Annotated in this window: 102 protein-coding genes (2 of these 102 running past the window's edge); 46 read left to right on the top strand and 56 right to left on the bottom strand. The window is 64.3% G+C overall.

All coding sequences use genetic code 11. The annotated features are described in order from the left end of the window. The 5 genes from EJ071_RS01865 to EJ071_RS01845 all read left to right on the top strand — a co-directional run. On the top strand, positions 1–846 hold the 3' portion of the coding sequence (locus EJ071_RS01865) for an ABC transporter permease (protein WP_126096552.1). 114 nt of this gene lie to the left of the window's left edge; only the last 846 of its 960 coding nucleotides appear in the window; its start codon lies beyond the left edge, outside the window; the stop codon is at positions 844–846. Then, positions 843–1,730, top strand: a complete 888-nt coding sequence (locus tag EJ071_RS01860; protein WP_126096551.1) for an ABC transporter permease — start codon at positions 843–845, stop codon at positions 1,728–1,730. Before EJ071_RS01865 ends, EJ071_RS01860 begins: the two co-directional genes overlap by 4 nt. 63 nt (positions 1,731–1,793) lie before the next feature. Further along, a complete protein-coding gene (locus tag EJ071_RS01855) occupies positions 1,794–2,279 on the top strand; it encodes a hypothetical protein (RefSeq protein ID WP_126096550.1) in 486 nt (161 codons plus the stop codon). Between the two features lie 192 nt (positions 2,280–2,471). Continuing rightward, entirely contained in the window at positions 2,472–3,911 is a 1,440-nt protein-coding gene (locus EJ071_RS01850) for an aldehyde dehydrogenase family protein (RefSeq protein ID WP_126096549.1), read from the top strand. 32 nt (positions 3,912–3,943) lie between these two features. Next, positions 3,944–4,504, top strand: a complete 561-nt coding sequence (locus EJ071_RS01845) for a DUF1349 domain-containing protein (RefSeq protein ID WP_245460154.1) — start codon at positions 3,944–3,946, stop codon at positions 4,502–4,504. Between the two features lie 95 nt (positions 4,505–4,599). Here the strand turns inward: EJ071_RS01845 and EJ071_RS01840 are convergent, their stop codons facing one another. Both EJ071_RS01840 and EJ071_RS01835 read right to left on the bottom strand, forming a co-directional pair. After that, positions 4,600–5,772: a glycosyltransferase family 4 protein gene (locus EJ071_RS01840; RefSeq protein ID WP_245460153.1), complete on the bottom strand. Its 1,173-nt coding sequence runs from the start codon at positions 5,770–5,772 to the stop codon at positions 4,600–4,602. A gap of 194 nt (positions 5,773–5,966) precedes the next feature. Then, positions 5,967–6,746, bottom strand: a complete 780-nt coding sequence (locus EJ071_RS01835) for a helix-turn-helix transcriptional regulator (protein WP_126096547.1) — start codon at positions 6,744–6,746, stop codon at positions 5,967–5,969. Between the two features lie 404 nt (positions 6,747–7,150). Between EJ071_RS01835 and EJ071_RS01825 the strand changes: the two genes are divergently transcribed. Next, positions 7,151–8,434, top strand: coding sequence for an O-antigen ligase (locus tag EJ071_RS01825; RefSeq protein ID WP_126096546.1), 1,284 nt, complete (start codon positions 7,151–7,153; stop codon positions 8,432–8,434). Positions 8,435–8,707: 273 nt separating this feature from the next. Here EJ071_RS01825 and EJ071_RS01820 read toward each other — a convergent pair whose 3' ends face one another. From EJ071_RS01820 to EJ071_RS01810, 3 genes are all read right to left on the bottom strand, one after another. After that, positions 8,708–9,802, bottom strand: a complete 1,095-nt coding sequence (locus EJ071_RS01820; RefSeq protein WP_126096545.1) for an acyltransferase — start codon at positions 9,800–9,802, stop codon at positions 8,708–8,710. Between the two features lie 116 nt (positions 9,803–9,918). Further along, complete coding sequence (locus tag EJ071_RS01815) at positions 9,919–11,109, bottom strand: polysaccharide biosynthesis/export family protein (RefSeq protein ID WP_245460152.1); 1,191 nt, start codon at positions 11,107–11,109, stop codon at positions 9,919–9,921. A gap of 172 nt (positions 11,110–11,281) precedes the next feature. Next, positions 11,282–11,959: a sugar transferase gene (locus tag EJ071_RS01810; RefSeq protein ID WP_126096543.1), complete on the bottom strand. Its 678-nt coding sequence runs from the start codon at positions 11,957–11,959 to the stop codon at positions 11,282–11,284. Between the two features lie 607 nt (positions 11,960–12,566). Between EJ071_RS01810 and EJ071_RS01805 the strand changes: the two genes are divergently transcribed. After that, complete coding sequence (locus EJ071_RS01805; protein WP_126102446.1) at positions 12,567–12,833, top strand: exopolysaccharide production repressor protein; 267 nt, start codon at positions 12,567–12,569, stop codon at positions 12,831–12,833. Here the strand turns inward: EJ071_RS01805 and EJ071_RS01800 are convergent. The 6 genes from EJ071_RS01800 to EJ071_RS01775 all read right to left on the bottom strand — a co-directional run bounded on the left by EJ071_RS01800 (position 12,804) and on the right by EJ071_RS01775 (position 18,736). Continuing rightward, on the bottom strand, positions 12,804–14,717 hold the full coding sequence (locus EJ071_RS01800; RefSeq protein ID WP_126096542.1) for an ABC transporter ATP-binding protein: 1,914 nt from the start codon (positions 14,715–14,717) through the stop codon (positions 12,804–12,806). The two genes, EJ071_RS01805 and EJ071_RS01800, sit on opposite strands and share 30 nt — an antisense overlap. Positions 14,718–14,725: 8 nt before the next feature. Further along, on the bottom strand, positions 14,726–15,703 hold the full coding sequence (locus tag EJ071_RS01795) for a serine kinase (protein ID WP_126096541.1): 978 nt from the start codon (positions 15,701–15,703) through the stop codon (positions 14,726–14,728). After that, positions 15,700–17,619: a lasso peptide isopeptide bond-forming cyclase gene (locus EJ071_RS01790; protein WP_126096540.1), complete on the bottom strand. Its 1,920-nt coding sequence runs from the start codon at positions 17,617–17,619 to the stop codon at positions 15,700–15,702. Before EJ071_RS01790 ends, EJ071_RS01795 begins: the two co-directional genes overlap by 4 nt. 3 nt (positions 17,620–17,622) lie before the next feature. Further along, entirely contained in the window at positions 17,623–17,985 is a 363-nt protein-coding gene (locus tag EJ071_RS01785) for a lasso peptide biosynthesis B2 protein (RefSeq protein WP_245460151.1), read from the bottom strand. A 140-nt stretch (positions 17,986–18,125) separates the two neighbouring features. Next, the gene (locus tag EJ071_RS01780) at positions 18,126–18,425 is read right to left on the bottom strand and encodes a PqqD family protein (protein ID WP_126096538.1); all 300 of its coding nucleotides are present in this window, start codon (positions 18,423–18,425) and stop codon (positions 18,126–18,128) included. Between the two features lie 158 nt (positions 18,426–18,583). Next, positions 18,584–18,736 carry a lasso peptide gene (locus EJ071_RS01775; RefSeq protein WP_126096537.1) on the bottom strand — a complete coding sequence of 51 codons (153 nt, stop codon included), beginning with the start codon at positions 18,734–18,736 and terminating at the stop codon, positions 18,584–18,586. Positions 18,737–19,234: 498 nt separating this feature from the next. Here EJ071_RS01775 and EJ071_RS01770 point away from each other — a divergent pair, with 498 nt between their 5' ends. The 8 genes from EJ071_RS01770 to EJ071_RS01735 all read left to right on the top strand — a co-directional run bounded on the left by EJ071_RS01770 (position 19,235) and on the right by EJ071_RS01735 (position 27,640). After that, the gene (locus EJ071_RS01770) at positions 19,235–20,392 is read left to right on the top strand and encodes a nucleotidyltransferase family protein (protein WP_126096536.1); all 1,158 of its coding nucleotides are present in this window, start codon (positions 19,235–19,237) and stop codon (positions 20,390–20,392) included. Positions 20,393–20,454: 62 nt separating this feature from the next. Beyond that, on the top strand, positions 20,455–21,471 hold the full coding sequence (locus tag EJ071_RS01765) for a glycosyltransferase family 2 protein (protein WP_126096535.1): 1,017 nt from the start codon (positions 20,455–20,457) through the stop codon (positions 21,469–21,471). Between the two features lie 126 nt (positions 21,472–21,597). After that, on the top strand, positions 21,598–21,990 hold the full coding sequence (locus EJ071_RS01760; protein ID WP_126096534.1) for a hypothetical protein: 393 nt from the start codon (positions 21,598–21,600) through the stop codon (positions 21,988–21,990). 287 nt (positions 21,991–22,277) lie between these two features. Then, positions 22,278–22,991, top strand: coding sequence for a family 16 glycosylhydrolase (locus EJ071_RS01755; RefSeq protein ID WP_245460298.1), 714 nt, complete (start codon positions 22,278–22,280; stop codon positions 22,989–22,991). Positions 22,992–23,161: 170 nt separating this feature from the next. Further along, a complete protein-coding gene (locus EJ071_RS01750) occupies positions 23,162–24,493 on the top strand; it encodes a UDP-glucose/GDP-mannose dehydrogenase family protein (RefSeq protein WP_126096532.1) in 1,332 nt (443 codons plus the stop codon). A 94-nt stretch (positions 24,494–24,587) separates the two neighbouring features. Next, a complete protein-coding gene (locus EJ071_RS01745) occupies positions 24,588–26,033 on the top strand; it encodes a GMC family oxidoreductase (RefSeq protein ID WP_126096531.1) in 1,446 nt (481 codons plus the stop codon). Positions 26,034–26,044: 11 nt separating this feature from the next. Next, on the top strand, positions 26,045–26,488 hold the full coding sequence (locus tag EJ071_RS01740) for a hypothetical protein (protein WP_126096530.1): 444 nt from the start codon (positions 26,045–26,047) through the stop codon (positions 26,486–26,488). Positions 26,489–26,560: 72 nt separating this feature from the next. Continuing rightward, entirely contained in the window at positions 26,561–27,640 is a 1,080-nt protein-coding gene (locus EJ071_RS01735) for a glycosyltransferase (protein ID WP_126096529.1), read from the top strand. A gap of 65 nt (positions 27,641–27,705) precedes the next feature. Here the strand turns inward: EJ071_RS01735 and EJ071_RS01730 are convergent, their stop codons facing one another. Beyond that, positions 27,706–28,728, bottom strand: a complete 1,023-nt coding sequence (locus EJ071_RS01730; protein ID WP_126096528.1) for a phosphoribosyltransferase — start codon at positions 28,726–28,728, stop codon at positions 27,706–27,708. Between the two features lie 81 nt (positions 28,729–28,809). Then, positions 28,810–30,306, bottom strand: a complete 1,497-nt coding sequence (locus EJ071_RS01725; protein ID WP_126096527.1) for a lipopolysaccharide biosynthesis protein — start codon at positions 30,304–30,306, stop codon at positions 28,810–28,812. A 199-nt stretch (positions 30,307–30,505) separates the two neighbouring features. Between EJ071_RS01725 and EJ071_RS01720 the strand changes: the two genes are divergently transcribed. From EJ071_RS01720 to EJ071_RS01695, 6 genes are all read left to right on the top strand, one after another. Next, entirely contained in the window at positions 30,506–31,678 is a 1,173-nt protein-coding gene (locus EJ071_RS01720; RefSeq protein WP_126096526.1) for a glycosyl transferase family 1, read from the top strand. Between the two features lie 25 nt (positions 31,679–31,703). Next, complete coding sequence (locus EJ071_RS01715; protein ID WP_126096525.1) at positions 31,704–32,693, top strand: glycosyltransferase family 2 protein; 990 nt, start codon at positions 31,704–31,706, stop codon at positions 32,691–32,693. Beyond that, positions 32,690–33,628, top strand: a complete 939-nt coding sequence (locus tag EJ071_RS01710) for a glycosyltransferase (RefSeq protein ID WP_126096524.1) — start codon at positions 32,690–32,692, stop codon at positions 33,626–33,628. Before EJ071_RS01715 ends, EJ071_RS01710 begins: the two co-directional genes overlap by 4 nt. Then, positions 33,618–34,568, top strand: a complete 951-nt coding sequence (locus EJ071_RS01705) for a glycosyltransferase family 2 protein (protein WP_126096523.1) — start codon at positions 33,618–33,620, stop codon at positions 34,566–34,568. The genes EJ071_RS01710 and EJ071_RS01705 overlap by 11 nt, the downstream gene beginning before the upstream one ends. Before the next feature lie 74 nt (positions 34,569–34,642). Next, positions 34,643–35,539 carry a UTP--glucose-1-phosphate uridylyltransferase GalU gene (gene galU, locus EJ071_RS01700; protein WP_126096522.1) on the top strand — a complete coding sequence of 299 codons (897 nt, stop codon included), beginning with the start codon at positions 34,643–34,645 and terminating at the stop codon, positions 35,537–35,539. Positions 35,540–35,706: 167 nt separating this feature from the next. Next, positions 35,707–38,088 carry a polysaccharide biosynthesis tyrosine autokinase gene (locus EJ071_RS01695; RefSeq protein ID WP_126096521.1) on the top strand — a complete coding sequence of 794 codons (2,382 nt, stop codon included), beginning with the start codon at positions 35,707–35,709 and terminating at the stop codon, positions 38,086–38,088. Between the two features lie 212 nt (positions 38,089–38,300). Here the strand turns inward: EJ071_RS01695 and EJ071_RS01690 are convergent, their stop codons facing one another. Beyond that, a complete protein-coding gene (locus tag EJ071_RS01690; RefSeq protein WP_126096520.1) occupies positions 38,301–39,290 on the bottom strand; it encodes a DUF2332 domain-containing protein in 990 nt (329 codons plus the stop codon). Between the two features lie 464 nt (positions 39,291–39,754). After that, positions 39,755–40,390: an NAD(P)H-dependent oxidoreductase gene (locus tag EJ071_RS01685; RefSeq protein WP_126096519.1), complete on the bottom strand. Its 636-nt coding sequence runs from the start codon at positions 40,388–40,390 to the stop codon at positions 39,755–39,757. 131 nt (positions 40,391–40,521) lie between these two features. Here EJ071_RS01685 and EJ071_RS01680 point away from each other — a divergent pair, with 131 nt between their 5' ends. After that, positions 40,522–41,382, top strand: coding sequence for a LysR substrate-binding domain-containing protein (locus EJ071_RS01680; protein ID WP_126096518.1), 861 nt, complete (start codon positions 40,522–40,524; stop codon positions 41,380–41,382). A gap of 91 nt (positions 41,383–41,473) precedes the next feature. Here the strand turns inward: EJ071_RS01680 and EJ071_RS01675 are convergent, their stop codons facing one another. Both EJ071_RS01675 and EJ071_RS01670 read right to left on the bottom strand, forming a co-directional pair. Further along, the gene (locus EJ071_RS01675) at positions 41,474–41,857 is read right to left on the bottom strand and encodes a VOC family protein (protein WP_126096517.1); all 384 of its coding nucleotides are present in this window, start codon (positions 41,855–41,857) and stop codon (positions 41,474–41,476) included. Positions 41,858–42,149: 292 nt separating this feature from the next. Then, positions 42,150–43,085 carry a LysR family transcriptional regulator gene (locus EJ071_RS01670; RefSeq protein WP_348628131.1) on the bottom strand — a complete coding sequence of 312 codons (936 nt, stop codon included), beginning with the start codon at positions 43,083–43,085 and terminating at the stop codon, positions 42,150–42,152. Positions 43,086–43,233: 148 nt separating this feature from the next. Here EJ071_RS01670 and EJ071_RS01665 point away from each other — a divergent pair, with 148 nt between their 5' ends. Then, positions 43,234–44,226 carry an NmrA/HSCARG family protein gene (locus EJ071_RS01665; protein ID WP_126096516.1) on the top strand — a complete coding sequence of 331 codons (993 nt, stop codon included), beginning with the start codon at positions 43,234–43,236 and terminating at the stop codon, positions 44,224–44,226. Positions 44,227–44,390: 164 nt separating this feature from the next. On the opposite strand, the gene EJ071_RS01655 is transcribed toward EJ071_RS01665, so the two are convergent. From EJ071_RS01655 to EJ071_RS01645, 3 genes are all read right to left on the bottom strand, one after another. Further along, a complete protein-coding gene (locus tag EJ071_RS01655) occupies positions 44,391–45,125 on the bottom strand; it encodes a metallophosphoesterase family protein (protein ID WP_348628130.1) in 735 nt (244 codons plus the stop codon). A 244-nt stretch (positions 45,126–45,369) separates the two neighbouring features. Then, positions 45,370–46,449 (bottom strand): acyltransferase, encoded by a 1,080-nt coding sequence (locus tag EJ071_RS01650; RefSeq protein WP_126096514.1) that lies wholly within the window; start codon positions 46,447–46,449, stop codon positions 45,370–45,372. Between the two features lie 130 nt (positions 46,450–46,579). After that, on the bottom strand, positions 46,580–48,487 hold the full coding sequence (locus tag EJ071_RS01645) for a propionyl-CoA synthetase (RefSeq protein WP_126096513.1): 1,908 nt from the start codon (positions 48,485–48,487) through the stop codon (positions 46,580–46,582). Between the two features lie 515 nt (positions 48,488–49,002). On the opposite strand from EJ071_RS01645, the gene EJ071_RS01640 reads away from it, so the two are divergent. From EJ071_RS01640 to EJ071_RS01625, 4 genes are all read left to right on the top strand, one after another. Beyond that, positions 49,003–49,098: a putative RiPP precursor gene (locus EJ071_RS01640; protein ID WP_126096512.1), complete on the top strand. Its 96-nt coding sequence runs from the start codon at positions 49,003–49,005 to the stop codon at positions 49,096–49,098. Positions 49,099–49,244: 146 nt separating this feature from the next. After that, on the top strand, positions 49,245–49,532 hold the full coding sequence (locus EJ071_RS01635; RefSeq protein ID WP_126096511.1) for a PqqD family protein: 288 nt from the start codon (positions 49,245–49,247) through the stop codon (positions 49,530–49,532). Next, entirely contained in the window at positions 49,532–49,966 is a 435-nt protein-coding gene (locus EJ071_RS01630) for a lasso peptide biosynthesis B2 protein (RefSeq protein WP_126096510.1), read from the top strand. The genes EJ071_RS01635 and EJ071_RS01630 overlap by 1 nt, the downstream gene beginning before the upstream one ends. Next, complete coding sequence (locus tag EJ071_RS01625) at positions 49,963–50,952, top strand: serine kinase (protein WP_126096509.1); 990 nt, start codon at positions 49,963–49,965, stop codon at positions 50,950–50,952. The genes EJ071_RS01630 and EJ071_RS01625 overlap by 4 nt, the downstream gene beginning before the upstream one ends. A 155-nt stretch (positions 50,953–51,107) precedes the next feature. On the opposite strand, the gene EJ071_RS01620 is transcribed toward EJ071_RS01625, so the two are convergent. The 15 genes from EJ071_RS01620 to EJ071_RS01550 form a co-directional block, all read right to left on the bottom strand. Beyond that, entirely contained in the window at positions 51,108–52,127 is a 1,020-nt protein-coding gene (locus EJ071_RS01620; RefSeq protein WP_126096508.1) for a nucleotidyltransferase family protein, read from the bottom strand. 275 nt (positions 52,128–52,402) lie between these two features. Next, positions 52,403–53,389, bottom strand: coding sequence for a dihydroxyacetone kinase subunit DhaK (dhaK, locus tag EJ071_RS01615; RefSeq protein WP_126096507.1), 987 nt, complete (start codon positions 53,387–53,389; stop codon positions 52,403–52,405). Between the two features lie 79 nt (positions 53,390–53,468). Next, entirely contained in the window at positions 53,469–53,900 is a 432-nt protein-coding gene (locus EJ071_RS01610) for a hypothetical protein (RefSeq protein WP_245460149.1), read from the bottom strand. Between the two features lie 7 nt (positions 53,901–53,907). Further along, positions 53,908–55,482, bottom strand: coding sequence for a phosphoenolpyruvate--protein phosphotransferase (gene ptsP / locus EJ071_RS01605; protein ID WP_189521397.1), 1,575 nt, complete (start codon positions 55,480–55,482; stop codon positions 53,908–53,910). A 41-nt stretch (positions 55,483–55,523) separates the two neighbouring features. Further along, positions 55,524–55,826 carry an HPr family phosphocarrier protein gene (locus EJ071_RS01600; protein ID WP_126096505.1) on the bottom strand — a complete coding sequence of 101 codons (303 nt, stop codon included), beginning with the start codon at positions 55,824–55,826 and terminating at the stop codon, positions 55,524–55,526. Positions 55,827–55,845: 19 nt separating this feature from the next. Further along, positions 55,846–56,235, bottom strand: coding sequence for a dihydroxyacetone kinase phosphoryl donor subunit DhaM (dhaM, locus tag EJ071_RS01595; RefSeq protein ID WP_095817697.1), 390 nt, complete (start codon positions 56,233–56,235; stop codon positions 55,846–55,848). Continuing rightward, positions 56,235–56,834: a dihydroxyacetone kinase subunit DhaL gene (dhaL, locus tag EJ071_RS01590; protein WP_126096504.1), complete on the bottom strand. Its 600-nt coding sequence runs from the start codon at positions 56,832–56,834 to the stop codon at positions 56,235–56,237. The genes dhaM and dhaL overlap by 1 nt, the downstream gene beginning before the upstream one ends. Before the next feature lie 10 nt (positions 56,835–56,844). Further along, a complete protein-coding gene (locus EJ071_RS01585; RefSeq protein WP_126096503.1) occupies positions 56,845–58,482 on the bottom strand; it encodes a dihydroxyacetone kinase subunit DhaK in 1,638 nt (545 codons plus the stop codon). 49 nt (positions 58,483–58,531) lie between these two features. Further along, entirely contained in the window at positions 58,532–59,545 is a 1,014-nt protein-coding gene (locus tag EJ071_RS01580) for an ABC transporter ATP-binding protein (RefSeq protein ID WP_126096502.1), read from the bottom strand. After that, positions 59,538–60,644, bottom strand: coding sequence for an ABC transporter ATP-binding protein (locus EJ071_RS01575; protein WP_126096501.1), 1,107 nt, complete (start codon positions 60,642–60,644; stop codon positions 59,538–59,540). Before EJ071_RS01575 ends, EJ071_RS01580 begins: the two co-directional genes overlap by 8 nt. Before the next feature lie 2 nt (positions 60,645–60,646). Next, positions 60,647–60,850, bottom strand: coding sequence for a hypothetical protein (locus EJ071_RS01570; RefSeq protein ID WP_126096500.1), 204 nt, complete (start codon positions 60,848–60,850; stop codon positions 60,647–60,649). A gap of 217 nt (positions 60,851–61,067) precedes the next feature. Beyond that, the gene (locus tag EJ071_RS01565) at positions 61,068–62,018 is read right to left on the bottom strand and encodes a carbohydrate ABC transporter permease (protein ID WP_126096499.1); all 951 of its coding nucleotides are present in this window, start codon (positions 62,016–62,018) and stop codon (positions 61,068–61,070) included. Beyond that, positions 62,015–62,962, bottom strand: a complete 948-nt coding sequence (locus EJ071_RS01560) for a sugar ABC transporter permease (protein ID WP_126096498.1) — start codon at positions 62,960–62,962, stop codon at positions 62,015–62,017. Before EJ071_RS01560 ends, EJ071_RS01565 begins: the two co-directional genes overlap by 4 nt. Before the next feature lie 107 nt (positions 62,963–63,069). Beyond that, positions 63,070–64,401 carry an extracellular solute-binding protein gene (locus EJ071_RS01555; protein WP_126096497.1) on the bottom strand — a complete coding sequence of 444 codons (1,332 nt, stop codon included), beginning with the start codon at positions 64,399–64,401 and terminating at the stop codon, positions 63,070–63,072. 345 nt (positions 64,402–64,746) lie between these two features. Beyond that, positions 64,747–65,436, bottom strand: a complete 690-nt coding sequence (locus EJ071_RS01550) for a PIG-L deacetylase family protein (RefSeq protein ID WP_126096496.1) — start codon at positions 65,434–65,436, stop codon at positions 64,747–64,749. A gap of 23 nt (positions 65,437–65,459) precedes the next feature. Here EJ071_RS01550 and EJ071_RS01545 point away from each other — a divergent pair, with 23 nt between their 5' ends. From EJ071_RS01545 to nhaA, 5 genes are all read left to right on the top strand, one after another. Then, on the top strand, positions 65,460–66,350 hold the full coding sequence (locus tag EJ071_RS01545) for a DMT family transporter (protein WP_126096495.1): 891 nt from the start codon (positions 65,460–65,462) through the stop codon (positions 66,348–66,350). Between the two features lie 48 nt (positions 66,351–66,398). Further along, positions 66,399–68,972 (top strand): ATP-dependent helicase HrpB, encoded by a 2,574-nt coding sequence (gene hrpB, locus EJ071_RS01540; RefSeq protein WP_126096494.1) that lies wholly within the window; start codon positions 66,399–66,401, stop codon positions 68,970–68,972. A 392-nt stretch (positions 68,973–69,364) separates the two neighbouring features. Next, entirely contained in the window at positions 69,365–70,690 is a 1,326-nt protein-coding gene (locus tag EJ071_RS01535) for an ActS/PrrB/RegB family redox-sensitive histidine kinase (RefSeq protein WP_126096493.1), read from the top strand. A 210-nt stretch (positions 70,691–70,900) separates the two neighbouring features. Continuing rightward, on the top strand, positions 70,901–71,464 hold the full coding sequence (locus tag EJ071_RS01530; RefSeq protein ID WP_126096492.1) for an ActR/PrrA/RegA family redox response regulator transcription factor: 564 nt from the start codon (positions 70,901–70,903) through the stop codon (positions 71,462–71,464). Positions 71,465–71,843: 379 nt separating this feature from the next. Continuing rightward, positions 71,844–73,040 (top strand): Na+/H+ antiporter NhaA, encoded by a 1,197-nt coding sequence (gene nhaA / locus EJ071_RS01520; RefSeq protein WP_126096491.1) that lies wholly within the window; start codon positions 71,844–71,846, stop codon positions 73,038–73,040. Positions 73,041–73,177: 137 nt separating this feature from the next. Here nhaA and EJ071_RS01515 read toward each other — a convergent pair whose 3' ends face one another. Then, on the bottom strand, positions 73,178–73,678 hold the full coding sequence (locus EJ071_RS01515; RefSeq protein ID WP_189521396.1) for an MmcB family DNA repair protein: 501 nt from the start codon (positions 73,676–73,678) through the stop codon (positions 73,178–73,180). A 394-nt stretch (positions 73,679–74,072) separates the two neighbouring features. Here EJ071_RS01515 and EJ071_RS01510 point away from each other — a divergent pair, with 394 nt between their 5' ends. After that, complete coding sequence (locus tag EJ071_RS01510; RefSeq protein ID WP_126096489.1) at positions 74,073–74,495, top strand: VOC family protein; 423 nt, start codon at positions 74,073–74,075, stop codon at positions 74,493–74,495. 52 nt (positions 74,496–74,547) lie between these two features. Here the strand turns inward: EJ071_RS01510 and cueR are convergent, their stop codons facing one another. Then, positions 74,548–74,961, bottom strand: coding sequence for a Cu(I)-responsive transcriptional regulator (gene cueR, locus EJ071_RS01505; protein ID WP_126102442.1), 414 nt, complete (start codon positions 74,959–74,961; stop codon positions 74,548–74,550). Between the two features lie 226 nt (positions 74,962–75,187). Between cueR and EJ071_RS01500 the strand changes: the two genes are divergently transcribed. Beyond that, on the top strand, positions 75,188–75,805 hold the full coding sequence (locus EJ071_RS01500) for a L,D-transpeptidase (protein ID WP_126096488.1): 618 nt from the start codon (positions 75,188–75,190) through the stop codon (positions 75,803–75,805). Between the two features lie 139 nt (positions 75,806–75,944). Here the strand turns inward: EJ071_RS01500 and EJ071_RS01495 are convergent, their stop codons facing one another. From EJ071_RS01495 to EJ071_RS38315, 5 genes are all read right to left on the bottom strand, one after another. After that, entirely contained in the window at positions 75,945–76,514 is a 570-nt protein-coding gene (locus EJ071_RS01495; RefSeq protein WP_059189708.1) for a NifU family protein, read from the bottom strand. Positions 76,515–76,661: 147 nt separating this feature from the next. Continuing rightward, a complete protein-coding gene (locus tag EJ071_RS01490; RefSeq protein WP_126096487.1) occupies positions 76,662–78,983 on the bottom strand; it encodes a glycogen debranching N-terminal domain-containing protein in 2,322 nt (773 codons plus the stop codon). A gap of 138 nt (positions 78,984–79,121) precedes the next feature. Then, the gene (locus EJ071_RS01485; protein WP_126096486.1) at positions 79,122–79,613 is read right to left on the bottom strand and encodes a universal stress protein; all 492 of its coding nucleotides are present in this window, start codon (positions 79,611–79,613) and stop codon (positions 79,122–79,124) included. Positions 79,614–79,750: 137 nt separating this feature from the next. Next, the gene (trpS, locus tag EJ071_RS01480; RefSeq protein ID WP_126096485.1) at positions 79,751–80,818 is read right to left on the bottom strand and encodes a tryptophan--tRNA ligase; all 1,068 of its coding nucleotides are present in this window, start codon (positions 80,816–80,818) and stop codon (positions 79,751–79,753) included. Positions 80,819–80,974: 156 nt separating this feature from the next. Next, positions 80,975–81,211 carry a hypothetical protein gene (locus EJ071_RS38315; RefSeq protein ID WP_189521395.1) on the bottom strand — a complete coding sequence of 79 codons (237 nt, stop codon included), beginning with the start codon at positions 81,209–81,211 and terminating at the stop codon, positions 80,975–80,977. 295 nt (positions 81,212–81,506) lie between these two features. Between EJ071_RS38315 and EJ071_RS01470 the strand changes: the two genes are divergently transcribed. Beyond that, positions 81,507–82,133: a LysE family transporter gene (locus EJ071_RS01470; protein ID WP_126096484.1), complete on the top strand. Its 627-nt coding sequence runs from the start codon at positions 81,507–81,509 to the stop codon at positions 82,131–82,133. Between the two features lie 14 nt (positions 82,134–82,147). Here EJ071_RS01470 and murJ read toward each other — a convergent pair whose 3' ends face one another. Together murJ and EJ071_RS01460 are read right to left on the bottom strand one after the other, a co-directional pair. Beyond that, on the bottom strand, positions 82,148–83,737 hold the full coding sequence (gene murJ / locus EJ071_RS01465) for a murein biosynthesis integral membrane protein MurJ (RefSeq protein WP_126096483.1): 1,590 nt from the start codon (positions 83,735–83,737) through the stop codon (positions 82,148–82,150). 46 nt (positions 83,738–83,783) lie between these two features. Beyond that, entirely contained in the window at positions 83,784–86,588 is a 2,805-nt protein-coding gene (locus tag EJ071_RS01460; protein ID WP_126096482.1) for a [protein-PII] uridylyltransferase, read from the bottom strand. Positions 86,589–86,766: 178 nt separating this feature from the next. Between EJ071_RS01460 and EJ071_RS01455 the strand changes: the two genes are divergently transcribed. The 4 genes from EJ071_RS01455 to EJ071_RS01440 all read left to right on the top strand — a co-directional run bounded on the left by EJ071_RS01455 (position 86,767) and on the right by EJ071_RS01440 (position 91,899). Next, positions 86,767–89,277: a heavy metal translocating P-type ATPase gene (locus EJ071_RS01455; RefSeq protein WP_126096481.1), complete on the top strand. Its 2,511-nt coding sequence runs from the start codon at positions 86,767–86,769 to the stop codon at positions 89,275–89,277. 42 nt (positions 89,278–89,319) lie between these two features. Then, positions 89,320–89,709 (top strand): DUF305 domain-containing protein, encoded by a 390-nt coding sequence (locus tag EJ071_RS01450; protein ID WP_126096480.1) that lies wholly within the window; start codon positions 89,320–89,322, stop codon positions 89,707–89,709. Between the two features lie 110 nt (positions 89,710–89,819). After that, positions 89,820–90,665, top strand: a complete 846-nt coding sequence (locus tag EJ071_RS01445) for an aldo/keto reductase (protein WP_126102441.1) — start codon at positions 89,820–89,822, stop codon at positions 90,663–90,665. 424 nt (positions 90,666–91,089) lie between these two features. Further along, positions 91,090–91,899, top strand: a complete 810-nt coding sequence (locus tag EJ071_RS01440) for an MBL fold metallo-hydrolase (RefSeq protein WP_126096479.1) — start codon at positions 91,090–91,092, stop codon at positions 91,897–91,899. 9 nt (positions 91,900–91,908) lie between these two features. Here EJ071_RS01440 and EJ071_RS01435 read toward each other — a convergent pair whose 3' ends face one another. The 3 genes from EJ071_RS01435 to mutS all read right to left on the bottom strand — a co-directional run bounded on the left by EJ071_RS01435 (position 91,909) and on the right by mutS (position 95,766). Next, positions 91,909–92,478: a TetR/AcrR family transcriptional regulator gene (locus tag EJ071_RS01435; RefSeq protein ID WP_126096478.1), complete on the bottom strand. Its 570-nt coding sequence runs from the start codon at positions 92,476–92,478 to the stop codon at positions 91,909–91,911. 5 nt (positions 92,479–92,483) lie between these two features. Next, positions 92,484–92,948 (bottom strand): nuclear transport factor 2 family protein, encoded by a 465-nt coding sequence (locus EJ071_RS01430; protein ID WP_126096477.1) that lies wholly within the window; start codon positions 92,946–92,948, stop codon positions 92,484–92,486. A 91-nt stretch (positions 92,949–93,039) separates the two neighbouring features. Beyond that, complete coding sequence (gene mutS, locus EJ071_RS01425; RefSeq protein WP_245460297.1) at positions 93,040–95,766, bottom strand: DNA mismatch repair protein MutS; 2,727 nt, start codon at positions 95,764–95,766, stop codon at positions 93,040–93,042. A 286-nt stretch (positions 95,767–96,052) separates the two neighbouring features. On the opposite strand from mutS, the gene EJ071_RS01420 reads away from it, so the two are divergent. Next, positions 96,053–98,332, top strand: coding sequence for an NADP-dependent malic enzyme (locus EJ071_RS01420; protein ID WP_126096475.1), 2,280 nt, complete (start codon positions 96,053–96,055; stop codon positions 98,330–98,332). Positions 98,333–98,426: 94 nt separating this feature from the next. Here EJ071_RS01420 and EJ071_RS01415 read toward each other — a convergent pair whose 3' ends face one another. The 3 genes from EJ071_RS01415 to EJ071_RS01405 form a co-directional block, all read right to left on the bottom strand. Beyond that, entirely contained in the window at positions 98,427–99,569 is a 1,143-nt protein-coding gene (locus EJ071_RS01415) for a porin (RefSeq protein WP_126096474.1), read from the bottom strand. 376 nt (positions 99,570–99,945) lie between these two features. After that, complete coding sequence (locus EJ071_RS01410; protein WP_348628129.1) at positions 99,946–100,572, bottom strand: hypothetical protein; 627 nt, start codon at positions 100,570–100,572, stop codon at positions 99,946–99,948. A gap of 449 nt (positions 100,573–101,021) precedes the next feature. Beyond that, positions 101,022–102,014: an adenosine kinase gene (locus tag EJ071_RS01405; protein WP_126096472.1), complete on the bottom strand. Its 993-nt coding sequence runs from the start codon at positions 102,012–102,014 to the stop codon at positions 101,022–101,024. Between the two features lie 296 nt (positions 102,015–102,310). On the opposite strand from EJ071_RS01405, the gene EJ071_RS01400 reads away from it, so the two are divergent. Both EJ071_RS01400 and EJ071_RS01395 read left to right on the top strand, forming a co-directional pair. Beyond that, entirely contained in the window at positions 102,311–103,195 is an 885-nt protein-coding gene (locus EJ071_RS01400; protein WP_189521394.1) for an EamA family transporter, read from the top strand. 65 nt (positions 103,196–103,260) lie between these two features. After that, positions 103,261–103,956: a sulfate transporter family protein gene (locus EJ071_RS01395; protein WP_126096470.1), complete on the top strand. Its 696-nt coding sequence runs from the start codon at positions 103,261–103,263 to the stop codon at positions 103,954–103,956. On the opposite strand, the gene EJ071_RS01390 is transcribed toward EJ071_RS01395, so the two are convergent. The 5 genes from EJ071_RS01390 to EJ071_RS01370 form a co-directional block, all read right to left on the bottom strand. Continuing rightward, positions 103,953–104,765 carry an oxaloacetate decarboxylase gene (locus tag EJ071_RS01390; protein ID WP_126096469.1) on the bottom strand — a complete coding sequence of 271 codons (813 nt, stop codon included), beginning with the start codon at positions 104,763–104,765 and terminating at the stop codon, positions 103,953–103,955. The two genes, EJ071_RS01395 and EJ071_RS01390, sit on opposite strands and share 4 nt — an antisense overlap. Before the next feature lie 80 nt (positions 104,766–104,845). Continuing rightward, positions 104,846–105,673 (bottom strand): hypothetical protein, encoded by an 828-nt coding sequence (locus EJ071_RS01385; protein ID WP_126096468.1) that lies wholly within the window; start codon positions 105,671–105,673, stop codon positions 104,846–104,848. Positions 105,674–105,751: 78 nt separating this feature from the next. Further along, positions 105,752–106,411 (bottom strand): HAD family phosphatase, encoded by a 660-nt coding sequence (locus EJ071_RS01380; RefSeq protein ID WP_189521393.1) that lies wholly within the window; start codon positions 106,409–106,411, stop codon positions 105,752–105,754. Beyond that, positions 106,411–106,896, bottom strand: coding sequence for a dUTP diphosphatase (gene dut, locus EJ071_RS01375; RefSeq protein WP_126096466.1), 486 nt, complete (start codon positions 106,894–106,896; stop codon positions 106,411–106,413). Before dut ends, EJ071_RS01380 begins: the two co-directional genes overlap by 1 nt. 192 nt (positions 106,897–107,088) lie before the next feature. Beyond that, positions 107,089–107,559 carry an Lrp/AsnC family transcriptional regulator gene (locus EJ071_RS01370; RefSeq protein WP_126096465.1) on the bottom strand — a complete coding sequence of 157 codons (471 nt, stop codon included), beginning with the start codon at positions 107,557–107,559 and terminating at the stop codon, positions 107,089–107,091. A 116-nt stretch (positions 107,560–107,675) separates the two neighbouring features. Here EJ071_RS01370 and EJ071_RS01365 point away from each other — a divergent pair, with 116 nt between their 5' ends. The 4 genes from EJ071_RS01365 to EJ071_RS01350 all read left to right on the top strand — a co-directional run bounded on the left by EJ071_RS01365 (position 107,676) and on the right by EJ071_RS01350 (position 111,266). Next, positions 107,676–107,930: a DUF6356 family protein gene (locus EJ071_RS01365; RefSeq protein ID WP_126096464.1), complete on the top strand. Its 255-nt coding sequence runs from the start codon at positions 107,676–107,678 to the stop codon at positions 107,928–107,930. 16 nt (positions 107,931–107,946) lie between these two features. Then, positions 107,947–108,744: a class II glutamine amidotransferase gene (locus tag EJ071_RS01360; protein WP_126096463.1), complete on the top strand. Its 798-nt coding sequence runs from the start codon at positions 107,947–107,949 to the stop codon at positions 108,742–108,744. 220 nt (positions 108,745–108,964) lie between these two features. Beyond that, entirely contained in the window at positions 108,965–109,765 is an 801-nt protein-coding gene (locus tag EJ071_RS01355; protein ID WP_126096462.1) for a class II glutamine amidotransferase, read from the top strand. A 127-nt stretch (positions 109,766–109,892) separates the two neighbouring features. Continuing rightward, positions 109,893–111,266, top strand: coding sequence for an amidase (locus tag EJ071_RS01350; RefSeq protein WP_126096461.1), 1,374 nt, complete (start codon positions 109,893–109,895; stop codon positions 111,264–111,266). Here EJ071_RS01350 and EJ071_RS01345 read toward each other — a convergent pair. After that, positions 111,260–112,181, bottom strand: partial view of an FAD-binding oxidoreductase gene (locus EJ071_RS01345; RefSeq protein ID WP_245460148.1) — the 3' portion only. It continues 146 nt past the right edge of the window; the window shows 922 of its 1,068 coding nt (coding positions 147–1,068); its start codon lies beyond the right edge, outside the window — the gene reads right to left on this strand; its stop codon occupies positions 111,260–111,262. The genes EJ071_RS01350 and EJ071_RS01345 overlap by 7 nt on opposite strands.

Below are 112,181 nucleotides of genomic sequence, written 5' to 3'. Positions count from 1 at the left end.
GTCATGCTCGGTCCCTTCGCCGATGCTGAAGCCGTCGCGGCGCTGAACAAACAGCTCGGCGCCGACCAGCCCATGCTCGTCCAATACTGGCATTGGTTCAGCGCGGCGCTCACCGGCGACTTCGGCACCTCGCTGTCGATGCGCGCGCCGGTCGGCCCCTTCGTGCTGGCAAGCCTCGGTCGCTCGGCCGCGCTTGCCGGCATCATATTGCTGTTTCTCGTCCCGCTGGGTGTCGCCGCGGGCATCGTCGCCGGCCTCAACCAGGGTCGGCTTGTCGATCGGCTGATCGTTCTTGCCGGCGTCTCGTTTGGTATCGTCCCGGATTTCGTGTCCGGACTGCTTCTGCTCCTGGTTCTCGGCCTGTGGCTGAACTGGGTGCCGATCACCGGCGCGGCTCCTGATGGCGCGGGCTTCTGGACAAGCGCTTACTATCTCATTCTGCCGGCGCTGCCGCTGGTGCTCAACCTCGCCGGCTATCTGGCGCGCATGACGCGGGCAGGGGTGATCGAGGCGCTGGCCGCCGACTACACGCGCACCGCGACCCTGAAAGGGCTCGATCGCTGGCAGGTCATTTTCCGGCATGTGCTTCCCAACGCGCTGACGCCGACGATCGCGGTGCTTGCGACCCAGAGCGGCTACATGCTCGGCGGACTGGTGGTGATCGAAGCGCTGTTCGGCATCCAGGGCCTGGGCAACCTGGTGCTCAATGCGGCCAAGTCGCGCGACTTCCCGATGCTCGAAGCGGGTGTCCTCGTCATGGCGACGATCTTCGTCTTGTCCGCTGCGATGGGCGATCTCGTTCAGGCGCTGCTCGACCCGCGGCAGCGGCGGCGGGCGTCGCCATGATGGACCTTTTGGAATTCCCGGCACCTTCGCACGCGCCCGGTGTCTTGCGGGTCGCTGGCAGGCTGGGCCGCGCCGTTCGCGGTCTTCCTGCGTCCGTTATCATCGGATCGCTCATCCTGATCTTCTGGATCTGCTGCGCCCTGTTCGGCGACCGGCTGGTTCCGTATGATCCCTATGCCGAGGATTTTCTCGCCACGCTGGCGCCGCCGGACGCCGCGCACTGGTTCGGCACCGATCATCTCGGCCGCGATGTGCTGTCCCGGATCATCGTCGGATCGCGCGATATCCTGCTGGTGGCGCCGCTCGCGACACTTGGTGGCGTCGCCGTCGGCACGGTCATCGGCCTGGCGCTCGGCTATTTCGATGGCCTGGTCGACGCGATAGGCGCGAGACTGCTCGACACGCTGATGGCCTTCCCTTTCATTGTGCTCGTGACCATGACCCTGGTGGCGCTCGGGCCCTCGAACCCCACGGTCATCCTGGTGATCGCCATCGCCTATGCGCCGCTGGTGGCAAGAACCGTGCGCGCCGCCGTGCGCGAGCAGCGCGAGCGCGACTATGTCAGTGCCGCGCGCCTCGGGGGCGAGAGCGCTTTCGCCATAATGGTCTTGGAAATCCTGCCCAACATCAGGGAGACGATCCTGATCGAGCTCGTCACGCGGCTGGGCTATGCCTTCTTCTCGATCGCGACGCTGAGCTTTCTCGGCCTTGGCATCCAGCCGCCCTCGGCCGATTGGGGCCTGGCGGTCGCCGAAGGCTACGGCTTCCTCACCGGCGGCAAATGGTGGGTGGTGGTGTTCAATTCGGCGGCGATCGTCTCGCTGGTGATGGCAACCAACCTGATCGCCCAGGGCATGGGCGCCTTCGAGAATGCCGAGAGGTGAATTGCGGTTTTCGGCAGCTGCGCTCTGCTAAACTCCCGTTGATTCGCTTCGACGGGAAACGGCATGAGCAAGGCCCTCGGCACATTCGCATTGGTCACGGTGTTGAGCGCCCTGCTGATGGCGCTGTCGCTGGCGGTCGCCAGGCACGGTTACCCTTACGGCGTTTTCGGCATGAAGCGTCTCGACGGCATTGCGGATGCGGGTTCCTTCCTCGCCATTGCCGCCATCTATTTCTTCAGCGCGCTGCTGATGATGATCCTGCCCATCCGCGCCGCCGGCATCGTGCTCACCCATGCCGCCGACGCGATCTTCTGCGCCACGATCGTGCTGTTCGCCACCATCGTCGGTTCGCTTCTCGCCCGATTTGCTTTCGGCCAGGGAAGTGCGCTCTGGGCGCTTCTCAACTGGCGCTTTCTCTTCGTCGCGGCCATCGTGGTAGCGCATCTCACCATGAACGAGCTTCGCCGCAATATCCTGCTCAGAAGCCTGTTCTTCGTCATCTTCGCCGCGGCCACGCTCGCCTGCCTGTTCTGGTCGTTCTCCGTCTAAGGCGCTGCCTCTACATCGTGACAGGTCGTCGCGGTCGAAGCCGATGGACTTCCGCTGCCGCGCGCCTACCTTTATCGAAAGCTCTCGGGTAGACCTTTCGGCGGGCAATGCGTATATCATTTGTCTGACAAATGGGCGGCGCTTGCCGCCCCGCCAATCTCGAAGAAATAAGCCAATCTCGAAGGAAAAAAGATGACCGTGCTCCGCAAGAACCTGATCGACGGCGAGTGGCTGGGCGAGGCCGGCTCGCACAACATCAACCCGTCGAACACCAATGATGTCGTCGGCGAATATGCTTCGGCCGGGCCGGAGGAGGCGAGGCAAGCCATCGCGGCCGCCAAGGCAGCCTTCCCCTCCTGGTCGCGCTCCGGGCCGCTGGCCCGCCATGCCGTGCTGAAGAAGGCCTCCGACGAGATCATGGCGCGCAAGGACGAGATCGGCCGTTCGCTGGCGCGCGAGGAAGGCAAGACGCTGGCCGAAGGCGTCGGCGAGACCATCCGGGCGGCCCAGATCTTCGATTTCTTCGCCGGCGAGACGCTGCGCCTGTCGGGCGAGATGGTGCCGAGCGTGCGGCCCGGCGTCGGCGTCGAGATGACGCGCGAGGGCGTCGGCGTCGTCGGCATCATCACGCCGTGGAATTTCCCGATCGCCATTCCCGCCTGGAAGATCGCGCCGGCGCTCGCCTACGGCAACACGATCGTCTTCAAGCCGGCGGAGCTGGTTCCCGAAAGCGCCTGGACCATCGTCGACATCCTGCATCGCGCCGGTCTGCCCAAGGGCGTGCTCAATCTGGTCATGGGCAAGGGCTCGGTGGTCGGCCAGGCCATGCTCGACAGCCCCGACGTCAACGCCATTTCCTTCACCGGCTCGGTCGGCACGGGAAAACGCGTCGCCGCGGCGAGTGTGGAGCATATGCGCAAGTTCCAGCTCGAGATGGGCGGCAAGAACCCGCTCGTCGTGCTCGATGACGCAGACCTGGCGGTTGCTGTCGACTGCGCGATCAACGGCGCCTATTTCTCGACCGGCCAGCGCTGCACGGCGTCCTCGCGCCTCATCGTCACCGAAGGCATCCACGACCGCTTCGTCGACGCCGTGAAGGAGCGCCTGGACAAGCTCGTCATCGGCGATGCGCTGGACGCCAAGACGCAGATCGGTCCGGTCGTCGACCAGACCCAGCTGAAGCAGGACGAGGACTATATCGCGATCGGCCGCCAGGAAGGCGCCGAGCTCGCCTTCGGCGGCGAGCGGCTGGAGCGGGAAACGCCCGGCTTCTATCTGCGGCCGGCGCTGTTCCTCGGCTCCACCAACGCCATGCGCATCTCGCGTGAGGAGATTTTCGGCCCGGTCGCCAACGTCATCCGCGTCAAGGATTATGACGAGGCGCTGGCTGTGGCCAACGACACGCCGTTCGGCCTGACCTCCGGCATCTGCACGACGAGCCTGAAGCACGCGACGCATTTCAAGCGCAATTCCGAAGCCGGCATGGTGATGGTCAACCTGCCGACGGCGGGCGTCGATTTCCATGTGCCGTTCGGCGGCCGCAGGGGCTCGAGCTATGGCCCGCGCGAGCAGGGCCGTTACGCCATGGAGTTCTACACCACCGTGAAGACGGCCTATACGCTCGCCGGCTAACGGGCGGCTCAATGATGTCGGACCTTGCCGGAATGACCTGGCGCAACCCGCCGCCGCACCATGTGTTCGGCGACGGGACGCTCCATGTCCGCACCGGCAAGGAGACCGATTTCTGGCGTGAGACCTTCTACGGCTTCCGGCGCGACAACGGCCACTTTCTCTATAGGCCGGTCGCGGGCGACTTCAGCGCCGAGGTCACGATCAAGGGCGAATACGAGGCGCTCTACGATCAGGCCGGGATGATGCTGCGCCTGAGCGAAACGCACTGGATCAAGGCCGGCATCGAATACACCGACGGCCTCGCCTATTTCTCCGTCGTCGTCACCAACGACAGGTCCGACTGGTCGCTGGTCGCTATTCCCCCGGACCCGAACGGCGTCCGGATCCGTCTGACCCGCCACGCCGAGGCGATCCGGGTGCAATATCTCGATGCGTCGGACAGCCACTGGAAGCCGGTGCGGCTGGCCTACTTCCCCACCTCCAAGAGCGTCGATGTCGGCATGATGTGCTGCTCGCCGCAGCGCGAAGGCTTCGAGGTCACCTTCTCCGACTTTGTGGTCGCTCCGCCGATTTCCAGGGACTTGCACGGCTGATTGCGCAAAACCAATTCCAGGAAAATCTGTAACGGTTTTGGGCCGGAATTGCATGAGGGCGGCTCGGTGGTTCGTGGAGCCCGCCAAGGTTGGCGTCATCGGCCGGTGCCGTCCAGTCCCAGCCCGTGGCGCACCGCATCGCGGATCGCCTCCGGCCCGAACCGGGACCACGCGCCATCATAGGCTCGGGCCCGCAGGCTGGCCATGCGGGCACGATCCAGGCACAGCTCGACCGCCAGGCGGGCAAGATCGTCGTTACTCTCGGACAACAACACCTCTTCGCTGTCGATCAGGCCGAGGCCTTCCACCGCCAATGGCGTTGCGATGACCGGAACGCCCCAGGCCATCGCTTCGAGTATCTTGATGCGCGTGCCGCCGCCCATGGCGAGCGGCACGATGGTCAGATGGGCGGCGGACAACAACGGCCTGGTGTCGTCCGGGTCCTCGACCAGGCTGACCCCGTCCAGCCGTGCCAGGGCACGAACGGGCGCCCGTGGCGAACGGCCGGCGAGGACGAGCTTCGCGGTCGGCAACGCCTGCCGGACGCGCGGCAGGACGGCGAGGGCCAACCGCTCGGCGGCGTCGATGTTCGGCGCATAGCCCAGATGGCCAACATAGAGGATGACTGGAAAGCTATCGGAGATGGCCGGCTGTGGCGGCAGCGTCCGTGGCATCAGATCGGCGCGCGGGATACCGTTTGGCACAAGGTCGACGGGTATTGCGGGCCGGACAAATGCCTCCAGCCGCTCGCGGTCCAGCTGCGAGCAGATCCAGATCCGGTCGACGATGGCAGCCGCCCTTCTTTCAAGTGGCCTGACGCCGGACGAAAACGGCCGCCACTTCTTCTTGCGCGGCAACTGATCGGCGAGGTCGGATTCGACATTGTGCATGTCGAGAATGAGTTGCCGGGCCATCGGCCGCAAGGGCGCGAGAAGTTTGAACAGCGCAATGCCTTCGACGATGATCGTGTCCGGTTGGAAGTCCTGAACCAGCGCCTTGAGGCGCGCCAGGGCTGGAAGCGCTATCCGGCTCTCGCCCTTCATCCTGCGCCAGCCAAGCGAAGGCGCCCGCCGCTCGGACAGATTGGTTAGCTGAGCCACGCGGATGTCCACGCCGGCTGGATGGGCTTCGCCGATGCGCGGCGCAAGCGAGGCCAGGCAGACCGGGCCGAACGCGGCGGCAGCCATGGCATTGCCGAAATTCCTGAGATCGCCGCCGGACGTCGGCGGAAAAGGCGGGTCGTGGCAGACAATCAGTGTTCGTCGCAAACCCGTCCACCCCCACTCCATAGCCCGGCGGATCGTAGGAACCGGCGCTATTGAGACCCCGCATTCCCCCTGTGATCTCCTCTGGCCAGGCCGTCAAGCCGTCATGCCAGGCTCGCTGCTGGTTACCAGCTGGCCGCCATCGCACGGGTTGGACACCTACATGCCGCGGTTTCATGGATGGCGCCGAGCGTAATTTAGACGTCCATGCGATGCTGGAAGAACTGCAGGAACAATTCGCGCTCGGTGGTGATGTCGAGCTTCTCATAGATGCGGCGGCGGTGGTTCTTGACCGTGCCGACGGTGATGCCGAGCCGCTCGGCGATGTTGGCGGTCGGGTGTCCGGCGAGAATCAGCTGCACCAGCTCTCGCTCGCGCAGCGAAAGCTCGGGCCAGAGGCTTTCCGGTATTCTGGGCTTCTGCTGTGGCGAGGCGCCGGGACCGGTCGGCGCCGAGGTGCGGGAAAAGTCGCTGCCGCGCGCCTTGATGTCGAGCGCATGCAGGGCCTCGAACACCGGCAGCCGTTCGGTGAGCTGCGCGATCTCGCTGTCCCTGAACGATATGGTCGAGCGGTCGAGGAAGATGCCGAGGCACCAGTCGCCGCCATCGGCAAGCAGGATGCCGACCTCGTCGCAGATCTCCGACTGCGCCAGGAAGCCGGCTATGTACTGGCCGCGCTTGGCCTCCTCGTCGGCCAGTCCCTTGAGCGGCATGATGCCGAGCCGCCGCTCGCGCCGCCACGAGGCATAGAAGGGATCGAAGACGTAGTAGTTGTCGAGATAGCGCCGCACCATCTCGTCCGAGAAATGCCGATGCTTGACGAATTCCGGCGTCTTGGTCGCCGAATAGCGTGTCACCGTCACTAGGTCATGCGCGATGTCGGCGCCGATCAGGTCGATCAGGCAGTCGACATGCCTGTCGGTGCCGGTGGAGGCGATCGCCTTGGCCAGCGGCGCCCAGATGTTGCCCATGCGCATGCCCGCGATCGGCGTCGGCGGCGCTCCCGGCGGCAATTTGGACGAGGCATGCGCGCTGGCGGCGATCAAGGAGGTCGAGGGCAAGCTGAAATAACTGGCCCGGGTGGCCCGCCGTGGCTTTCGTTGAGCAAGGGCGCGCCCGTCTCAAGCCAAAAAACAAATCAGGGGCGCCGGCGCTGGCCGAAGCCGGCGCCGGCGTCAATGCAGGAAACGAATCTTAACCAGGGCCCGAGCCCTGCTCCCGCCCCATTCCGGCCTTTTCGCTATGCAACAAGCCTCCGATGGCCGCCCCTTTTGCCCGTGACAAGATTTCCGGTTGAGCCACCGGCCAGAGGGCGATAGGTTATGCTGCAGTGCACAATGAATTGCGGCGGCATCCAAGGCTCAACGGACGAAAATCCGGCATGAAGATTCCAAAATCCATTCTGCTCGACCCGGAGGCAAACAAGGCCTATGGCGCCTTTGCCGTAGTGATCTCCGTCTTTGCCTTTGCCTATTCCAGCAATTTCGGCCAGATCCTGATCCTTGCCTATTACGCGGTCTGGCTGCCGCTGCTCTTCGTCGACTACAGGCGCTTCACCTGGAAGCTCTCGAACGCCTGGTTGCCGATACTCTTCGCAGCCTATGTCTGCCTGTCGGTCTTCTGGTCGCAGGCTGCCGGCATCAGCGCGCGTGCGGCGGTGCAGTATTCCTCGCACATCGTCTGTGCCTATATCGCGGCCCGCACCATCAGTGTCCGCACGCTTGTGCTGGGCTCGTTGATCGGCATCTTCTTCGTCCTGCTCTATTCGCTGAAAGTCAACGCTTACGCACTCGACACGATCGACGGCACCTTCAATTTCGTCGGCGCTTTCACCTCCAAGAACCTGGTCGGTTTCTTCTCGTCGCTCGGCATCTTTTTGTCCCTCGTCTTCCTGATGTTCTACCGGCGCAACTGGCTGAGCTTCTTCTGGACCGCGCCGATCATCCTGATGTCGGCCTACATGCTGGCGATCGCCCACTCGGCGACATCCGTCGCCTCGCTGCCGGCAGTGCTCGGTATCGTCATCCTGCTGACCATGAGCAGGGTCCTGTCGCGGCGCTACCGCCGCGTGCTGTTCGTGGTCGGCGGCGGCGCGCTGGTGGCCGGCGTGGTGGCCGCGCTGAACCTCGGCCTGCTGGACGTCGTGCTCGGCATCTTCGGCAAGGATTCGACGCTGACCGGCCGCACCTATCTCTGGCAGCAGGGTTGGGAGGCAGCGCAACTGCATCCGCTGCTCGGCTACGGCTATGCGGCCTATTGGGTGCAAGGCTTCGCCGATCCGGAACGGTTGTGGGCGGAATTCTACATCACGACCCGCACCGGCTTCCACTTCCACAACACCTATATCGAGACCCTGGTCGAGATCGGCTTCGTCGGCGTCACCATGCTGGCGCTGATCATCCTGCGCGCCTTCTACGGTCATGTATCGAAGGTGGTGTTCGGCGCCTGGAACGCCGATTCGGTGGTGCTCGCCGGCGTTGTCGGGCTGATGCTGATCCGCTCCTTCTTCGAGGTCGAGATCCTCGGCCCTTACTTCATGGCCTCCTTCATCGTCTATTTCGGCCTGTTCAAGCTGAGCCCGATGCCGGTTGCCCGGCGACGGCGGGTCGTCATCCCGGTCCAGGATGAAAAGCCGGCCGCCGGCCACATGCCGGCCCCGGTCTGACCGGCTGCAACAAATTCCAAGGAAAAGTGTGGGGCAGTCTTCCGTTCGGAAAAACTGAACCGCTGTAAGGTCTGTTGAGATTCAGGTCAGGCCGAGCCGAGAAAGGTGGCTTCCGAGAACCGGCCTACGCCGGCCGTAGCCTTCATAGGGCGGAGACATTTATGAGGGCTTCGGCCGGCGAAGGCCGGAGCGGAGCGTACTTGAAGTACGTGAGCACCGGAAGCGGAGGAAGTAGCCGTTCGCAGGCCGGCATCACCTGAATATCGACAGACCTTAGGCCACCGCCCGCGCGCGCTGCATTTGCCGCTGCAGGAAGCGGCGCAGCGGCTCGTCATAGATGCGGGTGGCGATGTCGGCGATGGCGATGACCGCCGCGGCCATCAAGAGGCCGAACCAGGGATGGTGCGCGAACGGGTCGACCGATACCGCCTTGCCGGCTCCGGCGATGATCATCAGCATCGGCGTGTGGATTATGTAGATCGGGTAGGAGATACGCCCCAGCCAACCATAGAAGCCCGCCAGCCGCGGAGCGGTCGGCGCCACGGCGCCGGTCACCACCATGACCGGGAAGACGATGGCGACAGAAGCGAGATCATAGGCGACGCGCCCGGCTGCGCCCACAGGCGCGATGGCGAAGACGGCGAGCGTGAGCAGGATCGCGGCCTCGACCCACCAGCCGCGCCGCAGGAAGCCGAGGCTGTCCTGGTAGCGCGCCATCGACCGGCACAAGAGCACCCCCAGGAAGAAGGAGAACGACACGCGCGGCAGCCCGCTGATGATGGTCTTGCCGGTCATGCCGAAATCGAGCGTGCCGGCGAATACCGAGGCGACGATCAGCAGCACGAGGCTGACGGCGATCAGTCCCGTCAGCAATCGTCTCGACAGCAGGAAGAAGATGGCGACATAGGCGATGTTGACGATCAGCTCGAAGAACAGCGACCACGAGGCGGGATTGAGCGGAAAGATCGTATGGTAGGCCTCGCCGACCAGCGGAATGAAGAGCATGCCAGTGGTGAGCTGCATGCCGATCTCGGATAGAGGCATATATTCGGCCGGGATCAGCCCGTTCTTGACCAGCAGGTAGAAGAAACCGAGCAGCGTGCCGGCGAGATAGAGCGGATAGAGGCGTATCAGGCGGATGGCCAGGAACGTGCCGAAGCCCATGCCGTTCTCGATCTTGCGGTCGTAGGCATGGGCGATGACGAAGCCGCTGAGCAGGAAGAACAGGTCGACCGCGAGATAGCTCGATGGCAGCACCTTGCCGTCGGCCAGGAACGGCGAGAAGTGGTAGAGCATCACGCTGATCGCGGCCACGCCGCGAATGGCGTCGAGGTTGAGGTAGACGTGACGCGGAGCGGCGGGCTGCATTCTGTGCCTTCAAGCGGTGCAAACAGATCGCTCGCCCGCGCCTTGGCGCGAACGAGCCTGACTTGTTCCTCCCGCCTCCGTGCCGGGCCGCTGAAGCGAGGCCCGAGCTCGTTGCGCTATTGGCTGGCCGTCGGCGCCAGCTTGACCTTGATCACGTCGCCCGGCAGCACCGGCGTGTCTTCCTTGGCGTCGACCTCGCTGGTCTTGCCGTCGGCAACGCGCACCAGCGAATAAAGCAGAGTGGGTTCCTCGCTGCCGGTCATGGTGGCCATCGTCGCCGGATCCGACGCCTGTGCGATCAGGCCCTTCTGCATGGCTGTCCTCAGCGTCGCCTCGTTGAGGTCCGCCTCGGCCTGCTGCCGGCTGGCGGCCAGGTTGGAATTGAGCGTGTTGCGGGCATCGATGGCGTCCTGCTCGGCCTTGCTGATCGACTGCTTGGCGGTGAGGATCGCCGTTTCATAGTCCAGGATCTTGCCCTGCAGGTCGGCCACCGACTGTTTCGAATCGAGCAGCCGCGCATTGGCGACCAGGCCCTTCTGCGCCAGCGGACCGATGCTGGTGAGCTGCTGCTGCGCCAGATCCACCTGCTGCTGCTGGTTGGCGATCTTCTTCTCCAGCGATTCGATTTCGCCCTGCAGAACCCCTTTCAGGTCGTCGAGCGCGTCGAGCTTCAGCTTCAGCGCCTTCTGGTCGGCCGTCAGAATCTGCATTTCGTCGGCGACGATCGCCTGCACTCTCGGATCGCCCTCGACCTCCTTCGGCACGTCGAAGCTCGCTTTGCCGGCGAGGTCCGCATCGATGCGGGCGCGCTTGATGATCAGCCGCAGCCGCTGGTCGTCATAAATATCGAAACTGCCCTTGGCGGTGACCAGGTCCTTGCCGAGCTGAGGGCCGTAATCGGCGCTGCGCCGGATGCCGCCGGCTATACTCAGCGCCTTCAGTACCGTCAGGTCGGGCACATAGGGAAACTGGCCGGGGTTCTGCACTTCGCCCGAAATGTAGAACGGCCGGAACTGGGCCATTTCGACCGAGGCTTCAGGCTTGTCGGGCAGGGCCAGCTTGCGCTGCAGCGTAAGCCCGATCGCATTTGCGACCTCCGACGTCGTCTTCCCGGCCGCCTGCATCTCGCCCACGAAAGGCACCGAGAGCGTCCCGGCGGGGCCGACCGAGTAGTCGCCGTTGATCGCCGACCAGTCGCGGAACGTGCCGTCGACCGTCTGCCATTCGGCGACGCGGATGTTGAGCTTGTCCTGCGGGCCGAGCCGGTAATCCTCGGCCGCCGCCATCTGCGGCGTAAGCAGAGACATCGCAAGCGCCGCGGCCGCGAATCGGCCGGGCGCCCTGGAAAGAAGACTGCAGGCGAAAGACAGTCCGAAGGGGTGTTTTTTCAAATGAACGTTTCCGATCCGCTTTGGCCCCATCCGCCCGATGAGATCACTGCCGGATACCTGCCCCGAGTTCGGCGGGGAGGCCCGTCGGTCAATAGCTGCCGCGCGACATCCACACGGCTGGCACGGTCTTGACGATGATGCGAATGTCCTCGACCATCGACCAGTTCTCGACATAGTGGCGATCGAAGGCGACGCGCGTGTCGTAGGACACGTCGTTGCGTCCGCTCACCTGCCACAGCCCGGTGAGACCGGGGCGCGACTTCAGATAGTAGACGGCGGCGCTGCCGTAGATCTCGAGCTCGTCGCGCACGACCGGGCGCGGCCCGACAAGGCTCATGTCGCCTTGCAGGATGTTGATGATCTGCGGCAGCTCGTCGAGGCTGAGCTTGCGCAGCACCTGGCCGACACGCGTCACGCGCGGATCGTTCTTCAGCTTGCGCGTCGCCAGCCACTCGGCATTGGCGTCCGGATTGGCGGCCAGATGCGCCGCGAGTACCTTCTCGCCATCCTGGACCATGGTGCGGAATTTGAGGCAGGCGAAAATCCTTCCGCCGCGGCCGATCCGCTTGTGGCCATAGAAGATCGGCCCGCGGTCGGAAAGCTTGACCAGCAGGGCGACCATCAGGAAGAGCGGGCTGAGCAGAATCAGACCGGCGAGCGAACCGACGATATCGAAACTGCGTTTGAGCAGACCGCCGATGGGGGGTGGAAAATCAATGCCGGCCTGCGAAAAACCCGCATTGGCCGGCTTGGCGACGTCCCTCATGCAAAAGCTCCATACGTTGAACGGATGGTTTATGGCACGATATCAAAAAAATGCTGCAGCGCAACACACAATTTCCCATCCGCATGAAATGTTCACGTCATGAATTGACTAAATAATAAACCTGCCCTGCACAAATTTTGGCCTTTGTGGCATGTTTATGACAAGGTGAGGGAAAATCAGGGAAATGTAGTGCGCCATTTGGGCCGTTTTTGGACAGCTCATTCTTTGTTGCAGACGATTGGTGGTTGCAGGCTGGCCGAATCACTCGCGGAGGTAAGTTCTTAGCGTAAAATACTAATTAATATTTTGAGTTTTACTATGGTCAGTTTAGCTATCCTGAATATGTGGTGGCGCCGGAATGTGCGTCGCAGCATGGCAGAGCCGATCCCGCAAAACCGTTGGAAATCACTTGCGCTTGCCCTTGCTGCGAAGGTCTCGCCTTAATAGAGTCGCAAACTGTTTCTGTCATAGTTTGGATGGGTCAGAAAGGCCGGAAGCAACCGGCCGAGTTGGGCAGCCAGAAATAGCTCTTTGGCGCAACGGGGAGTCACGCGGGTGGGTAAGTCACAGCTTTTGCATGCTTGTGTCGGTTGACGGGCCGACGAGCATGTCTTTACCAAAATTCATCGTCGGGATGATATTCGCGCTCGCGATCGTGGTCGGCTGGTCTTACTTCGACGGCGCATCGCTTGGCACCATCATCATGCGTACCGTCATTTGCGCCGTGGTCATTCAGGTGGGTTATTTCCTTCTGGTCTACGCCATGATTGCCAGGAGCGGGCCAGTGCCCGCCGATAAGAGCCGAGAGGCCGACCGTGGCATCAAGGTGGCCGAGGGCGAAAAGCTAAGCGCCAGGCGCGGCAGCCTCCGCTGATCGTTCACCCGGCGCCGGAAGCGGCGCATTGTCGGCCAATGCCTTGTCGGCCAGCGTTGCGGTTTCCCGTTCGGCTCGCTCGCCGGAGAGCATTCTGGCCAGCCGGCTGCCGGGCTTTGCCTTCAGCCTTTGATATTGCCCGACCTCGACGATGCGCCCGCTCTCGATGGCCACGACCCAGTCGGCGAAAGCGATCATCGACGGCCGGTGCGCGATGGTGAGGATCGTCATCTGGCCGCGCAGGTCTTCGATCGATTGGGCGATCAGCGACTGATTTTGCCAGTCGAGCGCGCTTGTAGCCTCGTCGAGGATGAGCAGCACGGGTTTGCGCAACAGCGCCCGCGCCAGCGCGATGCGCTGGCGTTCGCCGCCCGAGAGCCGGACGCCGCGGTCGCCCACCACCGTCTCCAGCCTCCGGTCGAGCCGCTCGACGAAATCGGCCGCATGCGCCTTGCGCAGCGCCGTCCAAAGCTCCTCGTCGCTGGCCCGCGGCGCAGCCAGGCGCAGATTGGCGGCGATCGTGTCGTGCAGCAGGAACACGTCCTGCGGCACATAGGCCACCTGGTCGCGCCAGGCCCTGCGGTTCTTGGCAGTGATCTCGACGCCGTCGGCAAGGATCGTGCCCTCGGTCGGCTCGAGCAGTCCAAGCAGCATGTCGGCGATCGTGCTCTTTCCCGAGCCGGACGGGCCGATCAGCGCCGTCACCTTGCCGGCGGGAAGGTCGAAGGTGATGCCTTCGACCACCGGTTTTCCGTCGCCGTCGCCATAGGCAAACAAGACGTCGCGGACGTTGAGGCCGGTGTCGAGCGACAGCCTGGCGCCATGTCCGGCATCGCCCGGCACCATTTCGCGCTCGGCGTCGAAGCGCGCCTTGAGGGCCTGCATGGCGGTATATGCCGGCAGGTTGATCAGCATTTGCTGCGCCTGCACTTGCATATCCATGAAGCGCGGCGCGACCCGCATGAAGACCAAGAGCAGCACGACGATCTCGGCGAGCGACAGGTGAAAGCGCACCAGCGCGATATAGATGAACAGGCTGAGCCCGATGACGCTCGTCACCTGGAACAGCGCGGTACCGATGGTGCTGTTGCGGACATAAGCGATGTTGTCCGCCTTCATCTTCTCGAGCGTCGCGCGGAGCTGCGTGAAATAACCCGCCTCGACGTTCAGGCTCTTGGCCACCTTGATGCCGCCGAGGAATTCCGAAACCGTGCGGTACTGGTCCTGGCGGCTGCCGGTCAGCACGCGGCCATAGGCGGTGGCGCGCGCACGGAAGGGCTGCAGCGCGACGAACAAGAGCACGCCGATGAGGATGGCGAAGGACGTCATCACCGGTGAGATGAACAGCGACACCACGAGATAGCCGGCAAGCAGCAGCGCCGTCTGGGCGAGCATCAGCAGCGAGAAGGCGGCCGCCTGCACGCGATCGATGTCGCCGGTCAGCGCATGGTCGAGGTCGGAGCTGCGCATGCGCGTGAAGACGCCCCAGCGCGCCTTGCCGATGCTCTCGAACAGGTTCATGCGCACGCGGTTGACGAAGTCATAGAGCAGCCGCGCCATGTAGAGCGACTTGAAACGGTTGAACATCGCCTGCAGCGCCACCAGGGCGACGAGCAGGGCGAGCACCGTCGCCAGCGACAGCGTGCCGCCGGGCGCCACCCAGCGCAGTGCGTTCGGCATCCGCACGGCGAAATCCTGGTCGGCGTTGCCGATCAGATGCAGGAGCGGGATCAACAGCAGGATCGAGAGCCCCTCGGTCAGGCTTCCCAGGATCAGGAAGGCCAGCGCCGTCGCCGTGCGCCGCCCACCGACCTGCGCCATCACGCCGCCGAAGCCGGCGACATCCCGCAAAAGCGACAGGCGAAGCTTTGAGGACCAGGCCATGCCTCTTATCACCTTGTTTGCGCGCCTGCCGCCAGATCGCGCTCGATCAGGTCGACGACTTCATCGATCCGCCCCAGCCCTGCCGGCACTTCAAGCCGGCAGACGCCGATGCGAGCGGCAAGCTGCGCGCATTGACTGAGATGCGTGGACGCGAAATCGCCGACCAGCGCCTGTCGGCCAAACCGGGTGACGTAGGAGAACTTGATGATCGCCGGCAGGGCGCCGGCGCCCGGCAGCGGCATGATCGCCGCCCGCTCCCCGCGCTCCAGCACATAGATCCGGGCCGCCTTCACGGCTTTGCCGGCAAATCCGTCACGCAGACGATGCTGCGCCTTCTCGATCTGCGGATGCACCTGCGGCCGCACCTCCGCTTGGCCTATGCGGATTGCGTCGGCAGCGTCCGCTGCAAGCTTGAGCTGCGGAAAACCGGGCAGGATCATCGGCCGTGAAGGATTGGACAGATCCAGCGCCACGACATCATCGGTAAGCAGAAGGTGACCGGCGCGGATCATCGCGCCCGCCATGGTCGACTTGCCGGCGCCTTTGTCGCCCATGAAGATCAGGCTTTGGTCACCCACCGCGACCGCGCTGGCGTGCAGGATGAGCAGACGGCGCTGATGCAGGGCAAGCGCCAGCACGGGCCCGAGAAGCGGGAAGGCAAGCAGCGGGTCGTCGATCCCGGGCGCTGCGTCAACATCGATTCGGCCGGCACCGCTGATCCTGAATGTCCCGATCGCCGGCCATGAAAGATATTGATGGCTCTGCTCGAACCGGAAGGCCGTGGCGTTCGCCGATGCGGCCTCCGGAAAATCGATCGGCCCGACAGCAATCTCGATGTCCGGCGTTGCCGGCGCGGTCGGTTCCAGTTCCGGTAGAGCCACCTCGGACCCAATCGTCAGACCGTACGCCTTGTAGAAGCGACGGACGCGTCCATTCCGAGCGGCCGCTTCGGGCCTTGTGGCAAGAGAAACGGCCCGAGGGTTCATGCAGGGCTTCCATCATGCTGGACCTGCCGCAGCCACAGCGACAGCGAGGCCGAACGCCAGATATGTTGGACATCGGGCAGCGTCGCCTGCTCGGGCTCCCGAAGCATGCGGGCGTAGGCGGCGTTCACTTCGGGCAGATTGACATAGGGGGCGATCAAGTCGTTGTCCGACACCAGCAGCCTGTCCAGGAGATCGCGATGATTGACGATCATGCCTTTGACGAGGTTTGCGGTAAAATCGATCTTGTCGCGCCGCCACTGCACCACGGGCGGCAGAATGCCCTGCATGGCTCGGCGCAGCACAAGACGGCCGAAGCCGTCCTTGAGCTTTTCCTCGCCGGGCAGCGCCAGGCAGAACTCAACGAGCGGCTTGTCCCAGAACGGGTAGCGGGGCTCGATGCCGAAATTGGCGGCGGCCTTGTCAAGGACTTCGAAAGCGTGCGGCACCAGCCCGGTGGACAGAAGCCAGCGATGCGTCAGCGCTTCGCTGGCACTGACGCTCGGCGGCATGTAGCCGGCGCGGTGGAAACGTTCGGCAAGGTCGGTGCGCCTGGCAAGCTCCGGATTGACCAGTCCCGCCCAGGCCGAGCGCGGCGCTTGGAATGGTCTGCGCCGCAGCTTGCCGAGAACGCGTTTGGCCATCGCCCTCATCCTGGCGGTCCGCCAAGCAGGCCCGTAGACGGTCAGGAACCTGAAATACAGCGACAGCATGCCGTCACCATAGGTGTCGGCGGCGCTGTGCAGCTCGCGCCACAGCGCCAGCCATCGACCCGCCTTGGCGAGCTCATGCAGCAGCCCATGCCCGTGCGAAACGACTTCGTCGCCGCCATGGCCGTCGAGCAGCACCTTCACCCGTTTGGCTTCCGCTGTCCGGTAGATGCTGCGGGTCAGCGACAGGCCAGGCGCCAGGAAAGTCCCTTCCTGTTCCTCGAGGATGCGTTCGAACTCGGCGAAAGGCGCGTAGTTGCCGATGGAAATCATCGTGCCGTCGAGCCGGTGGTGACCCAGTACTGCATCGATGAACGGCTTCTCGTCCATCGGTGAGCCCTTCTCGAAGACCAGCGAGAAGGTCTTGAGCTCCGGTTTCCGCGCAGCTGCGGCTTGCAGGCCGGCCACGCAGGCGATCGAGGATGAATCGAGGCCGCCGCTCAGCATTGCGCCAATAGCAGGGGTGCCGCGCATCCGGTTTTGCACCGACCGGTAGAAGAGATGCCTGAATTCTTCGGCCGCGTCCGAGCGCAGCGGCTCTGGCGAAGGCTCGATGTGCCAGTACTGACGAAGCGTCACCTGGTTGTCCGTCACCGTCAGGGTATGGCGTGCCGGCAAACGGAAGATCTCGGCATAGTGGGTCGACTGTGGATCGTCGGGCAGCCCGGCAAGGAATCCGGAAATCTGATGCTCGCTGATGCGTGTGTTGACACCCTCCAGGACCAGCAGCGGGCCGATCTCCGAGGCAAACGCGAAGCGCCTGGCGCCCGCGTGGTAGTAGAACGGCTTGATGCCGAAATGGTCGCGGGCGCAAAACAATGCCCGGCGCTCGGCATCCCAGATCGCGAAGGCGAAATCGCCTTGCAGATAGGTCGGGCAGGCCTCGCCCCATTTGAGATAGGCGCGCAACAAAAGCATCGCGTCGGCGGCCGTCGGGTCGCGTATGCCGAGCCGCGCCAAAAGCTCGTCGCGGTTGTCCAGCCTGCAATCCGCCGTGACGGCGAGCTTGCCGCCGGCCATGGTCAGCGGGCCGGGACCGTCCTCGCCCGTCGTGTCGAGCCAGGCATGGCCAAGCGCCACGCTTCTGTCCGTCCACCACGAGCTGCCGTCGCGGCCCCGGTGGCGCATGCGCGCCAGCATCTGCTGGATGTCGGCTGCCGCGGCGGGCCTGCCGTCTTGCCTCAGCAGAATTCCGGCGACCCCGCTCATGGCCTATTGCCCGTGATCGACGAGATGGGTGAAGCCGTGGATCGAGCCGCCGAGCACGATGTGGTTGCCGCTGACCAGCCAGGCATGCGCCTTGAGTTCCGCGCCGGTGTCGCGCCTCACGCCGATGCGGATTTTCGAGGCGCTGCCCTGGCGGGCAAGCAGATAGTGGCCGGACAGCGCCTGGGTGAGGCAGCTGGCGCCGGGTACAAACCGTGCGGCAGCGGCGACGCCCCATGCGATGCGCCGCAGATCGGCGATATCAGCGTCATCTCTCGCCTCCAGCCGCGTCACCAGGCCACGCACACGGTTATAGGAGAAGATGGTCAGTCCCAGCCGCACGGCACTGACCACTGCCAGGCAGCGCATCAGAAACAGCGCCTCCGCGCCGCTCAGCGAGAGGACCCTAAAGCATGTCTGCCGAAAGTGGGACCGGTTTCGGGACAAAGACATGCGCAAAATCAAGAGTTTAAAGCGCATGGAGCGAATCCGAAGGATCGCGACGCGCTTTAGGCCAGTTCCTCATGGTGGAGCCTCGCAAGCCCGGCTTCGATCAGCCCCTTGAGCAAGCCCTCGACATCGGCCTTGCAGCGCTCCGTTTCGACATCGTAGCGCGTCAGCACGGCGCTTCTTATGTCGAGGATCGATCGCGGCTCCTGGATCAGCTCCCAGATGTAGGCGCCGACGCCGTTCAGGCTGTAGTAGATGTTGGATTTGAGATGGAGCAGCGCCAGTCCGTTGCCGAATTCGCAAGCCACCGCATCGCCGGTCGCGACCACGCGGTCATGGTCCGATGGGTTCCAGTGCATCCTAAAACCTCATTGTTGAACGCCACGCGTCTTCCGACCTGGACCGGGATCGGTTGCCTGCGATCGCCCGGCCAGTAAGCGGGGCAACTGGTCCCCCGGCCCATCTAGCTAAAGCGGCGTCCGGAGCCCCAACTACGACATGCCGGACGCCTTAACCTTCAGGAGAAGGTGAGATCGCCGACCGGCGTGTGCGCGGGAAATGCCGCGTCAAGAGCCGTCGTGCCTGAGGCACCCTGCGTGATCGTTTCGATCGAACCATGAACCGTCAGGCTGGGGGTCTCGTATTCATGCTTTTCAACATTCTGTTCCATTCTACTCTCCGATTAAGACTGGAAGCGGCTTCAGAATGCCGCCAGCATATTGCTATGCTGCGTTGCAATTGCTGCACGGCAACATTTATGAGTCAAGCCTGATTTACCGGGTGTTAATCAATTCTCGGTTGCGGGCATATTCTGCAGTGAACAAACCACAGGCATCCCATAATCGGGCGTGCCCCGCGCGAGAATTCAGCGCCGGATATTTCCCGCATAAATAAACCTATGATTTAATTGCAATAATTTTCCGCTCGCGAATGCCTATTTTATAGCCGGGAAGAAATTGCTGCAAAGAATGCCACTTATTGCTGCACGTCGGCGCAGCCGGGCCTGTCTTCAAAAGTGATCGTCGCGCCTCTCATTTGAACGCTGTGGTTGCAGGAGCGGTGCCGAGCGCAGCGAGTGACTAGACGGCCGCGGCGATTTTGGCGATGCTTTTCTTCGCAGCTGCAGTATAACAGCCGCGGGCGGTTTTTGCGGAGAACGACATCGGGCATGGCCGTGCAGGATGCTTCCTATGACAGGCTGCGTGCGGCCGGCTGCGCCGACGAAGTCGCCTATGTGCAGGCCTGTCTACGGCTGTTCTTCAGTCCGGCCGCAGGTGCCGCCGACCTTGGCGGCACGCCGGCTCCGGCAATCTCCGTGGCCAACGTCGCCGACATTGCCAGGTTGAACAAGGTCGCGGTCTTCGTGCTCAAGGCTCTGGCGCGCGGGACGACCGGCGCGGCGCCAGCCGGATTGCCCGCATGGCTCGATGGCTATCGACGGCGCACCATGGCGATGAACGCCGCCTGCATCGGCGATTCGCTCGCCTTCCATCAGGTGCTGCGGGGCAGGCAGATCGACTTCATCTTCCTGAAAGGTCCGCTCCAGCAGCATGTGCTTTATGGCGATCATTTCATGAAGCCGTCCGGCGATGTCGACATACTGGTTTCGCCGGCGGGCTTTGCCGCCGCTCGCGATGCCCTGCGTTCCGTCGGCTACGAGGTGGCAAGCAAGTCGCGCTCGGTCTGGTGGGTGCGCTTCCTCGGCGAGCAGCATATGGTGCGCGACGACGGGGTTCGGGCTGCCACGGTCGATCTCCACCATCGGCTGCAGCAACCGGGTTCGCCGAGCCCGCGCGACACCGACGGCTTCCTGCGCCGCAAGCGCGAGGTCGAGGTTGCCGGAACCGCCATGCCCCTGATTTCGGCGTCCGACATGTTGCTCTTGTCCTGCATCAGCGTGGCCAAGGCCTTCTTCAACCGCGAGCCCTGCGCCGGCTATGTCTGCGACGTCAGAGCCGCGGCCAACCGGCTGAGCGAAGCCGAGCAGCGGAAGGTGCTCGACCACGCCGCCGAGCAGGGCCTGGCGGATACGCTGCTGCTTGGTCTGCGCGCGGCCGATGTCCTGCTTGGCGGCACCGCCACGCTGCTTTCGGATCGCGCCACCCGCATCCTGGCGCGCATCGAAAACGCCGATCTCTTCCACATGGTGATCGCGCCCTGGCTGTCGTCGTTGCGCTGGCCGCAGCGGCGGGCCGTGCTGTGGGAACTTTGCGGCCGCGAGCCGGTGCGCTATCTGGCCGAGGCCGGCTGGGCGGCCTCCGCCGATCTCAGCCGGCGCATCTTCGAGCGGCCGGCCGCCATCGCGTCAGCGCGGGGCAACGGATGAGAACCGGTGCGGCATTCAACATCATGGGCGGGGCTGTCACTCATGCAATCGAAAGGTGAACCATGTCCGTGACGACCCCCAGGGTCTGCGTCATCATCGCCGCCCGCAACGCGGCGCGGACCATACCGGTCGCCATCGCTTCGGCTTTGCGCGAGGCGGAGGTGGCGGAAGTCGTCGTGGTCGACGACGCCTCCAGCGACGACACCCAACATGTGGCGCGCGCCGCCGATGACGGCAGCGGCAGGCTCAAGGTGATGCGCCTCGACGTCAACCGCGGCCCGTCTTCCGCCCGCAACGCCGCGATCAAGGCCTCCATTTCGCCCTTCATCAGCATCCTCGACGCCGACGATTTCTTCCTCGAGGGCCGCTTCCGCCGGCTGTTTGCCAGCGCCGACTGGGATTTCGCCGCCGACAACATCATGCTGATCAGGGACGATGCCGCGGCCGATCCCACCAAGGTCGCGGCGCCGTCCTTTGCGCCCGAGCCGCAATTCCTCGATTTCGAGCGTTTCATCGAAGGCAACATTTCGCGCCGCCGCGTGCTGCGCGGCGAACTGGGCTTCCTCAAGCCGGTGATCAGCCGGGCATTCCTCGAGCGTCACGGACTGAGCTATGACGAAAACCTGCGGCTCGGCGAGGATTACGAGCTCTATGCGCGCGCGGTCGCCTGCGGGGCGCGCTTCAAGATCATCAAATCCTGCGGCTACGGCGCGATCGTTCGCGCCGACTCGCTGAGCGGCCGCCACAGGACCCAGGATCTGAAGCGGCTTGCCGATGCCGACCTGGCGCTGCTCGCGCTCAGCAACCTGCCGGAAGGCTCGAGGGCCGCATTGCGGCGCCACGAGCGCCATGTTCGCGACAAATACCGGCTGCGTAATTTCCTCGACGTGAAGGCGGAGCGCGGGCTGGCGTCGGCCGCCGCCTATGCCTTCGCCAGCCAGTCCAATCTGATCCCGATCGTTCGCGGCGTGGCCGCTGACAAGCTGGACGCGCTGTTTCGCCGCGCCGGCATTGCTGCAAAGCAGCAAGTGCCGCCGATGCGCTTCCTGATGTCGGCAACAAGTGCCGCAAAGGAATGATCGGGCGAAGGCGCTGGAATCGGGACCGTTCCCAAAAAAATCCGCTTTCCGAAACTACGAGGTTGCCTACTTACGCTGAGAATGGCACTCTATGTTGCGGTGCAGCAATTTCGAAAGGCCGATCGGATGGCTTCGATTTTTGGCTTCAGATCCAGGGACCCGGCCCGCGACCGGCAGACCGATCTCCAGCGTTTCGACCGTCTGGCGAAGCTCTTCGACCAGATCAGCGCCGAGATCGAGGCGGAAAAGGCCGGGCTGGAGAACCGCTATCGGTCGACGGCCACCAACGCCGCCTTCCTGGTCGAAGCAATGGAGAATGGCTCCGCGTCGACAGATAAGTCGTCGGACGTCAGCGCCATGACCGGCGCGATCCTGAACTACGAGCGGCGCATCGCCGAGCTCGCCCGCCAGAAAGGCTTGATGAAGGAACTGCGTCATTCGCTCGACGCGATTGTCGACGATGGTGACGGTCGACCCGGCTCTCAGGCCGGACATGCGAGGTCTGCGGCAAGAAGCTGACGGCGCGGCGAAGGCGGCGCCGTCATCAGTAGAGACATTAGAGGAGTTCAACGGGCAGAGGATCAGAAGCGGCTCGCCGGAGGCGGGCCAGGAATGACTTTGGGTTGGGGCGGACAACACAAGGTGAGTTTGTTATGAACGCAGAGTCGAATAACACGATGACCGCGGCGGCTTGCGGCAGGCCGCGCGTGCGCTCGAATGGGCCGGGGAGGCCTTGGCTTGGCCTAGCAGGCGCGCTGTTTGCGGTTGCAGCTGCTTTTGCGGCGGCCCCGGCGCATGCCCAGGACATGCAGAGCGCGCCGTCCTTCGTCGACAATTTTTCGAGCTTCGATCGTTCGCGCTGGTACGTCTCCGACGGTTGGAACAACGGCAATCATCAGAATTGCACATGGTCGAAGGACCTTGTCCGGCTTTCCGACGGCGTGCTTTCGCTGAGCTTCGAAAAGCGCAAATTGAAGGACCGCGAGTTCGCCTGCGCCGAGATCCAGACCAAGCAGCGCTTCGGCTACGGCGTCTATGAGGCGCGTATGAAGACGGATACCGGCTCCGGCCTCAACGCCGCGTTCTTCACCTATATCGGGCCGCAGGACAAAAAGCCCTGGGACGAGATCGATTTCGAGGTGCTGACCAAGGATCCGTCGAAAGTCCAGGTCAACAGCTACATCCAGGGCAAGCCGAAGAATGGCAAGCTGGTCGATGTCGAGGGCGGCGCCGACAAGGGCTTCAACGACTATGGCTTCGTCTGGGAGAAGGACCGGCTGCGCTGGTATGTCAACGGCAAGCTGGTCAACGAAGTGACCAATCCGGACGAATTGCCGACCAATCCGCAGAAGATCTTCTTTAGCCTGTGGGGCAGCGACAAGCTGACCAACTGGATGGGCGCCTTCGCGGACCCTGGCCGCAAGGTGACCATGCAGGTCAAGCGCATCGCCTTCACTGCTTTGGGTCAGCCGTGCCAATTCCCGGAATCGCTGGCATGCACCATAACCAACAGCAACTAGGCATGATCGCGAGCCGAAGGTCAGCGCCGGCGAAAAGAACCGGTTTTTGCTGCGCCGACCTTCGGTTCGGATAAGATCATGCGCAACGTCTAGGTTCCGTACAGGGCCTGGGGGACATCTGAACTGGCCGGGCCGTTTTGCGGCCCGGCCTTAAACAGGAATAGAACCAAATGAATTTGACGGTGTTTGGAATTGGCTATGTCGGTCTCGTCCAGGCCGCGGTGCTCGCCGAGGTCGGCCACGAAGTGGTGTGCGTCGACATCGACGAAGCGAAGGTGGAGCGGCTCAATCAAGGCCTCATCCCGATTTTCGAACCAGGACTGGAAAGCCTCGTCAAGGAAAACCACGCCGCCGGCCGCATCCGCTTCACCACCGACGCGGCCGCCGCGGTCAAGCACGGCCAGATCCAGATGATCGCTGTCGGCACGCCGCCCGGCGAGGATGGCTCGGCCGACCTGAAATACGTGCTCGCCGTCGCCGAAGCCATCGGCCGCGAGATGGACGCGCCCAAGATCATCGTCGGCAAATCGACGGTGCCGGTCGGCACTTGCGAGAAGATCAAGGCGAAGGTCGCCGAGACGCTGAAGGCGCGCGGCCGCGAGGATCTGCAGTTCGACGTCGCTTCAAATCCCGAATTCCTCAAGGAAGGCTCGGCGGTGGCCGATTGCATGAGGCCGGACCGCATCATCGTCGGCACCTCCAGCGAGGACACCGAGGCGGTGATGCGCGAGCTCTACGCGCCGTTCAACCGCAACCACGAGAAGATGATCGTGATGGACGTGCGCAGCGCCGAGTTCACCAAATATGCCGCCAATTGCATGCTGGCGACCAAGATCAGCTTCATGAACGAGATGGCCAACCTCGCCGAGCAGTTGGGCGCCGACATCGAGGAGGTGCGCAAGGGCATCGGCAGCGATCCGCGCATCGGCTACCACTTCATCTATCCCGGCCTCGGCTATGGCGGCTCCTGCTTTCCCAAGGATGTGCGCGCGCTGATCAAGACCGCTGAGGGCGTCAAGTTCGACGCCAAGCTGCTGCGTGCCGTCGAGGAGCGCAACAACGCGCAGAAATCGGTGCTGTTCGAGAAGGTAGACCGATACTTCCAGGGCAATCTCAAGGGCAAGACGTTTGCGCTCTGGGGGCTGGCCTTCAAGCCGAATACCGACGACATGCGCGAGGCGCCTTCGCGCACCCTGATGGAGGCGCTGTGGGCGGCCGGCGCCAAGGTGCAGGCTTATGATCCGGAGGCCATGCAGGAATGCCAGGCCATCTACGGCATGCGCGAGGACCTTCTCTTGTGCGGCACCAAGGAAGCGGCCGTGCGCGGCGCCGACGCGCTTTTGATCTGCACGGAATGGAAGAACTTCAGGGCTCCCTCCTTCGACGCGCTCAAGGACGCGCTGACCACGCCGGTCATCTTCGACGGCCGCAACCTTTACGACCCGAAGGTCATCGCGCGCTACGGCATCGAATACCACTCGATCGGCAGGATGGCGGCATGACGGTGGCTGCGCTGAGTTTCCCGCCAAACGGCTCCGGCGAACGACAACAGAGCCCGACGATGATCGCGCGCGTTTCGGGAAAGGGTTCGATCTGATGGCGCTGGACGTTCAGCCCGAGCAAATCGCCAACGAGCATTTCGATCTCGTCGTCATCGGTTCCGGTTTCGGCTCAGCCTTTTTCCTGCATGAGTTCCTGAAGCGGCGCAAAGCCCGCGCCCTGGTGCTGGAATGGGGCCGCCACAACACGCATGAATGGCAGCTCGACCAGAACGCCAACACCGACATAGACGACGAAAGCACCTACAAGACCGACAACGCCGACAAGCCGTGGAACTACACGATCGGCCTTGGCGGCGGCACCAACTGCTGGTTCGCGCAAACGCCGCGCTTCCATCCCAACGACTTCAGGCTGAAGAGCACCTATGGCGTCGGCAACGACTGGCCGATCACCTACGACGAACTGGAGCCGTTCTACTGCGATGCCGAGGAGGTCATGTCGATCTCCGGCGATCCCGACATGGCGCGGATGCTGCCGCGCTCGCGGCCGTTCCCGCAGCCGCCGCACCGCATGTCGACGCCGGACCGGATGATGAAGGCGGCGCAGCCGGAGCAGCATTTCGTCATGCCGACCGCCCGCGCCCGCGTGGCGACGGCGCAGCGTGGGTCGTGCTGCGCCAACCTCCGGTGCTGGCTGTGCCCGGCGGACGCCAAGTTCACCGCCAACAACGGCCTGATGCATGTCTTCCAGCACCCCGATGTGTCTGTGTGCCTCGGCGCGGAAGTGCGCCGGCTCGACCATGCCGGCGGCTCGGTCCGTTCGGTTACCTTCCTGCGCAACGGTAAGGAATATTCGGTCAGCGGCGACCTCGTGATCCTCGGCGCCAATGCCATCCAGAGCCCGGCGATCATGCTGCGCTCCGGGCTCGGCGGCGAGTTCGTCGGGCTCGGCCTGCACGAATCCTATGGCTGGAACTACGAGGTCTATCTCGACGGGGTCGACAATTTCGACGGCAGCACCATCACCACCGGCCTGAATTTCGGCCTTTATGACGGCCCGCATCGCGCCGAGCACGCGGCGGCGCTGGTCTATTTCGAGAACCGCTGGCAGCATGGCATGCGCGCCGAGAAAGGGCGGCTCAGGCAAGTGCTGCCGCTGGTCATCGTCACCGAAAACCTGCTCGACCCGGAAAACCGGGTGATCCTCGATCAAAACGAGAATGCCTTCGTCAGCTTCAAGGGCGCGTCCGATTATGCGACCAAGGGCATGGCCAAGGCGCTCGAGCGGCTGCCGTCGCTGCTTAAGCCGCTGCCGGTCGAGCAGATCTTCGATCGCGGCATAAGGCCGACCGAATCGCATGTACAGGGCACCTTGCGGATGGGCACCGGCCCGGCCGACTCGGTGGTCGATCGCGACATGATCCACCACCGGCTCCGCAACCTGGTCGTTGTCGGCACCAGCACCTATCCGAGCTGTTCCTGCGCCAACCCAAGCCTCACCGCCGCTGCCCTTTCGCTGCGGGCCGCGGGCCGGCTGGCATGAAGGAGGGGCCGATGAAGATCACCCGACGCACCGCATTGGCCGTTGTTGCCGGCGGCATTGCCTCGACCGGCATTGCCGCTGCCGCCGTGTCGTCCTTCTCCGACGAGGATCTCGTCCGCCTCACGCTGGAGAAATACTTCGGGCCGCTCAACATGCGCATCGAGCACCTGCAGCAGTTCGTGCTCGAATTCCGCAATCGCAATCCGTGGGTGTTTCCGAGCGACAAGCTGGCGGATGCGGTGACGCTCTTGGAGACCGTGAAGCTCGACAAGGCGCGCGAATTCCTGCCCAGGCAGAAGCAGCAGGATGTCGGGAATTTCGAGCGCTGGGTCATCGCCGAATTCCACATGCTGACCGATTATGCGTGGCGTAGCTCGCCGAACGATCCGATCCGCTTTACCGGCTGGCACCCATGCACCAATCCGTTCGCCAATCTCGAGCCGCAGAATGCCTGAACCGCCCGTCGGACATGCTCGCCGGCAAGCCAGCGACACTGGCCAAGAAAAATGTGACAAGGAGCCGAACCCATGAAAGTTCTCTTCGCAGGCGGCAATGGTTATCCGCCGCAGTTCAGCGGCGGCGTCCAGTCAAGCACGCATCACCTGGCGGAGCAGCTGATCGAGCATGGCCATGAGGCGTCGGTGCTCGCCGCTTTGTTCGGCCAGGGCATGTTCGGCTACAAGGCGCGCGCCAAGATGAAGCTCTTCGGCCAACGCGCCGTCGTCGACAGCTTCCCCGGCTATCCGGTGGTGCGGGCCTGGTTTCCCTGGGAAGCGGCCGCCTTTGCCGTCAAGAAAATGCAGCCGGACGTCGCGGTGGTGCAGTGTCACAAGTCGGTTCCGCTCGGCAAGGCGTTGCAGGCTGAGGGCGTGCCGCTGGTCGTCTACCTCAGGAACGTGGAATTCCACGAGTTGGGCGGCGACCTGCGCGAGCTGAGCTCGGCATCCTATGTTGCCAATTCCGAATTCACGGCGCGCACCTACAAGCGGGAGTTCGGCATCGATTCCGCGGTGATCCCGCCGACCATCAATCCCGCCGCCTACAGCACGCCGACGACGGGCGAGTACGTCACCTTCATCAACCCTTATGAGGAAAAGGGTTTCGATCTGGCGGTGCGCATCGCGGCCGCCTGCCCGGAAATACCCTTCCTGTTCGTCGAGAGCTGGAAGCTGGAGGACGATCACCGCGCCCGCATCGCCGAGACGATCGCGCCGTTCTCCAACATCAGGCTGGAGAACCGCACCGACGACATGAAGACCCTCTATGGCCGCACCAAAATCCTGCTTGCGCCGAGCAAATGGGAAGAGGCCTGGGGCCGCGTCGCCTCTGAAGCGCATTGCAGCGGCATTCCCGTCGTCGGCTCGCGGCGCGGCGGCTTGCCGGAGGCGATCGGCTCGGGCGGCTTGGTGCTGGACTACGACGCGCCGCTCGAGGATTGGGTCGCGGCTGTCAGGCGGCTGTGGAACGACCGGGAAGAGTATGAACGGCTGTCAGAGGCGGCGCTCGCCTTCTCTCAGCGCCCGGAGCTCGATCCCGATCGTCAGTTCGCCACCTTCTTCGCCTTGCTCGACAGGGCGGCCCGGCAGCGCGCCCGGCGCGCTGCTTAAAACAATTCCAGGAAAAGTGGTTTTCCGTCCGCAATTGCGTGAAGACCAACCCCGTAAGATTCTACTTACGCTGGTCTTTTGACCCGGCTCTTCAGCATCTCGTAGGCGCGTTCGCCAAGCAGGGCGCGCGCGGCGGTCTTGACGACCTTTTTGCGCCCGTCGGGCGAATTGACCTGCCTGAGCCGCGCCGGCAGGTTGCGCGCCGCCTGCTCCAGCGCCGGCAGGGAAAGCGCGTCGGGAAAGCTCACTATGTTGGTTTCGACGCACAGCACCGGCTTGCCGGACAGCTTGGCAATCTTGAGCGCCTGCTCATGCTCGCTCTCGATGAACAGGATGGCGTCCGACTTGCGGTAGAACTCGGCCTTGAAGCTGCCATGCGCCCCGAGCCGCTGCCGCTCCGCCTTGCTCGGCAGGTCGAGCATGATGAGATGGTCGTATTTGATCTCGTGTTTGGCAAGCCACGCCTCGGTCAGCTTGCGGTACTTTTCCAGCCGGCTCGTCACCAGCCAGCCGATCTTGCGGGTCGGCCCGAGCAGCGGCCGCGCCTCGGCGAGGAATTTCTCGTAAGCCGGCCCGTCATCGTTCTCTTCCTCGGTCGGATCGAGGCAAAGCACCCCATCTATGTCGACGCAGCATTGCTCGAGGAAGACGTGGTGCATGAAGTTCCACTGGAACATCCTGGGATGCGGCACGACCTCGAAGACGATGTCGGTTTCCTTGTGCTGCGAGAGCAGCCCGAACACGGCGGCGAAGACGAAATCGCCCTGGATACCGGCGGCGGCGATCTTTGCGCGCGCATCGCGCATGGCGTTGCCGCCGCTGACGCTGTCGTCGATCACCAGGATCTTGCGCATTTCGGCATGCTGCCGGTCGAGCGCGGCGCGGCGCTTGGTGATCCCCGACGAATAGATCTTGCCGGCGAGGAAGCTGTCGAGATCGGTCATCGGGATGTTCGCCGTCAGGCTGACCAGCGTTGCGGCGAGGATGCCGCTTCTCGGCACGCCAACGACCAGGTCGATGTCCCGCGGCAGCCGGTGCAGGTTCCGCGCGATCGCGTCGTTCATGTCTGAAATCGATCGGTAATTCATGCTGTTGCCGTACCCTCAAATCAGCGGTTTCGCCGGCTGTCGGCCGGTGATCGAAGCGCAATTGCCGTTGCGCCGAGCAAGCTATTTCGCCTCGCTGGGTGCCGGCGAGAATCCGCGCGCCGGGATCAGCCGCAAGGCCTCCCGAAGCGCCTCGCGGCCGGCGCCGAAGGCGAGCGCGACGATGATGGTGACGACATAGGACAGCACCGCGCCTCCTGCCAGGGCGATGACCGGCTGCGCAGGCAGCATCGGCTTGGCGAGCCAGACGAGCGCCAGCGCCAGATGCGCACCGAGCACGAACGGGGTCGCAGCGTGGAGCACATGGCTCGCTCGCAACGGTCCGGCCTTGCCGACATAGAGCCACAGGAAAGGCGTTCTGAGATATTCGCTGACCGCATAGGCGATGGCGACGCCGAGAGCGCCATAGGAGAGGCCGACGGCAAATGCCATCACCGAGGTTATGGCCGTGACAATGCCCCAGCGCATGAAGTCGCCCGACCGGCCCTGGCTGACGAACAGCCATCCGGCCGGATTGTTGAGCGGCTGCAGCAGGCCGGCGAAACCCAGCGCCAGGAAGATATTGGCGCTCTCCCGCCACTGCTGGCCGAGCACGAACGGGATGAGCGTATCGGACATGGCGGTGGCGAAGGCCACGCCCGGCAGCGCCACCAGGAGGACCAGCGGCATGACGCGCAGATAGGCGCTGCGGTAACGATCCGGCTCGTCTTTCAGACGCGAGAGCGCCGGCACCATCACCTTCGACAGCGGATTGGTGATCTGGCTGAGCGGGAACAGCAGCAGCTTGTAGGCGCGGTCATAGAGGCCGAGCTGGGCCTCGCCCCAGTATTTGCCGATCAGCACGTTGTCGAGGTTGCGGGCGAAGAAATTGGCGAAGTTGAAGCCGGTGATGCCGGCGCCGAAATGGATCAGCTGGCCGATGCCCTCGACCTTGCGCGGCAGTCCGGGACGCCAGCGCGAGGACACCCAGTAGCAAAGCGTCGGCAGCACGGCGCCGGTCAGCGTGCCGGCAAAAAGCGCCCAGTAGGAGCGGTCGATGAAGGTCCAGGCGATCGAGACGACGAGGCCGGAAACGGCGCTGGCGACATCGATGATTGCGAGCCGGGTGAATTCCATGCGGCGCGTCAGCAGCGCCAGGTGCTGGGCGCCGAGGCCGTAGGCCATGATCTGCAGGCCGAACGCGGCGACCAGGCCCGCCACGCGCGGCTCGCCATAGAAGGCGGCCACCAAAGGAGCCGCCGCGGCAAGCACGCAGGCGAGGATCGCGCTCACCGCCGTGTTGATCCAGAAGAGGTAGTTGACCTCCTCGTGCCGTATGCCGGTTTTCTGGATCGTCGCCTGGGTCAGGCCGAAATCCTGGAACAGCGCGATGAAGGCGAGCACCGGCGCGCACATCGCCACCACGCCGAAATCTTGCGGCGACAGCAGCCGCGACAGCACGATGACGGAGACGATCTGGGTGGCGACCCGCACGCCCTGCGCCATCGCGGTGACGATGGCGCCGCGTCCGACCGATCTGCGCAGTGAGCCCTCGGGCGGATCGAATGCACTGGTTTCCAAATTCAGGATCCCTGATTTTTACGCCGGTCCGACATCGTCGCGACCGGCGCCCGCCGCCATGAACAAGCTACCGCAAGAGGTTTTTGCAGCGCAACAAAAAATTGCGCAGCATTTGCTACGCTGCACCAAAAATGTTGCGATGCAGCAAAAGCTGTACTAGCATTCCCTCGGGTGGCGGGCCCAACAGCGGTCGAATTTCATGCTGCATGTCTTGTACCTTGTGCATGACGTCTCCGATCCGGCAGTACGCCGGAGGGTCAAAATGCTCAGGGCAGGCGGTGCCAGGATCACCCTGGCGGGCTTCCGCCGCACCTCCAGTCCGATCGCCGAGGTCGAAGGTCTCGAGCCGGTCGATCTCGGCCTGACGCGCGATGGCCGATTCGCGCAGCGCCTCGGCGCGGTGGCCAAGGCCGCGATGTCGATCGGCGCCAAGCTTGGTGTCGTGCCGCGACCCGATCTCATCATCGCGCGCAACCTGGAAATGCTGGCGCTCGCCCGCCGCGCCAAGCAGGTTTTCGGCGCAAGCGTGCCGATCGTCTACGAATGCCTGGACATCCATCGGCTGGTATTGCGCAACGACCTGATCGGCAGAATGCTGCGCGGCGCCGAGCGCTATCTCGCCCGCGACGTCAAGCTTCTGGTCACCAGTTCCCCCGCCTTCATCGCCAATTATTTCAAGCCGTTCGGGCAAATCGCCGCACCGGTCGAGCTGATCGAGAACAAATATTTCGACACCATGCCGGTGTCGGCGGACCATCGGCGCGAAGATGACAGCCCGGTGGCGCCGCCCTGGCGCATCGGCTGGTTCGGCGCGCTCAGATGCCGCCGCTCGCTGGAACTGCTGGCTGAATTCACCCGCCGGCAGAACGGACGCTTCGAAGCGGTGCTCAGGGGGCGTCCCGCGCTGTCCGAATTCCCGGATTTTCATGCCTTCGTCGAAGCCGAGCCCTGGCTCTCCTTTCGCGGTCCCTACCGCAATCCGGAGGACATGGCGGCGATCTACCGGGAGGTGCATTTCTCCTGGGCGATCGATTTCTTCGAGCAGGGCCAGAATTCCGAATGGCTGCTTCCCAACCGCCTCTATGAAGGCTGCCGCTTCGGCGCCGTGCCGGTTTCGATGGCGAGCACCGAAACCGGCCGGTTCCTCGAGCGGCAGGACATCGGCGTGCTTCTAGCCGAAGCCACCCCGGAAGGCCTCGACACCGCGCTCGGCCGGATGGGGCAGGAGCGCTTCGGCAAGCTGAAGTCGCGGGTGCTGGCCCGCAATCCGAGGATCTGGAGCTACGACCGCAGCGATTGCCTGGCCTTCGTCGACAAGCTGCGCGGCCTGACGTCCGTTCGCGGAACCTTCGCGACGGAGGCCCTGGCATAGGATGGCTGAGAATGGACAAAAGCCGATGACGCAGAGCACGCCATCGAGCCTCATCGTTGTTCCGTGCCTCAACGAGGCTGCTCATATCGGCGCGCTGCTCGAGCAATTGCGGCCGGCAGCGGCGCGGCTCGGCGCGCGCATCGTCGTGGTCGACGGCGGCAGCGCCGACGGCACGCAAGCCATCGTCGAAAAGGCCGCTGCCGAGGATCCGCGGGTCACCCTGCTCGCCAACCCGAAGCGCATCCAGAGCGCTGCCATCAATCTGGCGGTGTCGACATTCGGCGACGGCGCCGACTATCTCATTCGCATCGACGCGCATGGCGGCTATCCGGCCGACTATTGTGACAGGCTGGTCGAGGAGGCGCTTGCCACCAGCGCTGATTCGGTCGTCGTCTCGATGCTGACCAGCGGCACCGGCGCGGTGCAGAAGGCGGTGGCCGCGGCGCAGAACTCCAAGCTCGGCACCGGCGGCTCGAAGCATCGCCACATGTCGGCCGGCGAATGGGTCGATCACGGCCATCATGCGCTGATGCGCATCGCCGCCTTCCGGGCGGTTGGCGGCTATGACGAGAGCTTCAGCCACAACGAGGATGCCGAGCTCGACCATCGCCTCCGTCTGGCCGGCTGCCGCATCTGGATGAGCGGCAGGACGCAGATGGTCTATTATCCGCGCTCCACGCTGAAGGGCCTGTTTTTCCAGTATCTGGGCTATGGCCGCGGCCGCGCCAAGAACGTGCTGAAGCACAGGATGATGCCGAAGCTGAGGCAGATGATCCCGCTGCTGGTATTCCCGGTGGTGCTGCTCACCGTTTTTGCTCCGCTGTTCGTGCTGGCGGCGGTGCCGTTTCTGATATGGGCGGCGGTTTGTCTCGGCTATGGCGTCGTGACCGCGATCGGCCAGCGCAATCCGGCCATCGCGCTAGCCGGCGTATCGGCGATGGTCATGCATTTGGGCTGGTCCGTGGGTTTCTGGCTGCAGCTCCTCAGCCCGCAGCCCGCGCGCGAGGTGGCATGATGGCAGGCCGTTCCATCGACATCTGCATCTGCACCTTCCGCCGGCCGGAGCTTGCCGACACGCTGCGCTCCATTGCCGCGCTGGAAAAACCCGTCGGCTTCGAGATCGGCGTCGTCGTTGCCGACAATGACGACCAGCCGGCGGCGCAGTCGTTGGTGAAGGCATTGGCGCAGGAGTTGAAGCTGCCGATCCGCTATCGCCATGCGCCGGCGCGCAACATTTCGATCGCCCGCAATGCCTGCCTCGATGCCAGCGTATCGGACCTTGCCGCCTTCATCGACGACGACGAGACGGCTTCGCCGGGCTGGCTCGTCGAGCTCGTCGCAACCATGGGGGCGACCGGCGCGACCGCCGTGCTCGGGCCAGTTCGCGCAAGCTATCATCCGGATGCGCCGGCCTGGATGCGCAAGGGCGATTTCCATTCGACTTTGCCCGTCTGGGTGCGCGGCGAGATCCGCACCGGCTATACCTGTAACGTCCTGCTCAAGGTGACCGAGGATAGCCTCCGCAACCGGCGCTTCAGCCTGGCGCGCGGCCAGACCGGCGGCGAGGACACGGAATTCTTCGATCAGATGGTCAAGGCCGGTGGACGCATCGCCTTTGCCCCACAGGCCTTTGTCGACGAGGTGGTGCCGCGCTCGAGGGCAGCTTTCGACTGGCTGCGCCGCCGCCGCTTCCGCTTCGGTCAGACGCATGGCCACCTCATCGGGCGCGACACCGGCGGCCTGCGCCGCATCAGTCAGGTCGGTCTCGCTTCCGCCAAGGCGGCCTATTGCTTCGGCACGGCGCTTTTGACGGCGATGAGCCCGGTGCGACGGAACCGCAGCGCGCTCCGCGGCATTATGCACGTTGGTGTGATCAGCGGTCTGCTCGGCGGCCGCGAAATCCGCCAATACGGCCTCACTCCGCAGGAAGGGGACAAGCGTGCAGCCTGACGTCAGCTTCGTCATCGCCGCCTACAATGCCAGGGCGACCCTCGACCGGGCGATCGCCGGCGCGATGGCGCAGCGCGACGTCTCCGTGGAGATAATCGTCGTCGACGACCGGTCGAGCGACCGCACGCTCGATGTCGCGTGCGCCTATCCCAAAGACATCGTGAAAATTGTCGCGCTTCCCGCCAACCGGGGTCCGGGCGGCGCCAGGAATGCCGGGCTCGATCTCGCCCGCGGCCGCTGGGTGGCCGTGCTCGATTCCGACGATGCCGTCCTTCCCGGCCGGCTGGCGGCAATGATCGCGCGGGCGGAAAAGTCAGGGGCCGAGATCGCGGTCGACAATGTCCAGGTCGTGCGCGAGGACGGCACGCCCGACGACATCATGTTCCCGGCCAGCTACCTCGAAGCGCTCGGCGAGATATCGCTTGCCGACTACATCGCCGGCAACGTGGTCTTCGAATCGCGCTTCAATCTCGGCTACCTGAAGCCGATCTTCCTGCGTCGGTTCCTCGACGAGAACCGGCTTCGCTACGACGAGACGCTGCGCATCGGCGAAGACTACATTCTTCTGGCGAGCGCGCTGGCCAAGGGCGGCCGCTGCGTGGTCGAGCCGACCACCGGCTATGTCTACCACATCCGCACCGGATCGATCTCGCGGGTGCTCGAATTGCATCATGTCGAGGCGATGGCCAAGGCCGATGCCGCCTTCGCGGCGGCGCACTCCATGGACGACAGCGCCAGAGCGGCCTTCGCGAGACGAAGCCGCAGCCTGCGCAAGGCGGCGTCGTTCCTGTCATTGGTTCAGCACATCAAGGCGCGTGCGCCGCTCAAGGCGATACGCACGGCGCTCAGCGATCCGGCCGCGGTCAGGCATATGAGCATGCCGATCGCGGTCCGGCTGAGAAGGGTAGCGGCACAATTTGCCGTGGCGGCGGGGAGGTGAAGCATGCAGGCGGATGGAATGAATTTTCATAGCCAGCGATAGGTAAAAATCGATCTCCTCAGAAGGAATAAGCGATGCAGAAAGTCAGGAAGGCAGTCATACCGGTGGCGGGGCTCGGAACGCGGTTCCTGCCGGCGACCAAGTCGATGCCGAAGGAAATGCTGCCCGTCGTCGACAAGCCTGTCGTGCAATATGCCGTGGACGAGGCGTTCGAGGCCGGCATCGAGCACATCGTCTTCGTCACCGGCCGCAACAAGGCGGTCATAGAGGACTATTTCGACCTGCATCCTGAATTGATCGGGACGCTCGAGCAGACCGGCAAGAAGGCGCAGCTCCAATCACTGGAAAGCCTGCTGCCCGTGGCCGGCGCCACCAGCTTCATCCGCCAGCAGTCGCCGCAGGGCCTCGGCCATGCCGTGTGGTGCGCGCGCGACGTTATCGGCAACGAGCCTTTCGCCCTGCTGCTCCCCGACATGGTGTCCTTCGGCGCGCGCGGCTGTCTGGCCGAAACCGTCGATCTCTATCGGCGCACCGGCGGCAACGTCATCGCCGTCGAGCGCTGCGATCCTTCGGAAACCAGCAAATACGGCATTGTCGGCCGCGGCGCCGAGGTGGCCTCCGGCTTCGAAGTCACCGCCATGGTCGAGAAGCCCGCTCCCGCCAACGCGCCGTCGAACTTCTACATCAACGGCCGCTACGTCCTGCAGCCGGAGATTTTTGCGCTGCTCGGCAACCAGCAGCGCGGCGCCGGCAACGAGATCCAGCTCACCGACGCCATGGTTCGCCTGGCCGAGAGCCAGTCGTTCTATGCCCAGCCCTTCGACGGCCGCATGTTCGACTGCGGCTCCAAGGAGGGCTTCATCGAGGCCACCATCGCCTTTGCTCTGTCGCGCGACGACATGAAAGGACCTGTGTTCGAGATGCTGCAGCAATTCGTCCGGTCGCATGAGCGCCGGGAAGTAGCCGCATAATGCCCAAATTTTGGGTGCATATGCGAAATCGCGATGGCGCGACAGCCGCGCAAGCGCCTGGCCTTCCTGGCCGGGCGCCCCGTGGCACGGATGTTGCGTGGTCTTTTCTGGTAACGACGCCACTCTTCGAAGGCCGGTAGCGCCTGCAACCTGGAATTGGACCGAAGATGAATTATGCCAACTTTCCTCTCGACAAGAGGATGCCATTGCCCAGCACCGAACCGGAAAAGGGTGAAGACTTCATCGACGTCGAGCGTCTGCTTGGCATGGCGGCCCGGCAGGTCAAGGTGGTGGCGGTCTGCGCCGTCATCGGCCTGTTCCTGGGCGTGATCTACCTGCAGACCACGCCCAAGCAATACACGTCGTTTGCGAGCGTGTTGATCGACGAGGGCCTGAACAAGGTCGTGGACGATATCTCGGCGGTCAGTGCTACGCAGCAGACGGACGCGACAATCCTCAGCCAGATAGAAATTCTCAGCTCCGCGCGACTGGCGTCGGAGGTGGTCGACAAGCTGAAGCTCGATCAGAACCAGGAGTTCATGAACCCGCCGCAATCGGCTTTGGCCAAGGGTGTCGGGTTCCTGCGCGGTATTGTCGCCTATTTCCGCGGCAGCGCGGTCAGCGAACTCCCTGGGATCGAGAACGTGGATGCCGCAACGCGCGAAGCCATGATGAAGGCCGCGACCCATGACTATGCGGTCCTTGTTCTGCAGACCGGATTGATGGCGGATCGCAACGGCCGCAGCAACGTCATTACGTTGGGCTATCAGTCGACGAATCCAGCTCTCGCCACGGCCATCACCAAGGCCTATGCCGATGCCTATCTCGCGGATCAGCTCAATGCTAGCTTCGACGCCACCGAGCGCGCGGCGGTCTGGCTGCAGGGCAGGCTGACCGAGCTGCGCCAAAGCTCGCAACAGGCCGCGATGGAAGTCGAGAAATTCAGGGCCGAGCACGGGCTGTCCGCAAACAGCGACGGCCAGTTGATCAGCGGCAAGCAACTGTCCGACCTCAACGCCCAGCTCATCATCGCGCAGGCCGATACCGCGCGCGCCAGTGCCCGCTACCAGCAGTACAAGGCGATCGTCGACAGCGGCTCCGAGAATGCTTTCAATGATTCGGCGATTGCGTCCGATCAGCCGAGCAGCTCGGTCATCATCGGGCTCAAGACCCGTTATCTCGCCGTCTCCAAGCGGCTGCAGGATGTCGAGGCGAACTTCGGCAAGGACCACCCTCAGGCGGTCGCGCTCGCCAGGGAAAAGGCCGATGTATCGGCGCAGATCTTCGGGCAGTTGAAGCAGATCACCGAAAGCTACCGCAACGACTTCCAGGTGGCGCAGGCGCGCGAAGCCGAACTCAGGCAGAAGATCACCACCGCTGCCGGCCAGAGCTCGGCCGACAACGAGTCGCAGGTGAAGCTGAGGGAACTCGACCAGCAGGCGCAGGCGCTCTCCACGCTCTACCAGACATTCCTCGGCCGCTACCAGGAAGCCTCGCAGCAGCAATCCTTCCCTGTCGGCAAGGTGCGCATCATCTCGGACGCGAACATGCCGCTTGCCGCGTCGAGCCCGCGCACCATCAGGGTGCTGGCGCTCTCGCTGGTGCTTGGCCTCATGCTTGGCGCCGGCTTCGGCGGCCTGAACGAATTCAACGAGCGCTTCTTCCGCACGGGCGAGGACGTTCGCGACCGCGTCGGCCTGAAGTTCCTCGGCTATCTGCCGACGATCGGCGGCGGCAAGGCCAAGGAGACGAAGCCGGACGACTTGCCGGCCGACGGCAAGGTCACCAGCCTGTCGGCCGCCGAGAGAAGGGCGCGCATGCGGGTGAGCCTCGATGCGCCGGCCTCGATGTTCGCCGAAACGCTCCGCAACGCCAAGATCGCGTTCGATGTGGTGATGGAAGACAAGGGCAGCCGGGTGATCGGCGTCATCTCGGTCCTGCCCGGCGAAGGCAAGTCGACGGTTGCGGCAAACCTCGCAGGGCTGCTCGCCGCCAACGGCGCCAGGACCTTGCTGATCGACGGCGACCTGCGCAATCCCGGCCTCAGCCGCAGCCTCGGCATGGAGTCCGAGCAAGGGCTGATGGAAGCGGTGGTCAACGGGCAGACCTGGCAGTCGGTCGGCAAGGTCGACCGCCAGACCAAGCTGGCGATCATCCCCGCCGTGCTGCGCGGCCAGTTCTCGCACACCAGCGAGCTTCTGGGTTCGGCCGGCATGCGGCGCTTCATCGAGAACGCCAGGGAGACCTTCGAATACATCATCGTCGACCTGCCGCCGCTCGGCCCGGTGGTCGACGCCAAGGCTTTCGCGCCGCTGGTCGACGGTTTCGTGCTCGTCACCGAATGGGGCCGCACGCCGCGCGCCATGGTGCGCTCGATGCTGGAATCGGAGTCCTATGTCGCTGACAAGATCGTCGGCGCGGTGCTCAACAAGGTCGAGCTGAAGAAATTGGCCAAATACGGCTCGCTCGGCGGTTCGGAAAAATTCTTCGACCGCTATTCGAGCTACTATCTGGAGAAGTCGGAATCGCGCGCCAAGCAGGCCGCCTAGAGCAATTCCACGAAAAACAAAGACTTACAGCGCGTCGCCTGAATCCGCTTCAGCGCGACGCGCTTTAGGGTCAAAATCCAACCAGCTTCGCTGCGCCCAACGCGTTGTCGGTCAACGTCCGCAGTCAGCGGCGGGATCGGACGTCCAACTCTTTGGGAGGGTCGACTTTCAGCAAGCCTTGGCGCAAGTGCTTGGCATTCGGCTGGGGGTCCTCAAGCCTCGTCCGCGATCCAATCGAGCGAGGCGCCATGCGGGTCAGTCCAAGCGACAGGGGAGCCGTTCACGGACAGGAGGAAGCGCCCGGAGGGCCAGTTTGTTCCGGCGCGGCTAGCGATGGACGGGAATACGCGAGGGAACTCGTTCGATACCCAATAAGGAGAGAGACGCATCACCTGCTCCGCAAAAGCCTCTCTGTCTGCGGGGTCGGAGACATAGTCGAGTACGGCCGTGTGAAAGACGACGAGGGTCGCGTCCTTTGGGGCTTCGCTGCAGAGCCGCGCGATCTCGCTCCCACGTAGGTCGCCCTTGACGATCCGGGGTTTGACCGTGGCAGCGATCCTTACGGCCGCCCGCAGATTGGCGAGCCGCGCCGTCTGCTCCGGCCACACCAGCGTCTCAAGCCATGCGACCTGCGCGGGGTCCGCAGCGTCGATCGGGCTCAGGTCCAATCCCGCCCGCCAGACGACTTGCGGCGCGGCCGTCGGCAACGGGGTCGTCTCGCTGGCGGAGCATCGAAAGACAGGCGGCTCCGAGGGCATGGCGGGTGCGCGAATCACCGTAGGCCCGTAGTCGTAGCCATAGAGGTCGGGCATGAGGCAGAGCCCTGCGGACGTCCCGACCTCAAGGAGGGCGAGCGGCTGCGGCAACCGCGCCAGGACGGGGAGCAATGCGGCGCATCTCCCTGGCTCGTTGGTTTGCGTCGAGCGCTCGAGCATGAGCGAGCGGACGGCGTTGGGATGCGCCAGAAGCGCCTGGCGGAACTCGGTCCAGCCTGTCGGCGTGCCGAACAGGTGACGCACCGCGGCGAGCAGAAGGTTCGGTTGCCGCTTCATATCCGGGAGGGTCGACAGGAAGCCGAGTGTCACCCGGTCCCCAGCCACGGCACGAGCTAACTCCTCGTAAAGCGGCGAGCGACCATGCGCTTCTGTATCGGCAAACCGAGCATACCGGGCTGCGATCTCGGCCAGGCCCACCTCATCCATGTCCGCTGATCCTCGATCCCGACGTCTCGTCACAGTACACGATATGCAGATCTAACGGCATTCAAGCACGGACTACCGATACGCGGCGGTCGATTAACCAAGGGGCATTCGGATGCCGGAGGCGGCAGCCTAAAGCAATTCCAGGGAAAACAAAGATTTACAGCGCGTCGCTCGAATCCGCTTCAGCGCGACGCGCTTTAGGGTCAAAACCCAATCAGCTTCGCCGCGCCATAGCCAAGATGGGGTGGACCCCTGCCGGTCGATCCAGCTACCGGAAGCAGCAAGTAGCGCCATGAATTGCCGTCGGGCGTCAAGTCTCCGAACGTCGCGATGGTGCGCGCATTGCAGACGTTCGGTGCAGGTCGGCAAAACCAGCGCCCACCTCTGCTGCCGGCGGCCCTCCGAAATGCCGGCGACCCGCGCCCCGTCGACGAAATGGGTGTCATCTCGGCGGAGGGCGGCCGTCAGAAGTCTTCGGCCATGGCGCGCGCCTCGCTCGCGGCCGCCCGCCGCGCCTCCGCGTCGGCCTCGAGGCCGAACAAGGTGCGCTCCACAACCACGTCCTGGATGTCGGTCAGGCCGATGAACCGGAGCCACGCCTCCACATAGGGGCGCTGGAAGTCGTAGCGCTCGCCCGGGGTCCAGTTGCTGGTCGGCGCATAGTCCAGGCCGCGCGCGTAGATGACCGCCGCCTTCTTCGCCTTCATCAGACCGCCAAAGCCGGTCTGGTCGAACGAGAACAGGATGTCCTTCTGCGACACCAAGTCAATGTAGTGCTTCAGGCGGTAGGGGATCGAGAAGTTCCAGAGCGGGACCGCCATCAGAAGCTTGTCGGCGGCGAGCAGGGGCGCGGCCAGCGCCTCCATTCGCGACCATGCCGCCGCCTGCGCCGGCGAGCGACCATCGCCATAAATGCCGGCGTACTTCGCATTCAGCGCGTCCTCGTCGAGTGGCGGCAGGTCCAGCGACCAGAGGTCGAGAATTTCGATCTCATCCGAAGGGTGTGCCGCGCGATAGGCGTCAATGAAGGCGCGCGCCACCTCGATCGAGGCGGACTCCGCCTTGCGGGGAGAAACTTCCAGATAGAGCAATTTGATCATAGCGATCGATTCCTTCGAGGCGCACAACCGCGCCGGTCACCTCAACCTTCCGCTTCCGGATAAATTTAGCAAACGAGTAATTTCGCTGGCATTCAGCGAGAAAAGTGTTAAATCGAGGACGATGAGGTCCCATGTTTGAAACCGAGTTACTGCGCGTCTTCATCACCGTCGCCGAGTGCGGCGGGTTCACTCGCGCCTCAGAGGTCCTGCATTCCACCCAGTCGACAGTCAGCGCGCAGATTCGCCGCCTGGAGGATCAGGCGGGCCAAGCGCTCTTCGCTCGAAGCACGCGTTCGGTGCAGCTCACGCCGGCGGGCGACACCTTGCTCGGTTATGCTCGGACGATCTTGCGCATCAACGAGGATGCGCGGCAGCGTCTTTCCGGCGCCGTGCCGGCCGGTCGCATTCGGCTGGGATCGTCGGAGGACTTGACGGGCGCATGGCTCCCCCGCCTCCTGCGACGCTTCGTGACCCAATTCCCGCAAGTGGCGATCGACCTGGAAATCGGGATCGGACCCCGGTTGCTGAGGCGACTGGACAAAGGGGAGATCGACGTCATGGTCGCTGGCCGCTGCGCCGAGGACACGGAGGGGTTGAGGCTGTGGCGCGAACCGTTGGTTTGGGCCTTCGCGCGCGAGAGCGAACCGCCCGCGCCTCTCCGCCTGGCGTTCTTTCCGGAGCCCTGCCCGTACCGCGAAGCAGCGCTTCGCGCCCTTGGCGGGCAGGGCGGGGCGAACCAGGGCTGGACCATCGCCTGCACCAGCGGCAGCCTTGCCGGCGTCCGCGCTGCAGCGGTCGCGGCGATCGCCATTACGCCGTTGCCGCGAAGCCTGGTCGGCCCAGATCTGCGTATCCTCGAGCCGGAGGCGGCTTCCCTGCCGTCCCTGCCCGACGTGGAATACATTGCAAAGGTCGGCCGCCGGGCGAATACGCCCGCCATCGCCGCCCTGATGGAGATGATCCACACGGCGCCAGCGCCGATGGCGGGCTGACTGGATCGCAGGTCCGTTAGACCGCTACCGTGTCCTGAGGGTCAATCGCATCCATCACGTCATCTCCTCATGTTCGAGGAACGCGTTTCGTTCAGCGTCGAAAGGCGCCGCGCCCCTCGCGCACCTGAAGCAGGTTTCCATCCGGATCCTCAAACCTCGCGGCATAACCCCAAGGGAAGTCTAGCACCTCGGGCGGCTCGAACGTGACGCCGCGCGACTTCAGTGTTTCGAACGCCGTCCGGCAATCTTCCACCTCGATCGTATAAACCGCGGAACCCAGTTCAGCCTTCGCGGGCGAGCCTGGCCACAAAACGAATTCGAAGTCCTGTCCCCGGACGCCGACGGTCAGGAATCGCGGTCCGCTTGGCGTTGGAGCGTCGATCCGCCTCTCGAGGCCGATGACGTTGGTGTAGAAGTCGAGCGCCTTGTCCTGATCGCTCACCAACAGCGCCACGTACACGACTTTTTTCAGCATGGTGGTCTCCTTTCATATGGCTTGCTTGCCTCCCGTCACATGACGAGCCAGGGGGGAGTGATTGTGACAAGTCGGGGCGGATTAAGCGCTCGGCAGTCGGAGGCGACGACCCAAGCCAGCTCAGCGTGATTGTTGCAACGACCGCTGCGCAGCCCAACGAAGCGGACCTTCACGGGTTGGATGGCCCAAGGGTCGCAACGGGTCAATTTGCGCCGTCCCAGCTCTCCGCTTCAAAATGTCCGAGAAGGGTCCGAACTCGGTCGTTCAAATGGCAACCGATTGGGTTTTGACTCTAGTCCGGATTGTTACGCGCCTGGGGCGAGGATTGATGCGCGACAAGTGAGACGACGGCTTCGCGAATCCAGCGTTGGCCGACGTGTCCGTGATTGCGCTCATGCCACACCATTCCCACTGCAAAGCCTTCAACGGGGAATGGACAGTCCATCACTTCAAGCTGGTCCGCAGAGTCGCGCACCAACCGTTCCGGGACCAGCGCCACGAAGTCCGAGTGAGACACGATCTCCGGGACAAACAGGAACGAAGCCGCGGAGAGCACCACGTTACGCTTGTGTCCGAGAGCAGCCAAAGCGCTGTCCAACGGCGTTACGAAGCTGCCCCCGTCCAAAGACACGATCACTTGCTCCAGCTCAGCAAATTCAGCGACCGTGATTCCGTCCCGCAGCCGCGGATGCTTCCGGCGGCCGATCAGCACATAGCGTTCATCGAACAGATGGCGCGTGCGAAGACTTGGCGAGGCCGCCTGCGGCGTCATCAGCGCCAGATCCACATCGCCGCGCGCCATCTGCGCTTCCAACTGCGGCGCGTCCAGATTGCGGATCGCGACGCGAACACCGGGGGCTCGCGTCCTGAGTTCCACAACGAGCGGCTTGACCACTGCCGCTTGCAGATAGTCCGTGCAGGCGATTGCGAAGGTCAGATTGGCCTTCGCCGGATCGAAGTTCCTGTGCGAGGCGACCGTGGCGCGAACCTGATCAAGGGCTTGGCGCAACGGATCGAGCAACTCCATTGCTTTGACCGTCGGCGTCATACCTCGCTGGGCAGGAATTAGCAGCGGGTCATCGAACTCGCGCCGGAGACGGTTTAGCTGGGCGCTTACCGCTGGCTGGCTGAGGTTCAATCGGGCAGCCGCCTTCGTGACGTTTCGCTCGACCAGCAGCGTCTCCAGGGTAACCAACAGATTGAGGTCCAGGCGCTTGGTATCCACCACATGGATAGTAGCCGAACATTCTTATGATTTCCAATATAGCTCGCACCAGCCGAGACTTCGTGGTCAAGGCCGCATGCGGACGCGCCCGAGGCCATGGTGGAGGTCGATCGGAGGCTGAAGCGGTGCGCCCTCAACCAGGATGACCAGCATGAGCCAAGTCGATACTTCCAAACCTCTGATCACCGTGGTTGGTGCCTCGAGCAAGCAAGGGCGTAGCGTCGCCAATTCCTTGCTCGACAGTGGGCGCTACCGGGTGCGAGCACTGACGCGGCGCCTCGACAGCCAACCCGCGCAGGCCCTGGCGAAGAAGGGTGCCGAAGTCGTGGTGGCGCCTCTTGAACTCGGCAGGCAGGCCGAGCTGACCGAAGCAATGAGAGGCTCGGCTGGGGCGTTCTTGATGACGCCGCCCATCGTCAAGGTGCCGCCGGCGGAACCCGAACTCACCCTGGGCAAGGAGTTGGCCGATGCGGCGGTGGCCGCCGGCGTCGAGCACGTGGTGTTCAGCGGACTCGAAAATGTCGAAGCCATCACCGGCGGCACCAAGTGGGCGCCGCATTTCACGGACAAGGCAAAGGTAGAGGACTACATTCGCGGCTTGCCCGTCCGCAGCTCGTTTGTGTATCTGGCGTTTTACTACACCAATTTCCTGGAATACTACGTGCCGCAGGGCGGGGAGGATGGCATAACGTTTGCCATATACTTGCCGCCGGACATCCCCATGCCGTTCTGTGATCCGCTCACTGCCGCCGGCCCGGCGGTGCGCGACATCTTTGACCGCTCGGCGCGATACGCTGGCGAAGTCCTGCCTGTGATCGGCGAGTTTATCTCGGCGCAACAGATGGTGGACACGTTTGTGCGGGTCACTGGAAAGCGCGCGCGCTATGCCTCTGCCTATTCGCGTGAGGACTTGTTACGCCATTTTCCGAGCTTCGCCGACAATGAGCATCTCGTGCGCGAGTTGGTGGGTATGGTCGAATACGCCGTCGAATATGGCTACTACGCCCCTGGGCGCGATCTGACCTGGAGCCGAAAAATCGATCCGGATGCCGTGACTTGGGAACAGTTCCTCAAGCGCAGCAAATGGCAAGGCGATCTGCTGTCCTTTGGCGCCGCCGCAGATGCCGAACTGGCGCCGACCTGAGAATGGCGAAACGGTGCTTGGGCCATACTCGGTGCGGTCCGAATTGCTCTAATGCATGTCGCCCAGAAGTGTACGCGGTTCTGGGACAACGACATGCATCAAAACAAGGACTTAAAGCGCGTCGCCTGAATCCGTCAGCGCGACGCGCTTTAAGGAACTCTCCCTCAATCCCTGGACGACAGCAGCCGTCCATATTTGCCGACGATCCTGAGGGCGGTCAGCCGGCCGCTCTGGAAGGCGCCGGTGTCGATGCCGAGCCGGCGCCCGTCGAGCGTTGGGACGTCCACGATCGTATGTCCGTGCACGACCCAGCGGTCGAGGCGATGCGCCGCCGCGAGGAAATCGGATCGGATGTTGAGCAGGTCGGCCTCGTCCTGGGCCTCGATCGCGATGCCTGGCCGGATGCCGGCATGCACGAACACGAACTCATCCGAGCAGACCATCACCGGCAGCGAGCGCAGGAAGCCGATATGGCCGGCAGGTATTGCCTCGCGAATGCGTTCGTCGACCTCATCGCTTGAAGCGTAGAGATTGGCGAGGTGCGCCGGATCGACGCCGTAGGAATAAAGGGTCTCCCGCCCGCCGACCGCGAGCCATGGCTCCCGCGACAGATAGCCGTCGAGATAGTTGAGCATAGCCACCTCGTGGTTTCCGGCCAGGCAGACGCGCAGGAAGCCTTTCGGCGGCGGCGCCATGAGGTGCTCGATCACGCGCCGCGATTGCGGCCCGCGGTCGATATAGTCGCCGAGCATGATGATGATCTTGCGGCCGCGGAACTTCGCCGCGTCGAGCTGGATCTTCTGCTCCAGCACGCGCATCTGGTCATAGCAGCCATGCACGTCGCCGACCGCGTAGACCACCGTCTCGCGCATGTCCATCACCAGCCGTTCGCGCGGCAAGGGGCGGGGTCGTCTCGATCGCTGGAACAGACTCACGGATTGCAGCTCGGTACTTAAACTAGGATCGCGCGGCGGAGCGCGTACCAAGTCTCGATATCAGCCGAATGCAAACAATTCCACACTGGGAGCTGCTGCGGAGTTTAGAGCATGTCTCCCGAAAGTGGGAACCGGTTTCGGGACAAAGACATGCGTAAAGTCAAAAACCTAAAGCGCACGGAGCGAATCTGAAAGATCGCGACGCGCTTTAGGCGGCTTTCAACCGGTAGCGGAAGAGCGTGTGGTCGAGCAGCAGGCGGATGCGCGGCTCGGCCTCGGCCGCCACCAGCCAGCTTGCCGCGATCATGGCCGCGCCGACGATCGGGATCGAGACGAGATAGGGCACGCCCGCCCGGATCAGGGTGCCGAGCATCGCCGCGCCGACGACATCGTGGATGAGGTAGAGCGGATAGGTCATCAGCCCGATCCGGCGCCAGCCGCGCCAGGAAAGATCGAGCCGGAGCGACCACGCCATCAGAGCCACGGCGGCGAGGAAGATGATGATCGGCGGCGCGTAGGGCATCGCGGCTTCCACCTTGATGCTGTGCACGTCGACCGAGCTGATGATCTGCAGCGCGCCGCCGGCGAGGAAAAGGGCTGAGAAGCCGAGGCGCTGGATGGTCACCGCCTTGAATCGCATCAGCCAGATGAGCACGCCGACGGCGAAGAAAGCGCCGTGATGCACGAGCGTCAGCTGCAGCCAGCGCGTCTCCGCGAGATCGGTCCAGCCGAAGGGGAAATAGAAGCACCAAAATAGCGTACTGACGAGGCCGATGACGACGGCGACGGCCTCCATCAGATCGAAGCGTCCAAGCCTGAGCAGGATCCAGACGATGGCGTAGAAGGCGATCTCGATGCCGAGCGTCCAGTAGACGCTGTCCACCCACGGCTCGAAGGGCACGAACAGCGCGGTGCGGGCAAGCCGCACCACGGCATCCGTCGGCCAGGACAGGCCCACCAGCAACAGCACAATCGCGGAGATCGGCGCGCAGACCCAGACCGCCGGCGCCAGCCGCCTGACGCGGGCCTCGAAGAATTTCAGCGGCGTCGAATTTTCCGCGCTGAAGGCGATGACGAAGCCGCTGATGACGAAGAACACCTGCACGCCGACCCAGCCGGAGCCGACAAAACCCATCTCGGGATGGGCCGCGATGCCGCCGGTGGCGCGTGCCGAGACGCCATTGGGAAACGCCCATACCCAGAAGCCATAGTGATAGAACATCACCATGACGGCGGCCAGGAAACGCAATATGTCGACGCCGCCGAAAGTCGTCTTGTGCTGAGCCATGCCTTGCCTTGGGAATGGCCCCCAAGACGAACTTTAGGGTCTGTTGCTGCATTGCACAACAGGCGATTGCAGTGCGGGACGAATTCGTGAAAGCGCCTGACGTCCCAATCGTAGGCGCTTGCGAAGTGGTTTAAAGCCCGATGCCTCGGTTCTCCAGCGCCGCCGTGATCTCGTCGAGGATGGCAGGATCGTCGATGGTCGCCGGCATAGTCCATTCCTCCTTGTCGGCGATCTTCTGCATCGTGCCGCGCAGGATCTTGCCGGAGCGCGTCTTCGGCAGCCGCTTGATCGTCACCACCGTCTTGAAGGCGGCGACCGGGCCGATCCGTTCGCGCACCAGGCCCACCACCTCGCTTTCGATGGCACCGGTGTCGCGCGACACACCTGCGTTGAGCACGACGAAGCCGAGCGGCACCTGGCCCTTCATCGCGTCGGCGATGCCGATCACCGCACATTCGGCGACATCGGGATGCGCGGCCAGCACCTCCTCCATCGCGCCGGTCGAAAGCCGGTGGCCGGCCACATTGATGATGTCGTCGGTGCGGGCCATGACATAGAGATAGCCGTCCTCGTCCATCATGCCGGCGTCGGCCGTCTTGTAGAAACCGGGGAACTCCTCGAGGTAAGCCTGGCGGAAGCGGGCGTCGGCATTCCAGAGCGTCGGCAGGCAGCCCGCCGGCAGCGGCAGCTTGACCACGACATTGCCGAGCGTGCCGCGCGCCACCTCATGGCCGGCATCGTCGAGAATGCGGATGTCGTAGCCGGGCATCGGCACGCCGGGCGAGCCGTATTTCACCGGCAAAAGCCCGAGCCCGGCCGGGTTGATCGTCATCGGCGAGCCGGTCTCGGTCTGCCACCAATGGTCGATCACCGGACGGTCGAGCTTCTGCTCCGCCCATTTGATGGTTTCCGGATCGGCGCGCTCGCCGGCGAGGAACAGCGTGCGGAATTTCGACAAATCGTATTTCGGCACGAACTCGCCGCTCGGATCCTGCCCCTTGATGGCGCGGAAAGCCGTCGGCGCCGTGAACAGCGCCACCACGCCATGCTCCGAGATCACCCGCCAGTAGGTTCCGGCGTCCGGCGTGCCGATCGGTTTGCCTTCGAAGAGCACGCTGGTGCAACCGTGCAGCAGCGGCCCGTAGACGATATAGGAATGGCCGACCACCCAGCCGACGTCGGAAGCCGCCCAGAACACCTCGCCCGGCTTGACGCCGAACTCATTGTCCATAGTCCACTTCAGCGCGACCATATGGCCGCCATTGTCTCGCACGATGCCCTTCGGCTGCCCGGTCGTGCCGGAGGTGTAGATGATGTAGAGCGGGTCGGTGGCCAAGACCGACACGCAGTCGACATTGGCGCCCGCCGCCCGCTCGCGAGCAACCGCGTCGGCATAGTCGAAATCGTAATTGTCCCTCATCTCGCAGCGCAGCTGCTCGCGCTGCAGGATGAGGCAGGCGTCGGGCTTGTGCCTCGACATCTCGATCGCCTTGTCGAGCAGCGGCTTGTAGGCGACAACGCGTCCAGGCTCCAGGCCGCAGGACGCGGTAATGATCAGCTTCGGCTTGGCGTCGTCGATGCGGGTGGCGAGCTCGTGCGAGGCGAAGCCGCCGAACACCACCGAATGCACGGCGCCGATGCGGGCCGAGGCGAGCATGGCAATGGCCGCCTCCGCCACCATCGGCATGTAGATGATGACGCGGTCGCCCTTGCCGATGCCGCGATGCCTCAGCACCGAGGCCAACGCGACGACCTCGCGCTTCAACTCCGCATAGGTGAATTTGCGTACCGTGCCGGTGATCGCGCTGTCATGGATCAGCGCCAGCTGGTCGGCGCGGCCGCCCGCCACATGGCGGTCGATGGCGTTGAAGCATGTGTTGCAGGTGGCGCCGGTGAACCAGCGGCCATAGACGCCGGCCGTCGGATCGAAAACGCTTTCGGCCGGCGAATACCAGTCGATTGCCTTGGCCGCCTCGGCCCAGAACCCTACGGGGTCGCGTTTCCAGCCCTCATAGACCTCGTGGTAGCGTGACGCCATCAAGCTTCCTCCCCAGGAACGATTTGCCGTGTTGCAATAGACTAATGCATGGTCGCGCAAAAGTGTGCAGCGGTTTTGCGAAAACGACATGCATAAAACAAAGACTTAAAGCGCGTCGCCTGAATCCGCCTCAGTGCGACGCGCTTTAAGCCGCTTCTCGCGGCCATGTCTTCCTGCATTTTGGTCGACGCAACTTGGCGAATTTCTCCTGGCGGCGCTTCCACTTCGAGCGCCGTTCCGCCGGTGGCGGACTGAATGGGCTTAGAGCGGCAGTGCCGCTAGCATCAGCCCGACGCCGCCGGCGATCAAAATGGCGGCCGCCAATGCCTTCCGATGGCGCTCGAAAGCCGTAGGAGCCCGGTCCCAATTGTAACGCATACTGTGCACTCCCCCAAAAAGCCCCGGCGCACTCATAGCTTACTCGAGGGAAGGATGGCAACCCTGACGGGAACCCGCCGCCTTGACAGGAACCGCTCGGCATTCTTCTGCCGTGGATTGTTCTCGGGGATTTTTTGATGAAGAGAACCTACGAAAAGCCGGTGTTGATGAAGCGCCAGAAGCTGTCGAACGTTGTTGCCACCGCGACCGGTTCGATCGGCCCGGCCGGCTGACACCTGACGGTCTGCTTGGTCTGGATGCGGGTATTCTTCGCGACGCTCGTGAGAAGGTGCGGCCGACCGCGTTGCTGATTTGTCATCCGCCGATGGACAGCGCCTTTATGCCGCGCTAATTGCACTTCGGCAAAGGGAGCGGGCGCATGGTCGAAATCGCCTCTGAAACGGTTCTCCGAATGGCGGACGACGCCTCGGTGCAGCATGTCGGCGACGGCGCCGTCGTGTTGCTGGCGCGCAGCGGCCAGCTCTACACCTGCAACGGCACCACCGAGGCCTTCCTCGACAAGGTCGACGGCACCCGTAATCTCGATCAGATCGTCGATCTGCTGTCGGACGAATTCGAGGTCGACAAGGCGACGCTCGGCGACGACATGACGGCGCTGGCCGCCGAGCTCGTGGCCGAAGGCATCCTCGCCGACCCGGACGCGTGATGGCCGACGGACCGTTCCTGCGCGCCCTGTTCCGAGCCCATTTGTGGCTCAGCGCCCGGCTGATGCCGCTGCTGATCGGCCAGCGCGACTTCGAGACGGTGCTGAAATGGGCGCCGCTCGACGCGCCTACGCCCTATCAGGGCCTGACGTCGTCCTACATCGTTACCCGCGTCAACCGCACGGTCCGGCATCCCTGGCTGATGCGCGACCGCAGATGCCTGCGGGAAGGGCTGCTCGGCTTCCGCTTCCTGCGCATGGCCGGCTTCGACCCCGAACTGCGCTTCGGCGTCGATTCGAAATCGATGCACGCGCCGCGACTGTCGGCGCATTGCTGGGTCTGCCTCGACGGCAAGCCGGTGGTCAGCGACAGCCTTCCCGGCATGGTTGAGATCTATCGCCACCATGCGGATGCGGCGAAGGCGCGCGCTGCTTGACCGGTGCAGCAACCACCTTCTGCTATGACCTCAACGGTCAGGTCATCAAGGTATCGGCATCGCGACCCGAGCTTTGGCCGAGCTTCGACCTGATGCTAGGCACCATGCGTGTCAGCGAACCCGTCCAACCTGGCTTTCGCATCAATATCCTCGAAACGCCGGCGCTGTCCGAAAAGCCCGAAGGGAAGCTCGCCTTCGATGGCGAGGTGCCGCTGGATGGCCATTGCCGGGTAATTGACGGCGCAGACATCGTCCATCTGATCTTCCCCGGCCTGCAGATGGCCTCGGTCCATGCTGACGAAGGCTGGGCCGAAATCCGCGTTCACCCCGACAGCAAGGTCAAATGGACGCTGCTGATGATGGTGCTGGATGCCGCGCTAGATGCCGGCGGACAGCACATGCTCCATACCGCTGGCCTGACGCTTCCCGGCCGCGAGGCACTCGTGCTGATCCATGCGCCGAGCGGCACCGGTAAGTCGACGACGTCCATGGCGTTGGCATCGCAAGGCTTTGGCCTTTGCTCGGATGATGTGATGATCCTCAGCACGACGCCAGGCGGCACCGCAGCCTGGGGCATGCCGCGCAAGGTGAAGATCCATCGCAACACCGCGACGATGCTGCCATTTCTCTCTCCCTGCCTTGGCGACACCTGGGACGCCGAGGGCGAGCAGGCCGTCTCGCTGGACCGTCTCGGCGAGATCATCCGCATCGAAGATGTTCGTTCCAGACCGGTCGCGGCGCTTCTGCACCTCGCGCGCTCGGCCGACGGCCAGACCCGGCTCACCCCCATGGCCAGGACCGACGCCATGGTTGCGCTTGCCACCGACAACGTGAGGACCGGCATGACCGGCTTGCTGCCGATGCAGAAGCGGCGGATGGCGACGATTGCGGCGCTGGTGAAAGCGGTTCCGACATTCACCCTGGAAGTCGGCGCGAGGCCGGCAGATGCGGCGGCGCTGATCCGCGCCGTGCTGGATCGGGCTTAGTTCCGAATACCGCGGCGATTAGCGGAAACGCCTGTCATTGCCGTGATGTGCCGAAAAATCCGAAACGCTGGCGGGACAGCACCCCCTCTGAGGGGGGTGTGACGGAACGCGGCGCCACAGTACCTTTCCTGATCACCGAAAATCATTGCAGCCACTCACGCCGGGTAGGGTCTCGCCCGCGCCAGCCGCTGCACCCAACGAAAAGCGTCGCGGCTGAGGCGCGAGCGCATCTTGTCGCGGGAATTGACCCTAAGCAGCATGTTGCCGGTGATCAGCCATTTGGCGAGCCGTATCGACAGATCGGGCTTGATGCGGTTGGCAAGCTCGACCGCGTGCGGCTCGCCGAACAAGCGCCCAGTCACGTTGAGCACCGTCGCCAGTTCAAGCTCGATGCCGGTCATGCGCGCTGCCTCGAGCAGCCGCGCTTCCGCCTCTGGCGATTGCAGCGCACGCACCCCCTGCAGCACGTCGACACAGAGCTGCAGCCGGTGGAATTTGTGGCCGCCGGCGGCGTGAACGATGGCGATGGTGAGTAGAGACGCCGGCGTATCGGTCTCGCCGCCATCGATGACCTGCAACTCACGAAAGCCGAGAGACAGCCGCCTGCGCATGCCGGTATCGTGCACCAGATTGCCGTGCAGCTCGATCAGCAGGCTGGAGTTCTCCTTCTCCAGCCATTTGAATTCCTGCAACTCATGCGATTGGGCCTCACCGCTGGCCAGCTCGAAGCCGCATGCGGCGATCACGCCGTTGGCCGCGCCGATGCTGTTTGGATCGACCAGGATGTCGATGTCGGTGAACGGCCGGTCGGCGGCATGGCGGTAGAGTTTTCGCGCGAAGACCGGACCCTTGACGATGCGGGCCGCAACGCCCTTCGCCGCCAGCGCCTTCATGATGCGGTCGCCGTGATATTGCAGCAGCATCGATTGCCCGGTCGCGATCGTCGCCTGGTCGCGCAGCTCGGAGAGCCTCTGCCGCAAGGCCGTATCTTCCGGCAGGTTGGCGTCGCCGATTTCCCGAAGCTTGCGCAGCATGATCGGCAGCACGCCGTGGAACTCGGCATTGGCGAGCAGCGCCATAAGGGGCCCGGCTGACAGCGCCCCGGTTACCTGAGCCTGGGGGTCGGCAAAGGATAGCAACAGCTTTTCATCGGCAGGCGAAAGGGGTGGCAGCATGAACCCGGTCGAAGCGTAGGCACTAACAGACAATACTGCGAATATGTCTGCGGAAAAAGCATCGTGGAAAGCGGCGTAAGCCGGCGGAACCGGCCGCGAATTGACTTTGCGAGGGGTTTTCCTTCATTCTTGACTTGGATTCGGAGGGTGATGAAATGACCAGGAAGAAGTACGAGGCGCCTATCCTGCGCAAGGCTGGAAAGCTGTCCAGCGTCGTGGCCGGTGCGCCGTCAAAGGCGGTTTAACGTTACGCGGCTTCGGTCTGGCTGGAGCCGCTACATTCCCCAGCGCAGCGCCGCCGTGTGAACCGGCGCGTCCCACAGCACCGTCATTTCGTTGTCCAGCATGGTCAGCGTGATCGAGCAGCCGGCCATGTCGAGCGACGTCACATAGGAGCCGACCAGAGAGCGGATCACCCTCACGCCGCTCCTCTCGAAGATTTTGCGTGCGCTGTTGTACATCAAATAAAGCTCCATCGACGGCGTGCCGCCGAAGCCGTTGACGAACAACAGCGCTGGTCCTTTTGCGCGCTCGCCGAGGTCGCCGACGATCGCCGCGCAAACCTCCTCGGCGATGGCGTCGGCGCTCTTCAGCGCATCGCGCCGTCGGCCGGGCTCGCCATGGATGCCGACGCCGAACTCCATCTCGTTGTCGCCGATTTCGAAAGTCGGCCTGCCCGCCGCAGGCACCGTGCAGCTGGTCAGCGCCACGCCCATCGAGCGCGTCGCGCCGTTGACGCGATCGCCAAGCGCCTTGAGCTCGGGCAGGGCCATGCCTTGCTCGGCCGCGGCGCCGACGATCTTTTCCACCACCAGCGTGCCGGCAACCCCGCGCCGGCCGGTCGTGTAGGACGAATTCTCGACCGCGACGTCGTCATTGGTCACCACCTGCAGCACGCCTTCCGACATTTCGGCCGCCATGTCGAAATTCATCACATCGCCTTCGTAGTTCTTGACGATGAACAGGCAGCCGGCGCCGGTGTCTACTGCCTGCACCGCCGCCAGCATCTGATCCGGCGTCGGCGAGGTGAAGACCTGGCCGGGGCAGGCGGCATCCAGCATGCCGTGGCCGACCAGCCCGCCATGCAGCGGCTCGTGGCCGGAGCCGCCGCCGGAGATCAACGCCACCTTGCCCGGCTTGAGTGCCTTGCGGCGGACGAACTTGTGCTCGTCGCCGAGCGCGAGGATGTCGGAATGGGCGGCGACGAAGCCGTCGAGGCTTTCGGTTAGGACCGTGTCCACTGAATTCAGAAACTTCTTCATGGCCGTCCTCCCGAATGGTCCTTGATCTATGCAATTCCCAACGGAAAACCGCTGCACAGTGTTCCTGGAATTGCTGTAGTCAGCCGCTGCCCTTGCCGGCGATGCTGGTTATCTTCTGGATGAATTCGTTGATCGCCCGGTCGAGCGCCGCGTTCTGCTTGTCGTCGCCGAAGTCGGGCACGATGAGCGAGACGTGGCGCGTCTTGCGCGGACCCGAAGCCGCCGGCAGCTTGCCGGGATGCGCCTGGTGATAGGCGGCCAGGAACTGGTCGCGCTCGGCCGGGCTGAAATGGCAGACGGAAAAGATGGACGGCAAATGCTTCGACGGGATCGGGATCGAGTAGGCCGGGCTCGAGATCTGCGTGACGAAGCTGCGATGCTTGCCGAGCGCATCGGCGAGCCGCTGGCGCATGCCCGACGGCCGCTGGTCGATGACCTGCGACAGGATCGTCTTGTAGGCGCGGATCGCGTCTTCCGAGCCGGCTTCCTGCATCTTGGCTGCCTTGGCCATGCCGCGCTTACACCGAGACGTCCGCGATGGCCGCCTTGGCCATGGCGAGCTGCGCCGGCGCGACCGAAAGATCGCGCAGGCCCGCCTCGAGCAGCGCCGGAATGGCGGCCGGATCGCCGCCCGCATCGCCGCAAAGGCTGACCGGAATCCCTTTCTCCAGTCCGAAGGCGGCGACCGAAGCGATCAGCCGCACGACGGCCGGGTGACGGACCGAATTGAGATACCCGACGGCGGCATTGTCGCGTGCCGCCGCCATCACATATTGGGTCAGGTCGTTGGAGCCGATCGAGAAGAAGGCGACGTCGGCGAAGGCTTCCGGCGCGATGGCGACAGACGGCACCTCGACCATGATGCCGAGTGGCGGCAGCTTGTGCGTAACACCGCGCGTCGCGAGAGCGGCCTGCTCTTCGGCGAACAGCGCTGCGGCTTGGCTGTACTCGTCAGACGTGGCGACCATCGGAAACATCACCTTCAGATTGCCGTGTATGGCGGCACGCAGCAATGCCCGGATTTGCACCCGGAATATCTCGCGCCGCGCCAGCGACAGCCTGATGCCGCGCAGGCCGAGAAACGGGTTGGTTTCCTCGACGGTGAAGCCGGGAACCGGCTTGTCGCCGCCGGCATCGACGGTGCGGATGGTCACCGGTTTTTCTCCGGCCCACTCCAGCACCTTGCGATAGGCTTGGTACTGCGTTTCCTCGTCCGGCAGCATCCTGCCGAACAGGAACTCCGTCCGCATCAGGCCGACACCGTCGCAGGTATCGATGTCGATGCCGTCGACATCGGAAGGATAGGCGATGTTCACCTGCACCCGCACGGGGGTGCCGGCTTTGGTCACCGCCGGCTGGGTGAGAAAAATCAGCGCCTTGCCCTGGCGCGCCGCGAAGGAGGAGGACGACTGCCGGAAAGCCTCGATCTCCGCCGGCGAGGGCGAAACCACGATGGCGCCATGCTCGGCGTCGAGCAGTGCGTTCCCCGCGGGTTTATCCGCTGAAGTGCCAAGCCCCACCACCATCGGCACACCGCGCGAACGCGCCAGCATGGCGACATGGCTGGCCGAACTGCCGGCCTTGAGCGCGATGCCGCCGCCTCTGCTCCAGTCGGTTTCGAGGAAGCGCGTCGGCGCGATGTCCGTGCCGTAGAGGATGGCGCCGGGGGGTGCCGCCATATCGCTGTCCTCGCTCAGCGCCCGCAGCACCTGGTCGCGGATGTCGCGCAGGTCGGCGGCACGCGCCCGGAAATAGTCCTGGTCGGACGCCTCGTAGCCGGCGATCTCGGCGTCCAGCGCCTGCCGCCAGGCCATATCGGCCGGCTGCCCGGAATCGATAGCCGCGAAGGCCGGACCGCTCAGCGCGTCGTCCTCCAGCATGGCGATGTGGAATTCGAGAATGCCGGCGGCGTCCGCATCGGCGGTTTCAGTAAGCAACGTCAGCCGGCTCACCGCCTTGCCGATCGCCGCCTTCAGCGCTACGTTTTCCTCGGCCGCGCTTGCCTTGCCTCTATAGAGAGCCGGGGGCTGGTCGAGGTCGAATAGCGGACCCTCGGCATAGCCGGCCGAGGCGGGAATGCCCTCAATCCGCATGGCCCGCATTCCTTGCGGGTTCGAGGCCATATTCGTCGGTCTCAAGCGGACCGGGCATGGTCCCTGTCCTCGTCGAAGTCCCGCTGCACCAGGTCGACCAGCGCGCCGACCGCTTCCTCAGCGCCGTCACCTCTCGCCCTGATATGCAGCACGGTTCCCTTCGGCGCCTTGGCCGCCATCACCTTGACGATGCTCTTGGCGTCGAACCAGGGACCGTTGGCGGCGACGGCCACTTCCACCTCGGCCGCGAACGATTTGGCGAGCTTGGTGAACTTCACCGAAGGGCGCGCGTGCAGGCCCACATCGTGGGTGATCAGAACCGTGGCTTCGGCGGATGCGGACATTCAGTCGGTTCCCGTTCATTCACGACGGCGACAATTCATGCGCCGTCGCCACCACTTCCTTGAGCGAGGCGCCGCCGGAAGATTCCGTCGCCGCCATCACCGCGCCCTCGACGATCGGCGCGTTGCAGACGATGATCTTATGCGAGCGCGGCTCGCCGATCATCTCGACCGCCATCTCGCTGTTGGTTTCGGCGCCGCCGAGATCGACCAGGATGGCGACGCCCGCTTCCGACCAGGCCTTGTCGATTGCGCCCATGATCGCCTCGACGCTGGTTCCGAGCCCGCCATGGCCGTTTCCGCCGCACCATGCAAGCGGCACTTCGTCGCCGACCATCTGGCGCACCATGTCGGCCGTGCCTTCGGCGACCAGCGGCGAATGCGATACGATGACGATGCCGACATTGCTCATCAGCGATCCTCGACGGTTTCAGCGACTGCGCGCACCAGCAGCGCGGTCGAGCGCGCTCCGGCGTCCATATGCCCGATCGAGCGCTCTCCAAGGAAGGAGGCCCGCCCGCGCAGGGCCTTCATCGGCACGGTGGCGTCCGCCGCCTTGTCGGCGACATCGGCGATCTCGCTACCCGTCTTGCCTTGCGCCAGCGCCTCATACACCGGTTGCAGCACGTCGAGCATGGTTTTTTGTCCGGGCTGCGATTTGCCGCGCGCCGAAACCGCCTCGATCGCCTTGCTGAGCGCCGTCGTCAGCGCGGCGCGGTCCGGTGCCGCGGGCAATTCCTTGCCGAGCGCCATGAACAGCGTCCCGAACAACGGACCGGAAGCACCGCCCACGGTCATCACCAGCTTGGTGCCGACTGCCTTCAGCGCGTCCGGCAGCGGTTTTGCCGCGATTGTGTCCTTTTCGGCGCGCACTGCCTCGAAGCCGCGCTTCATGTTCAGCCCATGGTCGCCGTCGCCGATCGCCTGGTCGAGCGCGGTCAGCTCGTCGGCATGCGCCGCGATCGTATTCGCCGCCGCGACGATCAAGCTGGAGAAATCGGATGCGGCCATTGCTCGTCCTTCATGCCGGGGCGAACGTGGCCGCCACGGCCGCGAACACTTCCGCCACCGCAAAGGCGCCCGGATCCGCTATGTCAAGCTGCCGGCCGATATAGGCGGAACGGCCAGCCTTTGCCTTCCGCATCGCGGCGGTCGCCTCAGCGCCATGCCGAGCCGCTCCGGTTGCGGCCTCCAGCCCGCCTGTGTCGAGCGCCTTGAGCGCCGGCTCCAGCGCATCGACCATGGTGCGGTCGCCGATCTTCGCGCCGCCGTAAAAGACCATCCGGTCGAGGCCGGCGATCAGCGCCTTGCCGAGCGGCGCGCCGCCGCCGAGCGCCTGCGCCGCAGCCGTGAAGAAGATCGACAGAAGCACGCCGCTGGAACCGCCCATCGAGGTGCCGAGTGTGTCGCCGATCGCGGCGAGCGTCGCGGCCTTGTCGGCAAGCGGCAGCGTGTCGATACGGTCGAGCACGCCGCGTGCGCCTGTCGCTACTGTCGACCCGGTGTCGCCGTCGCCGGTCTTGGCATCGAGGCCGTTCAGCGCTTCTTCGAGCGAGATCAGTTTCTCGCAAACGGCGGTGATCAGCCGCTCGGCATCGGCGTTGCGGCTCGCTGCCTTTATGTTGCGACTGCCGGGCTTGGCCATCACCACAACGACCGGCGCGCGAACCGGCTTCGCCGGCAGCCAGGCATGCGGGTCGACCGGCGCCAGCAGCGCCGCCTCGCGTTCGGTATCCAGCTTGATAAGCGACAGGGAAAAGCCGTTCATGTTGAGCGCAGTCATCAGATGCCCGGGACCCATCGTCATCGTCACTGACTTGGCCAGCGGCGAGGATAGCACCGCATTGGCGATGAGCGACATTTCGAGCGGCGGCACCGATCCGAGATTGTTGATCAGCAAGGCGTAACGGCTGCCGGCATCGAGCCGCGCGGCGAGGCGTTCGGCCATGATGGTGACCAGCTTGCCGGCGCTTTGCATCGCGATCCGCTCGACGCCGGGCTCGCCATGGATGCCGAGACCGAGCTCGCCGTCGTCGGCGCCGAAGCGGTCTTCATGCGTTTGTCCCGGGAGTGAGCAGGAAGAGAGCGAGATGCCGAGCGAAACGATATCCTTCGCCGCTGCGCGGGCCGAGGCGGCGACCGATGCCAGGTCATGGCCGGTCTCGGAGAGATGCCCGGCGATCTTGTGCACGAACAGCGTGCCGGCGACGCCGCGCGGCTGGGCGATGTCAGGGAGCGCGATGTCGTCGCCGACGATGACCATCTCGACCGCAAAACCTTCGGCGCGCGCCTTCTCCGCGGCCAGCCCGAAATTGAGCCGGTCGCCGGTATAGTTCTTGACGATCAGCAGGCAGCCGGCCGGACCGGTCGTCGCGCGGATCGCCGCCAGCACCGCCTCGACGCTGGGCGAGGCGAAGATCTCGCCGGAGACTGCCGCCGTCAGCATGCCGGCGCCGACGAAACCTGCATGCGAAGGCTCGTGCCCGGCGCCGCCGCCGGAGACGACGGCGACCTTCATCTTGTCCCAGTCGGCGCGCAGCACGACCTTGACTTCGGGATAGCCGTCGAGGCGCGCCAGCGTGCCGGAGCCTGCGGTCGCAAGAAAACCGTCCAGCGCTTCGGTGACGATTGAGTCCTTGCGGTTGAAAAAGTGCTTCATGGATTCGTCCAGTCCGTATCTGCGGTCGTCAAAAAGATGTGTATGCCGGCTACATCAGCCTTTGCCCATCCGAGCCGAAATAAAGCGGCGAACGGTAGCGGATCGTCACCCTGTCCCCCTTTTCGAGCGGCGTGTCGGGATCGGTCAGCGTCACCAGCCTCTTCGGTCCGACCGTCACATGCAGATGGTTCTGATCGCCGAGATGCTCGACCCAGTCGACGACGCCGTCGGCATGACCGTTTGCCGCCTTCTCGATCGACAGGTGCTCGGTGCGTGCGCCGATGGTCGTGGTTCCCGACGGCGCGCCGCCGTCGGGCAGCAGCCCGGCCGGCAACAGATTGATCGCCGGCTGGCCAAGCCGGGCCGCGACATGAAGGTTAGCCGGCTCCGAATAGATGGCGCGCGGCGTGCCGATCTGCACCAGCACGCCATCGGCCAGGATGCCGATGCGGTCGGCCATGGTCATCGCCTCGATCTGGTCGTGCGTGACATAGAGCATGGTGGCGCCGAGCTCCGACTGGATGCGCTTCAGCTCCAGCCTGAGATCGGCGCGCAGCTTGGCGTCGAGCGACGACAGCGGCTCGTCCATCAGGTAGATGGCGGGTTTCCGCACCAAAGCGCGGCCGATGGCGACGCGCTGCATCTCGCCGCCCGACAACCTCGTCGAGCGGTTGCCGAGCTTGTGGTCGATGCGCACCATCCGCGCCACCTCTTCGACCCTGCGACGCACCGCCTCTTCCGGGAAGCGCCGCGCCGGCGAACGCAGCGGGAAGGCGAGGTTGTCGTAGACCGAAAGATGCGGATAGAGCGAATATTGCTGGAAGACGAAAGCCGTGTCGCGCTCGGCCGGCGACAGTCCCGTCGCGTCGTGGCCGCCAATGCGGATCGTGCCGCTGTCCGGCCGCTCCAGCCCGGCGATCAGCCGCAGAGTCGTCGTCTTGCCCGCGCCGGTCGGGCCGAGCAGCACGACGAATTCGCCGTCCTTGATCTGCAAGTCGAGATCGTTGACAGCGACCGTGTCGCCAAAACTCTTAGTCACACCCTGGACGTGGACGTCAGCCATGGCGCACCTCCGCTGCCTGATCGTGCATGGCGGTTTTCACAGCGCGTCCAGTGCCTTTCTCGAACAGCGACAGCCGCGCGCTGCTCAAAGCAAGCCCCACCTGTTCGCCCGGGTTCAGATGGATGCCGGCCGGCACCCGGGCCTTGATGATGCCGTCCGCCGTCTCCACCGCGACGATCTGCGTGGTGCCGAGATATTCGGTGCCGTAGATCGCGCCGCGCAGCTTCGAGGCGTCGTCGAAGCGGATGTGCTCGGGCCGGATGCCCAGCGCCATGTCGGCGGGTGCTACGTCCTCGCGCACCTCCGGCACCGTCACCTTGGCGCCCTGCACGACGATCTCCTTCGCGCCCCTGGCGAGCCCGCCGCCGAAGCGCAAAAAGTTCATCGGCGGCGAGCCGATGAAGTCGGCGACGAACATCGTTGCCGGCCGGTCGTAGATCTCGCGCGGGCTGCCGAACTGCTCGATCACGCCGTGGTTCATCACAGCTATCTTGTCGGCCATCGACATCGCTTCCATTTGGTCATGCGTGACATAGACCGTCGTGGCGTGGATGCGGTTGTGCAGCTCGCGCAGCTCATGCACCATCAAATCGCGGAATTCGGTGTCCAGGGTCCCAAGCGGCTCGTCCATCAGGAAGCACTTTGGGCGCCGCACGATGGCGCGGCCGAGCGCGACGCGCTGGCGGTCGCCGCCGGCAAGGCCGGAGACCGACTTGTCGAGGAGATGATCGATGCGCAAGAGCCGAGCCGTTTCCTCGACGCGCGCGCGGATCTCGGCCGACGGCATGCCCTGCGCCAGCAGCGGGAAGCCGATGTTCTTGCGCACATTCATGTGCGGATAGAGCGCGAAGAGCTGGAAGACGAAGGCGATGTCGCGCTCGCGGGCGCGGCGCATGGTGACGTCCTCGCCGCCGAGCAGGATCTTGCCGCCCGTCGGCAGCTCGAGGCCGGCGATCATTCGGAGCGTCGTCGTCTTGCCGCAGCCCGAAGGCCCGAGCATGACGAAGAACTCGCCGTCCTCGACGACGAAGTTGGAATCCTGCACGGCGACGAACTCGCCGAAGGCTTTCCTCAGGTTCTGAACACGGATCTCGGCCATGGCTATACCGGAAATTTCGAGACGATGATGAACATGGCCGTGCCGGCGAGCATGGTGACGAAGGAATAGCTGTAGAGCGACAGCGCGAAGGGCTGGAACAGCATCAGGAAGCCGATGGCGATCAGCGCCGTGGCGATGTTTTCCATCAAGCCGCGCCTTGCCCAACGAGGCCAAGAAGAGCGCTTGGAGACGACAGAGCGGTTCATGCGTTCCTCCCGTCCTTATCCCCGTTTACGGGGAGAGATGGTTGCCAGGTGGTTCCCCCACTCCGTCGCTGCTTCGCAGCGCCACCTCTCCCCCCTCCGGAGGGAGAGGAAGGGAGCCTGGCTGAATGAAGTTCGCGCCCTTCCTCTCCCCCGTCGATCGGGGGACAGGTGTCGAGCGAAGCTTGACGGAGTGGGGGTCGACTTATTCCCACACTAGTCATTTGCGCACCGCGCCGAAGGTGATGCCGCGCAGCAATTGCTTGCGGAGCAGGATGGTGAAGACCAGTATCGGCACCAGGAAGATCGTCGTGCCGGCCGCCACCGCCGGCCAGTCCTGGCCGCCTTCGCCTATGATGGTCGGGATGAAGGGCGGCGCGGTCTGCGCCGTGCCTGAAGTGAGCAGGGCGGCGAAGGCATATTCGTTCCAGGCGAAGATCAGGCAGAAGATGGCGGTCGCGGCTATGCCTGTGGTCGCCTGCGGCAGCACGGTGCGCCAGAAGGCCTGCAGCCTGGTATAGCCGTCGATCATCGCCGCCTCTTCATACTCGCGCGGGATCTCGTCGATGAAGCCCTTGAGCAGCCAGACGGCTAAAGAGACGTTGACCGCGGTGTAGAGCAGGATCATGCCGAGCGCGGTGTCGGAAAGGCCGAGCTCGCGGTACATCAGGTAGATCGGGATCGCGACCGCGATCGGCGGCATGAAGCGCGTCGACAGGATGAAGAACAGAAGATCGTCTGCCAGAGGCACCTTGAAGCGCGAGAAGCCATAGGCCGAGAGCGTGCCGAGGAACACCGCGCAGAAGGTCGAGCCGAAGGCGATGATCAGCGAGTTGACGAAGCGCGGCAGGAAGTTCGACGGTCCGGCGATTACCATGTTGCGCTTGCGCACCGTCTCGTCGCAGAAACCGGTCGCCGGTCCGAGCGCGTTGATGTATTCCGGTGTCTGCCTGGTGCGGGTGGTGAACAGGTTGCAATAGCCCTCGATGCTCGGCTGAAACACGATCTTCGGCGGATAGGCGATCGAATCCGGCGGCGTCTTGAAGCTGGTGGCGAAGATCCAGAGCAGCGGCACGATCGAGATCAGCGCGTAGCCGACGACGAGCGCCCCGGCGAGCCGTTTCGAGTTCGACGACGGCGCGACGACGGAATGGGCGGTGGTCAGGCTCATCTCTGCTTCACCTTGTTGAGCGCCTTGACGTAGATGTTGGCGAGACCGAACACCGCGACGAACAGGATGATGGCGAAGGCCGAGGAATAGCCGGTGCGCCAGCTCTCGAAGGCCTGCCGCTTCAGCGTGATCGACGCGACCTCGGTGGTCGAGCCCGGCCCGCCGCCGGTGAGCAGGTTCACCATGTCGAACATCTTGAAGTTCTCGATGCCGCGGAACAGCACCGCCAGCATGATGAAGGGCAGCGCCATCGGCAGCGTGATCGACCAGAATTGCCGCCAGTTGGAGGCGCGGTCGACCTCGGCCGCTTCGTAGATGTATTCGGGGATCGAGCGCAGGCCGGCGAGGCAGATCAGCATCACGTAAGGCGTCCACATCCAGGTGTCGACGATGATGATCGCCCATGGCGCCAGCTCGACATTGGACAGCATCTGCACATTCGTCGGCGGGATGCCGGTGAGGAAGGAGACCGCATAGGCGAACAGCCCGATCTGCGGCTCGTAGAGGAAGCGCCAGAAATTGCCGACCACCGCCGGCGACAACATCATCGGTACCAGGATGATGGTCGTCCAGAAGGCGTGGCCGCGGAATTTTCTGTCGATCAGCCAGGCCAGCGTGAAGCCGATCACCGTCTGCAAAAGGATCGTCCAGAAGACGAAATGCGCCGTCGTCTGCATGGCGATCCAGATGTCCTGGTCGCCGAGGATGCGCCGGTAGTTGGCGAGCCCGAGATTCTTCACCGCCTCGTTGGGGCGATTGGCGCGGTAATTGGTGAAGGAGAGATAGATCGCCCAGAACAGCGGAAAGATGTTGATGGCCAAAAGCAACAGGATCGTCGGCGAGATGAACAGCCAGGCGAGGCCCTTGTCGCTGATGCCCCGGATCTTCCTGGCCAACGGCTCCGGCGTCGCCCGGGCAACGTTGTCCGCAGTCCGATTGAGCATGGTTAGTCCTGCATCGGTCACTGGTCAGTCTCGGCGATGGAATTTATCTGAACTGCGTCCCGTGCCAAGGGCGGCACGGGACGCTGCGGTCTGGCTCGGGAGGAGCCTCACATCTTGCCGTCGTCCTGGAAGACCTGCGTCCAGTCCTTGACGAGACCGTCGAGCGCGTCCTTGGCCGAGCCCTGGCCGGCGACGACATAATCGTGGAAGCGCTTCTGCGAGGCCTGCAGCAGCGGTGCGTAGCTCGGCTCGGCCCAGAAGTCCTTCACGACGGCCATGGAGTCGAGGAAGGCCTGAGCATAGGGCTGGCTGGACGGGAACTTCGGGTCCTTGACCACGGAATTCAGGCAGGAATAACCGCCGAGCGACCACCATTTGGCCTGCACGTCCTTGTTGGCGAACCACTTGATGTATTTCAGCGCCGATTCCTGCTTGTCGGAATAGGATACCACCGAAATGCCCTGGCCGCCGAGCTGCGCGAACTGGTCGCCGTCGGGACCTTTCGGATTGACGAAGTAGCCTATTTTGTCGCCGCCGACATTCTCGTCCTTCTGCAGGCCGGGCCAGGTGAAGGCGAAGTTCATGTGCATCGCCACCTGTCCTGATTTGAAGGCGTCGACGCCTTCGCCCATGTAGCTGTTGGAGGCGCCGGGCGGCGTGCAGCAATCATAGAGCGCCTTGTAGAATTCCAGCCCCTTCACCGACTTCTCGGAATTGACGAAGCCTTCCATCTCATAGGGCTTCTTCGGATTCTCGTACTGGAAGCCGTAGCTGTAGAGGACGTCCATGGCACCCATGGTGATGCCTTCCGAGCCGCGCTCGGTATAGATCGAGGCGCCGTAGACGGTCTTGCCGTCGATCTGCCGCTTCTGGAAGAATTCGGCGATCTGCTTCAACTGGTCGAAGGTGGTCGGCGGGGCGAGGTCCCAGCCATACTTCTCCTTGAATTCCTTCTTGAGCTCCGGCCGCGAGAACCAGTCCTTGCGATAGGTCCAGCCGACGACGTCGCCCATCGCCGGCAGCGCCCAGTAGTTCGGCGTGTTCTTCGGCCATTCGGAATAGCCGACCACGGTCGCCGGCACGAAATCGTCCATGCTGATCTTCTCCTTGTCGAAGAAGTCGTTCAGCTTGACGTAGTGGCCGTTCTCGGCGGCGCCGCCGATCCACTGGCTGTCGCCGATGATCAGGTCGCAGAGCTTGCCGTGCGAGTTGAGCTCGTTGAGGAAGCGGTCGGCATAGTTGGTCCACGGCACGAATTCGAACTTCATGCCGATGCCGGTTTCCTTGGTAAAATCCTTGGACAGTTCCACGAGCGCGTTGGCCGGATCCCAGGCCGCCCAGCAAAGCGTCAGGTCTTCCGCATGCGCGACTTTCGAGACGGCGGTCGACGCGAGTGCCGCCGAGGCCAGTCCCAACGCCAGTTTCCAGGTCGATTTCATGCCTTACCTCCCATTTGCGAAACGCGTCCGGATGACGGTTTCAAAACCCTCAACCCTCGCTCCTCCCAAGGGCCTGAACATGACGCGCGATGCGTCGCCGATGTTTAGTAATTTGTTTAGTGATGCTCTTTTTACTAAACAATGCAAGCGAATTCGTTGCTGCGCCGCAGCATGGCGAAAGGCGTGCTTGAAATCGTTGGGAAATAACTGCCGGCCGCTCCGGCCGGATAGTCGTCAGCCGGCTTAGAGCAATTCCAGGAAAAGTGTGAAACGGTTTTCCGTCCGGAATTGCGTCAAACCAAAGGGCTAGAGCGTTTCGCCGTTTCCGTGAAACGGCGAAACGCTCTAGCTGGCGCTCTTCGTGCTGACCGTCACCGGCCGGATCGGTGGCGGCGTCGGCAGCAACTCGCGTATGTCGGCGAAGGGGAAGACGGGCTCGAACCGGAAGGCCTCGGCCAGCGCGCCTGGCGCACCGTTGCACTGGCCGGCGCGGAATTCGTTCTGCGTGCGTGCGCCCGCGACGAAACGCTCCGGATCTTGCGAGCGATGCGCACGGATCGCCTGCGCCTTGATGTCCCAATGAGCAGAGATATCGACGTAGTGCGTCGGCGAAAAGCCTGTGCCGCCGAGCGTGTCGGCATGCAGCACCGGCACCGCGAAGGACGCGGCGATGCGCACGCCGTCCGACAGCGCGCGGTGGTCGCCGTGATAATCGTTCGGCGCATGCGTGATCGCGAGATCGGGCTTGACCTCGCCGATCAGCGCCTTCAGCGCGCCGATGAGCGCGGCGTCCGCCACCAGCGCACCGTCGGGGAAGTCGAGGAAACGCGGCGTGACGCCGAGCAGGCCGGCCGCTGTCGTCGCTTCCTCGCGCCGTGCCTTGGCGAGCGCCGCCGGGTCGCCCTTGCCGCCCTTGGCGCCGTCCGTGGCTATCGCAAAAGTCAGCTCTGCGCCTAGCGCGGCATAGGCGGCCATCGTACCGAACATGAAGATCTCGATGTCGTCGGGATGCGCCCCCAGCGCCAGTATCTTCACGTCTATTCTCCCGGAAACGGAACGTGCCGAACGGAATCCTGCTCGCTCTGATCGCTTATGCAAGCTATTCGTGCAGCGATGCCGTCATCAAGAGCCTGGGCGGGCAGTTCACCGTCTTCGAGATCGGCTTCTTCGTAACCTTGTTTGCCGGCTGTTTCCTGTTCTTCACCCGTCCGGCCGATGAGCGCTGGCGCGACTTCTGGCGCACCAAGCGCCCATGGGCGGTGCAGGCGCGCGCCTTGGCCGGCATCGCGTCGGGCGTGCTCAGCGTCTATGCCTTCACCACCATCCCGCTGGCGGAAGTCTACGCGCTGATCTTCCTGGCGCCGCTGCTGGTCACCATCCTCTCGACCGTTATCCTGAAGGAGAGAGTTGGACCCTGGCGATGGCTTGCCGTCGTCGCTGGCTTTGCCGGTGTCATGCTGGTGGTGCGGCCGGGCTTTCGCGAATTGCATCTCGGCCATCTCGCCGCCTTCGCCAATGCCTTCCTCGCGGCAACCAGCGTCATCCTGATGCGTTCGCTGGCCCGGCAGGAAAAGCGCACCACGATCCTCGGCGCGCTGGTCGGCTATGGCCTGCTGTTCAACGGCGTCGGCGCGGCCGCGACGTCGTTCTCGCTCCCCAATCTTGGGCAACTGGTCTGGCTGATGCTGGCCGGCATCTTCACCGCAGGCGGCCAATTGCTGCAGCTGCTTGCCGTCAAATATGCGCCGGCCAACCGGATCGCGCCGACGCATTATTCGCAGATCGTTTGGGCCGTGGTGCTGGGCGCGTTCTTTTTCAACGAATATCCGGACATGCTGACGATGGTTGGCCTGGCCGTCGTCGGCGCTTCCGGACTGCTCACCATGGTGCGCGAGGAGGTGCGGCTTGGCACGGTGCGCTGGAACCCGTTTACGAGGACAAGGCTCTGATTTGCTGAGCGGTTGCGCGCTGACCTTGGCCGCTGATATGCGGACGCGATGAACACAGGACTTCTGCCGGAGCTTCCGGTTTCCGCCGTGCTGCCGGCGCTCGGGCAGGCACTGGCCGCGGGCAACAGCGCCGTGCTGGTGGCGCCGCCCGGCGCCGGCAAGACCACGCTGGTGCCGCTGGTGCTGCTCGACGCGCCATGGCTGGGCGCGGGCCGAATCGTGCTGCTCGAGCCGCGCCGGCTCGCCGCCCGCGCCGCCGCCCGCCGCATGGCAGAGCTGCTCGGCGAGGAGCCCGGCGGCACCGTCGGCTACGCCATGCGCATGGAGAACCGCACCTCGGCGCGGACAAAAATCCTTGTCGTCACCGAAGGCGTGCTCGCGCGCATGATCCTCGACGACCCGGAACTGCCTGGCGTTTCGGCAGTGATCTTCGATGAGTTTCATGAGCGTTCGCTCGACGGCGATTTCGGCCTGGCGCTGGCGCTCGACGTGCAGGGTGCGCTGAGGCCGGAGCTGCGCCTGCTGGTCATGTCAGCGACGCTCGATGGCGCGCGCGTCGCAAAACTTCTGGCCGGAGCCCCGGTGATCGAAAGCGAAGGCCGCGCTTATCCCATCGAGATCCGCTACGACGAGCGGCCGGCGGGCGTGGCCATCGAGGACGCAATGGTCAAGGCAGTCCGTTCCACTCTCGCCATTGAGCAGGGCAGCGTGCTCGCTTTCCTCCCCGGACAGCGCGAGATCGAGCGCACGGCGGAGCGGCTTCTGGGCAATGTCGCGGCCGACACCGATATCGTCCCGCTCTACGGTCAGCTCGACAACAGGGCGCAGGACGCCGCGATCAAGCCGGCCCCAGTCGGCCGCCGCAAGGTGGTGCTGGCGAGCTCGATCGCCGAGACCTCGATCACCATCGACGGCGTGCGTGTCGTCATCGATTCCGGCCTGTCGCGCCTGCCGCGCTACGAGCCGGCAAGCGGCCTGACCCGGCTTGAGACGGTGCGCGTCAGCAAGGCCTCGGCCGACCAGCGCGCCGGCCGCGCCGGGCGAACGCAGCCGGGCGTCGCCATCCGGCTATGGCGCGCCGAGCAGACGGCAGCGCTGCCCGCCTTCACGCCGCCGGAAATCCTCGAGGCCGACCTTTCCGGCCTGCTGCTCGACTGCGCCGCTTTCGGCGTCGCCGAACCGACGAGCCTGTCGTTCCTCGATCCGCCGCCGGCGCCCGCGCTCAACGAGGCGAGGGTGCTGCTCAAGGCGCTGCACGCCCTCGACGATGCCGGCCGGCTGACCGAAGCGGGCGCGGCGATGCGCAAGCTGGCGCTGCCGGTACGGCTCGCGCACATGGTGGCCGAGGCGGCAAAGGCGGGCCAGGCGATCGAAGCGGCGACGCTTGCGGTGCTGCTGACCGAGCGCGGGCTGGGCGGCGACAGCGCCGACCTCGAACGACGGCTGATGCGCTTTGGCGCCGAGAAGTCGCCGCGCGCCAATGCCGCCCGGCAGCTTGCCGAGCGTCTGGCCAAACCCTCCCCCTCGAGGGGAGGGTCGACGATCGCGCTGGGCGACGCTCAGCGCGATCGCCGGGGTGGGGTCGGCGGTAGCGTGCCCGAACCGACCCCACCCCGATCCGCTGCGCGGCTCGACCCTCCCCTCAAGGGGGAGGGTAAAGGCGCCGGCGCTCTCCTCATCCACGCCTGGCCGGATCGTGTCGCGAAAGCCCGCGGCGAGCGCGGGCGCTTCGTGCTCGCCAACGGCTCCGGCGCCATGGTCGACGCCGCCGATCCGCTGGCCGGCGAGACCTGGCTGGTCGTCGCCGACCTGCAAGGCAAGGCGCAAAACGCCCGCATCACCGCCGCTTCGCCCGTCGATGAAGCCGACATCCGATCAGCGCTCGCCGACCGCATCGAGACGCGCCGCGAAACAAGCTTCGACCGCGAGCGGCGCGCCGTGCGCGTGCGCGAGACCGCGCGGCTTGGCGCCATCACGCTTGCGGAGCGCATGCTGCCGGCGCCTTCGGGCGCCGACGCGGATCGAGCCATTCTGGACGCCTTGCGCGAGCACGGCCTGGCGCTGCTCGACTGGGGCAAGGAGGCCGAGACGCTGCGCCAGCGGCTTGGCTGGCTCCATCGCGGCCTCGGCGCCCCCTGGCCGGACGTCTCGGATCAGGCGCTTCTCGACCGGCTGGACGACTGGCTGCTGCCCTTCCTAGCCGGCGATGCTTCTTTGGCGGCGATCAAGCCGGGGGTACTCGCGGCAGCAACGCTGTCGCTGGTTCCGCACGACCTGCAGCGCAAGGTCGACGCGCTGGCGCCGACCCATTTCGATGCGCCGTCGGGCAGCCATGTGCCGATCCGCTATGACGGCGAATGGCCGGTGCTGTCGATCCGCGTGCAGGAATTGTTCGGCCTCGACCGCCATCCGGCGATCGCCAACGGCACGGTGCCGCTGACGCTCGAGCTTATGTCGCCGGCGCATCGCCCGATCCAGACGACGCGCGACCTGCCGGGCTTCTGGCGCGGCTCCTGGGCGGATGTGCGCACCGACATGCGCGGCCGCTATCCAAAACATGTCTGGCCGGAAAACCCGCTGCTTGCCGCCGCCACCAGCCGCGCCAAGCCGCGCGGGACATAGGTTCGTGCCGCTTCGGCAGGCCATTAGCGTTAGTGGGCAATGTGCGTTGGCGATTGGCGCAAACGCCCATCGCTTCGTCATCCACGGGCGGAGCAAGGAGCGAAGCGACGCGCGTAGACCCGAGGATCCATTCCGTGACTTCAACGCGTCGCTACGTTGCAGAATTCTGTTCCGCTGCACTCCAAGGCTAAGGTAACGGAATGGATCCCAGGGTCGCGCGACGGAGCTTCGCTCCTGCTCCGCCCTGGGATGACGAAGTTGGGACGCACCAATCTCGAATGTTGACGATAGTCGAAATGGACGTTGAATCCTTGCTGCCAAACAGACCTCCAATCCGTCGGCCCCCGGAGCGATACCTAGCGCTCTCCGTCCTGCGGCTGTAATCCTTTGTCATGATCAACATTCTGCGCGCGCCCGATACCCAGCAGAGCCAGCGGCTGCGGCTCAACACGCTGATCCGCCTGCGCTGGCTGGCCATCGTCGGCCAGAGCATCGCGGTGCTCGTCGTCGCCTATGGGCTGAAATTCCCGCTGCCGGTCTCGATGTGCTTCGCGCTCATCGCCTGCTCGGCCTGGATGAACCTCTGGCTCACCTTCCGCTATCCCGCCGCGCACCGGCTGACCCCGCTCTCGGCCTTCGTCATCCTTACCTTCGACAGCCTGCAGCTCGCCGGCCTGCTCTATATGACCGGCGGGCTGACCAATCCGTTCTCGGTGCTGCTCTCCGTCCCGGTCGTCATCTCCGCCGCGTCGCTGCCGCTGCGCCTCACCGCGGTGCTCGGTGCGCTGGTCATCGCGGCGGCAACGCTGCTTGTGTTCTTCCATCTGCCGCTGCCCTGGTACGAGGGCGCGCCGCTGCCGATGCCGTTCATCTATGTCGCCGGCATGTGGATGGCGGTGTTTGCCTCGATCGCCTTTACCGCCATCTATGCCTTCCGCGTCGCGGCCGAGGCGCGCCTGCTCGCCAACGCGCTCGCCGCCACCGAGCTGGTGCTGCAGCGCGAGCAGCATCTTTCTGCGCTGGACGGGCTCGCGGCGGCCGCCGCGCATGAGCTCGGCACGCCTTTGGCCACCATCACCGTCGTCGCCAAGGAGATGGAAAAGGCGCTCGGCGAAGATGCGAAATTCGGCGAGGACGTAAAACTGCTGCGCTCGCAGAGTGAGCGTTGCCGCGAGATCTTGAAGCGGCTGACCAGCCTGTCCACCGAAGGCGAGGCGCATCTTTCACGGCTGCCTCTGACCTCGCTGGTCGAGGAGGTGACGGCGCCGCACCGCGATTTCGGCATCTCGATCCGGCTGCGTCCCGGCGAGCGCATCGGCCCGGAGCCGGTCGGGCAGCGCAGTCCCGGCGTCATCTACGGGCTCGGCAATCTGGTCGAGAACGCCGTCGACTTTGCCAGGAAGACCGTCACCGTCAGTTGGAACTGGAATAGCGAGGAGGTCTCCTTCTCCATCATCGACGACGGACCGGGCTTTCCGCCGGAGATCATCGACCGCATCGGCGAGCCGTATATGTCGACACGCCAGGGGACCGAGGCCGGCGGCGGCCTCGGTCTCGGGCTTTTCATCGCCAAGACCTTGCTGGAGCGCTCCGGCGCGACGCTCGATTTCCGCAATTCGAGCGGGATCGGCGAGGGCGCGGTGGTGCAGATCACTTGGCCGCGCGGCGTCTTCCTCAACCCCGAGCAGCTGTCCGGAACCATGTTCGACAATGCCTGAGCCTTGCGTTTGCTGCATGGCAGCTCTGTTGCCGGCTGTAAAAATTGGACATTGCTGTTGCACAATTGTATCTGCGTAAAAGTAAGGCATGTCGCCCAAAACCGTGCAGCGGTTCTGGGATAACGACATGCCGGGAAACAAGAACTTGAAGCGCGTTCGCTACAATCTGTTTCGGCGCGGCGCGCTTTAAGTCGGTAGGATGCTGACGAAATGAGCGCGGACGAAACCACTGGCGCAATGGTTGAAGGCGAGGACACCTCGCTGCTGATCGTCGATGACGACAAGCCGTTCCTCACCCGGCTGGCGCGGGCCATGGAAACCAGGGGCTTCGCGGTCGAGACGGCGGAGAGCGTGGAAGAGGCAGTCGCCAAGGCGCGCGCCCATCCGCCGGCCTATGCGGTTGTCGACATGCGGCTGGGCGACGGTAACGGCCTCGACGTTGTCGCCGCCATCCGCGAGAAGCGCGACGATGCCCGCACCATCATCCTGACCGGCTACGGCAACATCGCCACCGCGGTGACGGCGGTGAAGCTCGGCGCCGTCGACTACCTGTCGAAGCCGGCCGATGCCGACGACGTCTTCGCCGCGCTCACCCGCACCGCGGGCGAGCGCGCGGCGCCGCCTGAAAATCCGATGTCGGCCGACCGCGTGCGCTGGGAGCACATCCAGCGCGTCTACGAAATGTGCGACCGCAACGTTTCCGAGACCGCGCGCCGCCTCAACATGCATCGCCGCACCTTGCAGCGGATACTCGCAAAGCGTGCGCCTCGGTGAGATCGCTGGACGCAGGGCAAAAAGCACTTCAACGGCCGGTTCCGATCTATGGTGAGATCGCCAATCGCCAAGGTCGGCGCCGCCCCTCATCGCCCTGCCGGGCACTTCTCCCCGTATAGTGACGGGGAGAAGGGGGTGGCCGCAACCTCGGCACCCCTTCCTACGACGCCGGCGATTGGCGAAGCCGGCGATGAGAGCGTCCCTCTCCCCGTCACTATACGGGGAGAGGATGCCGGCAGGCAGGTGAGGGGCGGCGCCGGCGCTTGTAAAGGAAGACGCGGCGAAATTCGACCTGCACGCGATTACCGTCCGATGCTTGCCCGACTTTCCAAGTTTGAGCATCATCGCGCCGGCGGACTGGCGCCATGAGGGAGTCGACATGAAGGACCAGATGCAGCGGCCGAAATCGATTCTTCGCGAATTCCTCGATGGCGAGGCGGCCGGCGGCATCATCCTGATGGCGGCGGCGGCGCTGGCCTTGATCGTCGCCAACTCGCCGCTCGCCGGAACCTATTTCGCGATCCTCCACGCCTATCTCGGACCGCTCAGCGTCTCGCACTGGATCAATGACGGGCTGATGGCGGTGTTCTTCCTGCTGGTCGGCCTGGAGATCAAGCGCGAGATGCTGGACGGCCAGCTTTCAACCTGGCCGCGCCGAGTGCTGCCGGGCATAGCCGCCGCCGGCGGCATGGTGGTTCCGGCGCTGGTCTATGTCTTGATCAACCGCGACAATCAGCCAGCCCTTTCTGGCTGGGCGATCCCGACCGCCACCGACATCGCCTTTGCGCTCGGTGTGCTCTCGCTTCTCGGCAGCCGCGTGCCGGCCTCGCTGAAAGTGTTCCTCACCGCTTTGGCCATCATCGACGATCTCGGCGCCGTCATCATCATCGCGTTGTTCTATACCAGCGGCCTGTCGCTCGCCTTTCTGGCGGCGGCCTTCGCGGCCATCGCCACGTTGATCGTGCTCAACCGCATGCGGGTGATGACCCTGTTGCCCTATCTCGTGATTGGCGCGGTGCTGTGGGTGCTGGTGCTGAAATCGGGCGTGCACGCCACGCTCGCCGGCGTGGCTCTGGCGCTCACCATTCCGCTCGAGCGCTCGCCCGGCATCGGCCACGATCAGGAGCATTCGCCGCTGCACCGGCTGGAGCACGGCCTGCACAAGCTCGTGCCTTTCATCGTCATCCCGATCTTCGGCTTCGCCAATGCCGGGGTTTCGCTCGGCGGCCTGAGCCTCGCCGCGCTGGTCGAGCCGCTGACATTGGGTGTTGCGGCGGGCCTCGTGCTCGGCAAGCTGGTCGGCGTGTTCGGCTCCTCGGCCATCGCCATCCGGCTCGGCCTCGCCGACTTGCCGGTCAATGCCGGCTGGCCGCATATGCTCGGCATCTCGCTTCTGTGCGGCATCGGCTTCACGATGAGCCTGTTCATCGGCCTGCTCGCCTTCGCCAATGACGCAGCACTTCAGGACGCGGTGAAGGTCGGCATCCTCGCCGGCTCGCTGGTTGCCGCGCTGGTTGGCACGGCTGTGCTGCTGGTCGCGCCGGCGGCGGGCGGGACGGAAGAGGACGTGGAGTAGGCTTGTTTCGCCCCTCATCCGGCCGCTTCGCGGCCACCTTCTCCCCGAGGGGAGAAGAGATTGGCGCCGGCGCTAACCGTCTCCTCTCCCCTCGGGGAGAGGTCGCCCGAGCGAAGCGGAGGGCGGGTGAGGGGGCGCTACTCGCTCTCGCCGTCCAGCGCCGGCACCGCGACACCGGCAAGCTCCGCCGCCAAGAGCCGCGCCGCGCCCGCCCGCGCGATCCTCAGCATCAGCGCCTTGCGCGTCGCAGCCTGCATGCGGTGCTCCGGCGCCTCGCGCAGGATCTCGGCGCCATAGCCGTCGGAGAGGATGAAGCCGCACTCCTGCGGAAAAATCTCCTGCGGCACGCCGGGATGCGTGGCGAAAAAGAATCGGTCGGAATGCAGCCGGTAGTCCGGCCATTTGCGGTCGACGCGAAAATCCTCGATCGAGGATTTGATCTCGATGATCCAGATGTCGCCCTGCCGGGTCAGCGCGACGAGATCGGCGCGGCGGCCTGTGGCGAGCGACAGCTCAGGCAGCACATGCGCGCCCATTTCAGTGAGCAGCCGCTGTACGCCGCGCCGCACCAGCATGGCGCGCTCGGACTGGCGGCCGTCGATCAGAGGGTTGATGGGAATCGGGGAAATGAGTGGCATGGCAGCCACCATGCCAGATTTTGTTCACGGTTTGAACCGCTATTAAAGAACGGCGATTATCTGGTGACAAACCACGAGAGCGATAATCCTCGACAGATCGGCGCAAACAAATTAGGATAATAATCCTATTACTTGGATCACGCGAACGGGACCAATGGCGCCGCTAACGACCCGTTTTTGTTGCCGCTTTCCGGCGGTGCACCAGTTCCTTCATTTGCTCGTTGGTGAGCTTGGGCGCATGGGCGATCCTGTTGATGGCTCTTTCGAAAGCGTCGTCGGACCCATCCGCCCCTAGTTCTCTGGCGGCCCCTGCATCTAGGGCCGTTCCGCTTTTTCATCGGGAACCATCTGCTATCGCGCCCGTTGCTGCGGTGGTTCGGTTCGAGGACGTTTGATGAGAGCGCGTATCGATGTAATCACCTTGGCAGTAGCCGACTTCGAGCGCGCACTCGCCTTCTACCGGGCGCTTGGCCTGCAGTCTGCTGGTGTGACCGCAACTGAGTTCACCGGCGATGATACGCATCCCGCAGGCGCAATCGTCATGTTCCACCTCGACGGCGGTCAGATCCTTGCGCTTTACCCGCGTAGTGAGCTCGCTAAAGACGCGGGCACCGCACCCGGGCCAGCGCGAAGCGGGGAGTTCAGCCTCGGCCATATCGTTGAGACCCGGCAGGAAGTGGACGAGCTGCTCGCCAAAGCCGAAGCGGCTGGAGCACTCGTCACTGAACTGCACGACAGACCCTGGGGCATCTACTCCGGTTACTTTCGTGACCCGGACGGACATCTGTGGGAAATCATCCATAACCCAAACACGTAGCAGGCGAACAGCGCCGCTCTGGCACGAGTTTGCTTGAGGGCTAGTCGCCGGTCTACGCCTGCAACGCCTTCTCATCCTCCACCACCCCCGCCATGTCATCCAAAATCGGACAGTCCGGCCTGTCATCTCCATGGCAGGCGTGGATCAGTTTCTGCAGCGTCGCGCGCATCGATTGCAGCTCGCGCACTTTTTCCTCGATTGCCCTGACATGGGCGCTGGCGATTTCGCGCACGTCGTGGCTGGCGCGGTCGCGGTCCTGATAGAGCGCCATCAGCTGCCTGCAATCGTCGATTGAAAAGCCGAGGTTGCGGGCGCGGCGCAGAAAGGCCAGCCGGTGGACGTCGTCGCGCGAGTAATCGCGGTAGCCGTTGTCGGCCCGCGCCGGTCGGATCAAGCCGATCTCCTCATAGTAGCGGATGGTCTTGGCCGGCAGGCCGGAACGTTCGGCGGCATCACCGACATTCATGGCGCTCTCCTTGGTCTCCGGCAGCTCTTCCAGCCGCCCCATTGATTTTGCTTCACAATCCTGTGAGTCCTGTTGCCGAAATGCCGCAGTTCGGCACTTACCGGCAGGGAAGGTCTTGCATATAGGCAGTGCGCGCTTGGCAAGCAAAAGAAATGCCAGCATGAATGATGGCGACAAAGCGGCCGACTCGTGCCGCTGATATTTAGGCGGGGCGTCGGACCTATTCATGCGCTTGAAGTCTTTTGCAATCGTCGCTGCTCTTGCGCTCTCGACCGCGGTCAGCGGCTGCAGCACCATCGGCGGGCAATTGTTCACCAACAACTATGGCGCGATGACCGATGCCGGCTATCAGCTGCCGCGCATCCCGATCGAAAAGGTCCCCGCCAGGTACCACCGGCAGGAAGTGCGGTACGATACTTCGGAGAAGCCGGGCACCATCATCGTCGATACTCAGAACAAGTTCCTCTACTTCGTCGAGGGCGACGGCATGGCGATGCGCTACGGCATCGGCGTCGGCCGCGAGGGTTTCGAATGGCACGGCTCCGCCCATATCGCGCTGAAGCGCGAATGGCCGACCTGGACGCCGCCGGCGCCGATGATCAAGCGCCAGCCTGAGCTTGCCAAATTCGCCGGCGGCATGGAGCCGGGCCTGAAGAACCCGCTCGGCGCGCGCGCCATGTATCTGTTCAACAAGGGCGGCGACATGGGCTACCGCCTGCATGGCAGCCCGGAATGGTTCTCGATCGGCAAGGCGATGTCGTCGGGCTGCATCCGGCTGATGAACCAGGACATCATCGATCTCTACGACCGCACATCGGTCGGCGCCAAGGTCATCGTGATGTGATCACGATGACCGCGGACAAAAGCATTCGTGCGCGGACCGTCTAGGCAACAACAAGACGTCCACAGACAGAAAACCGGGCTGTTGGGGCCCGGTTTTTTGTTTTTGGCGATTGGTATCGCAGCAGACGCTGCGAAAATGATCAGGCGACCTGTTCGACCTGCTGCACCTCGGGGACGAAGTGCCTCAAGAGGTTCTGGATGCCGTGCTTCAGCGTCGCCGTCGACGACGGGCAACCGGCGCAGGCGCCCTTCATGTGCAGGAAGACGGTGCCGTTCTCGAAGCCGCGGAAGGTGATGTCGCCGCCATCCTGCGCGACCGCCGGGCGCACCCTGGTGTCGAGCAGCTCCTTGATGGTCAGCACCAGCTCCTCGTCGGCCTTGTCGTAGAACTCGCCGGTCTGGCCGGCCTCGCTCGAAGGAGCCGCCGACGCCATGACAGGGGCGCCCGACATGAAATGCTCCATGATGGCGCCGAGGATCGCCGGCTTCAAATGCTGCCAGTCGGGACCGTCCTTGGTCACGGTGATGAAGTCGTAGCCGAAGAAGACGCCTGTGACGCCGGGGATCTCGAACAGTCGGCCGGCCAGCGGCGAAGCCTCAGCTGCCGTTTCGGCGTCGCGGAAATCGGCGGTGCCTTGCACGAGCACTTCTTTGCCGGGCAGGAACTTCAACGTCGCCGGGTTCGGCGTCGATTCGGTCTGGATGAACATGGGGTATCTCCAGGCCCTTCCCGGGCCGATAGTTTGGAATAATTCTAAATAGGCTCTATCGGCTGGACATTCAAGCGAAACGCGTCGCCCGAACCGCTGGCTGGCGGAATGTTTTTGCCCCGGCGAAGCGCTCCAGCCATGGCGGGCCTATCCTCCGACTTCCACGCTGAGTTGTCCACTCGTCTTCTGAATGTTCACCTCGGCCCCGTCGGCCGTCCGCCTGAATTCGAGATCGGCACTTGCCTCGCCGACCCGCAGCCCGCGAAGCGCGATGCGGTTGACGAAATCGGGCAGCCGCGGCCGCACGATCCGAAGCTTGCCTGCGAGGGCGTCAGGTTCCAGCCCGAGGCAGGTGGTCACCATGAATGGCACCGCGCCCGCCGCCCACGCTTGCGGGTGGCAGGCCACGGGATAGTGCACCGGCACCTGAAAATCCTTGCGCTGAAAGCCCGCCATCGCCTCGGGCAGCCTATGATGCCGGAAGTGCATGGCCGCCTCGGCGATAGCGGTGAAGATCTGCAGCGCCGCGTCGTCCTCGCCATAGCGTCGGCAGCCGGCCGCCAGCAGCGCGTTGTCGTGCGGCCAGACGGTTCCGAGGTGGTATCCCACGGGATTGTAGCGACGCTCCGCGCTCGAGAGCGTGCGCACGCCCCAGCCGTTGAACATGTCGTCCTGCATCAGCCGCAGCACCGTTCGGCGGCCCTTGCCATGGTCCGCGATGCCGGTCCACAACGCATGGCCCGGATTCGAGGAAACGACCGCGACCTGGCGGCCTCGCGCTTCGAGCGCCAGCGCAAAGGCGCCCAGGTCCTCGCACCAGAAGTCGTGGTTGAACCGTGTTCGAAGCCGTTCGGCCTCGCCGCGAAGCTTTTTGGCGCGATCACGGTCGCCAGTGCGTTCGTAAAGGTCGGCGACGGCATGTTTGGCGGCAAAGACATAGCCCTGCGCCTCGACAAGCGCGATCGGCGGCCTGGCGATGCTGCCGTCGGTCCTGACGATCGCGTCGGCCGAATCCTTCCATCCCTGGTTGACGAGGCCGCTCTCCGATATGGTCCGATATTTGAGATAGCCTTCGCCGTGATTGTCTCCGGCCTTGGCGATCCAGCCCAAAGCCCGTTCCACCGGCTCCTGCAGTTCGCGGAACAGTCCCAGATCGCCTGTCCACGCAACATAGCGGCCGAGAAGCAGCAGGAAGAGCGGGGTCGCGTCCACCGTGCAGTAGAACCTGGCATGCGGGACATTGCCTGCGCGAGCGAGCTCGCCGACGCGCAGCTCATGCAGGATCTTGCCCGGCTGCTCCTCACGCCATCGATCCGTTCGACGTCCCTGATAGCTGGCAAGAAGGCGCAGCGTCTGGGCTGCGATCTCCGGCTGAAAGGCGAGCATCTCGTGCGCGACGACCAGGCTGTCTCGCCCGAAAAGGGCGACGAACCACGGCACGCCGGCCGCGAAATACTCCCTGTTGCCAAAATCCGATCTGAGCACCGCGAGGTCGCGCAGCGAGCGGTCCATGATGCTGTTGAGCAGCAGGCTGTCGCTGTCGAATTTCGTATGTTGCTCCAGCCATTCTTCGGTGTCCGCCTGAACCTTTCCGGCAAAACCGTCGAGAGCAAACGTCGGGTGTTGGTTCAACTGCTCGGCTTCTGGCCGTTCTGGCAGTTCCTTCAGTTCTATGGTGATTGCGATGGTGCGCTTTTCGCCCGACGGCACATCGAACCGGAACTCGGCCGTCGTCTTGTGCATGGCGTCGGGTGCCGGCGAGAAGACGATTGTTGCCGTTCTGCGAACGCGATCGGCGCCATGATAGACAAAATGCAGCCTGCCGTCGCGCCAGACGGGCCGCTCGGACCTGCCGAGATATTTCGGCACCAGCCCGCGCACATTGAAAATGTCCTCGAAACCGGCGCCGAAGTGCAGGGCTAGCGGAAAGCCATGCGATTCGTTGCCGAAATTCTGGATGGTCAGAACCTCCCGCACGCATGTTCGCCCCGCATCGAGAATGCGTTCCCAGCGGATGCCGAGCTCGTCCTTGGGGATCAGTCGACCTCCATCGCAATGGAGGTCGGGATTGGCCAATTCGAAAAGCGCGGCGTAACCCTTTTGCGCTGTCGAGGCCAGCACGATCGGGGGCAAGCCGCCCAATGTCATCTCGTAGCCGCCGAGGAAGCGGCAGTCGTGGAAATAGAGCCCGAAGCCGTGCCCGCCTTTCAAGGGGATCTGCGCGTCGGAAGCGACGACATAGTAGAGATCGAGATTCTTCACGGTAACCGCGCCGGCAATGCTGTCCACCATCGCCGGATGGCCCTTGGCGAGCACGCGGCGCTTGCGCTCCTGCTGCGCATGAGGCGTCTGCCGGGCTCTTTCCTGGGATCGCGCTGCCTGCGAGCGGGGCTGCACCGATGGTCCGGCCGCCTCGCTTTGATGTGTCGACTTTTTGCTTCGGCTTGCCCCGCGCTTCGGTTTGGCCATCGGCCCTCCATTGGAATATCGCCTGCTTGACGATTCCAAAATGGCGCGCTGCAAAGCCAGGCCAAGGGGCCGCGATATGGATGCGGCCGCACCAATATGTGTTATGGAAGTGAGTGCTTGCCTCGGAACCGCCGCCGATCAGGCCAGGCTCTCGATTTCCTCGTCGGAGAGGTTCTGCGGCACCACGGTGACCGGGATGGGGAAGGCCGCGCCCCGGCCGGCCACGGCGCTCACCAGAGGTCCCGGACCTTCCTTGCCGGCGCCGGCCGCCAGCACCAGGATGGCGATGTCCTGGTCTTCCTCGATCAGCTTGTGGATCTCTTCGGTCGGCTTGCCTTCGCGCACCACCAGCTCGGGCTCGATGCCGACTTTCTGGCGCACCTTGTTGGCGTAGCTATCGAGCGCCGCGCGCGCGGTTGCATTCGCTTCCTCGCGCATGATCTTCTCGACCCCCAGCCAATGCTGGAAATCGTCCGGCTCGATCACATAGAGCAGCACCAGCACGCCGCTGGTGCTCTGCGCCCGCTTCGAGGCGTAGGCGACGGCGCGCTCGCATTCGGGCGTGTCGTCGATGATCGCCAGGAACTTGCGGCGATGGCCGGCTTCGCGGCTGAGGCGTTTGGAGACCATGTCTATCTGCTCTGTATCAATTCGGCCGCAATCTGCCACCGCCACGGACCGGCGGCAAGCCGCCGGCCGGCACGGTGATGCCCCGGACCGGCGCAAGCCGGCCGGCGCGGTGATGAAAGTCGGCGAGGCAGGAGCGATCAGTCCTGCAGCAGGCCGATGATGTCGCGCACCGTCTTCATCGTGCCCTCGGCGATCGCGCGGGCGCGGTCGCCGCCATCCTTGAGCACGGCATCGACATAGGCCCGGTCGCCCTCGATGCGGCGCATCTCGGAAGCGATGGGCGCGAGCTTTTCCACCGCAAGGTCGGCGAGCGCCGGCTTGAACACGGAAAACTGCTGGCCGCCATATTCCTTCAGCACATCGGCCTTCGAGATTTCGGCCAGCCCTGCATAGATGCCGACCAGGTTTTCCGCTTCCGGCCGGCTTTCCAGCCCGTCGAGCTCGCTCGGCAAGGCTTCCGGGTCGGTCTTGGCCTTGCGGATCTTCTTCGAGATGGTGTCGGCATCGTCCGTCAGGTTGATGCGCGACAGATCCGACGGGTCCGACTTCGACATCTTCTTCGAGCCGTCGCGCAAGCTCATGATGCGCGCCGCCGGGCCGCCGATCACCGGCTCGGTGATCGGGAAATAGCCGTTCACCGTCTCCTCGCCTATCTTCATCTCGACGCCGACGCCGAGCGCCGCGATGCGCTCGGAGAAGTCGTTGTTGAATTTTTGCGCGATGTCGCGGGTCAGTTCCAGATGCTGCTTCTGGTCCTCGCCCACCGGCACATGGGTGGCGCGGTAGAGCAGGATGTCGGCCGCCATCAGGCTCGGATAGGCGAGCAGGCCGAGCGAGGCGTTCTCGCGGTCCTTGCCGGCTTTGTCCTTGAACTGCGTCATGCGGTACATCCAGCCGATGCGCGCCACGCAGTTGAAGATCCAGGCAAGCTCCGCATGCTGGATAACCCGCGACTGGTTGAAGACGATATGCTTCTTGGGATCGATGCCGGAGGCGAGGAACGCCGCGGTGATCGAGCGGGTCTGGTCGCCGAGATCCTGATAGACGAGCTGCGCCGTCAGCGAATGCAGGTCGACGACGCAGTAGATGCAGTCGGACTGTTCCTGGAGGGCGACGAATTTCTTGATGGCGCCGAGATAGTTGCCGAGGTGCAGATTGCCGGTCGGCTGGACGCCCGAAAAGACGAGTGGCTTGAAGGCGGACATGAGTTCCCCAGGGCTTGTGGAGGGCCATTTCGCGCGCGGCGAAAGTCTTGCGACGGCGCGCTTATGGACGAAGGTGCATGCGGGATCAAGAGGCGGTTGCAATCGAGACGGAGCAACTGCTTCAGGTGCGGCCCGATGCTGTTTGGGTAGCGCGCTTTAGTCTGCAACGGCGGCGCTGCCCCTCATTGTCCTGCCGGACATTTCTCCCCGTATAGTGACGGGGAGAAAGACGCCATCATCACCGGTTTCGCCAATCGCCAGCGTTGCAGGAATGGCGCCAGCATTGCGGCCGTCTTCCTTCTCCCCGTCACTGTACGGGGAGAAGGTGCCGGCAGGCGGATGAGGGGCGGCGCCGACATCGAGAAGTATGATATGATGCAACACATTCTGCATACGAGCTCATGGGAAATGGATGCCCGTCACCGGCAACATCAATGTCGAGAATACTCCGGAGCGTCGACCGGACCGCGAGACGCCGCTTTAGACAGCGGCGCGGCTTCGGGCCGAATTCGGGATCGAACTTGGCAAAAGGGCACGTGAGCCGTTGCCGGGTCCGATCTACGATGAATTGTCTGGCGAGGACTGATATTTCAGGATCAAGAGGCCAGCCGCGCGAGTGCCGATTGGCCCCTAGCCAGCCTGGATCTGTCTGGCCTAGCATGGCGGTCTCGTTTCTGGGATACTCATCATGCTTTCACATCTGCTCGCCGTCGCGTCCGTCTGGCTGGTCGCGGCGGTTTCGCCCGGGCCGAACTTCCTGATGACGGCGCGGATCGCGGTGGCGCGCTCGCGCGGTGCCGGCCTCGCCGCCGTCTGCGGCATCGGTATCGCCACCGTCATCTGGGGCGTCTGCGGGCTTGCCGGCATCAAGGCCCTGTTTCTTGCGGCGCCCTGGGCTTATGCAACGTTGAAGCTCGCCGGCGCCGGCTACCTGATCTATTCGGGCATAAGGCTGATCGGCATTGCCGAGAAGCGCAGCGCGGCCGACGGCGAATTGGCTATCGATAGCAAGGGATTCTCGACCGGGCGCGCCTTCTGGATCGGTCTTGCGACCAGCCTTGCCAATCCGCGTTCGGCGCTTTCAGTGGCCAGCATCTTCGCCGTCGCCCTGCCGGCGCAGCCCTCGCTGGCGCTGGGTGTCGCGTCTGTCGCGCTCATGGTGGCGATCTCGGTCGGCTGGTATGCCTGCGTGGTCTGGCTGTTCGCGGCCGAAGCCGTCTCGAACGGCTACCGGCGGCTGCGCCGCACCATCGACCGCATAGCCGGCGGCCTGCTCATTCTGTTCGGCGCAAGGCTGGCGCTGGAGCGCGGGTGAGGGCCGGCCGCCCGTCATTCCGACGGCGGCGCCACCTTTGCCGAGCCCCGCCTGACATTTCTCCGGATCATGCCGAAATCGGCGCCGCCAGTGCCGAAGGCGGCGATGAAGTAGAGCGCAGCACCCCCGCCGACCAACGCAAGCACCGTCGTTGCCTTGACCACCAGCGGCGAGCCGGGTCCGAGTTTTGCGGCGAAATAGTGCTGGGCGAAGTAGAGCGCCGCGGCCATGATCACCGCCGACAGCACCAGTCGTGGAATGCGCTTCAGCAACGGCACGTCGCGGCCCCAGTGGCCGCGCCTTATCAGCATGCCGAGCAGCATCAGCGCGTTGACCCAGCCGGCGACGGCCGAAGCGACCGCGATGCCCGGCGCGCCCATCGACGGGAATAAGGTGAGCGCGGTGGCGACGTTCACGCCGACCGAGATGGCGGCGAAGATCATCGGCGTGCGCGTGTCCTCGCGTGCGAAATAGCCGGGCGTGAAGGCCTTGATCAGCACGAAGGCCGGCAGGCCGAGGCCGAAGATCGCCAGGATCGAGGCGACGATCGGCGTCGAGTGGTTGGCGGCGAAGGCGCCGCGCTCATAGACCAGCCGCACGATCGGTTCCGACATCACCCAGAGCGCGGCCGCCGCCGGCAAGGTCATGAACAGCGTGAACTCGACCGAGCGGTTCTGCAAATTGGCCGCCTCGATCAGGTTGCCCGATTTCAGCGCCCGCGACAGTTCCGGCAACAGCACGATCGCCACCGCAACGCCGACGACGCCGAGCGGCAGCTGGTAGATGCGGTCGGCATAGGCAAGCGACGACACGGCGCTGTTCTGCCCCGAGGCGATCGCGGTGCCGATCAGCTGGTTGATCTGGGTGATGCCGCCGGTGATCGCGGCCGGCAGCGCCAGGATCAAGAGCCGCTTGACGTTCGGCGTCATTTTCGGCCGGCGGAAGCCGATCGAGATACCGGCATGGCGCACCGCCACCCAGACGATGGCGAGCTGCACGATGCCCGCGACCAGCACGCCCCAGGAAAGCCCGAAGCCGACGTCATGCGCGTCCAACCCGTGATACCAGGCATAGGCGAGCACGCTGATCAGGATGATGTTGAGGAAGGCGGGCGCGATCGCCGCCGCGAAATAGCGGCGCAGCGAGTTCAGCATGCCCGCCATCATGGCGCCGAGCGACATGCAGATCAGATACGGGAACATGATCGTCGCAAGCCGGACCGTCGTCTCGAACTTGCCCGGAATGTCGGCGAAGCCCGGCGCCACCAGGTAGCGGACGATCAAAGGCATCGCCAGCTCCATGGCGATGGTCAGCGCCAGGAGCGCCGAGAACAGCACGCCGAACACTTCCTCGGAAAAGCGCTTGGCGCCGTCGGTGCCGTGCGTCTCGATCTCCTTGGCGAACAGCGGGACGAAGGCGGCGTTGAAGGCGCCTTCGGCGAACAGGCGGCGGAAGGTGTTGGGAAACTGGAAGGCGGCGTTGAAGGCGTCGGCGACCGGCCCGGTGCCGAGGGCCGCCGCCATCAGCATCTCGCGGCCGAAACCCAGCGCGCGGCTCATCAGCGTGCCGGAAGCGACGGTGGCGAATTTCTTGACAAGGCTCATGCGGTGGATGACTGCCTGCGCAATTGCGTCAAATGGATGGTGATGGTCACTCGGCGGCCGCCGCCTTGGCCTTGCCGTTGCGTTCGGGCGCGTTGCCTTCCAGTGTGTCGATCAGCCGTTTGTGGATGGTGGCCGTCCGCGTCGGGCTATCGATCTTCTGTCCGGTGAGGTCGGTGACATAGAAGGTGTCGATGACCTTCTCGCCGAAAGTGGTGATGTGCGCCGAGGCGATGTCGAGCGACAGGTCGGACAGCGCACCGGTGATCTCGGAAAGCAGGCCCGGCCGGTCCAGCCCCTCGATCTCGATCACGGAAAAGCGGTTCGACAGCGTGTTGCGGATCTCGGCGCGCGGCTGAATGCGGAAGGCCTTGGCGCCGCGCTTCGGCTTGGTCCGCTTCTCGATCATCTCGGGCAGCCAGCTCTTGCCGGACAGAACGTCTTCGATCAGCTTGCCGACGCGCTCGGCGCGGCGGCGCTCGTCCTCGTCGCGGTCGAATTCCCTGGAGATCAGGATGGAGTCCAGCGCGCGCCCGTCCGAGGTGGTGAAGATCTGCGCGTCGACGATGTTGCCGCCGGCCGCCGCGCACGCGCCGGCAATCACCGACAGCAGGCGCGGATGGTCCTGCGCCAGCACGGTGATTTCGGTCACCGCCTCGAATTCGTGCGTCTTGACCATGGTGGCGAGCTTCTTGCCGGCGGCATCCGCCTCGCGGATGAATTCGGCGTGGCGCAGCTGGTCGGGCAGGTCGACGGCGAGCAGATAGTTTTCGTAGTGCTGCGCGACGTAGCGCTTGCGCTCTTTCGCCGGCCAGGCGGAGAGCGCCTCGGCCAGCTGCTCGCGCGCCGCCGCTGTGCGCTCGGCGCGCGAAACCTCGGAGAAGCCGCCGGTCAAAAGCAGCTCGGTCTCGAAATAGAGCGTGCGCAGCAGCTGCCCCTTCCAGCCGTTCCAGACGCCCGGCCCGACGCCCCTGATGTCGCAGACGGTGAGGATCAAGAGCAGCTTCAGCCGCTCGACCGACTGCACGATCGAGGCAAAGTCCTCGATTGTCTTGCGGTCGTTGAGGTCGCGCGTCTGCGCCGTCATCGACATCGCGAGATGGTTCTCGACCAGCCAGGCGACGGTCTCGGTGTCGGCCGCCGACAGTCCCATATGCGGGCAGATGCGCCGCGCGATCCTGGCGCCGGCTTCCGAATGGTCCTCCGGCCGGCCCTTGGCGATGTCGTGCAGCAGCACCGCGACATAGAGCGCCTCGCGACTTTTCTTCAGCCCCGGCATCAACGAGTGCGACAGCGGATGCACTTTCGCGCCGTCGCCGCGCTCGATCTCGGCCAGCACGCCGATGCAGCGGATGAGATGCTCGTCGACCGTATAATGGTGGTACATCGAGAACTGCATCATGGCGACGATCTTGCCGAAGTCGGGGATCAGCTTGCCGAGCAGTCCCGCCTCGTTCATGCGCCTGAGGTTCAGCTCGGCATTGCGGTCCGAGGTCAGGATGTCGAGGAACAGCCGGTTGGCCTCTTCGTCGCGCCTCAGCGACTTGTTGACCAGGCCGAGCGAGCGGGTGAGCAGCTTCAGCGCATCAGGGTGGAACTCCAGCCCATGCTTGTCGGCGAACCAGAATAGCCTCAGCAGATTGACCGGGTCGCGCTCGAACACCATGTCGTCGGCGACGTTGATGCGGTGGTTGTCGACGATGAAGTCGGATGTGCCGGCAAGCTTGCGCTTGCGCCGCGAGAAGGTGAGGAAGATACGGTTGAAACCAGGCACATGCTTGGCCTGCTCCTCCTCGAGCGCGGCGCAGAAGATGCGGGTGAGGTCGCCGACATCCTTGGCGACCAGGAAGTAGTGCTTCATGAAGCGCTCGACGGCCGACAGGCCGGGATGCGTGGTGTAGCCCAGCCGCTCCGCGATCTCGCGCTGGATGTCGAAATGCAGCCGCTCTTCCGCCTTGCCGGTGAGGAAGTGCATGTGGCAGCGCACCGCCCACAGAAAATCCTCGGCCTTCTGGAACTCGCGGTATTCGCCCTCGGTGAAGACGCCCTTCTCGACCAGCTCCTCGCCGGTGCGGACGCGATAGAAGTATTTGGCGATCCAGAACAGCGTCTGCAGGTCGCGCAGGCCGCCCTTGCCGTCCTTGACATTGGGCTCGACCAGATAGCGGCTCTCGCCCGCCTTAGCATGGCGCTCGTCGCGCTCGGCGAGCTTGGCCTGCACATATTCCGGCCCCGTCGTGCGCACCACTTCGTGGTCGAAGCGGGTGAGCAACTCGTCATAGAGCTTGCGTTCGCCCCAAAGGAAGCGGGCCTCCAGGATCGAGGTGCGGATGGTGATGTCGGTGCGCGACAGCCTCAGGCATTCCTCGATGTTGCGGGTGGCGTGGCCGACCTTCAGCCCCATGTCCCACAGCATGTAGAGCATGTATTCGACGATCTGCTCGCCCCACGGCGTCTGCTTGTAGGGAAGCAGGAACAACAGGTCGATGTCGGAGCCCGGCGCCAGCGTGCCGCGGCCATAGCCGCCGACCGCGACGACCGCCATGCGCTCGGCCGCCGAGCGGTTCTTGACCCGGTAGACATGGGTCGCTGCGAAATCGTAGAGCGCCCGGATCAGCTCATCCATCAGATGCGACAGTCGCTCGGCGCAGGCATTGCCGCCGCCATCCTCCTTCAGCATCGCCTCCGCGATCTTTCGTCCTTCGCCAAGCCTGCCCTTGAGCAGCTGGAGGACGGCCGTGCGCGTGGCCTTGCCGGAGCCGTCGCCGGCGCTTGCCGCCGTCAGCGCCGTCATGTCGCGGCGCAAGGCGTCGGCGTCGATGATTTCGTCGAGTTTCAGGGAGATCTTTGCCATTCGGCGGCGTCTATAGCGTGTTTTCGCGGCGCTGTGTATGGGGCGGACGAACGCGCCTGAGAGGAGGACGATCTGCGGCCGCCCGGCCAATTTTCCAAAAATCGAAACCGGCCCTTGACCTTCCAGTTGCTGGAAGGACTACCTCCGCCTCAATTCGAGAATTCCGAGGCATTTGATCATGAGCCACTCCGACCATAACCATCATCATGCGCATGGCGCAGCCTGCTGTTCCGCAAAGAGTGCCGCGCCCGCAGCCGAAGCGGTGGTCCGCGATCCGGTCTGCGGCATGACGGTCGATCCGGCCACCGGCAAGCCGACCGCCGAGCATGGCGGCCGGACCTTTCATTTCTGCAGCGAGCGCTGCCGCACGAAGTTCCAGGCCGAGCCGGAGAAATATCTGACGGCCACCGACCCCGTCTGCGGCATGAATGTCGATCGCGCCAGCGCAAAGCATTTCATCCGCCACGAGGGTCATGGCTTCTATTTCTGCTCGAGCGGCTGCAAGGGCAAGTTCGAAGCCGAGCCTGCAAAATACATTGCCGGCCGGCCTGAGCCGCAGCCAATGCCGAAGGGCACGCAATACACCTGTCCGATGCATCCCGAGATCATCCGCGACAAGCCCGGCGCCTGCCCGATCTGCGGCATGGCGCTGGAGCCGATGGGCGTGCCGACCGGCGACGAGGGCCCGAACCCCGAACTGGTCGACTTCACCCGGCGATTCTGGGTGAGCGCGGTGCTCTCGCTGCCCCTCCTTGTCATCGCCATGGCGCCGATGCTGGGCGTGAGCTTCGAAAGCTTCATCGACGGCCGGACGAAAACATGGGCGGAGCTGGCGCTGGCAAGCCCAGTGGTGCTGTGGGCGGCGTTTCCGTTCTTCCATCGCGGCTGGGACTCGATCCTGAACCGCAGCCCCAATATGTGGACGCTGATCTCGCTTGGTGTCGGCGCCGCCTATCTCTACAGCGTGGTCGCCGCCCTGTTCCCAGACATCTTCCCGCATCAGTTCCGCGGCCACGACGGCGCCGTGCCGGTCTATTTCGAGGCGGCCGCGGTCATCGTCGCGCTGGTGTTCCTCGGCCAGGTGCTGGAACTCAGAGCCCGCGAACGCACAGGCTCAGCCATCCGCGCCTTGCTCGACCTTGCGCCGAAGACGGCGCGCCTGATCGGCGCCGACGGTTCCGAGAACGACGTTCCGCTCGACACAATCAAGACCGGAGACAAGCTCCGCATCCGCCCCGGCGACGCGGTCCCGGTCGACGGCATCGTGCTGGAAGGGCGCTCGTCGATCGACGAATCGATGATCACCGGTGAGCCGCTTCCGGTGGAAAAGGCGGAAGGCGATCCTCTTACCGGCGGCACGCTGAACAAGAACGGCTCGCTGATCATGCGCGCCGAGAAGGTCGGCGCCGAGACCACGCTCTCGCGCATCGTCGAAATGGTCGCCAAGGCACAGCGCTCGCGCGCCCCCATTCAAGGATTGGCCGACCAGGTGTCCTTCTATTTCGTCCCGGCGGTCGTGCTGGTGGCGATCATCGCCTTCATCGCCTGGGCGGTGTTCGGCCCCGAACCCAGCCTGATCTTCGCCATCGTCTCGGCGGTGTCGGTGCTGATCATCGCCTGCCCCTGCGCGCTGGGCCTCGCCACGCCGATGTCGATCATGACCGCGACCGGGCGCGGCGCGCATGCCGGCGTGCTGATCAAGGAAGCCGCGGCTTTGGAGCGCTTCGCTTCCGTCGATACGCTGATCGTCGACAAGACCGGCACCTTGACCGAGGGCAGGCCCAAGCTGACCGACGTCGTCGCGGCCGAGGGCATCGATGAGGATGGTCTGCTGTCGCTTGCCGCCACCCTCGAAAAAGGCTCGGAGCATCCGCTCGCCGAGGCGATCGTCGAGGGTGCCGCAGAACGCGGCGTCAAGCTTGCCGATGCCGCAGACTTCGAGGCGATCACCGGCAAGGGCGTTGCCGGCACGGTGTCCGGCAGGAAAGTCGCGCTCGGCAATGCGGCGATGATGGCCGACCTTGGCATCGACACCGCACACGTATCCACCAAGGCGGAGACGCTGCAGGCCGAAGGCAAGACGGCGATGTTTGTCGCCGTCGGCGGCAAGCTCGCCGGCTTCGTTGCCGTCGCCGACCCCGTCAAGGCAACCACGGCTGAAGCGATCAAGGCGCTGCACGACAAGGGCTTGAGGATCATCATGGCGACCGGCGACAACGAGCGCACGGCAAAAGCAATCGCCGGCAGGCTCGGCATCGACGAGGTCCGAGCCGGCCTGCTGCCGGATGAGAAGGGCGCGCTGGTCGAGGAGTTGCGCGCTCACGGCGCCGGCGTCGCCATGGCTGGCGACGGCGTCAATGACGCACCGGCGCTGGCTGGCGCCGATGTCGGCATCGCCATGGGCACCGGCGCCGATGTCGCGGTCGAAAGCGCCGGCATCACGCTGGTCAAGGGCGACCTCAACGGCATCGTCAGAGCCCGCACATTGGCCCAGGCGACGATCCGCAACATCCGCCAGAACCTGTTCTTCGCCTTCCTCTACAACGTGCTCGGCGTGCCGGTCGCTGCCGGCGTGCTCTATCCGCTCACCGGCACGCTGCTGTCGCCGATGATTGCGGCGGCGGCGATGAGCCTGTCGTCGGTCTCCGTCATCAGCAACGCCTTGCGGCTGAGGACGTTGAAACTTTGAGCGAAGTCCCCAGATACGGATCCAACCAAAAGGAGACCCTGAATGACCTTGGCCAAGAAGATCGTGCTGCTGTTGATGGCGGCTGGAATGCTGCTCGCGGTGTTCCTCGAAAGCGTTCCGGCGCAGGCCGAAGAGATGAAGCACGACATGTCGGGCATGGCGATGGGCGCGCAGGGCCCGTCGACGGATGGCTACAAGGCGGCGATGGACAAGATGCACGCAGACATGATGATCGAGTACACCGGCAACGCCGATGCCGACTTCGTCCGCGGCATGATCCCGCACCATCAGGGTGCCATCGACATGGCCAAGGTGGTGATCGCCAATGGTAAGGATCCGGAGATCCGCAAGCTCGCGGAAGGCGTCGTCAAGGCGCAGGAAGCCGAGATCAAGCAGATGCAGGACTGGCTTGCCAAGCATCCGGTGAAGTAATTGCTCCAGGCCGGCAATCCGGGCGAAGGCGAGGACTTCGGTCTGGATTTCTGGCGATGGCTGTGCTGCGATCCGGCTTCACGCGGAGCAGGCCCATGTCTTCCAAGCCCATGTCTTCTGAAATCAGAACCACCACTCTACCGTCCGGCGAGGCCGTCCCGGTGCTCGGTCAAGGCACGTGGAAGATGGGCGAGGATCGCCGGCGCCACGCTGACGAGGTCGCGGCATTGAGGCTTGGCCTGGACCTCGGCGTCACGCTGATCGACACGGCGGAGATGTATGCCGGCGGCGGTGCCGAAGAAGTGGTGGCGGAAGCCATCGCCGGGCGCCGCGAAGAGGTCTTTCTGGTCTCCAAGGTGCTGCCGACCAACGCCTCGCGCGCCGGCGTGAAGCGGGCCTGCGAAAACAGCCTGAAGAGGCTCGGTACCGACCGCATCGATCTCTACCTGCTGCATTGGCCGGGCAGCGTGCCTTTGGCCGAAACCGTCGAGGCCTTCGAGGCCTTGAAGACGGCCGGCAAGATCCGCCACTGGGGCGTCAGCAATTTCGACACCGACGAGATGCAGGAACTGGTCGGCCTGCCCTCCGGGCGCAACGTCCAGACCAACCAGGTGCTCTACAATCTCTCGCGGCGCGGCCCGGAATTCGACCTCGCGCCCTGGAGCCTGGAGCGCGGCATCCCGCTGATGGCCTATTCGCCGGTCGAGCAAGGCGTGCTGGCGCGCAACGCCAGGCTTGACGCCGCAGCTGCCCGCCACAAGGCCACGGCGGCACAGATCGCCCTTGCCTGGGTGATGGCGCAGAAAGGCGTCATCGCCATCCCGAAGGCCAGTCGGCAGGAGCATGTCCGCCAGAACGCCGCCGCGCTCGACATCAAGCTGACGGCGGAGGACTTCGCCGAGCTCGACCGCGCCTTCCCGCCGCCGACGCGAAAGCGCGGCCTGGAGATGATCTAGTTCCCCAGCACAGGGATTTTGGCCGGCCGGCTCTGTTTGCCTTGGTAGGTGGCATGCCTTGGAGATTGGCCGAAACGCCCACCCCGTCGTCATTCTAGGGCGGAGCGGGAAGCGAAGCTTACCGCGTAGACCCTAGAATCCATGCCGTGGCCTTGATCAAAGGCGCTGCGGAGCAGAATTCTGCACCGCAGCAACGCTTTGAGGTCACGGAATGGATTCTATGGTCTGCGCGCGTCGCTTCGCTCCTTGCTCCGCCATAGAATGACGACATTGGGCAGCTTCAACCAATCCCCGGCGTTTGCGCTGATTTCACGCAAATGAACGGAAAATCTTGCACCAAGACAAACGGCAACCCTTCAAAATCCTGTCGGGGAACTAGCCGAAAACCCCGATCCGGATTTTGCGACTGAACCGAGAGCAGGCATTGGAACGAATTTCAGCCGGACCTCATCACACGGCCTATAAAATCGGCGGCTTGACCGTCACGTCGCTGCGCGACGGCTATGTCGACATGCCTGTCCGGCGACTGCGCCAGCCGGGGGACAAGCCCTTCGGCGATGATCTCCCGCCGCAGGTACCGCTCTTCGACGGCGCGCTCAGATTGTCGGTCAATGCCTTTGCCATCGACGACGGTCATGAAATCACGCTGATCGACACAGGGTCCTCGAACGCCTGGCTCCCGACGATGGGCCTTCTTCCGCAGGCGCTGAGCGAGGCGCAGATCGCCGTCGATCGGATACGCAACGTTGCCTTCACCCACACCCATCTCGACCATATTCACGGGCTCATCCTTCCGGACGGTCGGGACGGTTTCCCGCAGCTCTCCCGCTTGCTTGTCCCTCGAGCTGAGCTCGACATGTTCCGGTCGGAAGCGAGGTTGAGCCGCTTCCATGATCGAGCACAGCCTTTGGACCCGGGACAGCGGCTGAGCGCGAATATCGAGACGATCGCCACGCCGGGCCATGAAATCGGCCATACCTGCTTTCGTGTCACGAGCCGCGGCGAAACATTGTTGGTCTGGGGCGACCTCATGCATGTGCCGTCGCTTCAGTTCGATCGGCCGGAGGTCGCATGGGAATTCGACGCCGACCAGGAGCAGGCGCGGGCAACCCGGTTGCGAATATTGGCCCTTGCCGCCGACAACGCCTATTTCGTTGCGGGAGCACATCTCGATTCACCGGGCGTCGGGCGGATTTCCCGAACCGAAACAGGTTTCCGCTTCGAACCCTTATAGGAACCGGGGCTATACCTTGGCCGGTAGCCCAAGCCGCATCCGCAGTCGCCGCAATGCCCTTGAAAATACATCGAGGTCATTGCGGGCCCGGGCAAGCGTGAGTGCACCCTGGATGGCGGCGACGGTTTCCTCGGCCAGCTCGCTGGCCTCGCCCGGTCGGTGCCCGGATCGCGCGAGCGCTTCGGCGAGACGCGCGACCCAGCGGCCGAAATAGTCCCTTATTTGGCCGGCGAAGAGGTCGCGCGATTCATCCAGCGCGAAGGCGCCGATGAGGCAAACCCGGCGCCCCGAGCGGAAGTAGCTGTCCGTCGCCTCGAACATGTGCTCGATCCCGGCCTGCGGATCGGTGCTGTCGCGCAGAGGCACAAAGACATTGTCCTCGAACCAGCCATCGATATGGGCAATGACGGCTCTCGCCATCTCTTCCTTGCCGCCGGGAAAGAAGTGGTAGAGGCTTCCCTTGCCGAGCCCCGCCGCCACGCCGATCAAGGACAGGCTGGCGCCTTCGTAGCCATGCTCGCGAAAAACCTCGGCGACGAGCACCAGCAGCTGGTCGCGATCCGGAGCGATGCGCCGCACCGGCCTTAGAGCCCGAGTTCCGAAAGGCCGGGATGGTCGTCCGGCCGGCGGCCGAGCGGCCAATGATATTTCCGCTCGCTTTCCGCGATCGGCAGGTCGTTGATGCTGGCGACGCGGCGGCGCATCAGCCCGGCGTCATCGAATTCCCAATTCTCGTTGCCGTAGGAACGGAACCAGTGGCCGCTGTCGTCGCGCCACTCATAGGCGAAGCGCACCGCGATGCGGTTTTCGTTCCAGGTCCACACCTCCTTGATCAGGCGATAGTCCAGCTCTCTCGCCCATTTGCGCTTGAGGAAATCGACGATCTCGCCGCGACCCGAGATGAATTCGGCCCGGTTCCGCCAGATGCTGTCCTCGGTATAGGCGAGCGAAACCCGTTCCGGATCGCGGCTGTTCCAGGCATCCTCGGCAAGGCGCGCTTTTTGCGCTGCCGTTTCAGCCGTGAAGGGCGGCAATGGCGGACGGCTCATGAGATCTCCTGTCGGTTTCGGTTATCGACAAGCGATATTGTACCGAACGGTACAATGAGTCAACAGCGAGACTGGCGGTCAAAGATTGAGGCTATTGCCTCGTCGCCAATCCCTTCAGCCGATAGAGTGCCTCCAGCGCCTCGCGCGGTGTCATCTCGTCGGGATTGATGCCGCCGAGCGCTTCGCCCAGCGCATCGTTCCTTGCCGGCTTCGGCGCCTCGCGCTTCACCGCCACCGAAAACAGCGGCAAATCGTCGACCAGCCGGTTGGCCTTGCCCGAGACCTCGCCTTCCTCGAGCTGGTGCAGCACTTGCCTAGCGCGGGCGACCACCGCTTCCGGCAGGCCGGCGAGCCGCGCCACCTGCACGCCGTAGGAGCGGTCGGCCGCGCCCTTGCCGACCTCGTGCAGGAAGACGACGTCGCCTTCCCATTCCTTGACCCGCATGGTGACGTTGGAGAGCCGGGTAAGCTTGCCGGCCAGCGCCGTCATTTCGTGGAAATGGGTGGCGAAGATCGCCCGGCAGCGGTTATTCTCATGCAGGTATTCGACCGCGGCCCAGGCGATCGACAGGCCGTCGAAGGTCGCGGTGCCGCGGCCGATCTCATCGAGAATGACCAGCGCCCGCTCGCCGGCCTGGTTGAGGATCGCCGCCGTCTCGACCATCTCGACCATGAAGGTCGAGCGGCCGCGCGCCAGATCGTCCGAGGCGCCGACGCGCGAGAACAGCCGGTCGACGACGCCGATATGGGCGCTTTGCGCCGGCACAAACGAGCCGGTCTGGGCGAGGATCGCGATCAGCGCGTTCTGCCTCAGGAACGTCGACTTGCCACCCATGTTGGGGCCGGTGAGCAGCCAGATGGCGCCGGCCTTCGCTCCGCCTTCGGGCGAAAGATCGCAGTCGTTGGCGACGAACGGGCCTTCGCCGGAACGCCTGAGCGCCTGCTCGACGACCGGATGCCGCCCGCCGGAAATCTCGAAGGCGAGGCTGGAATCGACCGTTGGCCGGCACCAGTTCTCGCTTTCGGAAAGCAGCGCCAATGCTGACGACACGTCCAACACGGCGAGCGCTTCGGCGCCGGCGCGGATGCTGTCGGCCGCGCCGACCACCTCCGCCGTCAGCCGATCGAACGCGGCAAGCTCGATGCTGAGCGCCCGGTCGGCGGCATTGGCGATCTTCGATTCCAGCTCCGCCAGCTCCGTCGTGGTGAAGCGCATCGCGTTGGCCATGGTCTGGCGATGGATGAAGCGCGCCTTGGCGGCATCGCTGCCGGTCATGATCGAGTGGTGGTTGGCGGTGACCTCGATATAATAGCCGAGCACATTGTTGTGCCGGATCTTCAGCGAGCGGATGCCGGTCTCCTCGATCAGCGAGCGCTCCAGCCCGGCAATCACTTTTCGCGACTCGTCGCGCAGCGCCCGCATCTCGTCGAGCTCGGCATGATAGCCGCTGCGCACGAAGCCGCCGTCGCGCTTGATGAGCGGCAGTTCATCGTCGAGCGCTTCGCTGAGATGGCGGGCAAGCGCCTCGGGCAAGGCCTTGATCGCGGCAAACGCCGCGGCGAGCTCGGCGGGCAGGGCCGTCGTCGCGAACAGCGCGGCGATCGCGCCCGTCGCCTCGAAGCCGGCGCGCAGCGCGCCGAGGTCGCGCGGGCCGCCGCGGTTGAGCGCCAGTCGCGACAGCGCCCGCGGCATGTCGGCGACGCTCTTGAGACTTGCCCGCAATCCTTGGCAAAGCCGCGTCTCGGCGCGGAAGAACGATACCGAATCCAGTCGTGCCGAAATCGCCGCCGGATCGGTCAGCGGCGCCATCAGCCGGTCGGCAAGCAGCCTTGCGCCGCCGCCGGTCACCGTGCGGTCGATCGCCTTGAACAGCGAGCCGTCGCGGCTGCCGGACAGCGTGCGCAGCAGTTCCAGATTGGCGCGCGTCGCCGGATCGATGAACAACGTCGAGCCGCTCTCCTCGCGCTCGGGCCGCGACAGCGGCGGCCGCTCGGCCTTCTGCGTCTTCTCGACATAGGCAATGGCGCCCGAGATCGCCGACAGTTCGGCGCGCGAGAAGGCGCCGAAACTATCGGGCGTCGCCACCTCGAAGAAGCGGGCGATGCGGCCGGTGGCCGACGCCGAATCGAACAGCGACGGCGGCTGCGGACTGGCGACCCGGCCAAGCACATCGAAGACCGGCCGCAATTCCGGGTCGTGGAACACCGGCTCGGCGACGATCAGCTCGCGCGGATCGACGCGGAAGATGTCGGCAAGCAGCCGTTCGGCCGTGGTTTCAGCGACGCGGAACGCGCCGGTCGAGATGTCGATCCAGGCCAGCGCGAAACTGCCCTGGCTTGCCGCATTGCCGCCCTTCACCCTGCCCAGCGCCATCAGGAAGCTCGATTCCGAGGGCGCGAGCAGCTTGTCCTCGGTGATGGTGCCGGGCGTGACCAGCCGCACCACGTCGCGCCGCACCACCGATTTCGAGCCGCGTTTCTTGGCTTCCGCCGGATCCTCGATCTGCTCGCACACGGCAACGCGAAAACCTTGCGCGATCAGCTTCTGCAGATAGTCGTCCGCCGCGTGCACCGGCACGCCGCACATCGGAATGTCGTGGCCCTGGTGCTTGCCGCGCCGGGTGAGCACGATGCCGAGCGCCTGGCTCGCCGTTTCGGCGTCGTCGAAGAACAGCTCGTAGAAATCGCCCATGCGGTAGAACAGAAGCGAATCCGGGTTAGCCGCCTTGATCTCGATATACTGCTCCATCATCGGCGTGACGCCGCCCATGGCTGGCGCCGGCGTCGTCGTTTCCTGGGCGTCGGGATCGGTCGGCATGTGCATGTTCATGCCGGAACGCTAGCAGATGTGACAGGAGGGTTTAATGCCGGGCGCTCGAAAAGCAGGGGACAGCGCGAGCCTTGCTGCCAGTTCGCTGCCATTTGTGCCGCCGCATTACCTGGCGCCAAGATGGCGCGGGATCGCCCTGACCGGCTCTATCCGCGTTGAAGCAGCTTTGCCCGGCTTGGCGGTTTACAGCGGCCGCGTGTAGCCTTAATCCGGAAATCCATAAGAAAGCACCCGCCCCAAGCGGTGCCGCACAGGTGAGGGAACCGAAAGCATCATGGCCAGGAAAACCGAAAGCAGCGGGCCCTCCGTCAGCGCGCAGGAGGCGCTCGAATTCCACGCCATGGGGCGGCCAGGCAAGCTGGAGATCGTCGCCACCAAGCCGATGGCGACGCAGCGCGATCTCAGCCTCGCCTATTCGCCAGGGGTCGCCGTGCCCGTGCGCGCCATCGCGGAAGACCCGAGCCGGGCCTTCGACTACACCGCGCGCGGCAACATGGTCGCCGTCATCTCCAACGGCACCGCCATCCTCGGCCTGGGCAATCTCGGCGCGCTGGCCTCGAAGCCAGTCATGGAAGGCAAGGCGGTGCTGTTCAAGCGCTTCGCCGACGTCGATTCCATCGATCTCGAAGTGGCGACCGAGAATGCCGACGAGTTCATCAACTGCGTGCGCTTCCTCGGGCCTTCCTTCGGCGGCATCAACCTCGAGGACATCAAGGCGCCGGAATGCTTCATTATCGAGCAGCGCCTGCGCGAGCTGATGGACATCCCAGTCTTCCACGACGACCAGCACGGCACCGCCATCATCTCGTCCGCCGGGCTGATCAACGCGCTGGAGATCACCGGCCGCGACATGAAGACCACGAAGATGGTCTGCAACGGCGCGGGCGCGGCCGGCATCGCCTGCATCGAATTGATGAAGGCGATGGGTTTTTCGCCGGAAAACATCATCCTGTGCGACACCAAGGGCGTGGTCTTCCAAGGCCGCACCGAAGGCATGAACCAATGGAAGTCGGCGCATGCGGTCAAGACCGAGGCGCGCAGCCTGGCCGAGGCGCTGGACGGCGCCGACGTCTTCCTCGGCCTTTCCGCCAAGGGCACGCTGACCCCCGCCATGGTGCAGTCGATGGCCAAGAACCCGATCATCTTCGCCATGGCCAATCCCGATCCGGAAATCACGCCCGAGGAAGTGGGCGAGATCCGCACCGACGCCATCATGGCCACTGGGCGCTCCGATTACCCGAACCAGGTCAACAACGTTCTCGGCTTCCCCTATATCTTCCGCGGCGCGCTGGACGTCCGGGCCACCACAATCAACGACGAGATGAAGATCGCCGCGGCCAGGGCGCTGGCCGAACTGGCGCGCCAGGATGTGCCCGACGACGTCGCGGCGGCCTATCAGGGCAACCGGCCGAAATTCGGCCCCAACTATATCATTCCCGTGCCATTCGATCCGCGCCTGATCTCGGCGATCCCTCTCGCTGTGGCCAAAGCCGCGATGGATTCAGGCGTCGCCCGCAAGCCGATCCTCGACCTCGACCGCTACGCGCAGGAGTTGTCCGCGCGCCGCGATCCGATCGCCTCGACCTTGCAGCGCATCTATGACCGCGTCCGCCGCCAGCCCAAGCGCATCGTCTTCGCCGAGGGCGAGGAAGAGCAGGTGATGCGCGCCGCCGTCTCCTATGTGAACCAGAAGCTCGGCACCGCGATCCTGCTCGGGCGCGACGACGTCATCAAGGACAACGCCAGGAATGCCGGCGTCGACCTCAACAAGCAGGGGCTCGAGATCATCAATGCCAGGCTGTCGCGCCGCAACTCGATCTACACCGACTATCTCTACGAGCGCATGCAGCGCAAAGGCTATCTGTTCCGCGACTGCCAGCGCCTGATCAACAACGACCGCAACCATTTCGCCGCCTGCATGGTGGCGCTGGGCGACGCCGACGGCATCGTCACCGGTGTGACGCGCAATTATTCCACCGCGCTCGACGACGTGCGCCGCGTCATCGACGCCAAGCCCGGCCATCGCGTCATCGGCGCCTCGATCGTGCTCGCGCGCGGTCGCACCGTGATGATCGCCGACACCGCCGTGCACGACATGCCGAACGCCGAGCAGATCGCCGACATCGCCGAAGAGGCCGCCGGCTTTGCCCGCCGCATGGGCTACGAGCCGAGGCTCGCCATGCTCGCCTATTCAACCTTCGGCCATCCGCAAGGCGAGCGCTCGGAGCGGATACAGGAGGCGGTGCGCATCCTCGACAAGCGCCGCGTCGATTTCGAATATGACGGCGAGATGGCGGCCGACGTGGCGCTGAACCCCCGCGCCATGGCGCAGTATCCGTTCATCAGGCTGACCGGCCCGGCCAATGTGCTGGTGATGCCGGCATTCCACTCGGCCTCGATCTCGACCAAGATGCTGCAGGAGCTCGGCGGCTCGACCGTCATCGGCCCGCTTCTGGTCGGCCTGAACAAGCCGGTGCAGATCGTCTCGCTCAACGCCAAGGATTCAGACATCGTCAACATGGCGGCGATCGCCGCCTATACGGCGGGGAATTGAAAGGGCGGCCAGGCGTCAACGGGACTGCCTGGGATGAACAAAAAAAGGCCCGTGGCGATGCCGCGGGCCCTTCCATGTGGAATTGCAGCTTCGATCAGAACGAGCGCTGGAAGCGGAGGATACCGCCGACGCTGTTTTCCTTGTCGGCTTTGGTAAAATTGGTGACGCTGTCTTCGCCGAGATGCAAATAATCGACTTCGGCGGTGATCTTGAGACCCTTGACGATTTCATAGGCAATGTTCGCCGCGACGCCGAAATTCTTGCCTTCGTCATACGAGAGCTGGGCGTTAAACGAGGTCTTCTCGTTGATGGTATAGGTGCCACCGCCCCACACCGCCCAGTTGCCGCTCCACTGCTTGTAGAAGCCGCGACCGTGGGCGTCGATAACGTTACCCGCATCATCGTTGAGGTTGTCGTCGGTGCCGTAGCCGCCCATGATGAACAGGGACAGGTTGTCCATCGGCTTGATGTCCAAGCGAACTTTGCCGGCCACCTCTTCGTAGTTGCTGTCGTAAGCGACGACGCCGGTGATCGCACCCCAGCCCTGCGTGTACTTCACGCCGCCGACGACATGCGGAACGTAACTGTCGATCGTGCCAACCACGCCGGAGCCTTCTTCGAGCGAAGCCACGGCCGAGAAGCCATTGCCGGCGTCGAAGTAGTACTGGACGACGTTGGTATCGAAATCGCCATAGGGCACCAGCGTATCCTGGATGACGCTACCGGCGTAGCCGATGAACGTATCGAAGGCCGATTCGTCCTTACCGACGCGGAGACCGCCGAGCTGGATCCAGGCGAATTTCACTGTGACGCCCTTGTCGACGGCGGGATTGCCGGAGACGACGGTGCCATAGCCGTTGCTGTTGCCGAAGTTGAAGCGCATTTCGGTGTAAGTCTTCAAGGTGCCGAGATCGGTTTCCTGGCCGGTCCAGGTCTTGAAGGTGAAGCGGGCGTTCTTCTTCCAGGTGTCCTGCTGGTCACCGTCTTGGTGGTCGAACGACTTCGCGCCGTCGAACGAGCCGACGTCGCCGAGGCCGATGTCATAGCGGACATAGCCGCCGATGCGCAGGCAGGTTTCGGTGCCGGGGATGTAGAAGTAGCCGGCCCCGTAAACGTCGCAGATCTTGACGTATTCGGCCGGTTCCGGCTCGGCGACGGTGACCGCGTCGGCGGCGCGGGCGCCCGAAACTGCGATCAGCGCCGCAGCGGAGCCGAGAAGAAGGCTCTTGATGTTCATTTTCTTGAATCTCCAGTCAAAGGTTCAAGACAGGTCTGAGCATGCCCCACAGGCTCTGCCACCCCCGTCCCCATCGGTGAAAAAGTGCGCACCGGCGCCGCTTCTTCGCCCTCGACATGACCTAATTGCCAATCGTTCACAACAGTCATTGTGTCTGAAAAGCGGCTTTTGGACTCTTACGGAAGTCTTGTTGCGTAAATATCACGTCACATATTTGAAAGAATGGCACATATTGCACAATGTATACGCTTTGAAAGAATATTTGACCTGAAAAATGTCCAAGATGTGCCATTTATTACAGTTTTGTGACGAAAGAATAGCCGGCTAAAGCTTTTAAAGATCGGGCCAGCCGAACACACAGAACCACGTAGGAAATTCAGGCTCGGGACAAGCTGCGCGCGACGCGAACCACATCCTCGATCATGTCCTGGCGAAGCACTTCGATTGGAATGCGGCCGCCCAGTTCAGCGGAAGGGCGGTTTAGCCAGAACCAGGCCAGTCTCGGATTGGTGATCGCCGCCAATACCTCGCTAATCCCTGGAGCCGGCCTGCCGTCGACGAACTGGGCAAGCGGGAAGACATGCTTGCGGCCGCCCTTGCGCAGCGCGACGACCTCGCCCCGCCTTTGCCAGCGATGCAGCGTCGAGCGCGGGATGCGGAACGTCTCCTCCAGATAGGTCGACCCGGCAACCTCGCCGGCCCAGTCTTCGATGAGCATCGATTGCAGCTCGGCAGCTCGCTCGGCCAAAGGTCGGGACAGCCCGTCCGCTCTGTCGGTGCCCGCCTGGCCGGCGCCCGTGATCTTTTCCGCCATTGCGCGATAAAAATCGGACGCGATTTCGGTCCAGCTGCCTTTGAAGGAGGTGATTGCGAGCCGCTGCGCCTGCGGCAGAAAGGGTAGGGCGGCGGCGATGCCGCCGGCAACCGCGCTGGCGCAAACCAGGGCCTCCGCGTCCAGCAGGGCGCCCTGCTGCATCAATGCGTGTTGCACCGCCTCGGCCACCAGGCCGGCCAAGGCCTCTTGCGAAATCCCTTCAGGCGGATTCTGAAATCTGGTCATGCATCTGTCTTGCGCGCCGCGCGCTCCTCCCCTAGCCGCGGCCGGTTTTTTGAACGGCTATAGCGGAGAGCGGCAATCGCAATGGTGACAGATGCAGCGACCGTGAAGGTTGCTGTCTTGCATTTTTTGGCACCCCAACTGCTGCGGGCATCCCGAAATGTCAGTCACGGAAGGCCACAAACTGCCTGTAGGAGCGCTCTGTGACAGGCGCGCGACAAATGTGGCATTACCTTCTCCCCTTGCGGGAGAAGGTGGATCGGCGCGACAGCGCCGAGCCGGATGAGGGGTGTTCCAGCTTGGCGCTACCTACCCCTCACCCGGATTGCCAGCCGAATTGCGAAGAGCAATTCGGGGCAATCCGACCTCTCCCACAGGGGGAGAGGTAAGAGGCGCTACAGCAGCCCCGCCTGCTCGGCCTCGCGGCGAAGGTTTTGCCGGGGCCGCGGACCGATCTGCTGGATCACCAGCCCGGCCGCCAGCGAGCCGAGATCGCCGCAATCCTGGAGGCTGCGGCCGGCCGTGTAGCCATAAAGAAAGCCGGCGGCATAAAGGTCGCCGGCGCCGGTCGTATCGACCAGTTCCCTGATCGTGGTCGCCTGGATGGTGACGGTCTCGTTGCCGCGCACGATCACCGAGCCTTTTTCCGAGCGAGTGACGGCGGCGATCTTGCAGTCCTTGCGGATCGCCGCCAGCGCGTCCTCGAACGAAGCGGTCTGGTAGAGAGACTTGATCTCGTGGCTGTTGGCGAAAACGATATCGACCGTGCCCGAGCGCATCAGATCCAGGAACTCGTCGCGGTAGCGGTCGACGCAGAAAGAATCCGACAGTGTCATCGACACTTCGCGGCCGGCCGCATGCGCGAGCCGCGCGGTCTGCCGGATCGCTTCCTTGGCGCGTGGCGGGTCCCACAGATAGCCCTCGAAATAGGTGACCTTGGCGCCGGCGGCCTTGTCGGCCTCGACGTCCTCCGGCCCGAGTTCGACACAGGCGCCGAGATAGGTGTTCATCGAACGCTCGCCATCCGGCGTGACGAAGATCATCGAGCGCGCCGTCGGCGGCTCGCCCTGGAGCGGCCTGGTGTCGAAGGCCACGCCCTGGGCATGGATATCGTGGGTGTAGATTTCACCGAGCGCGTCGTTGGACACCTTGCCGAAGAAGGCGGCGCTGCCGCCGAAGCTCGCCACGCCCGCCGCCGTGTTGCCGGCGCTGCCGCCTGAAGCTTCGATCGCCGGCCCCATGCGGCTGTAGAGCAGCTCGGCGCGTCGGGTGTCGATGAGGTTCATCGCGCCCTTGATGATGCCGTTGGTTTCGAGAAAGGCCTCGTCGCACTGCGCGATGATGTCGACAATGGCATTGCCGATGCAAAGCACGTCATATTCCGGCATCAATGTCTCCGCCAACGACCCACCGGCTTTCTGCCATGCCGGCCGGGCGCGGGTCTAGCCGCTTGCAACCGCTTTGCCTACCCCGAAAATCGGCGCCTTTTACTGGTGCGCCGGCCTCGACCGGGTTTGTTCGCCGGCTGCGGCAGTGTTCGCATTGAACTGGCCCATATCAGTCACGCCCTTGACGGCTATGGTTTCACCGACATTGAAACATCTCCGCTTCGGTATGAGCTAGAAGCGGATCGTTCCGGCAACAGGCTGAAGGCACGAACCACAAGATGTCCGAGAAGACCGAAATGACCACCGAACTGGCGCTGCTCGGTGTGCTGGCGGTGTTGTGGGGGGCCTCCTACACTTTCATCAAGATTGGCGTCGAGACGATTCCGCCGGTAACCTTCATCGCGGGCCGCACTTTGATCGCCGGCGGCATTCTGCTTGGCCTCATCCGCTGGCGTGGCCTCGCCATGCCGCGGGATGTGGTGAACTGGCGCCGCTTCATGTTTCAAGCCTGCCTGAACAGCGTCATCCCGTTCACGCTGATCGCCGCCGCCGAACGCTCGATCGACGCCGGCCTTGCCACGATCCTCAACGCGACGTCGCCGATCTTCACTTTCCTGCTGACGGCGTTGATCACCCGCCACGAACCGGTGACGCTGCGCAAGCTGGTTGGCGTCGGCGCCGGCATCGCCGGCATTTGCCTGATCGTCGGAACCGAGGCCCTTGGCGGGCTCGGCCATCAATTGTGGGCGCAGCTTGCCGTCATCGCTGCTACCGTCAGTTATGCGGGTGCCGCCATATTCGGGCGCAACTTCAGGGGGCTCGATCCGATGCTGCCGGCGGCCGGTTCGATGATCTGCGGCGCCGCGATCTTGATTCCCTTGAGCCTCATCTTCGACCGGCCGTGGACATTGACGCCGTCGACGGCATCGATCCTTGCCCTTCTAGGGCTTTCGGTCTTCTCCACCGCACTCGCTTTCTCGATCTTCTTCCGCCTCATTCACACGCTTGGTTCGGTTGGCACGACCTCGCAGGCCTATCTGCGCGTGCCGATCGGCGTCGGTATCGGCGCCCTCTTTCTGGGTGAGAGCCTCGGGCCGACGGCATGGCTCGGCATGGCTTTCGTCGTCGTCGGCGTCGCTGCCATGACCATTCCGGCTCGTCAGGCCAGGCTCGCCCGGTAGTTGCGCCGATCAAAAAGCCTGCCTATGTCGGGAGCACCTTTCTCGATGAGGGGCTTGAACCTGTCGTGATCCTAGACGCCGCCCGCGCCGCCGCCAGCCAACTGTTCTCGCCCGAATTCCGCTCTGTCTTTCTGAAGACGCTGGGCCTGACGCTGCTGGCGCTGGTGGCGCTGTGGTTCGGCATCGAAAGTCTGCTCGAATGGCTGGCCTGGCCGTGGCTGCAGGCGCTTGTTCCGGGGTTGCCCTCCTGGGCCGGTTGGCTCAGCGCCATCATTGCCGGCATCATTCTGGCCGTTGGGATGGCGCTGCTCATCGCGCCTGTGACGGCGATCATCGCCGGCCTTTTCCTCGACGACGTCGCAGAGGTGGTCGAGCGCACCGACTATCCGGGCGATCCGCCCGGCCGTGCCGTGCCGGCGCTGCATTCTCTGGTGCTGGCGATAAAATTCTTCGGCGTCGTCATCCTCGGCAACATCGTCGCGCTGCTTCTGCTTCTGGTGCCGGGCATCAACATCGCCGCCTTCTTCATCGTCAACGGCTACCTTCTTGGGCGCGAGTTTTTCGAATTCGCCGCCATGCGTTTTCGCCCTGAAGCCGAAGCCAAGGCGCTGCGTCGCAAATATGCCGGCACGGTGTTCCTGGCCGGACTGCTTATTGCGGTCTTCCTTGCCGTTCCGCTGCTCAATCTTTTGACGCCGCTTTTCGCGGCCGCCATGATGGTGCATCTGCACAAGGCGGTTTCGGTGCGGGAGCTGGTTTAGTCCTGCTCAGGAGCGCCCCCGCGAAACAGCGCCTGCAGCTTGCCGAACGGCATCGCGGCGCGGGTGAAGCCGAAGGTGCCGTCCTGCTGGATCTCGCGTGCCGCCGTTTCCAGCATGCCGTAGGCGAAATTCGTCAGCCATGGTCCGAGCGAGATGCGTTTGACGCCGGCTGTGGCAAGTTCGGCGACGGTGAAGCCGGGTCTTGCCATGATATTGACGGGCTTCGTCACCGCCGAGCAGACCGTCCGCACGGTCTCCGTATCGCTCAAGCCCGGTGCGTAGAGCACGTCCGCGCCGGCTTGCTCGAAAGCCTGCAGCCGCTTGATCGTGTCGTCGAGGTCGGTCTTGCCCCACAGGAAATTCTCGGCCCGCGCGGTGAAGACGAAATCGTGCTTGAGCGCCCGGGCCGCTTCGACGGCCGCGGCGACGCGTTCGACGGCATGCGAGAAATCGTAGATCGGATTGCCGGGGTCGCCGGTATGGTCCTCGATAGAGCAGCCGGCAAGGCCGGCGGCTTCGGCCGCGAAGATGGTTTCGGCCGCCTGCTCGGGGCTGTCGCCCTTGCCGCGCTCGAGGTCGGCCGAAACCGGCAGATCCGTTGCAGCCGTCACTTCGCGGCAATGGTGGATCATGGCATCGAAGGTTACGGCGCCGTCGGGCAGGCCGCGCGAGAAGGCAAACCCGGCGCTGGTCGTGGCCAGCGCCTTGAAACCGAAAGAAGCCAGAAGCTTTGTCGTGCCGATATCCCAGGGATTGGGCATGACGAAGGTGGAGGCGTGCAGATCGCGAAAAATCTTGCCGTTGTCCATGGCGTGTCCTCAATCGTGATCAGGGTTGTGACGGGAAATCTATCGCGCGTGCCGGGGCCGGGCAAATGAATGCGCTTCGTTCAGAAGCGTTTCTCGTTTTCTGCTGACAATTTCTCGAAGGCGTCGGAATCCTTGACGTAGCGCGACTTGGCCTTGTCCCAATGATAGGTGACCGAAATGTCGTGCGAGACCGCCTTGGGTGCCGCCTCCTCGCAGCTTTCCCCGCTCGGCGCCGTGGCATCGGTCACCGTCACCTTGATCGCCGCGTAGGGCCGACTATGGCCCTTGGTCTGAAAGGCGAGGTTCTGCGTGCGCCTGTAGGCGCAGTAATTTTCGTCGAACGTGTAGATTGTGTCGATCAATTCGAAGCGGTCGTCTCGGACCATGATCAGCAGCGTGCCGACATAACCCTGGTTGGAGTTGAAATGCGTGCTCGTGGTGACGATGGCATCGTCGCCGGCGGCGATCGAAATTTTGCCGGGCTCGCGGAAAGAGGTGCTTCTGTCGACGGCCACGTTTGCGATGTCGAGCAGTCTCGGCTTGCCGGAGAGATCATAGAGCGCCAGCACGGCGAAGCCCTCGGCGTCGTCGGATGAGTAGCCGAGGTCGTAGAGCATCGCCAGCCGGTCCTTGCCGCCGGCCTTGATGGTGAGCACGGCGGCGTCCGACAGGCTTGTGGTCGGGGGCGGCGAGCCGCCATCATCATCGCCGGTTATGTCACGCATCTGGATCGGCGGGGTGCCGTCGTCCGGGATGATCAACTTCGCGAGGTCGAGATAGGTCACGCCCGGATGGCCGGGAACGGCGCTGCTCGGTTCGGGAAAGCCGACGGATTCTGCGCCCGCGGGCGCCCACAGGCATGGCAGCAGCAGGCAAGCGAGCAGGAATCGGAGCAGGATGAATGTCATGGAGCGCCCCCCTTGTGAGCACGCAGGCTAGCACGGCCAACGGTGACAAACAGCCGGATCGTCCGCGCCGAAATGAACTCAGTGAATCGGCACCAGTCCGGCGAGTTCGCGCATGTCGTCGAACAGGATGCCGCCTGCTTTTACGAGGCCCTCCGGGTCCGAGAACGGATCGGCATGATAGGAGAACACGCGCATGCCGGCGGCAATGCCGGCCTGCGTGCCGGCGACGCTGTCCTCGATGACGATGCAGTCGGCCGGCGCGAAGCCCATCGTCTTTGCGGCATGAAGGAAGAGGTCCGGGAACGGCTTGCCGCGCGCGACCATGGTGGAGGAGAACATGGCGTGCTCGAACAGCGGCAAAAGCCCGGTCTGGCCGAGCGTGATATGCATCTTCGAGACCCGCGCCGATGAAGCCACGCAATAGGCGATGCCGGCGGCGCGCACCTTCTCGATGAAGTCGCGCACGTGAGGGATCGCCTCGACGCCATGCGCGAACAGGTCCGGCAGGCCGGCGTTCCAGCGCTCGACGAAATCGGCGCCGAGCCTGACGTCGGTCTCCGCTTCGATCTCTTTTTGCACCGAGGCCATGCTGCGGCCGGAGAAGTTCTTGCGGCAATATTCGAATGTGGTTTGAAAGCCGGCCTCGGAAAGCCATTCGGCGAGGCGCCGGTTGGCAAGGTTTTCGGTGTCGACCAGAACCCCGTCGCAGTCGAAGATGACCAGCCTTGGAACTCGCATCAGGCCGTGCCGGTCGACCCGAACCCGCCGGCCCCGCGCGCCGTGCCGCCGGCGAGCGACCGTTCCTCGCCGGCAACCTGCGTCACCGCGGCAAAGACGATCTGGGCGATCCGCATGCCGCGCGTCACCGCGAAATCCTCGTCGCCGAGATTGACGAGCAGCACCTTCACCTCGCCGCGATAGTCGCTGTCGATGGTGCCGGGCGTGTTGAGGACGGTGAGCCCATGCTTGAAGGCAAGCCCGGAACGCGGCCGTACCTGGCCTTCCATGCCTTCCGGGATTTCCAGGATCAGCCCTGTCGGCACCAGCGCGCGTTTTCCGGGCAGGATCAGCTGCGGCCGGTCTTCCGGCACCGCGGCGCGCAGGTCCATGCCGGCAGCGCCCGCGCTTTCATAGGCAGGCAGCGGCAAGTCCTCGCCATGCGGAAGCCTGACGAAACCGACGGTAGGGCCGATGACGGAGGAAGGATAGACAGCGGTGCGCATGAGCCCATTCCTATCGGCGCGAATGGCGATTCGGTCAACTCGAAGCCGAGCCTATCAACGGCTTTCTTTGCGCGCGGTTCCGGAAGCTAAAGCGCGTCGCGATCTTTCAGATTCGCTCTTGCGCTTTAGGTTTTTGATTTTACGCATGTCTTTGTCCCGAAACCGGTTCCCACTTTCGGGAGACATGCTTTATCAGCGTAGCTCTACCGGAACGACCGTCGTCTCCTTGATTTCCTCCATCACGAAGGACGCCGAGACGTCCGACAGCGCCACCTTGGCGATCAGCCGCTGGTAGAGCCGGTCATAGGCTTTGACGTCGGCGACACGGGCCCTCAGCACATAGTCGAGGTCGCCGGACATCCGGTAGACGCCGATGATCTCGGCAAAGCCGGTCACTGCCGTCCGGAACTTTTGCAGCCAGTCCGGGTCGTGGTTCGACGTGCGGATCAGTATGAACACCGATAGGCCGAGCCCAAGCTTGTCGGCATCGACCAGCGCCACACGCCCGGTGATGACCCCGTCCTCCTCCAGCCGCTTGACGCGGCGCCAGCAGGCGTTGCGCGACAGCGCCACCCGCTCGGACAGCTGGTCGACGGAAAGCGTGCCGTCGCGCTGGAGTTCCGCCAGCAGTCTTCGATCAATTTCGTCGATACCGGATGTCATTGTTGGGATGAATGTCCCAAAACAAGGCCGACCGCAAGGACAATTTGGGATCGATGAACCTTCGGCGCGTGGCAGGATACCCAGCATCGGGGCTCATCCCGGCAGGAGGGACCACCATGACGACACGGCTTACGGCGCTCTTCACGTCTCACCCGGAAAAGGTCGGCGAGACCTATTTCGGCCACATGGCCTTTGCCGCCTGGTTCTGCTCGCGCCTGTCGATGGCCGCGGGCGCTGCGCTCGTTCACGCTTTCTTGCCATTTCTGTTCGAGACTACGGCCAGCCGCATAGTTCGCGAGCTCTATGAGCGCACGCACAACAGAGGCGCGCACGCGGTCAAGGAACCGGCGACTCAGTTGGACCGCGCCTGATAGATGGTGGAATGCGATGTGCCGGTGGGCGGCCTATCTGGGTGAAGCGGTCTTCCTCGAAGACATCATCACCGCGCCCTGCCACTCGCTGATCGCCCAGAGCCACTGTGCCCAGGAGGCCAAGTCGCCCACCAATGGCGACGGCTTCGGCCTTGCCTGGTATGGCGACCGCCCCGAGCCCGGCCTCTATCGCGACATCCTGCCGGCCTGGTCGGACCCCAACCTGAAAAGCCTCTGCCGGCAGATCAAATCCGGCCTGTTCCTCGCCCATGTGCGCGCCTCGACCGGCGGCGCCACCAGCCGCATGAACTGCCATCCCTTCATCTCCGGCCGCTGGTCGTTCATGCATAACGGCCAGATCGGCGGCTTCGAAAAGATCCGCCGCGCGTTGGAGAATTCGCTCTCCGACGAAGTCTTCGACCAGCGCGAAGGCACCACCGATTCCGAACTCTTTTTTCTCCTGATGATCGACGAGGGTCTGTCCACTGACCCGCAAGGAGCGGTGTCGCGCGGCACCAGCCGCGTGCTGGAAGCCTCGCACCGCGCCGGCATCGAGCCGTCGCTGAAACTCACCGCCGCCTTTTCCGATGGCCAGGCGCTCCACGCCGTGCGCTACGCCACCGACGATCATGCGCCGACGCTCTACACCTCTGGCTTCCGCAATGGCGGCCGCTGCATCGTCTCAGAGCCGTTCGACCGCGACGGCGGAGAGTGGCAGGCGATTCCGCCGTCGAGCTTCGTTACCATGACCAGGGACGGTACCAGCATCCGCCCGTTTGCCCCTGTGGCGAGCAAGCTGGCACTGGTCGGCTAAGCGCGATCTCAACCCGCCGAGAGACCTACGACCTGGGATCGGGTCAGTGGCGCGACGGATTGCCGGCGTCTTCTGGACAGTCTTCGGCAAAGGATCAGCAAAACATCAGCCCGACATAAGGACGCCAATCCGTCCTCCTGTCATCTGTGGCGCCTCACGGGGCCGTGAATGGATTTCATTCGCGGCCTCGATTCGATGCGCAAAAGAGGATGACTGAACAATGTGCAGATGGGCCGCCTATCTCGGCGAAGCAATCTTCCTTGAAGAGATCGTCACCGCGCCCTGCCACTCGCTGATCGTTCAGAGCCGTCAAGCGCGGGAAGCGAAATCACCGACCAACGCCGACGGCTTCGGCCTTGCCTGGTATGGCGACCGGCCGGAGCCTGGCCGGTATCGGGATACCCTGCCGGCCTGGTCCGATGGCAACCTGGCAAGCCTCTGCCGGCAGATCAAATCCGGACTGTTCCTGGCTCATGTGCGCGCCTCGACAGGCGGTGGCACCAGCCGCATGAATTGTCATCCCTTCGTCTCCGGCCGCTGGTCGTTCATGCACAACGGCCAGATAGGCGGCTTCGAGAAGATCCGCCGGGTGCTGGAGAATTCGCTCTCCGATGCCGTCTTCGACCAGCGCGAGGGCACCACCGATTCCGAACTCTTCTTTTTGCTCATGATCGCTGAAGGTCTGTCCCGCGACCCGCATGGCGCCGTCTCGCGCGCCACCAGCCGTGTCCTGGAAGCCTCAAGCCTAGCCGGTGTCAACCCGTCGCTGAAGCTCACGGCCGCCTTCAGTGACGGGCAGGCGCTCTACGCGATACGCTACGCCACTGACGACCAGGCGCCGACGCTCTACACCGCTGCCTTCGCCAAGGGGGTCGGCCGCTGCATCGTCTCCGAGCCGTTCGATCGCGATGGCCGCGCGTGGCACGAGATCCCGCAGTCGAGCTTTGTCACCATGACTAGGAATTGCACCAGCATCCGTCCGTTCGCGCCCATTGTCGCCGAGCTGGCGCTGGCGGGCTGAGGCATTCATGCGCCCGGCGCAATTTCAATCAAGCGCGGCCTGGCACGCAATGCTGGATTCGGCTTGAAGCCTTGCCGCCATCCGCCATGTTGATGGACAGGCGCGAGAGGCAGACGGAGCGCTCGCCATGGATATCGTGTTTTCCTCGACCATCGAACTCGCTGCCGCGATCGCGGCCCGGGAAATCTCGGCGGTGGAGGTCCTCGATGCCCATCTTGCGCAGATCGACAGGCACAACGGGGCAGTCAACGCGGTCGTCACGCTTGACCCGAACGGAGCCATTGAGGGCGCCAGGCAGGCGGATACGGCCCTGGAGCGTGGTGATACAGTCGGCCCCCTGCACGGTGTGCCATTCACGCTGAAGGACGCGCATGAGACGGCGGGAATGAAGACGACCGCCGGCTTCCCACCCTTTGCCGACTATGTGGCGAGACAAGACAGTCCGGTGGCCGCCCGGCTGAAGGCCGCCGGCGCCGTATTGGTCGGCAAGACCAACGTCGCCACCATGCTGGGCGACTGGCAGTCGGACAATCCGCTCTTCGGCCGGACCAGCAATCCCTGGGATCTGTCACGCACGGCAGGCGGTTCCAGCGGCGGGGCAGCCGCCGCCGTCGCAACAGGCATGACGCCGTTCGAGATCGGCACCGACATGCAGGATTCCATCCGCCTGCCGGCCAGCTTCTGCGGCGTCTACGGCCTGAAGCCGACCGAAAATCGCGTCTCGCTGGCCGGCGCTTTCCCCGATCCGGGCGGCACGCCGCGCAGCGTGCGACTGATGTCTTGTGTCGGCCCGCTTGCCCGCGACATCGAGGATCTAGCGCTGATCTATAGGATCATTGCCGGGCCGGACGGGGCAGATTCCGATCTGGCACCGGTTACAATCGAGCCGGCGTCGGCGCTGGAGCTGAAATCACTGCGCATTGCCTTCGCTAAATCCTTTGCCGGCTTTCCCGTAGCGAGCGAGATCGGCGCCGCCGTGGAAGGGCTGGCATCGCAACTGGCGTCCGCCGGCGCGCGCATCGAGGAAGCAAGCCTGCCGAAGCTCGATCTGCACGACGATCTCGCCGAGGGCGGCAAGCTGATCGGCATGATGCTGGAGGCCGCCCAACCGGAGCCGCCGGATCAGCCGACGCCGGTGTCGCGTTGGTTCGCGGCGCTCGCCCGCCGCGACCGGTCGGTCCTTGCCTGGGAGCGCTTCTTCGAAAGCTGCGATGCCTTGCTCTGTCCGGTCGCGATGACCCCGGCCTTTGCGCATTGCAAGCCGGGCAGCCCGCTCGAGGTCGACGGCAAGGATGAGAGCTACTGGATGCTGCCGGCCTATGGCGCGGTCTTCAACTATTCCGGCCACCCGGTGATCGCGATCCCTTGCGGGCAGGACGGCAACGGGTTGCCCATTGGCTTGCAGCTCGTCGGCAGGAAATGGTCGGAATCGCGGCTGCTCGGCATCGCCGCGGCGATCGCGCCGCTTGCCGGCGGTTTCCGCCGGCCGCCGGGTTATTGACCGAAACGCGACAGCGCATAGGGCGCGAGCAACGCATCGCGCTCGCCGTCGAGGATTTCGCGGGCCGCAAACAGTCCAACCGCCGGCGCCAGCGTGATGCCGGAATGGGTGACGGCGACATAGAGGCCGCCGACGCCGTCGGCGCGGCTGACGATCGGAAAGCCGTCGGCCGGGGTAGGCCGGTAGCCGACGGTGTGGAAATCGAATTCCAGCCCGTCCGCGTCGCGCAGCATCGCCTTCGTCGCTTCGAAAAGCGCGCGTGCGGTGGCTTCCGGATTCTCGCCCGGATCGCCGCCGCCGAAATCCGAGCCGGCGATGATGCGTCCCTCTGCCGTCTGGCGCATGTGCAGCTTGTCGGCCAGCACCAGCCCGTTGAGCAATTTCTTGTAGGAGCGCGAATGGACGATCAGGCCGGGCGGCGTCTCGATCGGTATCCTGATGCCGGCCGTCGCGGCGATCTCCGGAGAGCCGGCGCCGGCAGCGATCACCACCTCGTCGGCGGCGATGGTCTCACCTGAAACGACGACGCCCATGACCTGTCCGTTGGACAGCGCCAGCCTATCGACGGTCGCGTTGACGATCCGCGCGCCACGCCGCTCGGCATCCGCAAGCAGCGCCCTGGCGGTGGCGACCGGTTCGGCCACGCCTTCCTCCGCGACGTAAAGGGCAAACTCGGGAAGTTCCGCGAGATTGGGCTCGATGCGCGCTGCTTGCATGGCGCCGATCCGCTCGATGCCGTAACCCCAGGACGAATGCTCGGCCGCATAGGCTTCGAGCCTGTCCGCCGGCTGGTCCCAGCACAGGCCGCCGCACCAGGCGAGCGGCAATCCCGGCAAGTCCTTCGCCAGCCGCTCCCACTCGGCCATGGCGCGGATGCGCAGCCGGAAATAGGTTTCAGGGTTACCCCAGCTGGCA

The organism is Mesorhizobium sp. M1B.F.Ca.ET.045.04.1.1, assembly GCF_003952465.1.
Lineage (GTDB): Bacteria > Pseudomonadota > Alphaproteobacteria > Rhizobiales > Rhizobiaceae > Mesorhizobium > Mesorhizobium shonense.
This window is presented reverse-complemented; position numbering and strand designations above follow the sequence as displayed.

What these genes read in the sequence shown, in the direction of transcription:
- EJ071_RS01860 (WP_126096551.1), top strand. Translation starts at nt 843, where the DNA reads ATGATGGACCTTTTGGAATTCCCGGCACCTTCGCACGCGCCCGGTGTC.
- EJ071_RS01855 (WP_126096550.1), top strand. Translation starts at nt 1,794, where the DNA reads ATGAGCAAGGCCCTCGGCACATTCGCATTGGTCACGGTGTTGAGCGCC.
- EJ071_RS01850 (WP_126096549.1), top strand. Translation starts at nt 2,472, where the DNA reads ATGACCGTGCTCCGCAAGAACCTGATCGACGGCGAGTGGCTGGGCGAG.
- EJ071_RS01845 (WP_245460154.1), top strand. Translation starts at nt 3,944, where the DNA reads ATGACCTGGCGCAACCCGCCGCCGCACCATGTGTTCGGCGACGGGACG.
- EJ071_RS01835 (WP_126096547.1), bottom strand. Translation starts at nt 6,746, where the DNA reads ATGCGCATGGGCAACATCTGGGCGCCGCTGGCCAAGGCGATCGCCTCC.
- EJ071_RS01825 (WP_126096546.1), top strand. Translation starts at nt 7,151, where the DNA reads ATGAAGATTCCAAAATCCATTCTGCTCGACCCGGAGGCAAACAAGGCC.
- EJ071_RS01820 (WP_126096545.1), bottom strand. Translation starts at nt 9,802, where the DNA reads ATGCAGCCCGCCGCTCCGCGTCACGTCTACCTCAACCTCGACGCCATT.
- EJ071_RS01815 (WP_245460152.1), bottom strand. Translation starts at nt 11,109, where the DNA reads ATGTCTCTGCTTACGCCGCAGATGGCGGCGGCCGAGGATTACCGGCTC.
- EJ071_RS01810 (WP_126096543.1), bottom strand. Translation starts at nt 11,959, where the DNA reads ATGAGGGACGTCGCCAAGCCGGCCAATGCGGGTTTTTCGCAGGCCGGC.
- EJ071_RS01805 (WP_126102446.1), top strand. Translation starts at nt 12,567, where the DNA reads ATGTCTTTACCAAAATTCATCGTCGGGATGATATTCGCGCTCGCGATC.
- EJ071_RS01800 (WP_126096542.1), bottom strand. Translation starts at nt 14,717, where the DNA reads ATGGCCTGGTCCTCAAAGCTTCGCCTGTCGCTTTTGCGGGATGTCGCC.
- EJ071_RS01795 (WP_126096541.1), bottom strand. Translation starts at nt 15,703, where the DNA reads ATGAACCCTCGGGCCGTTTCTCTTGCCACAAGGCCCGAAGCGGCCGCT.
- EJ071_RS01790 (WP_126096540.1), bottom strand. Translation starts at nt 17,619, where the DNA reads ATGAGCGGGGTCGCCGGAATTCTGCTGAGGCAAGACGGCAGGCCCGCC.
- EJ071_RS01785 (WP_245460151.1), bottom strand. Translation starts at nt 17,985, where the DNA reads ATGCGCTGCCTGGCAGTGGTCAGTGCCGTGCGGCTGGGACTGACCATC.
- EJ071_RS01780 (WP_126096538.1), bottom strand. Translation starts at nt 18,425, where the DNA reads ATGCACTGGAACCCATCGGACCATGACCGCGTGGTCGCGACCGGCGAT.
- EJ071_RS01775 (WP_126096537.1), bottom strand. Translation starts at nt 18,736, where the DNA reads ATGGAACAGAATGTTGAAAAGCATGAATACGAGACCCCCAGCCTGACG.
- EJ071_RS01770 (WP_126096536.1), top strand. Translation starts at nt 19,235, where the DNA reads ATGGCCGTGCAGGATGCTTCCTATGACAGGCTGCGTGCGGCCGGCTGC.
- EJ071_RS01765 (WP_126096535.1), top strand. Translation starts at nt 20,455, where the DNA reads ATGTCCGTGACGACCCCCAGGGTCTGCGTCATCATCGCCGCCCGCAAC.
- EJ071_RS01760 (WP_126096534.1), top strand. Translation starts at nt 21,598, where the DNA reads ATGGCTTCGATTTTTGGCTTCAGATCCAGGGACCCGGCCCGCGACCGG.
- EJ071_RS01755 (WP_245460298.1), top strand. Translation starts at nt 22,278, where the DNA reads ATGCAGAGCGCGCCGTCCTTCGTCGACAATTTTTCGAGCTTCGATCGT.
- EJ071_RS01750 (WP_126096532.1), top strand. Translation starts at nt 23,162, where the DNA reads ATGAATTTGACGGTGTTTGGAATTGGCTATGTCGGTCTCGTCCAGGCC.
- EJ071_RS01745 (WP_126096531.1), top strand. Translation starts at nt 24,588, where the DNA reads ATGGCGCTGGACGTTCAGCCCGAGCAAATCGCCAACGAGCATTTCGAT.
- EJ071_RS01740 (WP_126096530.1), top strand. Translation starts at nt 26,045, where the DNA reads ATGAAGATCACCCGACGCACCGCATTGGCCGTTGTTGCCGGCGGCATT.
- EJ071_RS01735 (WP_126096529.1), top strand. Translation starts at nt 26,561, where the DNA reads ATGAAAGTTCTCTTCGCAGGCGGCAATGGTTATCCGCCGCAGTTCAGC.
- EJ071_RS01730 (WP_126096528.1), bottom strand. Translation starts at nt 28,728, where the DNA reads ATGAATTACCGATCGATTTCAGACATGAACGACGCGATCGCGCGGAAC.
- EJ071_RS01720 (WP_126096526.1), top strand. Translation starts at nt 30,506, where the DNA reads ATGCTGCATGTCTTGTACCTTGTGCATGACGTCTCCGATCCGGCAGTA.
- EJ071_RS01715 (WP_126096525.1), top strand. Translation starts at nt 31,704, where the DNA reads ATGACGCAGAGCACGCCATCGAGCCTCATCGTTGTTCCGTGCCTCAAC.
- EJ071_RS01710 (WP_126096524.1), top strand. Translation starts at nt 32,690, where the DNA reads ATGATGGCAGGCCGTTCCATCGACATCTGCATCTGCACCTTCCGCCGG.
- galU (WP_126096522.1), top strand. Translation starts at nt 34,643, where the DNA reads ATGCAGAAAGTCAGGAAGGCAGTCATACCGGTGGCGGGGCTCGGAACG.
- EJ071_RS01695 (WP_126096521.1), top strand. Translation starts at nt 35,707, where the DNA reads ATGAATTATGCCAACTTTCCTCTCGACAAGAGGATGCCATTGCCCAGC.
- EJ071_RS01690 (WP_126096520.1), bottom strand. Translation starts at nt 39,290, where the DNA reads ATGGATGAGGTGGGCCTGGCCGAGATCGCAGCCCGGTATGCTCGGTTT.
- EJ071_RS01685 (WP_126096519.1), bottom strand. Translation starts at nt 40,390, where the DNA reads ATGATCAAATTGCTCTATCTGGAAGTTTCTCCCCGCAAGGCGGAGTCC.
- EJ071_RS01680 (WP_126096518.1), top strand. Translation starts at nt 40,522, where the DNA reads ATGTTTGAAACCGAGTTACTGCGCGTCTTCATCACCGTCGCCGAGTGC.
- EJ071_RS01675 (WP_126096517.1), bottom strand. Translation starts at nt 41,857, where the DNA reads ATGCTGAAAAAAGTCGTGTACGTGGCGCTGTTGGTGAGCGATCAGGAC.
- EJ071_RS01665 (WP_126096516.1), top strand. Translation starts at nt 43,234, where the DNA reads ATGAGCCAAGTCGATACTTCCAAACCTCTGATCACCGTGGTTGGTGCC.
- EJ071_RS01650 (WP_126096514.1), bottom strand. Translation starts at nt 46,449, where the DNA reads ATGGCTCAGCACAAGACGACTTTCGGCGGCGTCGACATATTGCGTTTC.
- EJ071_RS01645 (WP_126096513.1), bottom strand. Translation starts at nt 48,487, where the DNA reads ATGGCGTCACGCTACCACGAGGTCTATGAGGGCTGGAAACGCGACCCC.
- EJ071_RS01640 (WP_126096512.1), top strand. Translation starts at nt 49,003, where the DNA reads ATGAAGAGAACCTACGAAAAGCCGGTGTTGATGAAGCGCCAGAAGCTG.
- EJ071_RS01635 (WP_126096511.1), top strand. Translation starts at nt 49,245, where the DNA reads ATGGTCGAAATCGCCTCTGAAACGGTTCTCCGAATGGCGGACGACGCC.
- EJ071_RS01630 (WP_126096510.1), top strand. Translation starts at nt 49,532, where the DNA reads ATGGCCGACGGACCGTTCCTGCGCGCCCTGTTCCGAGCCCATTTGTGG.
- EJ071_RS01620 (WP_126096508.1), bottom strand. Translation starts at nt 52,127, where the DNA reads ATGCTGCCACCCCTTTCGCCTGCCGATGAAAAGCTGTTGCTATCCTTT.
- dhaK (WP_126096507.1), bottom strand. Translation starts at nt 53,389, where the DNA reads ATGAAGAAGTTTCTGAATTCAGTGGACACGGTCCTAACCGAAAGCCTC.
- EJ071_RS01610 (WP_245460149.1), bottom strand. Translation starts at nt 53,900, where the DNA reads ATGGCCAAGGCAGCCAAGATGCAGGAAGCCGGCTCGGAAGACGCGATC.
- ptsP (WP_189521397.1), bottom strand. Translation starts at nt 55,482, where the DNA reads ATGCGGATTGAGGGCATTCCCGCCTCGGCCGGCTATGCCGAGGGTCCG.
- EJ071_RS01600 (WP_126096505.1), bottom strand. Translation starts at nt 55,826, where the DNA reads ATGTCCGCATCCGCCGAAGCCACGGTTCTGATCACCCACGATGTGGGC.
- dhaM (WP_095817697.1), bottom strand. Translation starts at nt 56,235, where the DNA reads ATGAGCAATGTCGGCATCGTCATCGTATCGCATTCGCCGCTGGTCGCC.
- dhaL (WP_126096504.1), bottom strand. Translation starts at nt 56,834, where the DNA reads ATGGCCGCATCCGATTTCTCCAGCTTGATCGTCGCGGCGGCGAATACG.
- EJ071_RS01585 (WP_126096503.1), bottom strand. Translation starts at nt 58,482, where the DNA reads ATGAAGCACTTTTTCAACCGCAAGGACTCAATCGTCACCGAAGCGCTG.
- EJ071_RS01580 (WP_126096502.1), bottom strand. Translation starts at nt 59,545, where the DNA reads ATGGCTGACGTCCACGTCCAGGGTGTGACTAAGAGTTTTGGCGACACG.
- EJ071_RS01575 (WP_126096501.1), bottom strand. Translation starts at nt 60,644, where the DNA reads ATGGCCGAGATCCGTGTTCAGAACCTGAGGAAAGCCTTCGGCGAGTTC.
- EJ071_RS01570 (WP_126096500.1), bottom strand. Translation starts at nt 60,850, where the DNA reads ATGAACCGCTCTGTCGTCTCCAAGCGCTCTTCTTGGCCTCGTTGGGCA.
- EJ071_RS01565 (WP_126096499.1), bottom strand. Translation starts at nt 62,018, where the DNA reads ATGAGCCTGACCACCGCCCATTCCGTCGTCGCGCCGTCGTCGAACTCG.
- EJ071_RS01560 (WP_126096498.1), bottom strand. Translation starts at nt 62,962, where the DNA reads ATGCTCAATCGGACTGCGGACAACGTTGCCCGGGCGACGCCGGAGCCG.
- EJ071_RS01555 (WP_126096497.1), bottom strand. Translation starts at nt 64,401, where the DNA reads ATGAAATCGACCTGGAAACTGGCGTTGGGACTGGCCTCGGCGGCACTC.
- hrpB (WP_126096494.1), top strand. Translation starts at nt 66,399, where the DNA reads ATGAACACAGGACTTCTGCCGGAGCTTCCGGTTTCCGCCGTGCTGCCG.
- EJ071_RS01535 (WP_126096493.1), top strand. Translation starts at nt 69,365, where the DNA reads ATGATCAACATTCTGCGCGCGCCCGATACCCAGCAGAGCCAGCGGCTG.
- EJ071_RS01530 (WP_126096492.1), top strand. Translation starts at nt 70,901, where the DNA reads ATGAGCGCGGACGAAACCACTGGCGCAATGGTTGAAGGCGAGGACACC.
- nhaA (WP_126096491.1), top strand. Translation starts at nt 71,844, where the DNA reads ATGAAGGACCAGATGCAGCGGCCGAAATCGATTCTTCGCGAATTCCTC.
- EJ071_RS01515 (WP_189521396.1), bottom strand. Translation starts at nt 73,678, where the DNA reads ATGCCACTCATTTCCCCGATTCCCATCAACCCTCTGATCGACGGCCGC.
- EJ071_RS01510 (WP_126096489.1), top strand. Translation starts at nt 74,073, where the DNA reads ATGAGAGCGCGTATCGATGTAATCACCTTGGCAGTAGCCGACTTCGAG.
- cueR (WP_126102442.1), bottom strand. Translation starts at nt 74,961, where the DNA reads ATGAATGTCGGTGATGCCGCCGAACGTTCCGGCCTGCCGGCCAAGACC.
- EJ071_RS01500 (WP_126096488.1), top strand. Translation starts at nt 75,188, where the DNA reads ATGCGCTTGAAGTCTTTTGCAATCGTCGCTGCTCTTGCGCTCTCGACC.
- EJ071_RS01495 (WP_059189708.1), bottom strand. Translation starts at nt 76,514, where the DNA reads ATGTTCATCCAGACCGAATCGACGCCGAACCCGGCGACGTTGAAGTTC.
- EJ071_RS01490 (WP_126096487.1), bottom strand. Translation starts at nt 78,983, where the DNA reads ATGGCCAAACCGAAGCGCGGGGCAAGCCGAAGCAAAAAGTCGACACAT.
- EJ071_RS01485 (WP_126096486.1), bottom strand. Translation starts at nt 79,613, where the DNA reads ATGGTCTCCAAACGCCTCAGCCGCGAAGCCGGCCATCGCCGCAAGTTC.
- trpS (WP_126096485.1), bottom strand. Translation starts at nt 80,818, where the DNA reads ATGTCCGCCTTCAAGCCACTCGTCTTTTCGGGCGTCCAGCCGACCGGC.
- EJ071_RS38315 (WP_189521395.1), bottom strand. Translation starts at nt 81,211, where the DNA reads ATGCAGAATGTGTTGCATCATATCATACTTCTCGATGTCGGCGCCGCC.
- EJ071_RS01470 (WP_126096484.1), top strand. Translation starts at nt 81,507, where the DNA reads ATGCTTTCACATCTGCTCGCCGTCGCGTCCGTCTGGCTGGTCGCGGCG.
- murJ (WP_126096483.1), bottom strand. Translation starts at nt 83,737, where the DNA reads ATGAGCCTTGTCAAGAAATTCGCCACCGTCGCTTCCGGCACGCTGATG.
- EJ071_RS01460 (WP_126096482.1), bottom strand. Translation starts at nt 86,588, where the DNA reads ATGGCAAAGATCTCCCTGAAACTCGACGAAATCATCGACGCCGACGCC.
- EJ071_RS01455 (WP_126096481.1), top strand. Translation starts at nt 86,767, where the DNA reads ATGAGCCACTCCGACCATAACCATCATCATGCGCATGGCGCAGCCTGC.
- EJ071_RS01450 (WP_126096480.1), top strand. Translation starts at nt 89,320, where the DNA reads ATGACCTTGGCCAAGAAGATCGTGCTGCTGTTGATGGCGGCTGGAATG.
- EJ071_RS01445 (WP_126102441.1), top strand. Translation starts at nt 89,820, where the DNA reads ATGTCTTCTGAAATCAGAACCACCACTCTACCGTCCGGCGAGGCCGTC.
- EJ071_RS01430 (WP_126096477.1), bottom strand. Translation starts at nt 92,948, where the DNA reads ATGAGCCGTCCGCCATTGCCGCCCTTCACGGCTGAAACGGCAGCGCAA.
- mutS (WP_245460297.1), bottom strand. Translation starts at nt 95,766, where the DNA reads ATGCCGACCGATCCCGACGCCCAGGAAACGACGACGCCGGCGCCAGCC.
- EJ071_RS01420 (WP_126096475.1), top strand. Translation starts at nt 96,053, where the DNA reads ATGGCCAGGAAAACCGAAAGCAGCGGGCCCTCCGTCAGCGCGCAGGAG.
- EJ071_RS01415 (WP_126096474.1), bottom strand. Translation starts at nt 99,569, where the DNA reads ATGAACATCAAGAGCCTTCTTCTCGGCTCCGCTGCGGCGCTGATCGCA.
- EJ071_RS01405 (WP_126096472.1), bottom strand. Translation starts at nt 102,014, where the DNA reads ATGCCGGAATATGACGTGCTTTGCATCGGCAATGCCATTGTCGACATC.
- EJ071_RS01400 (WP_189521394.1), top strand. Translation starts at nt 102,311, where the DNA reads ATGACCACCGAACTGGCGCTGCTCGGTGTGCTGGCGGTGTTGTGGGGG.
- EJ071_RS01390 (WP_126096469.1), bottom strand. Translation starts at nt 104,765, where the DNA reads ATGGACAACGGCAAGATTTTTCGCGATCTGCACGCCTCCACCTTCGTC.
- EJ071_RS01385 (WP_126096468.1), bottom strand. Translation starts at nt 105,673, where the DNA reads ATGACATTCATCCTGCTCCGATTCCTGCTCGCTTGCCTGCTGCTGCCA.
- EJ071_RS01380 (WP_189521393.1), bottom strand. Translation starts at nt 106,411, where the DNA reads ATGCGAGTTCCAAGGCTGGTCATCTTCGACTGCGACGGGGTTCTGGTC.
- dut (WP_126096466.1), bottom strand. Translation starts at nt 106,896, where the DNA reads ATGCGCACCGCTGTCTATCCTTCCTCCGTCATCGGCCCTACCGTCGGT.
- EJ071_RS01370 (WP_126096465.1), bottom strand. Translation starts at nt 107,559, where the DNA reads ATGACATCCGGTATCGACGAAATTGATCGAAGACTGCTGGCGGAACTC.
- EJ071_RS01365 (WP_126096464.1), top strand. Translation starts at nt 107,676, where the DNA reads ATGACGACACGGCTTACGGCGCTCTTCACGTCTCACCCGGAAAAGGTC.
- EJ071_RS01360 (WP_126096463.1), top strand. Translation starts at nt 107,947, where the DNA reads ATGTGCCGGTGGGCGGCCTATCTGGGTGAAGCGGTCTTCCTCGAAGAC.
- EJ071_RS01355 (WP_126096462.1), top strand. Translation starts at nt 108,965, where the DNA reads ATGTGCAGATGGGCCGCCTATCTCGGCGAAGCAATCTTCCTTGAAGAG.
- EJ071_RS01350 (WP_126096461.1), top strand. Translation starts at nt 109,893, where the DNA reads ATGGATATCGTGTTTTCCTCGACCATCGAACTCGCTGCCGCGATCGCG.